General features: G+C 46.5%; 102 protein-coding genes and 6 tRNA genes (2 of these 108 only partly in view). 34 read left to right on the top strand and 74 right to left on the bottom strand.

The genetic code is table 11. The annotated features are described in order from the left end of the window. The 23 genes from KFF03_RS06295 to gyrA all read right to left on the bottom strand — a co-directional run. Positions 1–200, bottom strand: the beginning of a protein-coding gene (locus KFF03_RS06295) for a serine acetyltransferase (protein ID WP_255859829.1). Its footprint begins 298 nt before the window's first position; the window shows 200 of its 498 coding nt (coding positions 1–200); the start codon lies at positions 198–200; its stop codon lies off the left edge, out of view. Between the two features lie 250 nt (positions 201–450). Further along, positions 451–1,722, bottom strand: coding sequence for a hypothetical protein (locus KFF03_RS06290; RefSeq protein ID WP_255859820.1), 1,272 nt, complete (start codon positions 1,720–1,722; stop codon positions 451–453). Position 1,723: 1 nt separating this feature from the next. Next, complete coding sequence (locus tag KFF03_RS06285) at positions 1,724–3,166, bottom strand: hypothetical protein (protein ID WP_255859818.1); 1,443 nt, start codon at positions 3,164–3,166, stop codon at positions 1,724–1,726. Beyond that, complete coding sequence (locus KFF03_RS06280) at positions 3,166–4,893, bottom strand: asparagine synthetase B (protein ID WP_255859816.1); 1,728 nt, start codon at positions 4,891–4,893, stop codon at positions 3,166–3,168. Before KFF03_RS06280 ends, KFF03_RS06285 begins: the two co-directional genes overlap by 1 nt. Continuing rightward, a complete protein-coding gene (locus KFF03_RS06275) occupies positions 4,893–6,098 on the bottom strand; it encodes a hypothetical protein (protein WP_255859806.1) in 1,206 nt (401 codons plus the stop codon). Before KFF03_RS06275 ends, KFF03_RS06280 begins: the two co-directional genes overlap by 1 nt. Then, entirely contained in the window at positions 6,095–6,859 is a 765-nt protein-coding gene (locus KFF03_RS06270) for a glycosyltransferase family 2 protein (RefSeq protein ID WP_255859804.1), read from the bottom strand. The genes KFF03_RS06275 and KFF03_RS06270 overlap by 4 nt, the downstream gene beginning before the upstream one ends. Next, positions 6,852–8,066, bottom strand: a complete 1,215-nt coding sequence (locus KFF03_RS06265) for a hypothetical protein (protein ID WP_255859802.1) — start codon at positions 8,064–8,066, stop codon at positions 6,852–6,854. The genes KFF03_RS06270 and KFF03_RS06265 overlap by 8 nt, the downstream gene beginning before the upstream one ends. Further along, on the bottom strand, positions 8,053–9,219 hold the full coding sequence (locus KFF03_RS06260) for a hypothetical protein (protein ID WP_255859800.1): 1,167 nt from the start codon (positions 9,217–9,219) through the stop codon (positions 8,053–8,055). The genes KFF03_RS06265 and KFF03_RS06260 overlap by 14 nt, the downstream gene beginning before the upstream one ends. Then, complete coding sequence (locus KFF03_RS06255; RefSeq protein WP_255859791.1) at positions 9,203–9,859, bottom strand: hypothetical protein; 657 nt, start codon at positions 9,857–9,859, stop codon at positions 9,203–9,205. The genes KFF03_RS06260 and KFF03_RS06255 overlap by 17 nt, the downstream gene beginning before the upstream one ends. 433 nt (positions 9,860–10,292) lie before the next feature. Beyond that, on the bottom strand, positions 10,293–10,460 hold the full coding sequence (locus KFF03_RS17720) for a hypothetical protein (protein ID WP_370647458.1): 168 nt from the start codon (positions 10,458–10,460) through the stop codon (positions 10,293–10,295). 115 nt (positions 10,461–10,575) lie between these two features. After that, the gene (locus KFF03_RS06245; protein ID WP_255859789.1) at positions 10,576–11,076 is read right to left on the bottom strand and encodes a transcription termination/antitermination NusG family protein; all 501 of its coding nucleotides are present in this window, start codon (positions 11,074–11,076) and stop codon (positions 10,576–10,578) included. Between the two features lie 2 nt (positions 11,077–11,078). Beyond that, entirely contained in the window at positions 11,079–11,780 is a 702-nt protein-coding gene (gene pyrF, locus KFF03_RS06240; protein ID WP_255859787.1) for an orotidine-5'-phosphate decarboxylase, read from the bottom strand. Beyond that, positions 11,777–12,952, bottom strand: coding sequence for a tetratricopeptide repeat protein (locus KFF03_RS06235; protein WP_255859785.1), 1,176 nt, complete (start codon positions 12,950–12,952; stop codon positions 11,777–11,779). The genes pyrF and KFF03_RS06235 overlap by 4 nt, the downstream gene beginning before the upstream one ends. 6 nt (positions 12,953–12,958) lie before the next feature. Beyond that, on the bottom strand, positions 12,959–13,240 hold the full coding sequence (locus KFF03_RS06230; RefSeq protein WP_255859783.1) for a lipopolysaccharide assembly protein LapA domain-containing protein: 282 nt from the start codon (positions 13,238–13,240) through the stop codon (positions 12,959–12,961). A gap of 26 nt (positions 13,241–13,266) precedes the next feature. Then, positions 13,267–13,560: an integration host factor subunit beta gene (gene ihfB, locus KFF03_RS06225; protein WP_255860850.1), complete on the bottom strand. Its 294-nt coding sequence runs from the start codon at positions 13,558–13,560 to the stop codon at positions 13,267–13,269. Positions 13,561–13,735: 175 nt separating this feature from the next. After that, positions 13,736–15,412 (bottom strand): 30S ribosomal protein S1, encoded by a 1,677-nt coding sequence (gene rpsA / locus KFF03_RS06220; RefSeq protein WP_255860848.1) that lies wholly within the window; start codon positions 15,410–15,412, stop codon positions 13,736–13,738. Between the two features lie 234 nt (positions 15,413–15,646). Then, positions 15,647–16,336, bottom strand: coding sequence for a (d)CMP kinase (gene cmk, locus KFF03_RS06215; protein ID WP_255859781.1), 690 nt, complete (start codon positions 16,334–16,336; stop codon positions 15,647–15,649). A gap of 2 nt (positions 16,337–16,338) precedes the next feature. Then, the gene (locus KFF03_RS06210; protein WP_255859779.1) at positions 16,339–18,615 is read right to left on the bottom strand and encodes a bifunctional prephenate dehydrogenase/3-phosphoshikimate 1-carboxyvinyltransferase; all 2,277 of its coding nucleotides are present in this window, start codon (positions 18,613–18,615) and stop codon (positions 16,339–16,341) included. Continuing rightward, positions 18,616–19,749, bottom strand: a complete 1,134-nt coding sequence (gene hisC, locus KFF03_RS06205; protein WP_255859777.1) for a histidinol-phosphate transaminase — start codon at positions 19,747–19,749, stop codon at positions 18,616–18,618. A 21-nt stretch (positions 19,750–19,770) separates the two neighbouring features. Further along, the gene (gene pheA / locus KFF03_RS06200; protein ID WP_255859767.1) at positions 19,771–20,883 is read right to left on the bottom strand and encodes a prephenate dehydratase; all 1,113 of its coding nucleotides are present in this window, start codon (positions 20,881–20,883) and stop codon (positions 19,771–19,773) included. A gap of 278 nt (positions 20,884–21,161) precedes the next feature. Next, positions 21,162–22,244, bottom strand: coding sequence for a 3-phosphoserine/phosphohydroxythreonine transaminase (gene serC / locus KFF03_RS06195; RefSeq protein WP_255859765.1), 1,083 nt, complete (start codon positions 22,242–22,244; stop codon positions 21,162–21,164). A gap of 14 nt (positions 22,245–22,258) precedes the next feature. After that, a complete protein-coding gene (locus tag KFF03_RS06190) occupies positions 22,259–23,377 on the bottom strand; it encodes a Wzz/FepE/Etk N-terminal domain-containing protein (protein ID WP_255859751.1) in 1,119 nt (372 codons plus the stop codon). A gap of 5 nt (positions 23,378–23,382) precedes the next feature. Next, the gene (gene gyrA / locus KFF03_RS06185; RefSeq protein WP_255859749.1) at positions 23,383–25,959 is read right to left on the bottom strand and encodes a DNA gyrase subunit A; all 2,577 of its coding nucleotides are present in this window, start codon (positions 25,957–25,959) and stop codon (positions 23,383–23,385) included. A gap of 291 nt (positions 25,960–26,250) precedes the next feature. On the opposite strand from gyrA, the gene KFF03_RS06180 reads away from it, so the two are divergent. The 5 genes from KFF03_RS06180 (at position 26,251) to KFF03_RS06160 (ending at position 31,356) form a co-directional block, all read left to right on the top strand. Beyond that, on the top strand, positions 26,251–27,573 hold the full coding sequence (locus tag KFF03_RS06180) for a TRZ/ATZ family hydrolase (RefSeq protein ID WP_255859747.1): 1,323 nt from the start codon (positions 26,251–26,253) through the stop codon (positions 27,571–27,573). A gap of 154 nt (positions 27,574–27,727) precedes the next feature. Beyond that, positions 27,728–28,444 (top strand): bifunctional 2-polyprenyl-6-hydroxyphenol methylase/3-demethylubiquinol 3-O-methyltransferase UbiG, encoded by a 717-nt coding sequence (ubiG, locus tag KFF03_RS06175; protein WP_255859738.1) that lies wholly within the window; start codon positions 27,728–27,730, stop codon positions 28,442–28,444. Beyond that, positions 28,441–29,136, top strand: coding sequence for an HAD family hydrolase (locus tag KFF03_RS06170; RefSeq protein ID WP_255859732.1), 696 nt, complete (start codon positions 28,441–28,443; stop codon positions 29,134–29,136). The genes ubiG and KFF03_RS06170 overlap by 4 nt, the downstream gene beginning before the upstream one ends. Positions 29,137–29,292: 156 nt before the next feature. Then, entirely contained in the window at positions 29,293–30,069 is a 777-nt protein-coding gene (locus KFF03_RS06165; RefSeq protein WP_255859730.1) for a YciK family oxidoreductase, read from the top strand. Between the two features lie 144 nt (positions 30,070–30,213). Beyond that, the gene (locus KFF03_RS06160; RefSeq protein ID WP_255859728.1) at positions 30,214–31,356 is read left to right on the top strand and encodes an aminotransferase class V-fold PLP-dependent enzyme; all 1,143 of its coding nucleotides are present in this window, start codon (positions 30,214–30,216) and stop codon (positions 31,354–31,356) included. 85 nt (positions 31,357–31,441) lie between these two features. Here the strand turns inward: KFF03_RS06160 and KFF03_RS06155 are convergent, their stop codons facing one another. After that, entirely contained in the window at positions 31,442–31,831 is a 390-nt protein-coding gene (locus KFF03_RS06155; protein ID WP_255859727.1) for a DUF3127 domain-containing protein, read from the bottom strand. Positions 31,832–31,951: 120 nt separating this feature from the next. Between KFF03_RS06155 and KFF03_RS06150 the strand changes: the two genes are divergently transcribed. Next, positions 31,952–32,659 carry an endonuclease gene (locus tag KFF03_RS06150; RefSeq protein ID WP_255859726.1) on the top strand — a complete coding sequence of 236 codons (708 nt, stop codon included), beginning with the start codon at positions 31,952–31,954 and terminating at the stop codon, positions 32,657–32,659. Here KFF03_RS06150 and KFF03_RS06145 read toward each other — a convergent pair. Both KFF03_RS06145 and rlmKL read right to left on the bottom strand, forming a co-directional pair. Then, entirely contained in the window at positions 32,643–33,017 is a 375-nt protein-coding gene (locus tag KFF03_RS06145) for a DOPA 4,5-dioxygenase family protein (protein WP_255859725.1), read from the bottom strand. The two genes, KFF03_RS06150 and KFF03_RS06145, sit on opposite strands and share 17 nt — an antisense overlap. Before the next feature lie 28 nt (positions 33,018–33,045). Beyond that, positions 33,046–35,265, bottom strand: a complete 2,220-nt coding sequence (gene rlmKL / locus KFF03_RS06140) for a bifunctional 23S rRNA (guanine(2069)-N(7))-methyltransferase RlmK/23S rRNA (guanine(2445)-N(2))-methyltransferase RlmL (RefSeq protein WP_255859717.1) — start codon at positions 35,263–35,265, stop codon at positions 33,046–33,048. Positions 35,266–35,433: 168 nt separating this feature from the next. Between rlmKL and rmf the strand changes: the two genes are divergently transcribed. Then, positions 35,434–35,628, top strand: coding sequence for a ribosome modulation factor (rmf, locus tag KFF03_RS06135; RefSeq protein WP_255859716.1), 195 nt, complete (start codon positions 35,434–35,436; stop codon positions 35,626–35,628). A 92-nt stretch (positions 35,629–35,720) separates the two neighbouring features. On the opposite strand, the gene KFF03_RS06130 is transcribed toward rmf, so the two are convergent. The 4 genes from KFF03_RS06130 to KFF03_RS06115 all read right to left on the bottom strand — a co-directional run bounded on the left by KFF03_RS06130 (position 35,721) and on the right by KFF03_RS06115 (position 39,524). Beyond that, positions 35,721–36,749, bottom strand: a complete 1,029-nt coding sequence (locus tag KFF03_RS06130; RefSeq protein WP_255859715.1) for a quinone-dependent dihydroorotate dehydrogenase — start codon at positions 36,747–36,749, stop codon at positions 35,721–35,723. 82 nt (positions 36,750–36,831) lie between these two features. Beyond that, positions 36,832–37,059: a DUF2835 domain-containing protein gene (locus tag KFF03_RS06125; protein WP_255859714.1), complete on the bottom strand. Its 228-nt coding sequence runs from the start codon at positions 37,057–37,059 to the stop codon at positions 36,832–36,834. A gap of 33 nt (positions 37,060–37,092) precedes the next feature. Then, a complete protein-coding gene (locus KFF03_RS06120; protein WP_255859712.1) occupies positions 37,093–37,593 on the bottom strand; it encodes a hypothetical protein in 501 nt (166 codons plus the stop codon). Further along, positions 37,590–39,524, bottom strand: coding sequence for an ATP-binding cassette domain-containing protein (locus KFF03_RS06115; RefSeq protein WP_255859710.1), 1,935 nt, complete (start codon positions 39,522–39,524; stop codon positions 37,590–37,592). Before KFF03_RS06115 ends, KFF03_RS06120 begins: the two co-directional genes overlap by 4 nt. Before the next feature lie 184 nt (positions 39,525–39,708). On the opposite strand from KFF03_RS06115, the gene KFF03_RS06110 reads away from it, so the two are divergent. The 9 genes from KFF03_RS06110 to KFF03_RS06070 all read left to right on the top strand — a co-directional run bounded on the left by KFF03_RS06110 (position 39,709) and on the right by KFF03_RS06070 (position 45,239). Then, a complete protein-coding gene (locus tag KFF03_RS06110) occupies positions 39,709–40,854 on the top strand; it encodes an efflux RND transporter periplasmic adaptor subunit (protein WP_255859709.1) in 1,146 nt (381 codons plus the stop codon). Positions 40,855–40,860: 6 nt separating this feature from the next. Beyond that, on the top strand, positions 40,861–44,004 hold the full coding sequence (locus KFF03_RS06105) for an efflux RND transporter permease subunit (protein WP_255859706.1): 3,144 nt from the start codon (positions 40,861–40,863) through the stop codon (positions 44,002–44,004). 137 nt (positions 44,005–44,141) lie between these two features. Continuing rightward, positions 44,142–44,217, top strand: a tRNA-Val gene (locus KFF03_RS06100). Positions 44,218–44,265: 48 nt separating this feature from the next. Further along, a tRNA-Asp gene (locus KFF03_RS06095) sits at positions 44,266–44,342 on the top strand. 49 nt (positions 44,343–44,391) lie between these two features. Beyond that, positions 44,392–44,467, top strand: a tRNA-Val gene (locus tag KFF03_RS06090). A 34-nt stretch (positions 44,468–44,501) separates the two neighbouring features. Beyond that, positions 44,502–44,578 (top strand) — tRNA-Asp (locus tag KFF03_RS06085). Positions 44,579–44,601: 23 nt separating this feature from the next. Continuing rightward, a tRNA-Val gene (locus tag KFF03_RS06080) sits at positions 44,602–44,677 on the top strand. Between the two features lie 49 nt (positions 44,678–44,726). Then, a tRNA-Asp gene (locus KFF03_RS06075) sits at positions 44,727–44,803 on the top strand. Positions 44,804–45,041: 238 nt separating this feature from the next. Continuing rightward, a complete protein-coding gene (locus tag KFF03_RS06070) occupies positions 45,042–45,239 on the top strand; it encodes a hypothetical protein (RefSeq protein WP_255859701.1) in 198 nt (65 codons plus the stop codon). A gap of 23 nt (positions 45,240–45,262) precedes the next feature. Here KFF03_RS06070 and KFF03_RS06065 read toward each other — a convergent pair whose 3' ends face one another. The 13 genes from KFF03_RS06065 to KFF03_RS06005 all read right to left on the bottom strand — a co-directional run bounded on the left by KFF03_RS06065 (position 45,263) and on the right by KFF03_RS06005 (position 62,963). After that, complete coding sequence (locus KFF03_RS06065) at positions 45,263–46,288, bottom strand: AraC family transcriptional regulator (protein WP_255859700.1); 1,026 nt, start codon at positions 46,286–46,288, stop codon at positions 45,263–45,265. A 110-nt stretch (positions 46,289–46,398) separates the two neighbouring features. Further along, the gene (locus tag KFF03_RS06060) at positions 46,399–48,882 is read right to left on the bottom strand and encodes an RND family transporter (protein WP_255859698.1); all 2,484 of its coding nucleotides are present in this window, start codon (positions 48,880–48,882) and stop codon (positions 46,399–46,401) included. A 2-nt stretch (positions 48,883–48,884) separates the two neighbouring features. Beyond that, positions 48,885–50,042 (bottom strand): YCF48-related protein, encoded by a 1,158-nt coding sequence (locus KFF03_RS06055; RefSeq protein WP_255859696.1) that lies wholly within the window; start codon positions 50,040–50,042, stop codon positions 48,885–48,887. A gap of 238 nt (positions 50,043–50,280) precedes the next feature. Further along, a complete protein-coding gene (locus KFF03_RS06050) occupies positions 50,281–51,651 on the bottom strand; it encodes a DUF1329 domain-containing protein (protein ID WP_255859695.1) in 1,371 nt (456 codons plus the stop codon). Positions 51,652–51,720: 69 nt separating this feature from the next. Further along, positions 51,721–54,348: an aminopeptidase N gene (pepN, locus tag KFF03_RS06045; protein ID WP_255859693.1), complete on the bottom strand. Its 2,628-nt coding sequence runs from the start codon at positions 54,346–54,348 to the stop codon at positions 51,721–51,723. A 71-nt stretch (positions 54,349–54,419) separates the two neighbouring features. Next, complete coding sequence (locus tag KFF03_RS06040) at positions 54,420–55,367, bottom strand: helix-turn-helix domain-containing protein (protein ID WP_255859683.1); 948 nt, start codon at positions 55,365–55,367, stop codon at positions 54,420–54,422. Positions 55,368–55,661: 294 nt separating this feature from the next. Beyond that, on the bottom strand, positions 55,662–57,425 hold the full coding sequence (locus KFF03_RS06035; RefSeq protein WP_255859681.1) for an arylsulfatase: 1,764 nt from the start codon (positions 57,423–57,425) through the stop codon (positions 55,662–55,664). 155 nt (positions 57,426–57,580) lie between these two features. Next, positions 57,581–58,987, bottom strand: a complete 1,407-nt coding sequence (locus KFF03_RS06030) for an alginate export family protein (RefSeq protein ID WP_255859680.1) — start codon at positions 58,985–58,987, stop codon at positions 57,581–57,583. Between the two features lie 50 nt (positions 58,988–59,037). Continuing rightward, positions 59,038–59,907 carry a DUF2797 domain-containing protein gene (locus KFF03_RS06025; protein WP_255859673.1) on the bottom strand — a complete coding sequence of 290 codons (870 nt, stop codon included), beginning with the start codon at positions 59,905–59,907 and terminating at the stop codon, positions 59,038–59,040. Positions 59,908–59,928: 21 nt separating this feature from the next. Continuing rightward, entirely contained in the window at positions 59,929–60,177 is a 249-nt protein-coding gene (locus tag KFF03_RS06020; protein ID WP_255859671.1) for a YeaC family protein, read from the bottom strand. 58 nt (positions 60,178–60,235) lie between these two features. Beyond that, a complete protein-coding gene (locus tag KFF03_RS06015; protein WP_255859670.1) occupies positions 60,236–61,099 on the bottom strand; it encodes a rhomboid family intramembrane serine protease in 864 nt (287 codons plus the stop codon). 18 nt (positions 61,100–61,117) lie between these two features. Then, positions 61,118–62,074, bottom strand: coding sequence for a metallophosphoesterase (locus tag KFF03_RS06010; protein ID WP_255859664.1), 957 nt, complete (start codon positions 62,072–62,074; stop codon positions 61,118–61,120). A gap of 4 nt (positions 62,075–62,078) precedes the next feature. Next, positions 62,079–62,963 carry an NAD(+) kinase gene (locus KFF03_RS06005; protein WP_255859662.1) on the bottom strand — a complete coding sequence of 295 codons (885 nt, stop codon included), beginning with the start codon at positions 62,961–62,963 and terminating at the stop codon, positions 62,079–62,081. Between the two features lie 86 nt (positions 62,964–63,049). Here KFF03_RS06005 and KFF03_RS06000 point away from each other — a divergent pair, with 86 nt between their 5' ends. Then, positions 63,050–63,919 (top strand): DUF1853 family protein, encoded by an 870-nt coding sequence (locus KFF03_RS06000; protein WP_255859660.1) that lies wholly within the window; start codon positions 63,050–63,052, stop codon positions 63,917–63,919. A gap of 159 nt (positions 63,920–64,078) precedes the next feature. Here KFF03_RS06000 and KFF03_RS05995 read toward each other — a convergent pair whose 3' ends face one another. Further along, positions 64,079–64,963, bottom strand: coding sequence for a 1-aminocyclopropane-1-carboxylate deaminase/D-cysteine desulfhydrase (locus KFF03_RS05995; protein ID WP_255859649.1), 885 nt, complete (start codon positions 64,961–64,963; stop codon positions 64,079–64,081). Positions 64,964–65,020: 57 nt separating this feature from the next. Next, complete coding sequence (locus KFF03_RS05990) at positions 65,021–65,797, bottom strand: hypothetical protein (protein WP_255859648.1); 777 nt, start codon at positions 65,795–65,797, stop codon at positions 65,021–65,023. A gap of 273 nt (positions 65,798–66,070) precedes the next feature. Between KFF03_RS05990 and topA the strand changes: the two genes are divergently transcribed. Beyond that, positions 66,071–68,758, top strand: a complete 2,688-nt coding sequence (gene topA, locus KFF03_RS05985; protein ID WP_255859647.1) for a type I DNA topoisomerase — start codon at positions 66,071–66,073, stop codon at positions 68,756–68,758. A gap of 190 nt (positions 68,759–68,948) precedes the next feature. Then, positions 68,949–69,236, top strand: a complete 288-nt coding sequence (locus KFF03_RS05980) for a ComEA family DNA-binding protein (RefSeq protein WP_370647457.1) — start codon at positions 68,949–68,951, stop codon at positions 69,234–69,236. 64 nt (positions 69,237–69,300) lie between these two features. Here the strand turns inward: KFF03_RS05980 and KFF03_RS05975 are convergent, their stop codons facing one another. The 5 genes from KFF03_RS05975 to KFF03_RS05955 all read right to left on the bottom strand — a co-directional run bounded on the left by KFF03_RS05975 (position 69,301) and on the right by KFF03_RS05955 (position 72,958). Continuing rightward, entirely contained in the window at positions 69,301–70,008 is a 708-nt protein-coding gene (locus KFF03_RS05975; protein ID WP_255859645.1) for a hypothetical protein, read from the bottom strand. Positions 70,009–70,022: 14 nt separating this feature from the next. Beyond that, positions 70,023–70,268: a glutaredoxin family protein gene (locus KFF03_RS05970; RefSeq protein ID WP_255859644.1), complete on the bottom strand. Its 246-nt coding sequence runs from the start codon at positions 70,266–70,268 to the stop codon at positions 70,023–70,025. A 77-nt stretch (positions 70,269–70,345) separates the two neighbouring features. Then, positions 70,346–71,425, bottom strand: coding sequence for a DUF5610 domain-containing protein (locus KFF03_RS05965; RefSeq protein ID WP_255859643.1), 1,080 nt, complete (start codon positions 71,423–71,425; stop codon positions 70,346–70,348). 107 nt (positions 71,426–71,532) lie between these two features. After that, positions 71,533–71,817, bottom strand: coding sequence for a hypothetical protein (locus tag KFF03_RS05960; RefSeq protein WP_255859642.1), 285 nt, complete (start codon positions 71,815–71,817; stop codon positions 71,533–71,535). Between the two features lie 115 nt (positions 71,818–71,932). Beyond that, positions 71,933–72,958, bottom strand: coding sequence for an AraC family transcriptional regulator (locus tag KFF03_RS05955; protein WP_255859640.1), 1,026 nt, complete (start codon positions 72,956–72,958; stop codon positions 71,933–71,935). Between the two features lie 171 nt (positions 72,959–73,129). On the opposite strand from KFF03_RS05955, the gene KFF03_RS05950 reads away from it, so the two are divergent. The 3 genes from KFF03_RS05950 (at position 73,130) to KFF03_RS05940 (ending at position 76,233) form a co-directional block, all read left to right on the top strand. Next, positions 73,130–73,996, top strand: coding sequence for a MaoC family dehydratase (locus KFF03_RS05950; protein WP_255859639.1), 867 nt, complete (start codon positions 73,130–73,132; stop codon positions 73,994–73,996). Between the two features lie 50 nt (positions 73,997–74,046). After that, entirely contained in the window at positions 74,047–74,808 is a 762-nt protein-coding gene (locus KFF03_RS05945; RefSeq protein ID WP_255859638.1) for an outer membrane beta-barrel protein, read from the top strand. A gap of 381 nt (positions 74,809–75,189) precedes the next feature. After that, positions 75,190–76,233, top strand: a complete 1,044-nt coding sequence (locus KFF03_RS05940) for an AraC family transcriptional regulator (RefSeq protein ID WP_255859637.1) — start codon at positions 75,190–75,192, stop codon at positions 76,231–76,233. Here the strand turns inward: KFF03_RS05940 and KFF03_RS05935 are convergent. The 7 genes from KFF03_RS05935 to lepB form a co-directional block, all read right to left on the bottom strand. Beyond that, positions 76,230–76,775: an NUDIX hydrolase gene (locus tag KFF03_RS05935; protein WP_255859636.1), complete on the bottom strand. Its 546-nt coding sequence runs from the start codon at positions 76,773–76,775 to the stop codon at positions 76,230–76,232. The two genes, KFF03_RS05940 and KFF03_RS05935, sit on opposite strands and share 4 nt — an antisense overlap. Continuing rightward, the gene (gene rrtA, locus KFF03_RS05930) at positions 76,762–77,364 is read right to left on the bottom strand and encodes a rhombosortase (protein ID WP_255859634.1); all 603 of its coding nucleotides are present in this window, start codon (positions 77,362–77,364) and stop codon (positions 76,762–76,764) included. The genes KFF03_RS05935 and rrtA overlap by 14 nt, the downstream gene beginning before the upstream one ends. A gap of 33 nt (positions 77,365–77,397) precedes the next feature. Continuing rightward, positions 77,398–79,548 (bottom strand): M6 family metalloprotease domain-containing protein, encoded by a 2,151-nt coding sequence (locus KFF03_RS05925; protein ID WP_255859632.1) that lies wholly within the window; start codon positions 79,546–79,548, stop codon positions 77,398–77,400. A gap of 204 nt (positions 79,549–79,752) precedes the next feature. Continuing rightward, positions 79,753–80,724 carry a YheT family hydrolase gene (locus tag KFF03_RS05920; RefSeq protein WP_255859631.1) on the bottom strand — a complete coding sequence of 324 codons (972 nt, stop codon included), beginning with the start codon at positions 80,722–80,724 and terminating at the stop codon, positions 79,753–79,755. Positions 80,725–80,850: 126 nt separating this feature from the next. Then, positions 80,851–81,207 (bottom strand): glutaredoxin domain-containing protein, encoded by a 357-nt coding sequence (locus tag KFF03_RS05915; protein ID WP_255859630.1) that lies wholly within the window; start codon positions 81,205–81,207, stop codon positions 80,851–80,853. A 114-nt stretch (positions 81,208–81,321) separates the two neighbouring features. Beyond that, the gene (locus KFF03_RS05910) at positions 81,322–81,483 is read right to left on the bottom strand and encodes a hypothetical protein (RefSeq protein ID WP_255859629.1); all 162 of its coding nucleotides are present in this window, start codon (positions 81,481–81,483) and stop codon (positions 81,322–81,324) included. Positions 81,484–81,514: 31 nt separating this feature from the next. Beyond that, positions 81,515–82,345, bottom strand: coding sequence for a signal peptidase I (gene lepB, locus KFF03_RS05905; RefSeq protein WP_255859627.1), 831 nt, complete (start codon positions 82,343–82,345; stop codon positions 81,515–81,517). A 119-nt stretch (positions 82,346–82,464) separates the two neighbouring features. Here lepB and KFF03_RS05900 point away from each other — a divergent pair, with 119 nt between their 5' ends. The 3 genes from KFF03_RS05900 to KFF03_RS05890 all read left to right on the top strand — a co-directional run bounded on the left by KFF03_RS05900 (position 82,465) and on the right by KFF03_RS05890 (position 87,192). Then, positions 82,465–83,433: an alpha/beta fold hydrolase gene (locus KFF03_RS05900; protein WP_255859625.1), complete on the top strand. Its 969-nt coding sequence runs from the start codon at positions 82,465–82,467 to the stop codon at positions 83,431–83,433. A 94-nt stretch (positions 83,434–83,527) separates the two neighbouring features. Further along, positions 83,528–85,090, top strand: a complete 1,563-nt coding sequence (locus tag KFF03_RS05895; protein WP_255859624.1) for an ABC transporter substrate-binding protein — start codon at positions 83,528–83,530, stop codon at positions 85,088–85,090. Positions 85,091–85,125: 35 nt separating this feature from the next. Beyond that, a complete protein-coding gene (locus tag KFF03_RS05890; RefSeq protein WP_255859623.1) occupies positions 85,126–87,192 on the top strand; it encodes a methyl-accepting chemotaxis protein in 2,067 nt (688 codons plus the stop codon). 25 nt (positions 87,193–87,217) lie between these two features. Here the strand turns inward: KFF03_RS05890 and KFF03_RS05885 are convergent, their stop codons facing one another. The 5 genes from KFF03_RS05885 to KFF03_RS05865 form a co-directional block, all read right to left on the bottom strand. After that, complete coding sequence (locus KFF03_RS05885) at positions 87,218–88,561, bottom strand: deoxyguanosinetriphosphate triphosphohydrolase (RefSeq protein ID WP_255859621.1); 1,344 nt, start codon at positions 88,559–88,561, stop codon at positions 87,218–87,220. Positions 88,562–88,640: 79 nt separating this feature from the next. After that, positions 88,641–89,678, bottom strand: a complete 1,038-nt coding sequence (locus KFF03_RS05880) for an aldo/keto reductase (RefSeq protein ID WP_255859620.1) — start codon at positions 89,676–89,678, stop codon at positions 88,641–88,643. A 48-nt stretch (positions 89,679–89,726) separates the two neighbouring features. Further along, positions 89,727–90,386 carry a DsbA family protein gene (locus KFF03_RS05875; protein WP_255859619.1) on the bottom strand — a complete coding sequence of 220 codons (660 nt, stop codon included), beginning with the start codon at positions 90,384–90,386 and terminating at the stop codon, positions 89,727–89,729. A gap of 49 nt (positions 90,387–90,435) precedes the next feature. Continuing rightward, entirely contained in the window at positions 90,436–90,891 is a 456-nt protein-coding gene (locus tag KFF03_RS05870) for a PaaI family thioesterase (RefSeq protein WP_255859617.1), read from the bottom strand. Then, positions 90,888–91,397 (bottom strand): PaaI family thioesterase, encoded by a 510-nt coding sequence (locus tag KFF03_RS05865; RefSeq protein WP_255859615.1) that lies wholly within the window; start codon positions 91,395–91,397, stop codon positions 90,888–90,890. Before KFF03_RS05865 ends, KFF03_RS05870 begins: the two co-directional genes overlap by 4 nt. Before the next feature lie 205 nt (positions 91,398–91,602). Between KFF03_RS05865 and KFF03_RS05860 the strand changes: the two genes are divergently transcribed. Further along, positions 91,603–92,445 (top strand): acyl-CoA thioesterase II, encoded by an 843-nt coding sequence (locus tag KFF03_RS05860; protein WP_255859614.1) that lies wholly within the window; start codon positions 91,603–91,605, stop codon positions 92,443–92,445. A 33-nt stretch (positions 92,446–92,478) separates the two neighbouring features. Here KFF03_RS05860 and KFF03_RS05855 read toward each other — a convergent pair whose 3' ends face one another. After that, positions 92,479–92,853, bottom strand: coding sequence for a hypothetical protein (locus tag KFF03_RS05855; RefSeq protein ID WP_255859613.1), 375 nt, complete (start codon positions 92,851–92,853; stop codon positions 92,479–92,481). Between the two features lie 165 nt (positions 92,854–93,018). On the opposite strand from KFF03_RS05855, the gene KFF03_RS05850 reads away from it, so the two are divergent. The 4 genes from KFF03_RS05850 to KFF03_RS05835 all read left to right on the top strand — a co-directional run bounded on the left by KFF03_RS05850 (position 93,019) and on the right by KFF03_RS05835 (position 96,119). Continuing rightward, on the top strand, positions 93,019–93,342 hold the full coding sequence (locus tag KFF03_RS05850) for a response regulator (RefSeq protein ID WP_255859612.1): 324 nt from the start codon (positions 93,019–93,021) through the stop codon (positions 93,340–93,342). 1 nt (position 93,343) lies between these two features. Next, a complete protein-coding gene (locus tag KFF03_RS05845; protein ID WP_255859611.1) occupies positions 93,344–93,967 on the top strand; it encodes a histidine kinase in 624 nt (207 codons plus the stop codon). A gap of 3 nt (positions 93,968–93,970) precedes the next feature. Beyond that, positions 93,971–94,945: a diguanylate cyclase gene (locus KFF03_RS05840; protein ID WP_255859610.1), complete on the top strand. Its 975-nt coding sequence runs from the start codon at positions 93,971–93,973 to the stop codon at positions 94,943–94,945. A 103-nt stretch (positions 94,946–95,048) separates the two neighbouring features. Beyond that, a complete protein-coding gene (locus KFF03_RS05835) occupies positions 95,049–96,119 on the top strand; it encodes an AraC family transcriptional regulator (RefSeq protein WP_255859609.1) in 1,071 nt (356 codons plus the stop codon). Here the strand turns inward: KFF03_RS05835 and sbcB are convergent. Next, a complete protein-coding gene (gene sbcB / locus KFF03_RS05830) occupies positions 96,116–97,558 on the bottom strand; it encodes an exodeoxyribonuclease I (protein WP_255859608.1) in 1,443 nt (480 codons plus the stop codon). The two genes, KFF03_RS05835 and sbcB, sit on opposite strands and share 4 nt — an antisense overlap. 55 nt (positions 97,559–97,613) lie before the next feature. Next, positions 97,614–98,564 carry an alpha/beta fold hydrolase gene (locus KFF03_RS05825; protein WP_255859607.1) on the bottom strand — a complete coding sequence of 317 codons (951 nt, stop codon included), beginning with the start codon at positions 98,562–98,564 and terminating at the stop codon, positions 97,614–97,616. 186 nt (positions 98,565–98,750) lie between these two features. On the opposite strand from KFF03_RS05825, the gene KFF03_RS05820 reads away from it, so the two are divergent. Beyond that, positions 98,751–101,555: a DUF349 domain-containing protein gene (locus tag KFF03_RS05820; protein ID WP_255859606.1), complete on the top strand. Its 2,805-nt coding sequence runs from the start codon at positions 98,751–98,753 to the stop codon at positions 101,553–101,555. 67 nt (positions 101,556–101,622) lie between these two features. Here the strand turns inward: KFF03_RS05820 and KFF03_RS05815 are convergent, their stop codons facing one another. The 8 genes from KFF03_RS05815 to KFF03_RS05780 all read right to left on the bottom strand — a co-directional run bounded on the left by KFF03_RS05815 (position 101,623) and on the right by KFF03_RS05780 (position 110,418). Continuing rightward, positions 101,623–101,901 carry a hypothetical protein gene (locus KFF03_RS05815; protein WP_255859605.1) on the bottom strand — a complete coding sequence of 93 codons (279 nt, stop codon included), beginning with the start codon at positions 101,899–101,901 and terminating at the stop codon, positions 101,623–101,625. A 133-nt stretch (positions 101,902–102,034) separates the two neighbouring features. Next, entirely contained in the window at positions 102,035–102,610 is a 576-nt protein-coding gene (locus KFF03_RS05810) for a nucleotidyltransferase domain-containing protein (RefSeq protein WP_255859604.1), read from the bottom strand. A 146-nt stretch (positions 102,611–102,756) separates the two neighbouring features. Beyond that, entirely contained in the window at positions 102,757–105,066 is a 2,310-nt protein-coding gene (locus tag KFF03_RS05805; protein ID WP_255859603.1) for a type I restriction endonuclease subunit R, read from the bottom strand. Next, positions 105,050–105,940 carry a type I restriction endonuclease gene (locus KFF03_RS05800; protein ID WP_255859602.1) on the bottom strand — a complete coding sequence of 297 codons (891 nt, stop codon included), beginning with the start codon at positions 105,938–105,940 and terminating at the stop codon, positions 105,050–105,052. Before KFF03_RS05800 ends, KFF03_RS05805 begins: the two co-directional genes overlap by 17 nt. Then, on the bottom strand, positions 105,937–106,851 hold the full coding sequence (locus KFF03_RS05795; RefSeq protein WP_255859601.1) for a hypothetical protein: 915 nt from the start codon (positions 106,849–106,851) through the stop codon (positions 105,937–105,939). The genes KFF03_RS05800 and KFF03_RS05795 overlap by 4 nt, the downstream gene beginning before the upstream one ends. A 55-nt stretch (positions 106,852–106,906) precedes the next feature. Next, entirely contained in the window at positions 106,907–107,401 is a 495-nt protein-coding gene (locus KFF03_RS05790) for a hypothetical protein (protein WP_255859600.1), read from the bottom strand. Beyond that, positions 107,391–108,695 (bottom strand): restriction endonuclease subunit S, encoded by a 1,305-nt coding sequence (locus tag KFF03_RS05785; protein WP_255859598.1) that lies wholly within the window; start codon positions 108,693–108,695, stop codon positions 107,391–107,393. Before KFF03_RS05785 ends, KFF03_RS05790 begins: the two co-directional genes overlap by 11 nt. Further along, positions 108,688–110,418 (bottom strand): class I SAM-dependent DNA methyltransferase, encoded by a 1,731-nt coding sequence (locus tag KFF03_RS05780; protein WP_255859596.1) that lies wholly within the window; start codon positions 110,416–110,418, stop codon positions 108,688–108,690. Before KFF03_RS05780 ends, KFF03_RS05785 begins: the two co-directional genes overlap by 8 nt. 324 nt (positions 110,419–110,742) lie before the next feature. On the opposite strand from KFF03_RS05780, the gene KFF03_RS05775 reads away from it, so the two are divergent. Together KFF03_RS05775 and KFF03_RS05770 are read left to right on the top strand one after the other, a co-directional pair. Then, positions 110,743–111,333, top strand: coding sequence for a TetR/AcrR family transcriptional regulator (locus tag KFF03_RS05775; RefSeq protein ID WP_255859595.1), 591 nt, complete (start codon positions 110,743–110,745; stop codon positions 111,331–111,333). Between the two features lie 87 nt (positions 111,334–111,420). Then, entirely contained in the window at positions 111,421–112,614 is a 1,194-nt protein-coding gene (locus KFF03_RS05770) for an MBL fold metallo-hydrolase (protein WP_255859594.1), read from the top strand. Between the two features lie 45 nt (positions 112,615–112,659). On the opposite strand, the gene KFF03_RS05765 is transcribed toward KFF03_RS05770, so the two are convergent. Continuing rightward, the gene (locus KFF03_RS05765) at positions 112,660–114,996 is read right to left on the bottom strand and encodes a hypothetical protein (protein ID WP_255859593.1); all 2,337 of its coding nucleotides are present in this window, start codon (positions 114,994–114,996) and stop codon (positions 112,660–112,662) included. A 206-nt stretch (positions 114,997–115,202) separates the two neighbouring features. Between KFF03_RS05765 and KFF03_RS05760 the strand changes: the two genes are divergently transcribed. Further along, positions 115,203–115,343 carry the start of an LEA type 2 family protein gene (locus KFF03_RS05760; RefSeq protein ID WP_255859592.1) on the top strand. The gene runs 726 nt beyond the window's last position, so only the first 141 of its 867 coding nucleotides appear in the window; the start codon lies at positions 115,203–115,205; its stop codon lies beyond the right edge, outside the window.

The raw sequence follows: 115,343 nt of genomic DNA, 5'->3' as shown, positions 1-115,343 counted from the left end.
GCACCTGCAACTTCTATATTAAATAACATAGACAGCAATACCTTGGATAAGAATTTCACGGGTATAAATAAAGGGTTACTTATAGATTGCAATCTAATTAAAACAATAACATAGAAATATCGTAAAAATAGCAATCTAATCAAGCCAAAGCCATTTAATCCAAAGTAATGACAATAAGCTTTTATATCTTTCAACAACATGTTATTTCCACTGTAATCGAACAATTAAGCAATAGCATAGTTATTTCAAACCTTTTACTACTTTCAACTTAGCTACCAGAAAATTTGAAGTAACCTTAGTAAAATTCCATTTATCTAAAAAACAGAAGATTTTAATCAGAACTTCCAGAAGTCATCCTCACTGTATTCTTCAATTTTTTAAAACTCCAATGTATCTTATCAGAGTAATAAGCATGTATGTTATTTACCACTACATTCACCTCTCTGTCTATCAAGCAGCTCTCTTCTTTATCGATAAAAGAAGATCAAAAAGACAACCTATTATAAACGCTAAAAAGAGAAACTTTAGTAGTACAGGTAGTGTATAAGCATACCACCTGGGAAACATTGCTAGTACAAGTACTTTACACAAATTTAGAGATATAAGACTCGACTTGTTCCATATCAAAAATCGTCCACCTAATGCTATTAAAATCACTAGACTCCACCCACCCCATAAGAAAGCATATACAAAAGGAAAGCCTCCCGATCCTGGAATTGTCGCAAAATCATTGACATATTTATGAACGAAAACTTCAGGAAATGGATGGACACTATAAGGTAAAAAAGCTACTAAGGCCCCAGTGGCCATTTTTAATCGAACCCCCCAGTCCCAAATCCCTTCTTCTACCAGACCAATATATGTAACTGAACTTACAATGACTCCCCCCTGATGATTAGACATTGATCCATTGTTAGCACTTCCCATTACGAGGGCCTCAATGCTAAATGGTGTATCTGCTCGATCTAACGCATACAGCCTCATAATAACCATCACTCCCAAAACAAAGATTATTTTCATAGTTTTCGCTTCGAAGTTAAACGAGACTACAAGCAAGGCCAACCAAAAATACATCATTGCGGGGCCTCGTCTCCCGAATAGGAGAGGAACAATTATGCAAACAGCTATCGCTGAGAAAAATAAAAAAGAATGGATTCTATCTTTTTTATTAAATGCTGGTCTCTTTAAAACCACGCCCAATGCCAAAAATATCAGAGCATATTCAAATAACTGCGAACTTCTCGACTCTACGCCATAACCAGTTGTCACAGGCGGCCATACAGAAGCCAATCCAACGAGCATTATTAAAACAGCAAGAATAATAAAAAAAGTTGAGATTAATTTAAGCTCATATTCTGGAAGATAAAAACTAACATTCTTCTTAACAGAAAAGAAAAATATGAAAATAAAAACTAGCATCGACGTAAAAAGGATATACTCATATCCATTTTCTTGATACTGATGAAGGTAATGATATGGAACACCTAAATATTGTGAAACAATATATATAAAAGGATAAGCAATAACAAAAACCAAAGTTATTGATAAATATAGATTCTTTCTATATTTAACCAAATAAAAGCTTGCAAGCATAAGCGCCATGAAAGATACAAAAAAAGAATCTCTAACGTCAAATAACGCAAATACGCATACCAATGAAAAAATTAAAACCCCTACTATAACATCTACATATTTTACACTAGCACCGAACAAATTAAACATATTATAAAACCTGTATCGATGATATATCCGAGTCAGCCATAACTGTATACTTATGCGACTTAACTTTATTACATATACCATCCCACCGATCACTATCCTCTACCGAAATAATAGAAAATCCTGAAAAAATCAAATGATCTTTAATACAAGACTTATCATAATCGGAATAGAAAACGATTGGTAAAGATTTTATATTCTCAAAAAAAATCTTATCATCAATAATTTTCACTCCATATCCTTCAACAACTTTCATGTGAGCGATATTATTATTTAGCGATAACGAATACTTATTATTATCGATAGAAAAATTTCTAAAAGACCCCATAAAAAGCTTATAGTCTATCTTCTTAGATATAATTTCAGGCCTAAAATAAGACGTTCTTGATCTAATATCATTCCGATAGTGATCTGAAGCATAACTTTTAGTGCCTAACCCGCCTATAAGCTGGCTGCCATCCGAACATTGAACAAACATTGCAGCACAACAGTCATGAGAATGTGCTTGATAACCCCTCTTAGCGAACCCATTGCCTATCAATGTAATTGATTTTTTCTGGCCTTCTAGCACTTTATGTAGGTAATAGTCCGCACTCACTCTACTATTTTTAGGATATACATCATACCAATTCCTTAACTCTAAGTAGCTATCATTCAAGTGCACTGGGGGATTGTTCAACAAGAGATTTTTTAAACGTACCAGAATATCTTCAGTTTCTTTTCGGGTATTATTTATTGCTAATATTATTTCTAATCTCGAATACAAAAGCGCGCAGTAGCATGGTGTTTTTTCAGGAAAATATTCCTTCTCCACCAAAAAATACTTATCAATATCTTCCACAACTTTCTTAAGCAAACCTCCATTATTGGTCAAAAGAGCATAGGCAGTAATTGCTAACAAGTTATCTAAGAAGTGATTGCCATCAAGATTTATCTCAATATTAGATACAATGTATTCTACATGAAGATCTATCTGAACTTTCAACTCAGGACAGTTATTTTTCAGATATAAGTAGAACAACACAAAAAATCGCTGAGTTGCTGGAGAGGGGTGCCAATAGAATGTAGCGCTTTGATATAATTCAATATGCCTTAATACCGCAGAAACTGGATCCTTTTCACTTAAAACCCATTCACAGTGATGAAAATGAACTCTTGGCGTATAATCCCATTTATCTATCGAGCCATAGAGAAACTCGTCTGTTACATCAAAGCTGGCATTGTTAAATTTCCAAACTGCCCCATCAAACGAATTTCCTCGAAAGATATATTTATAATCTATGAAGTCTTCTTTAATTTCGCAATCGATACTACCATCGTTTTCCGAAATGAGTGCAAGCAATTTATTTGAATACCTTTTCTGCATGAAAGGAAATAAGTTATATATTAATTGATGAAGACTTACCCCAGAAAGTAAAAAAATCATTGCTGTAAGTATATTTTTCATTACATTCTTTCCAACCAAAGTCCAAAACATAAAAGGTTAAAGCGCCTTCTATCACTCAAAGTGTGACCCCTAAAGTCAAATCCAAACTCTTTCGCTTTAGAAATAGCATTATCAATATAATTCTGACTTTCTGTAGATTGAAGAATTCTCTTAACAGATGTATTAAACCCCATCTTCTTCCCGTCAAAATTTACACCAGTATATTTACTATTTCTCAGGCGCTTGAGGATACTTTTATTCCAAGTAGACTTTTCTTTAAAGCTTGTTTTGTCAGATGCATTAGCAACTCTAAGGTCAAGAAGCGGGGCGCGAGCTTCTATATTATAAAGTAGAGACAAGCGATCTACTCTATATAGATTATTACCGGGTAAATAGAGCTTTCTATCTATAAAATTAATTGGATATCCTTCAAAATCAGAATCATTCTCTAAATATTTATATTTATTAAAATCATCAATTGCCAATGAGGACAGAATAAACATTCTTTTGTCATCTAAATTACTTAAGATATTATTGAGAATAACTAACTTTTGACTGCTTAATTTTCCAATCTTCGCCGCTACTTTGACCAGGGGTAATATGAGTGAAGATATAAGAGTAGATGCTACAAACCCGTCTTTAGGGAAACGAGACAAAAGATTCCATATTTTATGGCGATTATAACCTTGAAATAATTCATCACCTCCATCACCTAAAAATATTACCTTAGAATTTCTGGATGCCAAACGAAAGATACTACTACTGGATAAAATTGCAGTGTCTGAATTCGGTTCATCCAAACACAAAATCAATTCCTTTAATAACTCTATACTATCGACATTGAAATTATCAAGAAGCTCAGTTTTGCCTCCATAATAGTCCACTGCCAACAAAGCATTTTGTGATTCTTCGACATCATCGCTTTTAACGGTAAATGCATTAATTTTTTCACGGGTTTCATTATCCAATACTCCGTAAAGCAATGTCGAATCAACCCCCCCAGACAATGCTAAAGCAATTGGGAAATCAGAATAAGAATGATCTCTCATCACATCCTGCAAAACCAAATTAATATCATAATTATTTGACGAATCTAGATAAAAATTATTATTTTGATAACTTTCTGTAATCGAAAGTCTCTTATCAACAAGATCGTAAACAACTAACGAACCAGGTCGTGCACGATTCACATCGGAATATATTGAATTCTCGGGCAATACAAAGCCGAAAGTTATATAATCTTGAACCCCATCTTTATCAAGGGCTTTACCTTCAGATAATAGCTCGCCTGTTGATCCAAAAATTACTCCCTGACCTTCAACTACTTTATAATATAAAGGCTTCTGACCAAAGTAGTCATTAGCCATAATTATTTTATTCTCTTTTAGGTCATGAATAACTATGGAAAACATCCCATTTAATCTTAAAAAACAGTCTTCAACACCATATTTCTCTATAGCTTTTAGCAAAGCAAGGGTATCACCATACTCCCGCAAATATTCACTATCCTCACCGTAAATAGAATATATCTCTCCATTAAAAACCAAATGATATCTATCGCAACTGCTTTTTATTGGCTGAGAAGAATTATGCTTGGTCCCAGTGATTGACAAGCGACTGTGCATTAAAAAAACATCGTCTTCTATACTGACATTAAGCTCATCATTCCCTCTATAATTAAGCAAATGTGAAAGCTTTTTTGTTTCATCACGTTTTAGGTTAAAAGTTTCACCATAGAAACCACACATTATTTAGTTCCTTCTATTCGATAGGCCACATTACTTAACAATTCTTTTGTAGCAGACCGATAGTGGCCGGGCAAAAATGTATTTTTAAGATATCTTTCTATCTCATCACTGTCGGGGACACTTTTATCTTTTTTATATGTAGATAACAGGAATTCTTTTAAATCATTGTGAAATTCACAATTACTCGCTAAACCTCCGTAGCACGCTCTTCCCAGTAACGCAACCGGAACCCCATGGTCTATTGCTTCAAAAGTCATTAAAGAATTAACTGTTATCATTGAAAAATAGTCCCCCCATCTCACTGGAACTCCAGCCTCAGCACTATCCAATAACAACCTATCACCATTAGAAATATACTCATATAAACTTTTATCATATGAGCCTCGATACATAGGGTGCTCTCTGAAGACAATCTCGACTTCTTTTGGAACAGTTTTATCAAGATATATAACGAGTTGATTAATTGAGAAAAACTTACCATGAAATATAGAATTAATATCTTTAGGAACCTGAAGAACAACCAACAACCTAGATTTTATATTCTTTGCTGGCGTAAGTTTCATAGGTTTTTTATTATTTTTCTTGCGCAACATCATTGCTAAGTCAAAACGACTTTCTAAATCCGAAGAAAACATCTGTAGCACATCTAAATATCGCTGCCATCGATTTGGGTTATAAGTTACCAGATCTGGAGTGACAGAAGGCATGCTGTATTCATTATCAATAGAATAAGCTATGTGATTTGCGGTCACACCATAAGGAGATATCAAAGTAGTACCTTTCGGTCCCTGTTCAAAATACAGCATTCTGATATTTCTTTGATCTGCCCAAAACCTCACTACTCTTGAATTTGGTCTAGAGTCACCAGATATTACCACAACATCCGGTACAAATTTGCAAAAAACATCACCTATTTCATCTAGTTTCTTCTGTGCAATAGTGTCATTGGCATCTTTTCCCTCTAGTATACTTAGAGCATTAATATCAGCTAGTATCGATCTTTCGTAAGATGATTTTTTATTCTTTATAAATTTAAACTTACTTCCAATTAAATATTTATTACTGTCATCCCATGTTAGATAACCACTAATATTAGGCGTAATAAAAAAATATTCTGCTTCTTTATTTATAGCCTTGTGGAAGTTACGAACGTTCAAGAAGAAATTAGCAAAATCATCATAATAACCATAAACAAGAACCCTCATAGCAACCTCTCTCTTACCGTGTTAATAACATAACACATAAAAAACCTAACCCTATTAACCCCAGTCACTGGTAACTTCTTCAAATATCCCCAATAGGCAAAAGCGGCTTTTACTTTTGAATCAGTCAAAGATTCAGAGTGAATTCGATGCATGGCTAAAGACTCTTTAAAGCCTCCCCACTTAAGTGAATTTTCACCTGCATACTTAAGTAGATGAAACCACATCATGTAATCATTCCGCCTCTTCAGGTAGTTTTTCTCAACGGAACTTACTTTCCATTTATCAACCAAAACAGTTAAACAACCAATAGTAAAACTTTTGCTCAAGAACCTGTCTAAATCATATGGTCCTTCAGGTACAATAGTATTAACTATATTTCTTTCGCCACCATCATCCACAAAATTATCATACCCTCCAAATGAAAAGGCTAATTCGTTTTTCAGCATAAAATCCCTATGCTTCTTAACTTTATCCTCTTTCCATAAGTCATCTGGGTCTAGAAATGCTACAAACCGGCTAGAAGCCTCCTGAAAACCATAATAACGGCATATCCCTGCACCATTGTAAGGTTCGGGATTAGCTATTTTTTTTATCTGGAACGAATACTTACGATTAAACCGGGGAACCTCACTATTATTATCAATAACGAACACCACCTCATCGACGAGTGAACTCTGCGTTTCTATGCTATCTAATGTTTCATCCAAATAGCAATTACCATTATAAAATGGAATAACAACAGTTACTGAAGTATTACTCATAAAAATACCCAATAAGAAACAATAAAGACATAAAAAAAACTGTCCTAAGTAAGCGTAAAATTGAAAAGTTTAACGACAAATTCCTCCAGTTAAAGATACAAAAAAATATAAAACTAAAAGCCACACCGAAGGTATAAAGTAACAATTTCTTTTCAAAAGTTTTGAAATAACCCTCAAATAAAACAACAGATGCAAGCACCAATACTACGACTCCCGCCCCCCAGTAGTTTTGATTTACAGTTAGCACCTGAACAGGATTAGGAAAAGTACTCATAAGAACAGTAATTGCCAACACTCCACAAAGAACTTTCGTATCAATCTTATTTCCAATGAAATAATCACTGAGAACAACTCCAGCACCAATAACCCCGATAAAAACAAAAAATTCTAACATAATAACTTTATACTGTACTCTCGAAGGGCTATCAGTTAAATACATGGCCTTATTATTACCACCTCCAACTTCATGATATTTGACAATCGTCTGAATTGGTACAAATAGAAAGGCAGACATCAACAAGGAAAAATCAATTTCCCTTAATACAAGAAGAGGCAGGTCATCACCTATCAAGTAAATTCCTCTTGACATAAAAACCATATATGCACCTGCAAACAAGAAGCCGACATTCAGCTTTCCGTACAATCCGCGACAATATAAAGCCGCCCCCTGAAAAATCGAAGATAAATCAAAGTCAGATGAGAATAAATAAAATATTAAGTAACAGCATACAAAAAAAGAAAGAACATTTTCTTCAAAAAAATAAACTCCGACTATTACAAGAAAGAGTCGCAACAACTTGTCATAAACATTGATTCCTAAAATGTACTCTTCAAACCTGCCAACAGACCGAACGTAGTTAAATCTAATTAGCACAGACATAAAGCTGAAAGAAATAATTGCGATCAAGAGATAATCACCTCCTACAAAATACCAGCAAAATAAAGCAAGCAAACATAGCGTAGGAATACCAGTTGATGAAAACTGAAATAGCTTATACGCATCTGACCTAGCAGCCCTCACAATAGCCGAATCCCAACCTAAGCACGCCAACACGCTTAGTGAAACGGCCCAGTTGTATACATAGCGCACATGTGACGATTCATCGACACTCAACGAATTATTTATAATAAAAAGTATAAAAAAGGAACATAGTGCAGCTATTGCTGTACTAACTAGCCCATATTGAGATATTTTAAGAAGATTCATCTTTAATTAATTTCTTATATGCTATCACTAATTGAGAAAAGGAATGGTGATAACCTCCTATATTCTGAGTTGAGCTCGCATCAACGATAGAAATATTATCCCAGATATTAGAATTTACTCTGTTATAGCTTAAATTGAATAGATGATTACCAAAATACGTACTTTGTTCAGAATAGCCATCGGTTATTGAAAAGCCAATTTTCTCTGAGGAGCATTTCACCCGCTCTAATACAGAATAATTTTCCTGTGATATTTTCCAAGCATTCGAATCTTTTATATGAACTTTTTCAGATTGAGCTTGAAAATGAACTGATACATATTTAGGCCTAAACCATATTCCCGTTTTAAGGCTCACAGCTTCCATAAGCCTACCTAGCTTAAAGGAGCGAACAACTTCAAAGATCGCTTTTAACTTCCCACCTTTTCCATATACAGGCCCCCCTCTCAATTGTGCTTCTTTGTTCAGCATTTCAAAGTGTGCCGGCCTGAAGGTATATAGGATACCAGCTGATTCATCAAGAATAGACTCAATTTCATATCCTTCTCGATTGATTGAAGTAGATATTTTTTTTCGACAGATACGCTCGACGTCTTTCAATGACATCAATCCAACGTAACCACAAACATGATCATCAATCGAAATCCCTTGCTCCTGAATCAGAGAAGACGAAAGAAGTAAATCTCCTGTTGCTCTAACTCCGCAAGCAATAACAACCTTTCTGGCAAACAATTCCTGGTCGGAACTTAATAATATTTTAACTTGACCATCCTGCTCGGATATACTGCAGACATCTTCTACAATAACTCTATCTGAACAAAAATACTCTTTCGATCTAATAGGTCTTCTCGGTATAAAAATTTTATTTTCAATACAACCAGATAATTCAACATCATAAAACCGTTCAAATAGTGATCGTGACAAATCGCTTTTCAACTGCCTTAGAGGTATAACGCCGTGCCAATAGTTAGAAGCCCCGCCAAAAAGACTGGAAGTAATCAATTGTTGATTTGGATAAACATCTACAGAATTAAAATCTCGACCTACAATACAATAGTTAACTCCCTTTTCCTCCAAAGCCATTGCTGCCCCTAATGCAGCTAGCCCTGAACCTACTATTACGTATTCATAAGATCTATCATTTGAATTTTTCACTATAACCATACCATCCGACAGACACTACTTTTAACCCCACATCTAGCATTCTAGTAATAACGAAGGACAGGAAGCTGGGGCGCTGAATAAATTTATAAACTGCATGAAAAAGTGACTCAAACCTTGAGGAAAATGGATAACTTACCTCTATAACCAAATCATTCCCAGAACATCTTTTCCCGAGACATATTGAATCTAATCTTTCAGAAATGGATAGCAAGGATGTCTGATAATAACATCCTGAGAGCTTAAGATTTTCGTAACTTTCTTTAACTAGACCAATTCTTAATATTTCGTATGATTCAAAATTTTTCTTTTCTTTGATATATCTTTCACAAAACAACTTAACCTTAGGGTAATTGTACCTATACCCTTTCTCCGCATACTCACATGACATGCTGCTAATATATACAATTTTTCTAACGTAAACAGATAGGGCGGAGAGAAGTTCAGCGTTCTGCTGCTTACTATCAGAATAAGAAAAAACTATTGCTATATCATATACTTTATCTAAATTGAATGATTTGACATCTGCATGAGACACCTCATTAAAAATAAAGGAAACTTTATCTCTAATAAGATTCCAAACAGAAGAATTCTTTCCAACTACCAGCACACTCTTAACTGCTTTATCAACCACGGTGTCACTCACTCCCAAACAAATCTATGGTATATACAGAACCTGCTACACCCAACAATTCGTCAACCAATCGATTCGTTGCAATCACATCAGATATATTTTTAAACTCAGATAGTTCATTGACAACTTTCGAATTAAATAAGCTCTCACCTTCAAATGTAGATTCGTATATCACAACTTCGATACCTTTTCCGTAATATTTTTCATAAGCTCCAGAATAGAAGATGCATGAAATTTGTCAGAATCTGCTTTCATCACCAAACGGTAAACTCCGACCATCTTCGGACTCTTCTTTTGGATGGAATCTGCTATGAAGTCTTTTCGAGTAGTGTAATTTGTTTCTACGTCGTAATCAGAGAGAGTAGTAGCCACTACATAATCAGCACTTTCACAAGCTTGTTGCTTATCCAAAGCAGCAACGAAATTTAGTTCTTTATTTTCTAAGAGATTGCTGTTTTTTATCAACTATGAGCAATTGCTTATTATTCAGCAACTCAACCTTTTCTTCAAGCAAGTCGAGCGCTACAACGTCATCATGCTGTGCAAGCAACATTGCATTAGATGGGCCAACATAACCAGTAACAGCATTAGCTATTTTCATTCTTAAATTTCATTAAAAGTCAAAGGTAACCATCAATTCAACAAGCACGCTACCGCCCTAAGGTTCGTCGCGCTCTATCCCTGTTGTCGCATCACAATTCAGATTATCAGAAACTCTATGCCGAGAGCTGTGTCAGCTCTACTACGAGCTCCCGCTGCTGATCTAATAAATTCAGCAATACGATCGCTCGTTTTTCACCATCGTATTCTTTGAATAACGCTAAATAGTCTTTAAAAGGGCCTGTGTTAATACGCACCTGCTGATCAACGTCAAAAACTTCTTCTGACAGCCCTTTGAAACAATGACTTCTCAAGCTATCAATTAGCGCCTGATATACAACCACCGGATTCACACCAAAGCGTAATAGCATACGTGCACCTGGTGTAGAGCGTACTTTATTCAGTAAAGGAGAGTCGCTTCTAGACTTTAAAAACAGGTAGCCAGGAAACATAACTTCCTGTTCTTCACTCAAAACGCCAGAACGGATTTTTTGGACTTGCAGATAAGGAAGGAACACTTCCCCTCCCTGCTCATGCAGGTGGTGAAGCGCCCTCTTTTCCTGACGTGGTTTTGTTAGCACCACATACCAACTCTCCGTCACAGCAACACCAGACACAATCAATTTCCAGCTAAGCTCTCCAGGATATTTCTACAAGCAACACCAGGATTTCCAGCCTGAGTAATCGGCCTGCCTATCACCATATAATCTACCCCAGCTTTAACTGCTTGCTCAGGCGTTAATACACGACGTTGGTCACCCTGATCAGAACCAGCCGGGCGAATTCCAGGAGTGACTGTTAAGAAACCCGGCGAACAATTATTGCGAATTAATTCAACTTCCTGTGCAGAACAAACGACCCCATCAAGGCCGGAACTTTCTGTTAGAAGAGCAAGGCGGCGCACCTGCTCCTGTGGATCTAAATTCAGACCAATTTCAACCAAATCATTTTGCTCCATTGACGTCAGAACAGTAACGCCAATTAATAACGGCTGATGTGCCTTCTTATCGATTTCGTTGCGAGCCGCCTCCATCATACGGCGACCACCAGATGCATGCACATTGACCATCCACACACCTAAGTCAGCGGCAACACCAACTGCTTTAGCGCACGTATTTGGAATATCATGGAACTTAAGATCGAGAAAGACATCAAAGCCTAGAGCATGCAATTCTTCGACAACAGCAGGCCCGGAGGCAGTGAATAATTCTTTACCGACTTTCACTCGGCATAGAGCAGGGTCGAGCTGTTGAGCCATAGCAACAGCTTGCTCTTTGGTAGGGAAGTCCAGTGCAACCACCACCGGGGATTTTGTACTCATATATCCATCTTCGTATTAGCTGGCAGCGAATGAAATGAACCAATGGTTGCCCAATCCTTACAGCTGGGGCAGCGCCAATGCGATTCTTCCGCCTTAAAGCCACAGTTTTTACAAATAAACTTAGGCTCATTATCTACAATTCGGCGGAGAATATCATAGAGGGTAAATAACTGCGACTTATCGAGCTGTTGTTTGTGCTGCACTACCATTTCAATCAGTGCAAAAAATCCCGAGTTAGAAGGTTGGTTTTTAAGCTCCGCCAGTAATGCGGAAATGCCTGCACCACCACCATCGCGCTCAGCCATGCATTGCACTTTAGCAACCAGCGCGGGGACGTAATGACTCTCATGCCAATGCTTCCCTAAGTGATTTAACAGACCCTCAGGATCATCCAGCTCCTTAAAAGCTCTGATCATTTTGTCCAACAAACTGATCAATGCTTGCGGATCAATTTCAACCGCTTTCAGGTAACAACGAATCGCCTCATGATACTCTTGATGGCCATACGCCATATTACCCGAGACAACAAATGAACGAGCACAACCGGGATCAATTTTTAGCGCCTGACGGCAGAGTTTCTGCGCCTGGAGGTAATCTGATGAACTAACAGCCTCCTCTGCCAACTCACATACCGCATGAGAAACTCGCTTACTCAAATGAAATGTTAGGTGCAGTTTTTTCTCGACATGAAGATTGTAAATTTCTTGCCACTCACCTTCATCCTCATAGAGCTCAACCAGATGACGTGAAGCATGCTCTTTAACCCTGCCTTTCGCGTCTAATAATTCAAGATACAAACGCTCTGCACGATCCAACAAGCCAGCATGTGAGAAGTCAATCGCCAGCTCTAATTCAAGGGTTTGCAAGATATGTTTTGATAGATCCGTTCGGGCAAACAGTGATTGATGCAAATGAATTGCACGATCCACCTCGCCTTTATCACGAAGGGTTTTACCCAGCTTAAGAAACAGGTCGACAGAATCGTCATCCAGCTGAGATAAATTTAATAAACGCTCAAGAGAAACATCGCCTGCTTGAGCCAGCAATGCCTCAACACTAGGCAGCCAATTATCAGGCGTTTGTTTTTTTCCCTGTTTTGCAAAGCGATAACCTAGCGTCCAACCAATAGCTACGCCTAACAACAACAGCACATAGATCAGTGCAGAGTCCATAATAAATCAGCTAACTCTTTCAAGGCGCCGCTTCACCTCTTCAAGCTCCTTCTGCAATTTGCGCATCTTGAGTCTTTGAGCTGCATTCGAGAAGCTCCCTAACAGCCAAACAAATAGCACCCCAACAGAAAAAACAAGCCCACTCCAAAGAGCAATTGAAATCGTTACCTGAGCCCCCACCAGAAAATTAATTGTAACCTGCTGATTATTGTAGGCAGCAAAAGCAATGGCATACCCCAATAGCATCAAACAAATCAAAATAATGAACATTAATTTCAGCTGTTTCATTAAAAGCATCTACCATTCAATGGGAATCAGTCATCATCAAGGCTGTCATTCACCTGATCACGCAATTCCTTACCAGGCTTGAAGTGCGGCACAAACTTGCCTTTGAGATCGACGGTCTCACCTGTTTTTGGATTTCGGCCCACTCGTGGCGCACGATAGTGCAATGAGAAACTACCAAAACCACGAATCTCAATACGCTCGCCAGAAGACAACGTCTGGGACATATGATCAAGCAGGGTCTTAACCGCAAGCTCAACGTCTTTCGACGATAACTGAGGCTGTCGCGATACAATTTTTTCAATTAATTCAGATTTTGTCACAGTCATTCCCTCCTTGAGAACGTGCTTGTAGCGTTATCATGACAATAAACCTAGCTAAATCATGCAGTTAGGTGATTTCTTTTGCAACCCTATATGTTCAATTAATAATCAGTTTATTCATTCAGCCATAAAAAAACCCGCCAAAAGGCGGGTTTTTCTTAAGGAAGATGAACAATTACTTGTTCAGCTGTTCCTTGATCAGGTCACCGATAGTGGTAGGACCAGATACTTCAGCATCAGCCTTCGCACGCTGCTCTTTCAGAGCCGCTTTGTCAGCTGCATCGTCTTTCGCTTTAACAGACAGTGCCAAAGTACGGTTTTTACGATCAACAACAGAGATGACAGCTTCAATGCTGTCACCTTCATTCAGAACGTTACGCGCGTCTTCAACACGGTCACGACTGATGTCAGATGCTTTCAGTACGGCCTCAACACCTTCAGCCAGCTCAACGGTAGCGGCTTTAGCATCTACAGCAATAACTTTACCAGTTACCAGAGCACCCTTGTCGTTCTCAGCAACGAACTCGGAGAACGGATCGCTTTCCAGTTGCTTAACGCCCAGGGAGATACGCTCGCGCTCAGGATCGATAGACAGGATAACAGTTTCCAGCTCATCGCCTTTCTTGTAGTTACGAACGGCGTCTTCGCCGCTGTCGTTCCAAGAGATGTCAGACAGGTGAACCAGACCGTCGATACCACCATCCAGACCAATGAAGATACCGAAGTCAGTGATTGACTTGATCTTACCGCTGATCTTGTCGCCTTTGTTGAACTTAGTACCGAACTCTTCCCATGGGTTCATGGTGCACTGCTTGATACCCAGAGAAATACGACGACGCTCTTCGTCGATATCCAGAACCATCACTTCTACTTCGTCGCCCAGTTGAACAACTTTGCTTGGGTGAATGTTCTTGTTAGTCCAATCCATTTCAGAAACGTGAACCAGACCTTCAACACCTTCTTCCAGCTCTGCGAAACAGCCGTAGTCAGTCAGGTTAGTAACGCGCGCTTTCACACGTGCGTTTTCTGGGTAACGCTCATTGATGTTAACCCATGGATCATCACCCAGTTGCTTCAGACCCAGAGATACACGGTTACGCTCACGGTCGAACTTCAGAACTTTAACGTCGATTTCGTCACCAACAGCAACAATTTCGCTTGGGTGCTTGATACGTTTCCACGCCATGTCAGTGATGTGCAGCAGGCCGTCAACACCACCCAGATCTACGAATGCACCGTAGTCGGTCAGATTCTTAACGATACCCTTAACAGACTGACCTTCTTGCAGGTTAGCCAGCAGCTCTTCACGCTCTTGAGAGTTCGCAGCTTCCAGAACAGCACGACGAGAAACAACAACGTTGTTACGCTTAGCGTCCAGCTTGATTACTTTGAATTCCAGCTCTTTGCCTTCCAGGTGCAGAGTGTCACGTACCGGACGTACGTCAACCAAAGAACCTGGCAGGAATGCACGGATGTTTTTCAGGTCAACAGTGAAACCACCTTTAACCTTACCGTTGATAATACCGGTAATAACTTCATCCGCTTCGAATACTTTTTCCAGCTCTTTCCAGCTTTCAGCACGCTTAGCTTTTTCACGAGACAGTTTGGTCTCACCGAAGCCATCTTCAACCGCTTCCAGAGAAACCTGAGTTTCGTCGCCGATAGCAACTTCTAACTCGCCTTTTTCGTTCAGGAACTGGCTGCGTGGGATAACCGCTTCAGACTTCAGGCCAGAGTTTACTGTTACCCAGTCGCTGTCGATATCAACAACAGTACCAGTAACAATAGAACCAGGCTGCATATCCAGTTCTTTTAAGGATTCTTCAAATAGTTCAGCAAAGCTTTCGCTCATGGTCATGATATATACCTATCTCGTTACGCGTGCTTCGAACTTGACCTTTGTTGATTAACGGTCAGGAAGCCGAAGTTAACGCTTGCCGGATAGCCAGTTATCCGGGGTTAGTTTATTTTCAAAACAAAACACTGTTGAGCCAGTCTTCAGCGATGTTTCTGCTTGTGACTGCATGGCCCACTGGCCAGTGTTCTATTTCAATCTCAGAGTACGCTGCTCTGAATACACACTTACTCAGGTCAATCCGGCTTTATTCACCAGATCCAGTACCTGATTGCAGACTTCTTCAATGCTCATAGAAGTACTGTCAATAACAGTGGCATCGTCGGCAGGCTTCAGGGGAGCCACAGCACGGTTGCTGTCTCGCTCATCCCGGGCACGTATGTCTTCGATAAGGGCGGGCAAACTAGCATCAAAGCCCTTCTCAGTCAACTGTTTATAACGGCGCTGGCCACGCTCTTCAGCACTGGCGGTCAGAAAGACTTTTACCTGCGCCTGAGGAAATACCACGGTGCCCATATCACGACCATCAGCAATCACACCCGGCAAAGCCTGAAAGTCACGCTGGCGCTGTAATAATGCCGCACGAACCTCAGACAAGGCCGCCACCTGAGACGCCAGACTACCCACCTCTTCGGTGCGGATCTGGTCAGTCACATCATCACCTTCCAGAATCACCTTGACACCTATTGGAGTGGGCTCAAAACGCACATCCAGATTAGCCGCGACGCCTGCAACAGCTGACTCATCATCAAGCGCAAGGCCTTTGCGGTCAGACGCCAGACCCGTAATTCGATACAAAGCGCCACTATCTAACAGCTGCCAATTCAGTTCCTGAGCTAAACGAGCACAAACAGTACCTTTACCGGCACCCGACGGACCATCAACGGTAATTACGGGTGCATCTGGATTTACAACAGCCACAATTACACCTCTTCCACAGTCAGATTCATACCTGCGCCATTAGCCAGCTCAACAAAATTCGGGAAGGACGTTGCCACATTGGCACAATCCAGAATATTGATTGGCGCTTCGCTACCACGCAGAGAAGCAACTGCAAAGCTCATGGCAATACGGTGATCGTGGTGAGTCACGATCTCTCCGCCGCCAAAGATGGCTTCAGAGCAAAAACCCTGACCACCTTTTCCAACAATCACGGCACCATCTTCAGTGCCTTTTGCATCAATGCCCAACGTGACCAGGCCATCGACCATGGCCTGAATACGATCACTTTCTTTAACGCGTAATTCTTCTGCCCCGGTCAGAACGGTTTCACCTTCGGCACAGGCAGCAGCAATAAACAACGCCGGGAATTCATCAATCGCCAGCGGCACCTGATCTTCCGGAATATGGATACCTTTCAGCTGAGCACTCTGAATACGGATATCCGCCACCGGCTCACCGCCCACTTCGCGCTCATTCAATACTTCCAAGTTGCCACCCATGGCTTTCAGAATATTGATCACACCAATACGGGTTGGGTTAATGCCCACGTGCTCCAACGTAATGTCTGAGCCCTGCATAATGCTGGCAGCCACCATAAAGAAAGCCGCAGAAGAGATATCAGACGGCACATCGATATTAGTCGCGGTTAGTTCACCACCGGCCTTTAAAGAAACCGTAGAGCCTTTCACCTGAACATCGTAACCAAAGCCTTTTAACATACGCTCTGTGTGATCACGAGTTGGCGCCGGTTCAGTCACAGAGGTTTCGCCTTCGGCATACAAACCTGCCAGCAGCACGCAGCTTTTGACCTGAGCACTGGCCATGGGCAGATCGTAATGAATGCCTTTCAGAGACGAACCATTTTCGCTCAGCTCACTGCCTCTAATAATAAGAGGCGGTCGACCATTTTCAGCGGTTTCGACAATGGCACCCATTGCTTTTAATGGATTCGCAACACGACCCATCGGACGCTTGGACAGTGACTCATCACCACTCATTTCAACATCAAACTTCTGACCTGCCATCAGGCCGGACAACAAACGAATGGTGGTACCCGAGTTGCCAACATATAGCGCATTGGGTGGTGCCTGCAGACCATGCAAACCAACACCATGAATAGTCACGCGACCACGATGTGGCCCCTCAATAACCACACCCATATCACGGAATGCCTGCAACGTTGCCAGAGCATCTTCCCCTTCGAGAAAGCCGGTCACTTCGGTTGTGCCGTTCGCCAGCGAGCCCAGCATAATTGAGCGGTGAGAAATGGATTTATCCCCGGGCACTCGGAAGCTGCCGGATAACGCCTTACCCGGAAGGGCACGGTAAATAATAGATGTCGCTTTCATAGGTTCCACATAGGCCCTGCGGGCGAGTATTTTTGAGAAGTGGTCACGCGCTACTTTGGCCCGGGTCAGAACCCCCATTACCTGAGTGGTATCATCTTCCTCGATAGCCTGGCGCAAAAATTTGAGATCGTGCTGAAATAAATCCAGCGTTTTTAAAATCTGGCCTTTATTGGCAGAAAAAATATCCCGCCACATTACCGGGCTGCTGGCTGCAATGCGGGTAAAGTCGCGAAAGCCGCCAGCCGCGTAATTAAAGATTTCTTTATTTTCATGACTGTTCGCCAGTGTATCAACCAGCGAATAAGCCAATAAATGAGGCAAGTGACTGGTCGCAGCCAGCACCTCATCATGGTGTTCCACCGCCATATATTCCACATCGGCACCCACCGCACACCAGGCATTACGCACTAACGCCAACGCCTGATGAGACGTATGGTTTTCCGGGGTAATAATGACCTTATGGTTGAGATACAGATATTCATCCGCAGCGGTAACACCACTGCGTTCGGAGCCTGCAATCGGATGACCAAGGACAAAACGATTAAAGTCAGCACCAAAGATTTTCGCGGCAGAAGCAGCCACCGAACCTTTAACCGAACCTACGTCGGTTAACACGGTATTTTCTCCAATAACCGGAGCAATGGCTGCCAGCACCGAATCAACTGCCAGAATAGGTACAGAGACAATCACCAGATCAGCACCACGCACAACCTGTTGAATATCCTCATCGTACGAATCAATAATGCCGTGCTGTTGCGCCAGCTGCATGGAATCCAGATTACGATCATAACCAGACACTTGTTGAACACAGCCACGTAATCGCAAGCCTTTAACCCAGGAGCAACCAATCAGGCCCAGGCCAATAACTGCAATTTTGTTAATATGAAAGTCTGTAGCGGCTTTATTCAATTAATCACCTGATTCGCCTAATTGAGCCAACACTTTTTCTAAAGCAGCAATAAAGGCCTGATTTTCTTTTTCAATACCGATCGAAACGCGTAGATATTCCGGCATTTCATAGTTAGCTACCGGGCGAACAATCACCCCCTCTTGCAGAAGGCCGCTATTCACCGCCATGGCATTAATACCTGCAGGCATTTTCACACTGATAAAGTTACCCACTGACGGAATAAAATCGAGACCGAGCCGGTTAAATTCATTCTCAAGGTAAGCCATACCGCTATTATTCACGGCGATGCTTTTGGCAACGTACTCTTCATCCAACATGGCAGCTTTTGCAGCAGCCAGTGCAAAGGAATTCACGTTAAACGGTGGACGCACGCGATTCAGTAAGTCAGCAATTTCCGGGCTGGATACACCATAACCCACACGCATTGACGCTAAGCCATACGCTTTAGAGAAAGTACGGGTCACCACCAGATTTGGATACTGATTTAACAGTGCCAATCCATTCGGATAGTCATTCTCATCAACATACTCAAAGTACGCTTCGTCGAGCAATACCAGAACACGCTCAGGTACTTTATCCAGAAACGTAATCAGCTCGTCTTTTTTAATCCAGGTGCCGGTAGGATTATTGGGATTAGTGACAAACACGATACGGGTTTTATCGTTAATAGCTGCCAGCATAGCGTCCAGGTCGTGGGCAAAATTCTTTGCCGGAGCAGCAACGGTTTCTGCACCTACCATTTTGGCGACCAAACCATAGATGGCAAACGCATGCTGCGAAACAACCACATTATCGCCATCATTCACAAACACACGAGTGATGAAATCCAAAATATCGGACGAACCATTACCCAGTGTGATTTGCTCTGGCTGGATATTCAGCTTTTCACATAAAACTTTTTTTAGCTCAAAACCAGCGCCATCTGGGTAACGAGTTAATTCTTCCAGCTCACCCTGAATTGCCGCCAGCGCCTTAGGACTAGGACCGACCGGATTTTCGTTACTGGCTAATTTAACGATGTCTTTTTCGTTTAAACCTAATTCACGCGCCAGTTCATCAATTGGCTTACCCGGCTGATATGGGCGCAAACCCTGAACACCTTCAACCGCCAGGCTTTTGTAATCTGTAGTCATAATTTAAAGCACCGCTTCTATTTAGAGTACCGCTTTTGGGTAAGAGCCCAGACATTTAAAATCGACAGAGATATTGCGCAGGTTTTCCAACACTGGCGCAATATGAGCGTCGTCTGCATGGCCCTCAAAATCAATAAAGAACACGTAATTCCAGGTACCGGATTCAGAAGGTCGACTTTCAATACGCGTCATGCTGATGCCGGCCTGATGGAATGGCTCAAGCACCTGATACAGAGCCCCGGGCTGGTTGCGACTAGATACCAGAATCGAGGTTTTGTCTTCACCGGAAGCCATGGTTTTTTGCGGACCAATAATCAGGAAACGCGTGGTGTTATCCGGGCGATCTTCGATCTTGGCATTTTTCATCACCAGATCGTACAGCTCAGCCGCAGCCTCTGAAGCAATTGCCGCCGCACCTTCTTCCTGCGCAGCGCGCCTTGCCGCTTCGGCGTTGGAGCTCACCGGAATGCGCTCTACGTTTGGATAATTCTGATCCAACCATAAACGGCATTGACCAAGTGACTGGGCATGGGAATAAATCCGTTGAATATTCTGTTCTACTTCGCTCTCTTTGACCAAGAGGTGATGATGTATACGCAAAGCGACTTCACCACAAATATTCAGGTTCGAGTGAACAAAGGTGTCTAAGGTGTGTGTAACAACACCTTCAGTAGAATTTTCTACCGGCACCACACCGTAATTGGCATTACCGCTTTCAACTTCACGAAACACATCAGCAATAGAAACCTGCCCTGCAGTTTGCACCGCGTGGCCAAAGTGCTTTACCGCCGCTTGCTGAGTAAAGGTGCCTTCAGGGCCAAGGTAAGCAACATTTAATGGTTCTTCTAACGCTAAGCACTGAGACATGATCTCACGGAACAAACGCGCCATGGATTCATCGGCCAATGGGCCTTCGTTGCGATCCATCACCTTGCGTAACACCTGAGCTTCGCGTTCAGGACGGTAAAACACCACATGCTCACCAGGAGCTGCGTATTTTTGCTTCACCTCAGCGACTTCCTGAGCGCAGCGAGCGCGCTCATTAATCAGCTTATGGATTTCTTTATCCAGGCTATCGATTTTATTACGTAAAACCTCAAGTTCCTGCGCTTCACCTATGGCCGTTTCGCTCATGCGGTTACAAACCCCCATTGAAGCGAAAAGTGAGCTATTTTTCAGAACAGCAACAGGGATGTTGCGTGCTCATCGCAGGATGCAGGAACGCTCCTTGCGATGTGTGTGCCGAAAGATAGCCGACTTTCCGCCGGTAATTATCAGATAAACAATCGAGAGCAAGATACTTTTTCAGCCGCCGCATAGATAGGCCATCCCTAGCCTTCTACGCTACCGCGACATCCTGTCGCTGCTTTTGAAAAAGTATCTAACTCTCGATTTTAATTATTACTAAAAAACTACGAGTTCTTCTCAGCAAATTCAGCCATAAATTCAATTAACGCATCCACGCCCGCTTCCGGTACTGCGTTATAAATACTGGCGCGCATACCGCCCACACTGCGATGCCCCGCCAGGTTTAATAAACCTGCCGCTTCACTTTCTGCCAGGAAGGTTTTATCCAGCGCATCATCTTTCAGCGTGAAAGGTACATTCATGATAGAGCGATTGTTTTTAGCAACCGGGTTAGCATAAAAGCCACTGCCATCAATGTAGTCGTACAGTTTCTGAGCTTTATGCTGGTTAACTTCAGCCATAGCAGCAACGCCACCCTGCTCTTTTAACCATTCAAACACCAGACCCGCCAGATACCAGCTGTAGCTTGGTGGCGTGTTGTACATAGAGCCATTATCCGCAGCAACCGTGTAATTAAACATGGTTGGCGTGCCATCAATTGTTTCACCTAATAAATCTTCGCGAATAATGACTACACACAGACCAGCAGGGCCGATATTTTTCTGAGCACCGGCGTAAATCATGCCGAATTTAGAAACATCCACTTCCTCCGACAGAATCGCTGAAGAGAAATCTGCCACCAGCGGTACATCACCCGTTTCAGGAATGTAATCGAACTTCACGCCACCAATGGTTTCATTCGGACAGTAATGAACGTAAGCCGCATCAGCGGATAAATTTAGCTCACCCTGTTCTGGTGCAGAAGTAAATTTATTGCCTTCAGTCGTCGCTGCAATATTGACGTCGCAATAACGTTTGGCTTCAGCAATCGCTTTTTTAGACCATTGACCGGTATTGATGTAGTCAGCTTTCGACTTGCCGCGTAGCAGGTTCATCGGAATCATCGCGAACTGACTGCTGGCACCGCCCTGCATAAACAGAACTTTGTAGTTATCTGGAATCTGCATTAAGTCGCGCAGATCCTGCTCGGCTTTTTCAGCAACAGAAACAAACTCTTTGCTACGGTGGCTCATTTCCATAATGGACAAGCCCTTGCCATGCCAATCAGCCATTTCCTGCTGAGCGCGCTCTAAAACGGCCGTTGGCAAAGCCGCCGGGCCTGCACAAAAATTAAATGCTCGGGTCATGTTATAATCCAGGCTTAAGATAATTTACGTTCTTCAATCAGTTTTTTGCGCTCACGACGGCGGACATTCGCTGCTGCAATCAAAGCAAACACAGAACCAGCTATCAGGCCAACCACCGCACCTAGTACAACAATTAACTTTTTACGGGGTTTAATCGGCGACAAAGGCACGACTGCACTCTGGTCTATTTCCACAAAGCTCACTTTTTGCCAATCAATTTGAGTTTCATTAACAACATCAATCTTCTGCAGCAATTCAGGCAAGCCTTTGATATAGGCATCCTCACTTCCTGATTCACGCTGCTTAAGCAATGACAACTCAGAACGCAAGGTCTTTTCACCCATCATAAATAGTGGTGGCTGACTACCCACAGAAACACGATCACCATTATAAAGTGGCTTCTGCTGGTTAATCGAAGCTGCAATATCTGCAGCTTCCGCCAGAGTTAACATTCGCCGTGTTTTATCAGCCTGATAAGCGAATCTCATTTGATCAGCATCAACTTGCCATTGTGCTAACTGAGTATTAACTCGCATTTCAACATCATTTTGAGCTTGTTGTTTGTAACGTTGCAAGACATATTCAGCAAACTGATTTAAAACTCTGGCAGATAGCTCTGCATCCGATAGCTCAAACGTTACTTCAAGTGATATATCTTGATCACCTTTTCCTGGATCCCTATATTCCAAAAGTTCAATAAACTTTTTTAAATTTTGAGATTTAGAAAAGCGCTCAGAATAAATCAGGCGCATTAGATCTGGGTTATTCTGATCCAGTAAAAATGAATAAAAGTCACTTAAAATCGCTGCAGACATAAAAGTGTTACGAACATTTTTAAAAGCTTGGCCTGGTGACATAAAAGCGTTCAAAGTTGTTCCATTACCAGAGAGCTCCACACCAAGAACCTCTTCAAGAACTGGTTTATTAAGCTCAAGCAAAGCAGCTTCATTGACTTCCTTAATAACCAGCTCAGTCTTATAAATAGGTGTTACAAGCAATGCATAAGCTATCGCTACAGCAGAGAAGAGCGTTGCGGTACCCACAACCCAAAACCATTTTTCCTTCAGGTCATCAAAAAGGTCAAAAAAATCGATTTCATCATCGCGTTCAAAGTTATTATTTACAGACTCCATTCGCTTTATTCCTCACCAATATTTTCAACATCAAGTGTTTCTTCATCTTCGTCGGCATCACAAATACGTTCAACACCCACCAGCTTCTCTTTTTCAGACACTTTAATCAGAGTCACACCCTGAGTATTACGACCCAATTGAGAAACTTCGTTAACGCGTGTACGAACCAATGTGCCCTGGTCAGAAACCAGCATCACTTCGTCGTTTTCGAATACCTGAACAGCACCCACCAGAGAACCGTTACGTTCACTGGTTACCATAGCGATAACACCCTGTGTTCCGCGACCTTTGGTTGGGAATTCAGTTACTGCAGTACGCTTACCGAAACCACGTTCAGAAGCCGTCAGGATGGTGCCGCCTTCTTCCGGAATGATCAGAGAGATCACATTCTGGTCATCGGCCAGTTTAATACCACGCACACCACGAGCGGTACGACCCATTGGACGAACCGCTTCTTCGTTGAAACGTACTGCCTTACCAGCATCTGACATCATCAGAATATCTTTAGAGCCATCAGTAATGGCAACGCCAACCAGGTGATCACCATCATCCAGCTCACAAGCAATCAGGCCAGTGGAACGTGGACGCGAGAATTGATCCAGAGAGGTTTTCTTAACCGTGCCTTTAGAAGTTGCCATAAATACATAACGATCAGCGCTGTATTCATCCACTGGCAGAATTGCGGTAATACGCTCGCCTTCTTCAGATAAATTCAGCACGTTAACAATCGGGCGACCTTTGGCGTTACGGCCCGCTTGCGGAATATCGTAAACGGTTAACCAATAAACTTTACCGGCATCGGTGAAACACAGCACGGTATCGTGACTGTTCACCACCAATAAATGCTCAACAAAATCTTCGTCTTTCACCGAGGTCGCCGACTTACCTTTACCACCACGACGCTGCGCCTGGTAAGTATCCATCGGTTGAGTTTTGGCGTAGCCACCGTGAGACAGAGTCAGAACCAGATCTTCTTCCGGAATCAGATCCGCCATGGTCAGATCACGCTTTTGCGCGATAATTTCGGTACGACGGTCATCTCCGTATTCTTCACGAATTGCTTCTAATTCTTCACGAATCAGCTGCATCAGACGCTCAGCGCTGCCCAGGATTTCCAGGTACTCAGCAATTTCCGCCAATTTAACCTGATATTCCTCGATCAGTTTTTCGTGCTCAAGGCCAGTCAGTTTTTGCAGACGCAAATCCAGAATCGCCTGGGCCTGAACCGGAGATAAGTAGTAACGACCATCACGGAAACCATACTGCTCTGGCAGGTCATCCGGACGACACGCATCCTCACCTGCTCGTTCCAGCATGTCAGACACATCACCTGGCTCCCAGGCGGTGTTTATTAATGCTTCTTTTGCTTCAGCAGCCGTTGGAGAGCGCTTAATCAGCTCGATTACCGGATCGATATTCGCCAGCGCTAACGCCAGACCTTCGAGAATATGACCACGTTCGCGAGCTTTACGCAGTTCGAAAATGGTACGACGAGTCACCACTTCACGACGGTGTTTAACAAAGGCATCCAGCAGTTGTTTCAGATTCAGCGTACGTGGCTGACCATCCACCAATGCTACGGTGTTAATACCAAATACCGTTTGCAGTTGAGTTTGTGCAAACAGGTTGTTCAGAACCACTTCCGGCATTTCGCCACGACGTAATTCCACAACGATACGCATACCGTCTTTATCGGATTCATCACGCAGCTCGGTGATGCCTTCGATTTTTTTGTCTTTTACCAGCTCGGCGATTTTTTCAATCAGACGCGCTTTGTTCACCTGGTAAGGAATTTCGGTGAAGATAATCGAAACTTTGTCGTTTCTCTCATTTTCTTCGAAATGGTGCTTAGCACGCATATAAATACGGCCACGACCGGTACGGTACGCTTCAACAATACCGTCACGACCATTAATGAAAGCACCGGTCGGGAAATCCGGGCCCGGGATATATTCCATCAGGCCGTCAACATCCAGATCCGGATTGTCGATCAGCGCCAGAGTACCGTTCAGTACTTCAGTGATGTTATGAGGAGGAATATTGGTCGCCATACCCACGGCAATACCAGAAGAACCGTTTACCAGCAGGTTCGGAATACGGGTCGGCAGCACTTCCGGAATCTGCTCAGTACCATCGTAGTTTGGCACCCAATCAACGGTTTCTTTTTCGATATCACCCAGCATGCTATGGCTGATTTTCGCCATACGTACTTCGGTATAACGCATCGCCGCCGCAGAGTCGCCGTCGATCGAACCAAAGTTACCCTGACCATCCACCATCATATAACGCATGGAGAAGTCCTGAGCCATACGCACGATGGTGTCGTATACCGCAGAGTCACCGTGAGGGTGGTATTTACCGATTACGTCACCCACCACGCGGGCGGATTTTTTGTACGGCTTATTCCAGTCATTGCCCAGTACGTTCATGGCATGTAACACACGACGGTGTACCGGTTTTAAACCGTCACGCACGTCTGGTAATGCACGGCCAACAATTACGCTCATGGCATAATCAAGGTACGACTGCTGCAGTTCGTCCTCGATGTTAATTGGCAGTACTTCTTTGGCTAACTCACCCATAGATATCCGACCTGTTCCTTTTTAAAGGGTTAACATTCTGCTTGAACGTTAAATACAAAGCATCGGAGCATATCACAGTTGCCAGCCAAAAACCGAAGAAAAACAATGAAATACCCGCTGAGAGCTCCTGTATCGCGCTCTCAGCGATTTTTGCTTTCAGACACCTGCCTAAATCGCTCAAAAAACAGACAAAAAATTCCTTTGCTCAGAGCCACAACAAGCTCTGAGAGATTGGTAAAAATCGGATATACTCTGCCATCACTTTGATTAGCAGATCCGGAACCCTGATACATGCAGGCCGATATTCAGATTAACGCACACTGGGTCGCACCATTAAGCGCCTCCCACAGCCGCACCATACTGCACAATCAAGCGGTATTTGTGAAAGACGGCAAGATCCTGGCCATTCAGAATCAACAAGCCACCAGCCATGAGGCCGATCAGGTTGTTGAGTTAAATGACCATATTTTACTGCCAGGTTATGTGAACGCCCACGGCCATGCAGCAATGTCATTATTCCGCGGTCTGGCCGACGACCTACCGTTAATGACCTGGTTGAACGACCATATCTGGCCTGCCGAAGGAAAATGGGTCAATGATGAATTCGTATTCGATGGTACACGACTGGCCATCGCAGAAATGCTGAAGTGTGGCACCACCACCTATTCCGATATGTATTTTTATCCGCAGGAAGGCGCTCAAGCGGCGATTGAATCCGGCATCCGTAATGTCAGCTTTACGCCGATTCTGGATTTCCCGACGAACTTTGCCCAGAGCGCCGACGACTACATTGAAAAAGCCGTCGCTGCACACAAGCACTATCACAACCAACCGCGTATTACGCTGGGCCTGGGGCCACACGCCCCGTATACGGTTTCCGATACGCCATTAAAAGAAGTCACCACATTGGCGGATCAGCTGGATATTCCGGTCCAGATTCATTTGCACGAAACCGCTTTTGAAGTCGCCCAAAGCCTGGAAGAAAAAGGCAAACGTCCCACTCAGCGTTTAGCCGACTTAGGTTTTTTAACCGAGCGTGTCAGCTGTGTGCATATGACACAGATCTCTGACGACGATATTCAGATTTTGAAACAAACCGGCGCTTCGGTTGTGCATTGCCCGGAATCCAACTTAAAACTGGCCAGTGGTTTTTGCCCAACCGCCAAACTGCTGAGCAACGGCATTAATTTAGGTTTGGGCACCGATGGTGCCGCCAGTAACAATGATTTAAATATTCAGGGCGAAATGAAAACCGCCGCAATGTTAGCCAAAGCTGTCGCCGAAGATGCCGCAGCCCTGCCCGCCTGGCAGGCTTTGGAAATGGCCACCATTGGCAGCGCTAAATCTCTGGGCATTGATGATCAAGTTGGCTCGCTGGATGTTGGTAAGTGGGCTGATATGCAGGCGGTGAATTTATCTCAGTTGGGCCAGAACCCGTTGTACGATCCAATTTCGCAGCTGGTTTATACCGATTCGAGTCGTGCTACCGAGTACGTTTGGGTTGAAGGTAAAGCCTTGTTAGAAAAAGGCCAGTTAAGTGAAGCCAGCGGCCTGGATGAAGAACAGTTAATTGCCAATGCAGTGCAGTGGCAGAAGAAAATTTCGCAAAATTAATTTTTAGGAGCCGCAAGCAGAATCAGCACACATTATTTTCAGCCGCCGGATCGAACAGCACATCCCTGTGCTGGCGATCCTAGCGCCACATCCTGTGGCTGCTTTGAAAAACAATCTGTACTAATACTGCTTCCTGGTCAGATGAAGTGACAAAATGACTACTGAGAATAAACAAAACGTCGACAGCGCAGAAATCGCTAAATTTGAAGCTCTGGCTACTCGTTGGTGGGATCTGGAAAGCGAATTTAAACCGCTTCACGAAATTAACCCTCTGCGAACTAATTACGTCGATCGCATCGCTCACCTGGCCGGCAAAAAGGTGCTGGATGTCGGCTGCGGTGGTGGAATTCTGTCAGAAGCTATGGCTCAACGTGGTGCTGACGTTACCGGTATCGACATGGGTCAGGCCAACCTGAACACCGCGAAACTGCACGCTTTGGAAAGCGGTGTAAAAGTCGACTACCAATGCATCCCGGTAGAAGAACTGGCAGAACAACAGCCTGAATCTTTCGACGTGGTGACCTGCCTGGAAATGCTGGAACACGTTCCCGATCCACTCTCCATTATTAAAGCGTGCCATAAGCTCGTTAAGCCTGGCGGTAAGGTGATTTTCTCTACCATTAACCGCAATCCAAAATCTTATGCCTTCGCGATTATTGGTGCGGAATATTTACTGCGCTTGGTTCCAACAGGTACCCACGATTATCACAAGTTTATTAAACCGAGCGAAATGACCCGCTGGTGTCGTGAAGCAGGCTTAGCCGTTACCGATATGACGGGCATGGTTTATAACCCAATCACTAAGATCTACAGTCTGAAAGATAACGACGTCGATGTTAACTATCTGATGGCCACGGAAAAAGCGGAATGATGGCTTCACGCATAAAACCTGAAGCGATTTTATTCGATTTAGACGGCACCTTAGTGGATACCGCCCCCGATTTTTTTGCTGTAGTAAATGGCTTGCGCAAAGATCAGGGCAAACCAGAACTGGTGGATGAAAAGATCCGCGAGCAGGTTTCTAACGGTGGCTCTGCACTAACACGTATCGCCTTTGATTATCCCGACCAGGCTGGCCGTGATTTAGCTACAGCTTCCAGTGTTTTTCTGGAACATCGTCAGCAGTTACTGGATCGCTACTTCGATAATATCGGCACGTTAAGTGGTTATTTCCCAGGATTTGAGACAGTCATTGCTGAACTAGAGAAACAGGAAATTCGCTGGGGCATTGTAACCAATAAGCCCCGCCTGTACACCGATGAGCTGTTAAAGAAACTGAATATTCAGTGTGATGTGGTGATCTGCCCGGATGACGTTTCCAAAGCGAAGCCTGATCCAGAACCATTATTAAAAGCCACTGAGATATTAGAGCTTAAAGCCGAGCAGTGCTGGTACGTTGGCGATCATATCCGTGACATACAAGCTGGCAAAGCCGCTGAAATGTTCACCCTGGCAGCCAGCTTTGGTTATATCGAAGCGGATGATAGTGCTGAGAACTGGCAGGCGGATGCCATTATCGATTCGCCTGAAGCGCTATTGGAACAACTGACAATAAAAAAATAAAAGCGGAAGCATTTGATTATTTTTCAGCCGCCACATCTGTGGGCCATCCATGGCCCTAGATGCTACCGAGACATCCTGTCTCTGCTTTGAAAAACAATCAAACACTTCAACTTACGAAAAACCGAATTCAGATTAAAAAATTACGAAGCAAACACGATGATCGATATTAGCCAATTAAAGCCTGTTGCACAGGCACAACAAGAACAGGTTTTAAAAGGCCGCGTCATTCTGGTAACGGGGGCGGGTTACGGCATTGGCCGTACTGCTGCGTTAACTTACGCTCGTGCCGGTGCAACCGTTTTGCTGCTCGGTCGTACTCAGGAAGCGTTAAACGACACCTACGATTTAATTGAAGCAGAAAACCTGCCTCAGCCTGCAGTACTGCCGTTCGACATGGAAGAAAGTGACGAAGAGAAATTCCGACAATTAGCTACGTTAATTGAAGAGAACTTTGGTCACCTGGATGGTGTGTTATTAAACGCTGGTGTTTTAGGCCAGCGCACCGGTCTGGACAGCTATGACTGGAATACTTTTCAGAAGGTCATGCAAATTAACGTTAACGGCCAGTTCATCTTAATGAAGCACTTAACGCCACTGCTGCGTAATGCACCCAAAGATGCCTCTGTTATTTTCACCACATCCAGCGTAGGCCGTAAAGGTCGTGCTTATTGGGGGGCTTATTCGGTATCAAAATTTGCAACCGAAGGCCTGATGCAGGTACTCGCTGAAGAGCTGGAAAATACCTCCGATATTCGGGTTAACTGCATCAACCCGGGTGGAACCCGTACTCAAATGCGCGCTGCAGCCTATCCAACAGAGCACCCTCTGCAAGTACCTGAAGCCGATGAAATTATGCCTCTGTATATGTACCTGATGTCTCCGGCTTCCATTGGCACCCATGGCCAGAGTATTGATGCGCAACCCAAGCACTAACAACACAATAACCGCTACAATAAAACCATGTGATTAGAACAGTGCTTCCCGCCCATGCTCTTTACTGGCGTGGGCTTTTGCTATCTAATCAGCCAACTTTATCGACATACTGAACAAACACGCGCAACTGCGCAGGAGACTGTAATGGCCGGCTTACTTCCCGACCTCGACCCGAATGGTTTATTAGAATATTCCGTGGTATTTACTGACCGCTCACTGAACCATATGTCACAACAGTTTCAGGGCGTGATGAATGATATCTCAGCTACCCTGAAATCGGTTTATAACGCTGACGCTGTTGTTGTGGTACCGGGTGGCGGCACCTACGGTATGGAAGCGGTTGCACGCCAGTTCGCTCAGGATAAAAAGACCCTGGTGATTCGTAACGGCTGGTTCAGCTACCGCTGGACTCAGATTTTCGAAATGGCCAACATCCCAGCTTCCAGCACCGTATTAAAAGCCAAGCGCCTCCCTGTCTCAAACCCAGAGGAAGCCCCGCAAGCACCTTTCGCCCCGGCTCCAATCGATGAAGTGGTTGCTACCATCAAAGCAGAAAAGCCGGAAATGGTATTCGCGCCACACGTAGAAACCGCATCCGGCATGATTCTGCCAGACGACTACCTGAAGGCTGTTGCTGACGCAGTACACTCAGTTGGCGGTTTATTCGTTCTGGACTGCGTAGCATCTGGTACGCTGTGGGTTGATATGAAAGCCATCGGCGTTGACGTATTGATCAGTGCGCCGCAAAAAGGCTGGAGTTCTTCTCCATGTGCCGCTCTGGTGATGATGAACCAAGCGGCTCTGGACGTGATGGAAAACACCACCAGCACCAGCTTCGCCGCTAACCTGAAGCAATGGCATATGATCATGCAGGCCTACGAAAACGGCGGCCATGCTTACCATGCCACCATGCCAACCGATGCTTTAACCAAGTTCCGCGATACCATGATGGAAACCAAAGAATACGGTTTCGACAAAGTGCGCGACGAGCAGTTGGAACTGGGCAAACGAGTACGTGAAATGCTGGAAAGCAAAGGCATTAAGAGTGTTGCTGCCGAAGGCTTTAAAGCACCCGGCGTTGTGGTTAACTACACCACGGATGCAGAAATGCAGAGTGGTAAAAAGTTCGCCGCACAAGGTATGCAGGCAGCGGCTGGTGTGCCACTGATGTGTGACGAAGGTGATGACTACCAATCGTTCCGTATCGGTTTATTCGGCCTGGATAAGTTGCATGATGTTGAAGGTGCGGTGAGTCGCTTAGAGAAGGTGATTGATCAGATTCTGTAACATCTGATTTATTCGCTTAATACTAAAAACCGAAAGTAAGTGGAAGCTTACCTTCGGTTTTTTATTGCCTCATAGACAAAGAAAATCAGAACGGTACATCGTCATCAAACGCAGGACCAGAAGAAGCCGGTGCAAAACCACCCATATCAAAGTTCTGAGCTGCTGGCTGACCACCCGCACGATCCACTTTCCACGCCTGTAAGCTGGTGAAACATTTTTCAGGCTTGCCCGGTGCATTCCATAAACGGCCGGAAAGGTTAAAAGTCACCACGACTTCTTCACCTACCTGATAACCATCCATCAGTGCACACTTGTCTTTGATCAGCTCCAGCGCAACATAATTCGGGTAATCCGGGTTTTCACCATCACCGCTTAGTTTGATTACAAATTCACGCTTAGTGAATCCATTCTGGCCATATTCACGGGTCTGGTCGATGGAGTGAATGATTCCCTGAGCTTCAAAGCTTTTAGACATAACGTTACCTGATGGTCGAATAATAAAACGGGGCCATCATAACACCCTCATTAGTCGTGCTAAACCGTGAGAATCACATTAAAATGGCGGTTTGTATTAATCAGAATTGAGTAGTATCTGATGCGTTTACGCTCTGCCCCGTCTCTTGCACAATGCCTGCTGCTGGCTGTTTCTCTGTTGTTCGTGAATAGCACTCTTGCCGAACCACTGAACTTTCGCCAAGCCAAAAAACAGCTCAAAGCGTTATATAAAGGTGAGCATCAAACCAGTTTTTATTGTGGCTGTGACTTTAGCTATCAGGGGAAAAAATTAACCCCTGAGCTCAGTAGCTGCGGTTATCAGGTGCGAAAACAACAAAAGCGCGCCAGCCGAATTGAATGGGAACATATTGTACCGGCCTGGGCGTTTGGCCATCAGCGTCAGTGCTGGCAAAACGGTGGTCGCAAAGCCTGTAAAAAAGACAACGAATTCCGTCTGATGGAAGGCGACATGCACAACCTGGTGCCTGCCATTGGTGAAGTGAATGGCGACCGTTCTAACTACCGCTTCAGTGACTGGCAAGGATTCCCGAAACAATATGGCCAGTGTGATATGGTCGTCGACTTTAAAAGGAAAAAAGTCCAGCCCCCGGAAATCAGTCGCGGCGCTATTGCCCGGGCGTATTTGTACATGAGCCAGCAGTATTCTCTGAAATTATCGAAACAAGAACGCCGGCTGTATCAGGCCTGGAACAAACAGCACCCACCAAGCCGTTGGGAGTGCCGCCGTAATCAGCTGATTAAAGAAGTTCAGGGTAATCGCAACCCGTTTATTAAGCGCTGTAATTAAACATACTTAAATCCAACGGCACCGGATCACCCAGCCAATAGGCGTATTCGGTGTGATCAGCCAGATCATTCCCCGTCAAAGCGTGCACCAGCACGCTGAGTTCAGCGCGTTGTTGATCTAACCAGGGAATAAACGCATCAAACGACTTTTCACCAAAAGTAATCTGGCAGCTCCATCGAGTATGAGGCCCAATAGGCCTCTGATGAACACGGCCAACCTTTAAACCAAATTGCTCTCCGGCTTGTTGACAAAGTTGCGTAGCAAACTCAAGGCTACTTTGATCAAAGTACACATGGGCATGATAGGCTTTGTGTTGATTAACCGGCCTTTTTACGTCAGATATCGGTTTGTTCGCCATCGCCTATCCTCTTGTCTTTTATTACCTTTTATTTCGCCTGAATATGAAAACACATATGAATGTTTTTACGACGAGCAAAATCCTGCGGTACCGATTTATGGCTGACATTCTGAATAGTAAAGTCAGACAAGGCTTCACTATCCATCTCAAACTTGCGGTAGTTATTTGAGAAAATCAGCAAACCGCCCGGTTTCAGTAACGCCATCGCATCCTGAATCAACTGCACATGGTCACGCTGTACATCCAATACCCCTTCCATCCGCTTCGAGTTAGAAAAGGTTGGTGGGTCCATAAAAATCAGATCGTATTGCGCCGCTGAATGCTCCGCAGCTTCTTTCAGCCACTGCATACAATCAGCCTGCACAAATTCATGCTCACTGATTTTTAAATTATTGGCGGTAAAATTATCTTTACCCCAGTTTAAGTACGTCCGGGACATATCAACACTGGTGGTTTTTGCGCCCGCCAGTGCCGCATGCAAGGAACCCACCGCGGTATAACAGAATAAATTCAGCATCCGCGCACCTTTAGGTAAGGCAGCGCAGCGCTTGGCAATATCCAATCGGGTTGGACGATGATCAAGGAATAAACCAGTATCGAGGTAATCTTTCAGATTCACCAGAACCTTGGCTTGCCCCTCAATCACCTCAAAGCGGCGTGATTCTTGTAAAGACCGTACATCCTGCTGCTTCTCATATTGCTTCTTGCCCGACTGACGTTCACGGCGTTTTAAAATAATCCGCTCGGCCGGGATGTCGGTTACTTCTGGCAAAGCCGCTAATACATCCAATAAGCGACGCTCAGATTTTTCTTCATCAATGGATTTAGGCGGTACATATTCCTGCACATGCAGCCATTCGGTATCGCTATTGGCATCCTGATAACAATCCACCGCTACGGCGTATTCCGGAATATCCGCATCGTAAATCCGGTAGGCGTGAATGTTTTCGCGCTTAGCCCACTTCCTAAGAGGTTTTAAATTCTTTTTAAGGCGATTGGCAAAGGCTTCTACCGGGCCACGAATTCGGCTGGGAGCTGGTGCCGAGGATTTTTCATCTGCTGGCCCCAATACCAATAAGCGCGTCTGAATTTTACCGTTCATAAAGCGGTATTGTTTTTCCAGCGGGCGACGAATACTTTTTGATAAATCGGTATTACCGGTAAATACCGCTAATTTCCAGTGAGGCAATAAACGCAGCGTGGCGTCGTTAAAATCCTGATACAGAGGTGCCAGTTGTGGCAGTTCACTCAGACGCTCGCCATAAGGCGGGTTACACACCACCAAACCACCTTGTTCTGCAGTTTCTTTCTGAATACGCAGGTTTTCGATGGAGCGGCGCTCTAAATGGATTTTGTCTTTTAATCCGGAACGTTCCAGGTTTTTATTCGCAGCATTTAACTGCTCCGAATCAATATCAAAACCGTACAAACGATTTTTCATATTCGCTAAACCGTCAGTACGACGCCGACGAGCCGCTTCAACTTCTTCCAGCCATAGTTTGCGGTTATGACGCTGCCAGCGATCAAAACCCCATTGCTGGCGATTTAACCCCGGTGCAATATCGGCGGCCATCATGCCCGCTTCAATTAATAAGGTGCCGGAACCACACATAGGATCAACCAGATGGCTACCCTGCTTTAAGGCTTCCTGCCAACCGGAACGAATCAGAATCGCCGCCGCCAGGTTTTCTTTTAATGGTGCCTTCCCCGGTTGTAAGCGATAGCCACGACGATGCAGGCTGTCGCCGCTGACGTTCAGATACAGCGCCAGCTTGCCTTTACGCAGCTGTGCTTCAATACGAACATCACCATCTTTAGCAACTGACGGACGAGCTCCCAGCTCTTCGCGGAAGTTATCAACAATGCCATCTTTCACCTTTTGCGCACCAAACTGGGTATTACGCACAAAGTCCGTTTTACCGTGGAAATCGATTCGGAACGAAGCGCCCACCGGGAACACCGTTTGCCAGTCTACGTCGCGCGCCACCTGATAAAGTTGGTCAACATTGTCTACCTGACTTTCCTGCAAAGGAAACAGCAAACGGCTGGCCAAGCGGGTCCACAAACAGAAGCGATAAGCCGTGCGCATATCCCCCTGCCATAAAACACCAAGGTGGGTTTCTCGTTCAACTTCCCCACCTAAGTCTCTGATTTCAGCTGCCAGCAGTGGCTCAATGCCTTTTGGGCAAGCCGCTAACCAGCGTAATTGGGAGGGGGAAGATTCATTTTGCATGGTGATAACAGCCACTTCGTCAAATAGTTTCTGGCAGCAAAAACGCTACCGCTTATAAAAAATTGTTAATTAACATCCCAGTTCCAACAGAGTAGAACTGTCATGGTTACGTCATAAACGTTTGGCATCAACTACTGAACGCTTATTGACTGATGTTTCCAAAATAATGCGAGGACGCAACGTATGAAGAAACAGAAACGCGATATGCAGGAAAGAGCTTTTGCACGAGGTTACCGCGCAGGTGTTGAGCGCCGTTCAAAAGATCTTGCCCCCATGGGGGGTCAACGCGATGCCTGGCTGGCCGGATGGCGTTCTGGCCGTGCCGATCACTGGGATGGTTACACCGGCGTTTCTGGAGTTCATAAGATCGCAGTATAGCGGCTCACGGTTCTACCGTTAAAACCCATACCTCCTCTCCCGGGAGGTAAGCCCGGCCTTTGAGCCGGGCTTTTTATATCTATCTATATCCGTTATTTCATGGCCGCGATGGCGTCAACACACTCACCAATCAGCTCCGGGCCACGGTAAATAAAGCCGGAGTACACCTGAACCAGTTGCGAGCCCGCGGCCATTTTCTCAACCGCTCCTTTGCCATCAAGAATACCTCCCACACCAATCACCGGCAGTTTGCCATCCAGCGCTTTCACTAAACGTTCAACAGTTTCAGTCGCCAGATCTTCTACCGGAGCACCACTCAAACCACCCGCTTCATTACCGTGTTTCATCCCCTGAACGCCGTCACGCGACAGTGTGGTATTGGTGGCAATCACACCGTCGATATCGGTTTCGATCAGAGTTTGCGCCACCATATCAACTTCGTTGTCTTCCATATCCGGCGCAATTTTCACAAAGATCGGCTTATAACCAAATTCTTCAGCCAGCTCTTTCTGGCGCTGCTTTAACGGCTCCAGCAGTTCTTTTAACGCGTCACCGTATTGCAGAGTGCGTAACCCAGGCGTATTAGGAGAAGAAATATTCACCGTGATGTAGGTGGCGTATTGATACACCTTCTCCAGGCAGATCAGGTAATCGGAGGTAGCATTCTCAACTGGGGTATCAAAGTTTTTGCCGATATTAATGCCCAGCACACCTTTGTATTTGGCTTTTTTAACCTGCTCAACCAGATGATCCACACCTTTGTTGTTAAAGCCCATGCGATTGATAATGGCGCGGCGCTCTGGAATACGGAACAAACGGGGCTTCGGATTACCCGGTTGCGGGCGTGGTGTAATGGTACCAATTTCAATAAAACCGAAACCTAAACGGGCAAAGGCATCGATATAATCGCCGTTTTTATCAAGACCCGCAGCCAGACCAACCGGATTAGGAAACTCAATGCCCGCAACGGTTGTGGGTGCAGAAGCAACCTGAGGTGCCAGATACTGTAACAGGCCCAGACGCTCACCAGCACCCAGCATATCCAGGCCCAGTTCATGGGATGTTTCGCCACTTAAGCGGAAAAACAGTTGTCGGGTCAGTCCATACCAATCAGCCATCATCTACCTCACATCAGCCACAACGAATAAATTGCGCGGCATTATACGCAAGCTGGCGACGGATGTAGATGATCTTATGCAAGCATCAACCGATTCTCTGAATCTTCTGAAACTTCCCTTCGCGATTAAATTCAATCAGAAAGCGGCCATAAATACCGTCTCGGGTGATCATTTTATGCAGGATATTGGCCGGAAACTGTACCCGGCGGCCATCACTGGCGATGGCACTCACCAGCTTGGCGGAGCCCTGATAGACCCGTAGGTATTCATCGGCAGGAATGGCTAAATCAACAATGATACTGGGATTGCTCATAGGGTTTACACGCTTTGATCCAACGTTTCCCGATTACTTCAACAGGGCTTCAAGAAATGCCAGATAGTGCTGGGCATTTGAGCCTTGTTTTTCGGCTGTCATCATACATACCCGGCGCTCATACACTTCCAGCATCAACAGCTCATCGGATAATTCGGGCAATAACGCTGCCAGCTTTTCGGCATCGCCTTGTGTGCCCTTATTGTGCCAGCTCAGGCCTTCTGGCAGCCATTCATCATCCCAGGCTGGTTGGCGAACAACACAATACTGTAATTCACCGCCAGAAGCGTCTTCATGACCACCGCCATTTTCGTAGGAGGCTTTTTTCATCAGGGTATAACTGGTGGCGGTAATATCGTCACGCACCCCGGTTTTGGCAGCATCGGCTTTAAAGGTGAACTGTCGCACCTGCAAACCGGCGCGAATGGCGTTAAACCGTAAATCAGCCAGGCGAGCGTCCCGGGCGCTGGGTTTTAACCAGAACACCGAGCCCATAATCGCCATCACAACGGCGGCAATAATTACCCAGGTCATTCCGTCATCTCCTCAAGCTCCAGCCAACGTTCTTCCAGCTGCTCCAGTTTCTCTTCCATTTCGGCTAACTGGGCCAGCACTTTCTGGACGTTATCGGCATCTCCGGAATAAAAATCAGCCGCATTGCTTTGCTCTAATAAAGCATCCCGTGCGGCTTCCGTTTCAGCAATCTGATCCGGCAGGCTATCCAGCTCACGCTGCAGCTTGTAGCTGAGTTTTTTCTTTTGGGGTGCTGGTGCAGTGGTAGCTGCTGGGGTTGATACGGCTTCATTTTTCGCAGGCTCTGTTTTTTTCACCGCTGTTTTCTGGGCAGCAGGTTTCTGCTTTTCCAGTGCCACTTTGCGTTCCTGCCAATCGCTGTAGCCACCCACCTGCTCATCAATATGGCCGTTTTCACCAAACACCCAAAGCTGGGTCACCACATTGTCGATAAAGGCCCGGTCGTGACTCACCAGTAACAAGGTGGCGTTGTATTCCAACAAGCGCTCTTCCAGCAGCTCCAGAGTTTCCACATCCAGGTCGTTGGTAGGCTCATCCATCACCAACAAGTTACAAGGCTTGAGGAACAGCTTGGCCAGCAGCACCCGGTTTCGCTCACCACCCGATAGGGCTTTAACCGGCGTTCGGGCTCGCTCTCCCGAAAACATAAAGTCGCCGAGATAACCAATAATATGGCGTGAATTACCATTCACGATGACGTGATCTTTTCCGTCAGCGACGTTATCCGCGATGGATTTTTCTTCATCCAACTGATGACGTGCCTGATCGAAGTAGGCCACCTCCAGCTTGGTTCCCACCTTGATTTTACCTTGCTGCGGTTCAAGTTTGCCTAACAGCAACTTTAATAAGGTACTTTTGCCGACCCCATTGGGGCCTACCAAACCAATACGGTCGCCACGCAAGACATTAGCGGTGAAATCGTCCACCTGTGGGATAGCCTTACCATCCTCTTTCTGCCAGGTATAAGACAGATTCTGAATTTCGAACACCATTTTGCCGGAGTTTTCAGCCTGACCCAGATTCAGGTTGGCGGTGCCGGCCACCTCACGGCGCGCTTTACGTTCTTTCCGCATTTCTTTTAAGCGCTCAACCCGACCCTCATTACGGGTACGGCGAGCTTTGATGCCCTGACGAATCCACTTTTCTTCTTCCGCCAGGCGTTTATCAAACAAAGCGTTTTGTGCCGCTTCGTCTTCCAGTCGTTTTTCCCGGTGGCTGATAAAACTTAAATAATCACCGCGCCACTCATGCACATGACCACGATCCAGATCGATAATACGGGTTGATAAATTCTGCACAAACGCCCGGTCGTGACTAATAAACACCAGCGAGCCATTAAACTGCTTAAGTTGCTCTTCCAGCCATTCAATCGTGGGCACATCCATATGGTTGGTAGGTTCGTCAAGAATCAGTAATTCCGGCTCAACCACTAACGCACGTGCCAGCATCACCCGACGCTGCCAGCCACCGGAGAGCGAGGAAAAACTCGCTTCACCCGGTAAGTTTAATTTCTGGATAATGGCGTCCACTTTTTGCTGCCAGCTCCAGCCATCAGCGGCTTCAATTTTGCTCTGCAACTGCTCCAGTAATTTTAAATTCGCTGCGGCACCTTTGGCGGTTTCATCATGGTATTGCGCAATCACATGGCCAAGATCCCCCAATCCTTCCGCCACCACATCGTAAACCGGCATATCCGTCGTTTGTGGCAATTCCTGTTGCAGCGTTGCGACCCGCAGCATATCGCGCTTCACCACACTGCCATCATCCGGGATAACAGAGCTGTTGAGCACTTTCAGCAAGGTGGATTTACCAGCGCCATTGCGACCAACGATACATACTCGTTCGCCGGAGTGAATCTCCAGATCAATTTTGTCGAACAGCACATGATCACCAAACGCCAGCTCAACCTGCTTTAACTGCACCAACATCATTACCGAATATCACCTTAAGTTCAGGGCAAAACGCGCAGTATACTGCAATACGGCAAACGATGGGCTGGCACGTTTGCAGCAGAACTGGCAAAAAACACACGCCTATCGGACTGAGCAATATGTTATAAAGAAAAGTAATAATAATCAGCGTAATCACGTTCGTAGCAGCGACGGAAACACAAGCATGACACTACATTTAAATCAGGGGCATATCGCAGCCATTGTGCTGTTTTTATTAATGATTATCTGGGTCGCCAGTGGCAGCCTCGGCCCGGAACAGGAATTTTCTAATCCCAGGCCGCTGGTAATGGAATCCGGCCTGAAGCGAGTTCAGGTAGAAAGGATGCAAGGCGAGGCGACACAGCGTGAAGTCCTGATTTCTGCCAGAACCGCAGCCAACCGCCGGGTGGAATTACGTTCTGAAATCCGTGCCAAAGTGGTGGCTATTCATAAAAACAAAGGTGAGCGGGTTCAAAAAGGCGATGTATTAATCGAACTGGATGCACGAGACTGGCCTGCCCGCCTGAAACAAGCCAAAGCAAATTTAAAACAACGTCAGCTGGAGGAGCAAAGCGCCCAAAAGTTGTTTGCAAAAGGCCTGGCCAACGAATCTCAGCTGGCCAAAGTACAAACGGATCTAGCGAATGCGGAAGCCGAAATGATTCAGTACACCTTGCAAGTGAATGCGACTCAGATTAAAGCCCCCTTCGATGGCATTGTTGACCAGCGTAATGTAGAAATTGGTGATTTTGTTAAAGACGGCCAGGAAATCGCAACCGTACTCGACTTTTCGCCTTATCTGGTGACTGGCAATTTAGCCGAACAGGAAGCGGCTAACGTTCATATTGGTGATCAGGCTTATGCCATTTTGGTCAATGGCCAGCGTGTGAATGGCCACATCCGTTTTGTCGCTTCAGAAGCAGATGCACAAACCCGTACGTTTCCGGTTGAACTGGAAGTTAAAAACCCAAGTGGCGTTATGACTAGCGGCTTAACGGCCAAAATTCACGTACCTCAGCCAGAAACTCATGCTTATCATGTGTCTCCAGCATTATTAATTCTCAACGATGAAGGCAAACTAGGCCTGAAAGGCATTGATGAAGAACACCGAGTCACCTTCCTGCCAATCAGTTTATTAAAAGCCGACAAAGCCGGCATCTGGGTTTATGGCCTGGGAGAAAAGGCCGACATCATTACGATAGGCCAGGGGTTTGTCGAATATGGAGAACTGGTCGAACCCGTATTTGTGACCGAACAACACCAGGAGACGGCGGAACCCGCTGCCTCCGATGCCAACCTGGATACACAAGCCGCATTAAGTGCAGGGTAAAGACACATGAATAGCCTTATTGATGCGTCGTTACAGCGCACTCGTACTGTTTTGATGTTGTTTTGCCTGATCACCCTGGTCGGCATCACCACCCTGATCACCATTCCCAAAGAAAGTAACCCGGATATCACCGTGCCGTTGGTGTATGTCTCTGTGAATCACGACGGCATTGCCCCCGCCGATGCCGACACCCTGATTTATAAACCGTTGGAAAAAGAGCTGCGCTCACTGGACGGCTTAAAGGAAATGATATCAACCGCCACCTCAGGGCATTTATCCATCCAGCTTGAGTTTTATACCGATACGGATATCGACCAGGCATTATTAGACGTTCGCCAAAAAGTAGACGACGCCAAAGGGGAATTACCGGCCGACTCTAAAGAGCCCAAAGTTAAAGAAATTAACGTAGCGTTGTTCCCGGTGATGGTGGTTACCCTGTCGGGCGAAGTGAACGAATCCGTGTTATACGCGGTGGCCAATGATTTACAGGATCGTATCGAAGCCTTACCCGGCGTATTAGAAGCCGAAGTGCGCGGCAAACGCGAAGAGATTGCCGAAATTATTGTCGACCCCGCACGCATGGATAACTACGGCCTGACGCTGAATGAATTGGGTTTACTCGTCAGCAACAACGCTCAGCTCGTCGCCAGTGAAGACCTCGACTCTGGCGTCGGTCGTTTTGGCGTAAAAGTACCCGGTCTGATTGAAAGCATTCCCGATATTTTGAATCTGCCGGTGAAAGCAGACGGCGATAATGTGGTGCTGTTTAAAGATATCGCTGTCGGTCGTTTAGCCTATAAAGATCGCAAAAACAGCGCTCGGGTTAATGGCAAGCAAGCGGTCACGCTGGAGATCAAAAAACGTATTGGCTCCAACATTATTCATACATTAGATGATGTTAAAGGCATTATTGAACAGGTTCAGCCCTACTGGCCGAGTGGCATCGAAGTGGGATTATCTCAGGATGAATCCAAACAAATCGAAGAGATGCTCAACGATTTGTTTAACAACGTACTGGTGGCCACCCTGCTGGTGATGATCCTGATTTTAGCCAGCCTTGGCCTGCGCAGCTCATTTATGGTGGGCATTGCCATTCCCGGCGCTTTCCTGATGGCGCTGATTGTACTCAGCGTGCTCGGCTACACCCTGAATATGGTGGTTTTATTCTCTCTGATTTTATCGGTGGGTTTATTAGTGGATGGTGCCATTGTGGTCACCGAGTTCGCTGACCGCCGCTTAGCCGAAGGCGCCGCCCCACGTCATGCTTACGGTGAAGCGGCAAAACGTATGGCCTGGCCAATCATCGCCTCAACCGCCACCACGCTGGCTGTGTTCTTGCCATTATTGTTTTGGCCTGGAGTCACGGGCGAGTTTATGAGCTATCTACCGCTGACATTGCTGTTTACTCTGAGTGCGTCATTGATTATGGCATTAATTGTGGTGCCGACCATCGGTTCTCTGGTTGGCAAACAATCCGCTCAGAACCTGAAAACACTAGATATGGTTGAAGCCGCCGAACAAGGCCGGTTTGATGAGTTAAAAGGCTTCACGGGTAGTTATATCCGGATACTCAACAGTGCCCTGCATCATCCGGTAAAAATTTTATCCGCTTCCGTGATTGCCCTGATCTTATCGTTTGCGGCCTATTCCATGTTTGGTAAAGGGGTCGAATTTTTCCCGGACGTAGACGTTGACATTGGCCTGGTGGATATTCGGGCGCGTGGTAATTTGTCCATCAGTGAAAGTGAGGCGCTGGTACAACAGGTTGAACGCCGTATCTTTGATATGGCCGAGATTGAATCCATTTATACGGCTACCTTTGTGCGAGCACCGAACGGTGCAGCAGCAGATGTCGTCGGCCGGATTCAGATTGAGCTGGTGAACTGGAAACATCGTCGCAGCGCTAACGATATCCTCAAAGATATTGAAGCCCGCACCGCCGATATCGCCGGCATCATTGTTGAAACACAGAAAAAAGCGAATGGTCCATCCGAAGGCGCTGATATTCAGCTACAGCTCACGTCTGCCGATGCCGAATCGATTGGCCCCATGCTGGATCAGGTGAAAGCCATTTTTGCAGCCGATCCGGATTTGAAGGATGTGCGCGATGATCGCCCTCTGGAAGGCATTGAGTGGCAACTGGACATCGACCGTGAAGCGGCAACCCGTTTTGGCACCAACATTGTCAGTACCGGCTCGATGATTCGTATGATTACCGGTGGCCAAAAAGTCGGAGAATTTCAACCGGACTACAGCGATGAAGAGGTCGAGATTTTATTACGATACCCAACTCAGGCTCGCAACATCGACCAATTTGCGCAATTCAATGTTCAAACCGCTGATGGCCTGGTCCCGGTGTCGAACTTCATGCAACGTATCGCTGTTCCTAAGTCAGGTGATGTCGTGCGCATTGATGGTAAGCGTCGTTATCGCCTAACGGCTAATGTTCACGATAACGTTAACCCCACCGACAAAATTTTTGAACTAACCGAAAAGATTAAATCGTTGCCGTGGCGCGAGTCGGGTGTTGAACCCCGTTTTCGCGGAGACTTTGAAAAAATGGCAGAAACCGGAGCCTTTCTGGGGAAAGCCTTTGGTATCGCCATTTTCCTGATGGCCACCATTCTGGTGACACAGTTTAATAGTTTCTACAACGCCGCACTGATTATGAGTGCCATCGTGCTATCTATTGTGGGTGTGCTGTTCGGTTTAATGATTCGTGGAGAGCCATTTGGCATCGTGATGAGCGGCCTTGGTGTGATTGCTCTGGCCGGTATCGTGGTGAACAACAATATTGTTCTGATCGATACCTACAACCGCTTGGTCCGTGAAAGCCTGGATCCAATTGATGCAGCATTAAGAACCGGAGCACAACGATTGCGCCCGGTGATGCTGACAGCAGTAACAACCGTGCTGGGTCTGATGCCCATGATGCTGCAGTGGAATATTGACCTGCTGAATCGCGATTTCTCCATTGGTGCCCCCTCGTCACAATGGTGGACTCAACTATCAACAGCTATTGCCGGTGGCTTAACGTTTGCAACGATCCTGACCCTGATCCTGACGCCTTGTTTATTAGTGCTGGGCGAAAAGCTCAAACAAAAGCATAAGAACAAGCACCTGTCAGCATCAATGACATCCCAGACCTGATGATTGATCAGAAAATATTCAAAAATGGATTTCAGCTGCAAGTTACTGAAAAAATTAAAAAAAATGGATAAAAATCAAAATAAAGGTTTGACACTCAAACGTATATGAGTAGAATGCCCACTCGCTTTTACGGGCAAGGGTGATTAGCTCAGCTGGGAGAGCATCTGCCTTACAAGCAGAGGGTCGGCGGTTCGATCCCGTCATCACCCACCAATTACTTTAAGTAATTGCTTTGCCGTAAAAACGAGCGATTTAGGAAATGGACTGGTAGTTCAGTTGGTTAGAATACCGGCCTGTCACGCCGGGGGTCGCGGGTTCGAGTCCCGTCCAGTCCGCCATTTTACTTAAATCGATTTTTTGATTTAGCATTTTTTGCTAAAACAAAATGGGTGATTAGCTCAGCTGGGAGAGCATCTGCCTTACAAGCAGAGGGTCGGCGGTTCGATCCCGTCATCACCCACCACTACCTCAAAGTGGTTAAATAATGTGACTTATGTGGACTGGTAGTTCAGTTGGTTAGAATACCGGCCTGTCACGCCGGGGGTCGCGGGTTCGAGTCCCGTCCAGTCCGCCATCTTCTCAGAGATGTAAAAACTTGGGTGATTAGCTCAGCTGGGAGAGCATCTGCCTTACAAGCAGAGGGTCGGCGGTTCGATCCCGTCATCACCCACCACTACCTCAAAGTGGTTAAACAGTGACTGTTACTTGCAAAAGTACGATGCGGACTGGTAGTTCAGTTGGTTAGAATACCGGCCTGTCACGCCGGGGGTCGCGGGTTCGAGTCCCGTCCAGTCCGCCATTTCTAAAATACCCCCTTTTAAAACTTTATTCGTATTGGCTCACATCGAGTCCTCGGATGCCGCCCAGTCCAGTCCGCCATTTCTTATTTATATCCCATTATCATTTCTTGCGTTTGAATCAAAATTTTTCTACCGATTCGGTATTTGTCATCTGCCGTTCATCTAGCGACTGTATTGTTTTTTGCCATCAAATGATTCTGAAAGCTTTATTTTCTTGACCAAAAAGTCAGATTCATTATGATCACCAACTCTGGCACGTTAGATGCTAAATCCATATTTCATCATCACGAAATAGCCAGAAGCTCAGATAGGAAGCTGAGTAGTAAGAAACCAGGAAAACAAAGGAGGACAATTATGTCTGATTATATCGAAGATCTGCTGGATATCGACTACGACGATTACGAAGACGATATCGACGACGCAGTTGAGCTGTAACCCAGCCGAACCGGAGCCGATTGTTACTGACTACGGTTCCGGGAAATATCTCTGAAACGACCGGGCGCCTGCCCGGTCCATCGTTTAAAAGCCCGCTGAAATGCTGCCGTAGAGCCGAATCCCAGCAAATAAGCAATCTCACCCAACGTCAGTGATGTATCGCGCACATAACTGACCGCAAGATCCCGACGGGTATCATTCATTACCTGCTGAAAGCTGATTTTTTCCGCATTGAGTCGACGACGTATCGTCCATGGGGCCATATTCAAACGATGACTTACATCCTCAAGCGTTGGCGTTTTACCTTTTAATAATGGGCCGATCGCACGCTCAATCACTTCCCGGAAACTCAACCCTAAACGGACTCTCTCCAGCTCACGCTCTGCAAGCTGCTTAAGACCATGATGAGTCGATGCACAACGATGAACCGATGGTAAGCCCAACGCCCAATCATGGATCACAACCGCATTTCGCTCCGCGCCAAACTCAATATCACAGTTGAAATATTGTGCGTAATAATCAAGATAGTCCGGCGCCTTAAATTCAAATTGCAAACGCTTGATCACGTCCGTGCGGCCACTGATCCATTGCAACATCTTCACCCAACCGCCCAAAACCGAATCCACCACAAATAGGTTAAAGGCGTTATAAGGGCTGATTGAATAAAAGTGAGCAATCCCCTCACCTTGCTCGATCAGAAACTGGGTACGCCCCCTGGCATTAAAACTCGACAACAATTCAAATTCTGCAATGGAACGACAAGCTGTTTTAATATCCGGTGCAGTCTGAGCGACCAAACCAGCAAGGCCTTGATGACCCGGGGTAGTTAATCGCCCCATCTCAAGGCCTAACCAGGGGATATCATATGCCTCGATACACGCATGACCCAATCGCATAAAACGCGGAATACTGATGCGCGCATCCGGTGAATTGAGTTTGGTAGCGTCAAGCTGATACTGCTCAAACTCAAATGCCGGATTCCCCCCCAGAGACTCGACTGCTTGCCCCATAAGCTCAACTACGCAGACTGAAATATCACCCAGTTTCATAAACTGTCTCTACTGTAAACGAACCATAAAAAAAGCGATGTTTTCAAAGGCCAAAGCCCAGGAAAACATCGCTTCTCAGATACTACTACTTAATAACCAGCAGGATTCTTTCAACCCGCAGGGGGCACTTCCCCATGTTTTGCCGCATGGCGCTTACGAATACGCTCAGGGCTCAGCAGGAAGTGCGCCAGTGCTGGCAACAGAATCAGCGCACCCAGCATATTCCACAGGAACATAAAGGTCAGCAGAATACCCATGTCGGCCTGGAATTTAATTGGTGAGAAAATCCAGGTAGCAACACCAATTGCCAACGTAATACCCGTAAAGCTTACTGCCTTACCCGTTGACTTAAGCGTTTCCAGGAAAGACTCCTGCAGCGATTTACCCGCAATAATCATCACTTCCAAACGGCTGTAGATGTAAATACCGTAGTCCACACCAATACCCACGCCCAGTGCAATAACTGGCAGTGTAGCCACCTTGACACCAATACCTAACCAGGTCATAAGCGCCTGACTAAGAATCGAAGTCAGTGCCAGTGGGATGATAATACACGCAACTGCAGTCAGTGAGCGGAAAGTAGCAAAACACAATACAAAAACGACCACATAAACAAAGATCAGCATGGTGTTCTGAGCTTCAGCAATTACCTGATTCGTTGCCGCTTCAATACCAGCATTACCTGACGCTAACTGGAAACGAACCGGAACAGAATCAATTTCACCGTCTGCGATCGCCTGATCAATTTGCTCAATAGTATAAGAGAAGTACTTCTCATCTACGCTATCGTCGTAATTCGCTTTAAAATCCTCAACGGCCTGAACTGCAGTTTCCAATGTTTCTGCTTTATGATCATTCAGATACACAATCACCGGTGCCATCGAGCAATCCGCATTCAGCAAAGAGCTTGGAGCACGCTGGATAGAGGTGTTCAGAATGGTTTGGTTACGAGACAGAGAAGACCAATTCAGGTTACCTTCATTCATCGCCTTGGTGACCAACTTAGAAACGGTAACCAGAGATGTTGTCGACTGAACACCTGGCACGTTTTCCATATACCACATAAAGCGATCAACAGCGTCCATCACTTTGTAGGCATTACATTGCTCTTTAGCTGTTTCAACCATCACCACCAATAAATCAGAGCTGGTAGAGTAGTTACTCACCATGAAGTCATTATCGAGGTTATAACGAGAGTCAGCACGCAGCTCTGGAGCACCTTTATCCAGGTCACCGATTTTCAGATCCTGACTAACAAAATAACCACCAATAGCCATAGCAATTGCAATCACAATCGGGAACGGTGCTACCTTACCTGTTGCAGAGTGTGACAGAACCTTCCATAACTTAGGCTCAGATTTTTCGGTCTTCTCAGCATGACGAACACCACTCTGACTAATACCGATATAAGACATAACAATCGGCAGCAAAATCAGGTTGGTGACAATGATCATCGCCACACCAACCGATGCAGCAATCGCCAGCTCCTGAATCACACCAATATCAATGAACAGCAAGGTCAGGAAGCCCATACCGTCACTTAATAAGGCCAGCATGCCAGGTACGTACAAGCCACGGAAGGCTTTACGTGCGGCCATCAGCTTGTTTTCGCCCTTGCCTGCTTCAATCGCAATACCAGAAATAATCTGAACAGCGTGACTAATACCAATCGCAAACACCAGGAATGGTACTAATACCGAATACAGGTCAATGGTGTACCCCATCAGGGCCAGGGCACCCAATTGCCAGATAACCGCAATCAGAGAAGCCAAAATCGGGACTATAGTTCCGCGAATACAACGAGAATACAGGTATAACAAAATGGCAGTAGCAGCCATTGCCAACATAAAGAAAATGGCAATTTTACTGGCGCCATCCAGCAGGTCACCCAGCTTTTTAGGAGTACCCGTAATGTAGATACGATACTTATCACTACCGTATTTAGTGCGGATTTTTTCTTCCAAATCGTGGGAGAACTGTTGGTAACTCAGCTTCTCACCCGTTTCAGGATCTTTTTCAACCAAAGGAACATCAATGATGGAAGAGCGGAAGTCGTTCGCAACAAGGCGTCCAACCTGACCAGATTTGAGGACATTCTGACGGACTTTCTCAAGGCTATCAGCGTCGCCACTGTAGGTACTCGGAATCACCGGGCCACCCTGGAAGCCTTCTTCTGTAACCTCAGTCCAGCGAACATTCGGCGTCCAGAGGGACTGCATTCCGGAACGATCAACACCCTTAATAAAGAACACATCGTCGTTGATTTTGCTCAGCGTCTCCATGTATTCCTGAGTAAAAATTTCACCTTCCGTGACCTCCACTGAAATTTTCACATTGGCAACGCCACTCTTCATCGAGTCTTTGTGAACCAGGAAATTCTGAATATATTCATGATTCAGTGGGATGTATTTTTCAATACTCGAATCCAAACGAACTTTGGTTAAGCCGTAAGCAAACACGGCTGTCAGTACCGCCAAGATAAGCAACACTAGAAAACGATTGTTAAAGAACAAGCGCTCCAGCATTGGTTCGGTTTCTGGAGACAGGATAAAATGCTCTGGCTCCGAAGAAAAATGATGCTTTTGTTCAGCCATGATCAGAAATCTCCCGCAGCCATACTAATACTTTGATCCATTAATTCACCGCCAGCATTCAATCGCTGAACACCGGCCTCACCCACAATCACAAAACTGCCATCACTGGCTTCAACTGCAGCAGCAGCGGCTTTGCGACCGGTAAGAATCAAGGTACGACTGTTTTTTAATGACCGATCGAACAAAATCACAGAACCGGCGTTACCGACTAACAAGGTACTTTTACGACCAACATAGCCCGACAAAAGTGTTTGCTCACTGCCGGTTTTCAATTCAATCCAGCTGATACCACCATCCGCTGAACTGAATACATGCCCGCGCAAGCCAAACAACAATTGCTGTTCTCCGGCATTTACTAAGCCAAATAGAGAACCTTCATATGGTGATGGCGTACGGCGCCATGTCTGCCCCAGGTCGTCAGAACGCATTACCAGGCCCATTTCACCCACAACAACCAGAGAGCGATTACCAACCAGAGAAATACCGTTCAAATGCAAACGTTCTGAATTCGGCATGCGCGCAGAAACATCGATCCAGCTTTTGCCGCCATTATCGGTGTAAAAGAACATACCGTAAGCACCTATCGCATAACCACGCTTAGTGTCGTAGAACCATATATCCAGGAATGGTTTAGTAGAGCCGGTTTCTTCATCGTACTCAGCGTCTTCACGCGAGTAGGTTGCATTTTCCAGAGCCATTTCTGCTTCTTCAACCGCAACATCGTTGCCAGATGCTTCTGCCTGAGCTAACACATCAGCCAACTGATTTTCTTTTACTTTTGCCGCAGCAACGATCGCTTTATTTGCACTGTAGCCATCAAATACACGGCTCCAGTTTTTACCGCCATCCTGGGTAGACAGAATTACACCGTCATGACCAGCAGCCCATCCGGCCTCAGAGGAGGCAAAGTAGACCGACGTTAACGTCACACTGACCGGGACCTTGCCCTGATTCCAGCTTGCACCGTTGTCATCAGAATAAATCACATGGCCGTGACTACCTACGGCAACAAGTCGCTCACCCGCACGAGTGACATCTAACAACAGCGTCTTATGTGCTTTGGATGTAGAGGCAGATGGAGTTTCCAGAGGGTCTTGCCAACCGGCATTACTGAGCTGCGGGAACAATACCATCAGAACCAGGAATATATGGCGAAGCACAGCCACACCATTTACTGTTGAGGCGGAGGAGTACCGTCCCAAGTTGAATAACATAAATAGCTCCGTTTTTTATACTAATGTCGGAAGGCGGCTAGTCTAGCCGACACTTTTGTTATTGACTAACTTCCGCTTGTTACAAAATGTTAAACCAAATCAGGCTTTTTTGACATTTTTCTATCAAAACAGGTCAGAAACAAAAACGGATGGCTATAAGACCATCCGCTTTCATACTTTAGAATTAACGACGCCCGCGTCGGCGTAATTCTGATGGTGTGAAATAGCGCTCACCAGGCGGCTTCTGACTGAAGTCGATAGTCGCCTTCTCTTCACTATCCAGTCCCTGAACATGATAACGCTTAGCTTTTAAATCATGGAACACATCCAACGTGGTCCAGGTGACCGGCAGCTCATAATAGGTTTTCAGGTAAGCCAGGCTCACACGCCATAGATCACCGGCGGAGTCATATTGATCAACCGCAGCAGCTCCCCAGGTATCTTCATCCAGATAGAAGCGACGCTTGTGATAAACATGACGCACGCCGTCTTTTAACGTTGCCTCTACAACCCAAACCCGGTGCTTCTCGTAACGCGTATAATCCGGATTAATGTGTCCAGGTTGAATTACGTCTTTATAGCTGGACTGGTTCGAGCTCAGCTTGAAGTTGTTGTATGGAATATAGATCTCTTTTTTGCCCACCAGCTTCCAGTTATAACGATCCGGAGCACCGTTATACATATCCGTATCGTCGGCATAACGCAGACCATCCGCGGCAGCAATCGGGGTATCGTAAGCCAGGTTAGGCGCCCGACGAACACGGCGCTGACCAGCGTTGTAGCCCCATGACTGACGAGCTTCATCAACCTGGTTCAGGGTTTCATGTACCAATACCGCACCACCCGCCAAACGCGCCGGAGCTTTGGTTAATGATAAGTAATAAAAGAGAATGTTATCCAGATCATCGACCGTGCGATCTGGGCGATAGTAGTTAAATTCAACTTCTTGCTGCACCGTCACCAGAGAAAAGTCACCATCAACCTGCACCGCGACTTCGGATGCACGTCGAGATAAATAAACACCACGCCAGCGGGTCACATGATTCCAGATCGCTTCCAGACCATTTTTAGCTATCGGGAATGGAATACCGCCATATGCATATAATAAACCGTTACCGTTCTCAGCCAGTTCAGCTCGAAGCGCATTTTTGTAGGTGTTGTCATAAACCCACTCCGGCGCTGCTGCAGTTCGACGCGTCTGATAAATCGGCATCCGGAACGTATCCGGATAAGTTTTAAACAGTGCTTTCTGACCTTCGGTCAAAAACTGTTCATATTGCGCCATATTGGCAGCCGTGATCGTGAATAAAAGCTTGTCATTAGCGTAAGGGTCTGGGTGGTGCTGCCCTGCTTCAGAATACGAAACCGGTGGCAGGCTGAGTCCACCACGCCAAGCTGGGATATCTCCAGCTTTGTTACCAGCCCGCTCAGCACCTATCGGTGTTAATTCCCCTTTCAGGCGCTCAGCTTCTTTCACTGACACGGCAGCCATCGCAGATGATGTTGCCAGAGACAGTGCCAAAGCACCTGTCGCGATCCAATTATTTTTCTTCATTTTGCGACCTCAACGACACCGCTTATGCGGTTTATTTTCGTCCAAGCATAAAGAATTATGTCTTTATGCTCAAACCAAACTCTTACTGACAACTTCGTAGACATCTTTAGACAGATCAGATTCTGCCATAATACGTTCTAATTCTGCTTTCATTTGTGCTCCTTGCTGTGGAATAACACGCTTCCACTTAGTTAATGGAGCCAACAGACGCGCTGCAATCTGTGGGTTTGATCCATTTAAACGAATCACCGCATCGGCCAGCAAACGGTAACCCGAGCCATCCTCCGCATGAAAGTGACACAACGCCTGATTGGCAAACGCGCCAATCACCGAACGCACTTTGTTCGGATTGCGCCAATCGAAAGCATCATGCTGTAGTAGTGTCGATATGAACTTAGCACTGGCCAACTGGGATGACCCCGCCTGTGCGGCCAACCACTGGTTCACCACCAGCACATCACCCTGCCATTGTTGATAGAAACGCTGCAGGTACTCTTCGGATAGGTCCGCGTCGCTGCTATTGATCAGTGTTACAAACGCTGCCATCTGATCCGTCATATTATCGGCTTGCTGATATTGTTGCTGAGCTTGCTGCAGACCTTCGTTATCTGTCAGCACCCAATAACTCAGCGCCAGATTCTTCAGCGCCCGGGCTGACATCTGTCGCGGTTCTGGTGCATATGTGGCGCTGTTTGATAAACGTTGATAAACAGCTTTAAAGTCCGCAGACAAGGCTTGGGCCAGTGTCTGCCGGACCTGTTTACGCGCATGATAAATCGCTTGTGGATCAATCACCGCTGAGAATTCGGCAATATAAGACTCCGATGGTAACGTCAGCAGATAAGCTACCATAGCAGGGTCTAGTTCCTCATCTCGCAACAACGAGCGCAATACTTGCTCGGCCGCAGAATCCAGTACAAAGTTGCCCGACATAGCATCATTAATCCATTGCAGCATCAGCCGTTGACCGGCATCCCAACGATTAAAGCCATCGCTATCGTGCTGTAACAAGAACAGCAACTCATCGCGGCTTTGATCAAATTCCACTTTGACGGGCGCAGAAAAATCACGGAACAGTGATACCACCGGCTGCTCAGCAACATTGGAGAACACAAAAGTTTGCTCAGCTTCGGTCAGATGCAAGACCTGACTGGCTTGGGTCCAGGCGGATGCCGGTTCAACGGCAACAGGTAAGTCCTGGCCACGGCTATTCAGCAAGCCAAACTGAACCGGAATCCACATCGGTTGTTTATCCGTTTGCCCCGGGGTATCCGGACAACGTTGTTTGAGTGTTAAAGACAACTGCTGCTTATCGGCATCGTATTCGCTTGAAACTGATACCACCGGCGTACCCGCTTGTTTGTACCAGCGTTTAAATAAGGTGAGATCAACGCCGTTGGCATCTTCCATCGCCTGAGTAAAATCATAAATGGTCACCGCCTGACCATCATGACGATCAAAATACAGATCCGAACCTTTACGGAAGCCGTCATCGCCAAGAATTTTGCGCTGCATCCCCACTACTTCGGCACCTTTTTCATAAATCGTAACGGTGTAGAAGTTGGAGATTTCGATAAAGGAATCCGGTTGTACCGGGTGCGCCATAGGGCCGGCATCTTCTGCAAACTGCACCGTACGCATAATGCGGGCGTCTTCGATACGCTTCACCGTAGCCGAATTCATATCGGCGGAGAAACAGGCATCACGGAAAACGGTAAAACCTTCTTTTAAACTCAGCTGGAACCAGTCACGGCAGGTCACCCGGTTGCCCGACCAGTTGTGGAAATATTCATGCGCGACAATGGCTTCAATACGCTGATAAGCGGCATCGGTCGCCGTCGCGGGATTGGCCAGCACACAAGAAGAGTTAAAGATATTGAGGCCTTTGTTTTCCATTGCGCCCATGTTGAAATCATCAACGGCGACAATCATAAAGATATCCAGGTCATATTCCCGACCATAGCTCTCTTCATCCCACTTCATGGAACGTTTTAGCGCATCAAGTGCATAATCTGTTTTGTCGATATTTTGTGGTTCAACAAAAATTTTCAGCGCCACTTCACGACCCGACATCGTGGTAAAAGTATCTTCTTTAACCTGCAAGTCACCAGCAACCAAAGCAAACAAATACGCCGGTTTTTTATGTGGGTCATTCCAGCTGACCTGCTTCGTGCCATTAGCCAGCGTTTGCTCTGCAATCAGATTGCCGTTCGATAACAACACCGGATATTGACCAGCATCGGCAATAATATGCGTGGTAAACACCGACATCACATCTGGGCGATCCAGATAATAGGTGATACGGCGGAAGCCTTCGGCCTCGCACTGGGTACAATACATAGAGCCCGACTGATACAGGCCTTCCAGTGCGGTGTTTTTATGCGGGTAAATGCGGGTTTTAATGGTAACGACAGGATTTTCAGCCAGCCCTTGCAGCGTCAGCGACTCATCATCCAGCTGATATTGATCGCCACTTTGCTCCACTCCATCAATCACAACCGATAATAATTCCAGTTCCTGACCATGCAGTGTCAGACTGCCATCCTGAGCAACGTCATCATTACGAGTCAGCTGCAATTGTGACGTCACAAGCGTAAATTCCGCCTGCAACTCAAACGTCAGTTCAGTACGTTCAATCCAGTAAGCAGGCTGCTGGTAATCTTTCAGGAAAATCGCTTGTGGTTGTGCATCACGCATGATGGCCTCGGAATATCTTGTTGCAATAATGCGTTGATATTACCTGTTCGACATCTGACTGGCACTTATTTTTATTGATACCGCAGCAGGGTCTCGGAAGGCGACTCTTCAAATAGTTGTTTGTAGTTGCCAGCGAAGCGTCCAAGTTCAAAAAAGCCCCAGCGTATAGCAACATCAGAAACCGTTGTAGTGTGTTTATCAGAAACCAGCAGCTCTTTACGCACCGAATTCAGACGTATAATGCGTAAATATTGAACCGGAGTCAGGTTCAGGCATGAGCGAAAGCCATACTGCAAACTTCTTTCGCTTAGTTGTGATATTTCACATAATTTTTGCATAGTCGGCAGTTCGTGTGAGTGACTGTTTAAATAATCAATGACCCGCCGCACCCCTGCTTGTAACTTATCGCCTGTTGTCATGCGAACAGGCACCTTACTGCTATCAGACAACGACTGAGCTAAGTGTTGCAAAACATACTCGGTCAGATAATTTTGTAGGTATACCGAATTTCTGACTTGAGGATATTTAGCACAAAGCATCATTACCCGCTGCAGCGCCACCCGATACTGACTTAACATCTTTGGGTTAATAGTAGCTGCTCGGCTCAATAACCACTGATTTGGAATGTCGTACCCTGAAAGCTGATAAAAGCCATTCGCTAACACGTCTTTATCAAATACGGCACATACATAATCCATTTCATTAAATGCAATAAAGTCCCACTCTCCCCCGCATGCCTGAATCAATGTATTTCCGGCATCGACATCGCCGAAATACGACCCTTCTGTATTCATGGTCGAAATTGCTGCAAACGGCGCATAGCTGGCTGGCGGCGACGCTTCGATACGAACGCCGACATTAAAAGACTCCCGAATTAACTGAACACCACCCAGGTGTACCTCTCGGTAACTTGCTTTAAACTCCCCCGGAGTCAATTGGGTGTAACAACGATTACGTGTTGAAACAAAGTTCGTCAATTCGACAATATCATTAGTAACCAGTGAACCTTCTGCCTTCAAAGAATCGGCACGACGGTGTGTAACTTCCATTTTTCAACTCAAAATTAACAAAGTTTCGATATTACTCCGAGCTACAGAACTGTATAACCAGCAATTCAAATTATCCACATTGCATAGTTGACCTTTTACATTAATTGAAAACCCTGTAGCTCAGGAAAACTTTACCAGAACAGCATAAAATTAAAAAAAGAGAGGCAATGGCGACTGAAACGAAAGTTTTTCCAGTATGGACAATAAAAAATGTGCCCACGAGGGCACATTTTTAAAGGTGATGACAATACAAAGTATTCTGCATCAATGTTCAAGCTTACTGTTTTTAATAACCTGTTCCAGTGGGTTATAACCTTCAGGCACAGGAACCAACGAGTTCTCCTCAGAATATTGCTGATAATCTTTAATCATCTCCGCAACCAGCTTTGGCTTTTCAGCAGCCAGGTCGTTTAACTCAGAAGGATCAACGGTTGTGTCATACAACTCCCATTCACCCGTTCCTTTTGGCGGAGGGTTATTCGACAGTTTATAGCGACCTTTAAAGACGGCTGAACTGCCTGCAAGCTCATAACCAATGGCTTTATCATCGGCATGAACTGCCTCTTTTTTACCCGTTAATACCGGCCAGATACTGCTGCCATCAGGTTTATGATATTCCTTACCGTTATAAGTTCCGGTATGCGGTTTCAGTCCTGCTACCTCAAGTACAGTCGGGTAGACATCTTTCACAAAAGCAAAGGTATTTACTTTTTTCCCCGCTGCAATATGGTTCGGGTATCGAACTAAGAAAGGCACCCGTAAACCACCCTCAGTCGAGAAGGTTTTATAATAGCTGTTTGGTGTGTTAGCTGCTGCTGCCCAGCCGGGGCCATAATCGGTATAAGATCCTTTTTGCCCCATATCAGAGTAATCCCCCTGATAATCTTCAATATAGGTTTTCTGATAATTTTTCTCGTACCACGGGCGGTAGGCTTCATTTTTAGCAAGCAGATTAGGATCAGTGCCGTTATCGGCCATGAAGATAATCAGAGTATTATCCAACTCACCAATCTTCTCAAGGTAAGCAAACAAGCGACCGATGTTATAATCCATATTGTCCATCATGCCAGCATACGTTTGCATACGGCGCGCGTTGAATTTTTTCTCTTCGTCCGTCAGTTTATCCCATTCCGGTAACTGCCAATCCTCAAAGGTGGTTTTCTCAAAAGACTCATCCAGACTGATTGCATTCGGGAAAAGCGCTATCTCTTTTTGTTTTTCCAAACGTTTTTTTCTTAATGTTTCCCAGCCCTGGTCATAAACACCATTGTATTTATCAATAAACTTCTTCGGTGCCTGGTGTGGGTAATGCACCGCCTGATAACCTAACCAGGCCATAAAGGGCTTACCGTCTTTTCGATTACTTTCGATATTTTCGATAATACGATCGGTGTAATAATCGCTTGAAAAGTAATTTTCGGTTGGCAGATTCACCTCTTTATCGTCTTCAAAATAGTGCACTCGTTCATACATTGGGGCATATGGCATTTCTACCCAGTTGTCTGCACCACTTTCAGCCAGAGCAAAAGACTTTTCAAATCCACGAGCAAATGGAATAGAGTCTTTTGTACTCCCCAAATGCCACTTACCTGCCATGTAGGTGTGATAACCAGAGTCGCGCAAAACGGTTGCCACGCTCACAACACTGTTGTTGAGGTAACCTTCATAGCCTGGCTTGCCAAATTGATTATCGGCCATGATTTCATGCATATTACCCAAACCGGCGAGGTGATTATCAACACCGCTGATTAACATGGTACGGGTTGGAGAACAGGTTGCCCCCACATGGAAGTTGGTAAAACTCACCCCTTCATCGGCCAACCTGTCGATATTTGGAGTCTCAATTTCACTGCCAAATGCACCGATATCACTAAACCCCATGTCATCGGCAATCAGTATCAATACATTTGGCCGATCATTCGGGTCACCGACATGGTCACCAGTCATATCGGTTGTTTCTTTTTTCTGGCAACCAACAGCAGCAACCAACACGGCTGTTGTCATCAACAATCGAGCTACTCTGTTCATATTCTTCTCCTGAGAATAAAGTTTGGTGCGCATGTTAATAACTATGCCAACTTTGACGCTATGCCGATTCCGCAACAATAGAAGAACGATCGATCAGTATTTGAAATCAAAAAAAGCGACTCGAAAGTCGCTTTTTCAATTAAATATACCCAGATTCAGAACTGAACACCGACCCATAACCAGAACTTGTTCGTATCACGACTGGCATCTTCAAAATTGAGGTCTTCAACATCGGGGTCGCCCTCAATCTTATAAGCTTCAGCTGTAGAGAAACCGGCGTACTTCAGGCCGGCAGTAACATTGTCGTTTACCTGAGCTTCCGCCATCAAATTCAGTTCTCGGCCAAGGCTAGTATTATCATCGGCATAGTCGTAATCATGATAAACAGCGATCAGCTTAACCGGGCCAGCATAACCACTCACGGAGATATAAACATCTTCCAGCCCATCATTACCGACATAGTTTAATTTATCAGACCAACCATTAAATTCATGATTGGAGCCATATGGGGTAGCAAATGCCACTGAGTTATTTTGATCAAAACCATCTGGGCCATAAGTGCCTTCAAAGCCAACTTTTGTTGTTACACCCGAGAATAACAACCCAGCTTCGGCTAACACATAGTCAGTATCAACATCTCCTCTATCATTATATTCAAATGTTTGAACAGCGTATTCGAAGCGATAAGTAAAAGACATAGAGTCAGAGTCGTTCTTACCGTCCAAATAGGCTCCGTATGTATCAGAGCTATACACTGAATTACTGTTATCGATTTCCTCTTCACCATTTAGACTATACGCATAAGCGGCAACTTTACCCAACGCTAATCCCGAATATGAGATGTTGAATAAGTGATCATCAGCATCTAATTCGCTGGAAAGCTGTGTATTGACCTGATCGATATAGATATATTGCAGATTCCAACCATCAATTTCGTAACCTACACGAGCAGCATCGAAAGTGCGTTCATTCTGACGCCAGTCGTTATTACCAATAAAACGCTCATTATCCAATTCGATACGCTGGCGACCCAATACAGCCGAGAATCCTTGATTCTCATAACTGAGTTGTACTCGGTTCCATTCCGTTGCTTCTGGGTCCAACACCGGGTCAAAATCATTATTTTCAGGGCTGTAGTCATCCACAACCGCTGTAATATCTTCACCTTCTAACAATAGTTTAAAGCCTGCCAATGAAGCCGTTTCATAACCAATTCGAGAGCGTAGCGTCAGAGCTGTGGCATTTTTACGCTGACTGATAAACTCATCCGAATTTTCTTCATACCGTAAACGAAAATCAGCCAATACTTCTCCGGCTGTTAAGAAATCTTTGACATTACCAGCCTGATCAGCGACATCCCCAGCATTGGCGGCATACACATTGTTGCTACTCAAAAAAGCAGCCGACACCGCAACCGAAAGTAACGATGCCTTATAGGTTTTCAACAAGCTTCTCTTCATAACATTCATCCACGCATTCCTTATAGAGATAATTTTTATGAATGATGCCGCATACTGTGTTTTTTTATATGCAATTCCCGCAAAAGTGTTCAGCAACCACAAAAAAGGCCGCGATTCAGCGGCCTTTTTACAACATTTAATAGTCCGTTAATTCAAAAGAAACTGACAGACACAGAGTACGACGTGAATTTACGGATATTAATCACCCCGGTATCCAGTAGTAAATACTGGCCTTTAATACCTTTTAAGCACCCTTCCACCAGCGGGTTTTTATCCAGATTAAAGCTGGTAATTTTGGTTGGGAATTGTTCGACTGGGAAATTAAAGGCATAAGCATCAGACTCATACAACAACTCAATATCACCTGGGTTTTCATTGGCAATAATCGAGTTCAATTGTGGGCTGAATAAATCGAACAACCGATCTCGCTCGGCTTCTAAGTCCACCGCTTCAGCATTGCCTTTTAACATGGCGCGCCAGTTGGTTTTATCGGCAATATCCTGACGTAAACAGTCTTCAATCAATCCTGACTGTTTACGGGTTGCCACCCGGGCAATTGGCAATGCCTGAGTAGCACCTTGATCCAGCCAACGCGTTGGTACCTGAGTTGCACGGGTTATGCCCACTTTAATGCCGGATGAATTTGCCAGATAAACAATGTGTTCGTTAAAACATACCTGTTTCGCCCACTCCGGTTCACGACAGGTACCCAAGTGAAAATGGCATTTTTCCGGGCTCATCATGCAGGAATCACACTGTGCCAGCTTGCTGAAACAGGGGTAACAATACCCTTGCCCAAAGCTTTTTTTGCTTTTACGACCACAGTGGCAGCAATGAATATCACCCACGTATTCCAGCCGGATGGTTTTGCCAATCAAGGGAGTTAACGGAATGGCCTGCTGATCGAGAATCAGATCGTATTGCACGGTATCGGCACCACTATTGGCACAACGATCTGCACCAGCTTCAGACGGCACTGCACGGGCTGCCATCTTTTGCAGATGGCCGCTGAATTCACTCATATTGGTAGTCCTCTGACTCAGTTACTGAAGCGTCAGAGTTTGGGTATCGTCATCACCTTTCGATGATTTACAGCCACCGTCAATGTAACCCACTCGCTGATCTGCAGGTACATCGTGTGTGTTTTCATAATGCAGAATGGCTTCCATGCACAGTTCTCGTTGCCCGTCTTTCAATTGAATACCATTAGGCCAGCGGCCAGTCGCTACGGCATTTTTCAGATTTTCATAGACTTCGGGCGTTAAGGATTGGATCAGTTGATCTAATGTCATGGAGTCTCTCGTCTCATCAATTGTCTGCATCTATGTCTTGTGCAGAGTCATCGTTCTTTTAAGTATTCGATTGTAAGGCACTGTTTGCAGGCCAGATAAAGGCACATAATAACCCAGCCAGCAGTCCACCAAAATGGGCGCCATGGGCAGTGCCACTTAACCCGGGAACCAGAGTATCCCCCATTAAGGTCAGTAACAGCCAACCCACCATGACTGGCAACAAAGCAGACGGTAATTGATAGGGCAGCCGTAATCGGCGCTGGCGGCTGGCAACCCACGCCAACATGCCCAAGGTCACACCAGAAGCGCCACCAAACCCCGGCCCGGCGTACCACCATTGGGCGGCATTGCCCAGCACACCACAGATCAGAATAACGCTGATTAAAGCGAGTTTTCCATCAATGCGTTCGATTCGGCGTGCCAGTAACCACCACCAGAACATATTCATCAGGATATGCAGTACGGAAAAATGCAGCAGCGTTGGCCGCCATAGCTCCCAGAATCCCATATCCGTATACGCGCTGAGCGCAAACCGCTGTTGTGGCCATAATGACTCCCCCAACAGCAGCCATTGATTCCAATCTGTACTGATGTGCATCCAGGCGAACATCATGACAAATAATGGTATGCACAAGGTTGCCAATGGGGCTTCTGCAATATTCAAAAGGCCTTTCATCATGGCAGAGCCATCAGCAGAATCAGGAATCAGATCAGCCTGATCCAGCTGGTTGTTTTGCCATTCTTCCAGCCAGATTTTCACCTGCGGTAAATCACCTTCCCGGGCCAACAGCAAACATTGTTTACCGTCTTGTACCACCACTCGATGCGGGATTTTATTGGCCCACAAACGTTCAGTCAGCGGTGATAAGTTCACGCCTGGGTCAGCCACCAAAGCCAATAACGGATCATGTGAAGAAGTCACTGGGTTCACCTCAACACGCTAACGTTCACTTTTTTCAACCCGCATCCAGGTAAACTTACCCGGTTGCAAGTGATGTTCGGTGTCCATGCGGTAGGCCACTAAACGGCCATATTTCACCGCACTGTAATCAAGGCAGGCGATATTGGGCACAATTGGGGCTGGTATACCCCACATCCAATAATGACCAATAAACAGCGGTTTTTCATCCGGGCCATAAAACAACAGCTGTTGTTTTTCTTCTTCCGATAACAGCGCGTGCTGAATATCTTCCGGCAACGGGTCCGGTTGGAACACCACGTCACTGTAACGTTTTGGTGTGTCGGCCCAGAACTTGGTGCGGAAGAACTGTCGTTTCATACCATCTTTGGCGGTCATCGAACGGCCGTCCGGCAATTTTAATGATGTACCACGCAAGGTGCGATCCAGGAATTTATAAATAAACGAGCTGGTATCCACGGACTCTGCCAGCATGCCTTTGTGCATCTGATTGCCACCGTAACGAGCAATAAACTCATCAATCATCGCCTGATCCCAGCAGGCATGCACTACACGAAAGTGATCAAACTCCTGGAACAATGGCAGTTCAACAAACCAATCCAGAAAATCATTAAAGTCGTGCGGATGATTGGCAAACTGGTCGACGGTTTGTTCCACAATAAAAGTATTGCGCTTGGTATGTGGCCGTAAAAATGGCTGACGCATTCCAGCTGGCGCTTCCGTGCAATAGGTCACCACATTGTATTCATGGTTGCCCATCACAATTTCAGCGTGTCCATTCTCGACCATGTCACGCACAATGTGGCAGGCCATACGAATATTTGGTCCGCGATCAACAATGTCGCCCAAAAACACGACTTTGCGTTTCGGGTGCTGATAAACACCGTTCTTCTTGCTGTAACCCATTTGTTCCAGCAGTTTAACCAGCGTATTACCACAGCCGTGAATATCACCAATTAAGTCGTAACCCTGGTGCATAAAGTCAGTCCCCCAGGTCGCTGGCCCAGCCCAGTTTTGTGCGGCAAATTTCGTAAAAATTATGGCCTTTAGGGTGAATCAGTTTCAGCTTGTGGGCTTTTTTGCGGATGGTAATGGCATCACCCGGTGCACAAGAGACATGATTCTGACCGTCACAACTGATGGTGGGGTAGATATCCTGTTCGGCACTGACCACAATTTTAATTTCACTTTTGCCATCCACCACAATCGGGCGGCTCGACAAGGTGTGTGGGAACATCGGCACCAGCACCAGCGCATCCAGCCTTGGATGCATGATTGGCCCACCGCCCGAGAGTGAATAAGCCGTTGAGCCGGTAGGTGTTGAAACAATCAGGCCATCGGAGCGCAGGCTATAAACAAACTGGCCTTCGATATACAAATCGAAGGCAATCATACGGGCCGATTTACCCGGGTGCAGTACCACATCGTTTAACGCGGATGCTGAACCAATCGGGTTGCCATCACGTTTTACTTCCGCGTCCAACAAAAAGCGTCGCTCTTCAATGTATTCGCCATCCAGTACGTCCTGAACCGCATCCAGCATGGTGTCATCCGGGCTGATATCGGTCAGAAAACCTAAACGGCCGCGGTTAATCCCCAACACTGGCGTATTAAATTTTGCCAGCGCACGGGCGGCACCCAGCAGGCTACCGTCACCACCCACCACAATCACCAGATCACAGATTTCTCCCAGTATGCTGACCTTGGAGGTTTGCATACCATGACCCGGCATCACTTCAGCAATGCGATCTTCGAGAATCACGTGGTAACCCTCTTCCATCAGATAAGCTTTCAGGCGCTTGATGGTTTCAATCACTTTTTTGCTGTTCAGTCGGCCGATGATGCCAATATTGCGGAACTCTTCCATCTGCTTTTAACTCGTCGAAATCAGGTCGGTAAGGTATAACTGCGGGTTATACCATAGCTGACGCCAAAACGCTTCGGAGTCCTTTTTTGTTTTCACGCTTGCCTGATCCGGATCACCCTTATTTTTCATTGCCTTACCAGCACCAGAGAGATCTGGTTTGGAGTGTATGTGGCCCGGCCTTATTGGATTGTGAGTGGTCACCCACCCAATTACCTGATGGTTTAAGGCCGGAGGTTCAAATCCCAACCTGGATTCACTCGCAGGTAGAACCTGAGTTTCGCAGCACCCGATTAGGACTGATGTTTGAAGAAATCTGGCATCAGTATTTACACCAAACCGGCTGTTCATTTACCGCTAACCTTCAGGTTCAGAAAGGTAAACAAACCTTAGGGGAATTGGACTTACTGGTAGAAACACCCTCTCAGCACTGGCATTTGGAATTGGCGTTAAAGTTTTATTTGGGGTTTGGTGAAGACTGGATTGGCCCGAACCGGCGCGATTATCTGGCCGATAAAATCCATCACACCGTCACCCGACAACTGCCACTAGCGCACTCTGAAGAAGCCAAGCAACAACTTCCTGAAAACCTGAGCAAGTTGAAGTCGATGGCGTTAGTACGTGGCTGTTTATTTCATCCGGCAGAATCCGGCATTGCAGCAAAACTTCCGTCTGAAGTGAATACTAACCACTGGCGCGGACATTGGATTCATCAGTCTCAGGCACAACAAACTCTGCCGGAGTCACGCTGGTATTTGTTATCCAAACCACAGTGGATCAGCCCCGCCAGTGTTGACTTCAGCGTTGATAAACACACATTGCTGGAACATGCAGAGATTCACTTTAGGCATCTGGATACCGCATTGTGTGCTGTCGAAGTCGTTGAGAACCAACAGGGAAAATGGTGTGAGCAGCAACGTTGGTTGCTGATGCCAGATCATTGGCCGAATCAACCATAACTCTGTACTTTGTCATCGCTGAATTCAGTATTGATTAGGTTTCAAAAGCAGCAACAGGATGTTGCGGTAGCTTAGCAGGCACAGGGATGTGCCTTCTAAGCGGCGGCTGAAACGTAATTAATGCTGAAGTTTTAGGCTAAAAGGCTATCCATTCTGAAGTTATAAGCTAAAACCACGCCGCCCCTGTAAGCCACCCGAATGAACCAGCAATACCCGTTTTTCCGCAAGTTCTGGGTCAAGCAACAACTGCTGTTCATAAGCCCAGAACAACTTCGCGGTATACACTGGGTCAAGCGGCAAATCCTGTTGGTCGTAGCGCTGAATCAAGGCTCGTAACACCTCAGGACATTTGCCAAACCCGCCATGATGATATTGATCGAAGAGTTGCCAGTTTGCCGAGGGCATATTCTGTTGCCAGCGCTGTAAACACTCTCCCTGATCTGCCACCGCATTAACCCCTACCACACGGCATTGAGATCCTTGCCGGTGCAAGGCTTTAGCCAAACCCAATGCAGTCGTTCCAGTACCCACTGCGAGCCAGACTTCGTCATAGGGTAAACTATCTGAACGTTGGCAATAGCGAGCTAATAACTCACAACCCTCTTCACCAGAGGCTCCCTGCCCGCCCTCACCAATGACATAAGCTTTGTACTCAGTCGCCAGCTGTTGTTGATAATCGGCCAGATAGCGCTGGACATACGTTTTTTTATCGGCAAATACCAACGCCATACCCATCGCTTGGCAGTCTTCCAAGGTCGGCGTCAATGGCACATGCGAGTATCCCCGTACCACTCCAACCGTCGGAATATCCAGACGTTCTCCCACCGCCGCCAACGCATGTAAATGATTGGAGTAAGGGCCACCAAAGCTCAGCAACTTAGTAAAGCCCTGCTCCTCCGCACGCTGCAAATGACCTAAGAGCTTGAAAACTTTATTACCGGAAATCTGCGCATCAATTTGATCCAGCCGCAACACATCACAAGCCGACAGATTCACAACTGGCTCGATCAGAGAAGGCTTAAAGGACAGCAGTTTGGTTAACAAATAAGGAGGTTTTACTGGCAAGATGATTCACAAAGCAGAACGGGGCTGATCAACATATCAGAATTTCTTTTTATCACCAGCGTTGGGGTCTGACGGGATACCAAATTGGTTGGATTCGTCTTTTGCAGATTCTTTCGATAGCTCCTGGCTTAACGTATCCCCCACCTTGGTTTCACCGTTGTACAGTGCCGCCGCTCTCTGGGTCAAATCACGAATACGATCATTCTTTTCCGGATACTGCAGATCAAATTCAATCAACAGCTTTTTCGCCGCTTTATAATAGTTGGTCGCCGTCACCACATCGCTGCGCTTGGCGGCAACATCTCCCTGGGCAGTGTAAGTATCCACTTCTCGTTCAAGCAAAGTCATGCGCAGGTAACGGCGATACTCCATCATCGCGGTTTCAGAGATCTGCTTTTGTTTAACCATTGGCCCCAACGCTTTTAACACCCGGGAAAACTGCTGTTTGGCATAGCGAATTTCACGGTCACTTTTCAGCACCTTGCGCACCGAATTGCCCGCTTCAATTTTTTGCTGATATTGCTCTGAGTGAAATTCATCCGCCGCTGCAGCATCTTTTTTCGGCAACGACTCACGATAACGCTGATAAAAGTAAGCAACCCGCTCCAGTACCACCAGCTGAACTTCTTTGAAGTTATCCACCATGATCAGGAACTCAAGCGCCTCTAGCAGATCTTCTGCCGCCGTTTTAATGGCCCTCGCCTGCGCTCGTTTCTGGTATTCCGCCTGCTGCCTTCTGCCTGCGATGACAAGGCCAAATAACACCAACATTATCGGCAGAGCAATCGCTACAACTAAACCAATCGCCGACATAAACTATTAACAACCCTCAATTTTGTGCTATTCCTGAAAAAGCCAACGCTGCAATCAGTTTAGCAACGAATCAACAATTCGCAGCATCAAACTCAATCTGAGCCCGTTCTGAGCATGTGTTAAACACCCTGAAGGCTGCAGATATTGAGTGATTGGCCGCTAATGTGAAACACAAAGCTTGACCACCCCCCGGGGTTTACGATTAAAGTGTCGCGTCTTAGTGTCTGACAATGTCAACTGAAAATGACAACTACTGAGGGTAAAACAAAGGACATGGGTAAATCGCTGGTTATCGTGGAATCGCCTGCCAAGGCTAAAACCATCAACAAATATCTGGGCAAGGACTATGTTGTTAAGTCCAGTGTTGGTCATGTGCGCGATCTCCCTACATCCGGTTCAGGGAAAACCACCGACCCGAAAGAGCGCGCCAAACAAGCCGCACTGACCCGCAAGATGTCACCGGAAGAAAAAGCCGCCCACAAAAAACGTAAGGCCAAAGAACAATTGATTGGTCGTATGGGCGTTAACCCGGAAGACAACTGGAAAGCCAACTATCAGGTGCTGCCCGGTAAAGAAAAGGTCGTTGATGAATTAAAACGGCTGGCCAAAGACGCTGACCATATCTATCTCGCAACCGATTTGGACCGCGAGGGAGAAGCCATCGCCTGGCACCTTCGTGAGATTATCGGCGAAAAAGACAAAAATTACCGTCGCGTGGTGTTTAACGAGATCACCAAAAAAGCCATTCAGGCGGCGTTTGAACAGCCATCAGAGCTGAACATGAACCGCGTAAACGCCCAGCAAGCACGTCGTTTCCTCGATCGTGTTGTTGGTTTTATGGTGTCGCCATTATTGTGGGCAAAAGTCGCTCGTGGTTTATCCGCCGGACGAGTTCAATCCGTTGCGGTACGCCTGATTGTTGAGCGCGAGCGTGAAATTCGTGCCTTTATTCCAGAAGAATACTGGGAAGCCTTTGCTGAGCTGAACACCTCCGATGGCACCGAATTAAAAACCCAGGTGCTGAAGTTTAAAGGTGAGGAATTCCGCCCTACCAACGAAGCTGACACCATGGCCGCGCTGGATACCCTGCGTGCCAGTGACTTTATTGTTAAAAGCCGTGAAGACAAACCGACCAGCTCCAAACCTGCTGCCCCCTTTATTACCTCAACACTGCAACAAGCGGCCAGTACCCGTTTAGGCTTCAGTGTTAAGAAAACCATGACGCTGGCGCAACGTTTGTACGAAGCTGGTTACATCACTTACATGCGTACCGACTCCACCAATCTGAGTCAGGATGCCATCGATAGCGTGCGTGGTTATATCACCGATAAACTGGGTGAAGCGTATTTACCGGAACAACCACGCCTGTACAGCAGCAAAGAAGGCGCTCAGGAGGCGCACGAAGCGATTCGTCCTTCCGATGTAAAACTGCGCTCTGGTGATTTAAAAAGCATGGAGCCGGACGCTGAACGCTTATACGACTTAATCTGGCGTCGTTTTGTCGCCTGCCAGACAAACGATGCCAAGTTCACCAGCACCACCATTACGGTTTCTGCGGCTGACTACGATTTAAAAACCCGTGGCCGTGTGATTCGCTTTGATGGCCACTTAAAGGTCTTACCGCCAGTCAGCAAAAACGATGACGACAAGGTGCTGCCGGATGTGCAGCAGGGTGAGAAGTTGAACCTGCAAGAGTTGCTGCCCAAACAACACTTTACTAAGCCTTCTCCGCGCTTCTCTGAAGCGGCATTGGTAAAAGAGTTGGAAAAACGTGGCATTGGCCGTCCTTCAACCTACGCCTCCATTATTTCCACCATTCAGGATCGTGGTTACGTCAGCCTGCAAGGCCGTCGCTTCTACGCCGAGAAAATGGGCGATATTGTTACCAGTCGCCTGACGGAAAGCTTTGATGAGCTGATGGATTACAGCTTCACCGCCAATATGGAAGAAAAGCTGGATGATATTGCCGATGGCGAAATCAACTGGACCCAAGTGCTGGATAACTTCTACAACGACTTCCAAAACCAGCTGGATGTGGCAGGTAGCGATGAAGGCATGCGCCCGAATGCGCCGGTGGATACCGACATCGAATGCCCTAAATGTTCTCGCAACATGCAGATCCGAACCGGTTCAACCGGGGTATTTTTAGGCTGCTCCGGCTACAGTCTGCCACCGAAAGAACGCTGTACTCAGACTCTAAATCTGATTCCAGGTGATGAAGCCATCACCGCCGATGAAGATGAAGAAGCGGAAAGCCGCCGCCTGATGGACAAACGCCGCTGCAAAATTTGTGATGCAGCGATGGACAGCTATTTATTAGACGAAACCCGCAAAGTGCATATTTGTGGTAATAACCCAGACTGTTCAGGCTTCGAAGTAGAACAAGGTCAGTTCAAGATCAAAGGTTACGACGGCCCAACACTGGAATGTGATCGCTGCGGCAGTGAAATGCAGTTGAAATCCGGCCGCTTTGGTAAATATTTTGGCTGCACCAACGAAGAGTGCAAAAACACCCGTAAGCTACTGAAAAGTGGTGAAGCTGCGCCACCAAAAATGGATCCGATTCCGATGCCGGAGTTGGCTTGCCAGAAAGTGGAAGATACCTACGTGTTACGTGATGGTGCTGCGGGCTTATTCTTAGCCGCCAGCCAATTCCCGAAAAACCGCGAAACCCGTGCCCCACAAGTGGCAGAGTTGTTATCACATCAGGCCGAGCTACCGCAGAAGTATCATTACCTTCTGGATGCTCCCCGCGCTGATGGCGACGGTAACCCGAGTGTGATTCGTTACAGTCGCAAGACCAAAGAACAGTACGTCATGACGGAAAATGCCGAAGGTAAAGCCACTGGCTGGACTGCGCATTTTGTCGATAGCGCCTGGGTTATCACCGAGAAGAAAAAAGCCGCTCCAAAAAAGAAAACGGCAGCGAAAAAGCCAGCCGCTAAAAAGGCAAAAAGCTGATTTTTTCGTAGCTAAAGTCCGTTTTATTCATACTGCAATCCGAGAAAAGCGCTGATTAAATTAGTGCTTTTCCCGGATTTTTTCTTTTTCAAAGCCTTGTTAGCGTCAAGTCATGCTCTGATCCGTCAGGCATTTTCTTAATACGACGACCTTAATAACGTTAGACGTTAACAACGACAGGGAAAAGATTATGAAATGGATAAAAACACTCGCCTTTACAACCGCATTGGCTTTAGCACCTCTCTCGCACAGCGACGATGCCACACAACCCGAACAGGCCTCAATTAATATCAATACTGCCAGCGCTGAAGAATTAGCTGAGCTGGACGGTATTGGCAAATCCAAAGCAGAAGCTATTGTCTCCTACCGCGAAAATATGGGGAATTTCACGTCGGTTGAAGAGCTGGTACTGGTTAAGGGTATTGGTGAAGGCATACTGGAAAAGAATCGGGCGTTGTTAGCCACCAGTACTGACTAAGCCCACACATAAAAAAACAGCCTCAATTGAGGCTGTTTTTTTATTAACTGAGAAGATCACAATATTAATCAGCGATTAAGCAATTGCCCCATTCACAACGCGCCAGCAGATAACTGCCATCCGGGCAACGAGCATCATACACTTCATGCGGCCAGTCATTTTTCAGTAATTGTACTTTAGCCCCCGGGCAACCTTCGCGCTTGGTCATTTTTTCGACCACATAAAATGAACGACCATACACCTTGCCGGTGCGAGCCTGTACCGAAGCCTGTTTCATTTTCAGGTCTTCACCACCCGACTGAGCACGTCGCTGCAAACCAACCAGACTGTTGTACAAGGACTCATTGCCGCGTAAATCGCGCTCACCATCGTTGTATTGAGAGAGAATACGATCACACAGACTTTCTTTGTTACTGGTGCTTTGCATTAACTCATCAACTTCCTGCTCAGCTGTTTCAACCACCTGCCAGGTAATCGCCATCGCCATACGGGCGCCGGTTTCAGCACGATCATCGGTCACCGTGATAATGTCATGAGTCAAACCGTAATCGGCACTTTCAACAAAGGCTCCATTTCGCTTCCACCAGTTTTTCTGGGTCATTAACGCTTGCTGCTTGGATGTCGTGCTCACCGTTTTGCATGCATCAACCCAGCTACGCAGACTGGTGTCTGTTTGTAATGCGTAATACACCGCTTCACCCGTTTGTGATAACTGGTTAGAAGCGCAACCAACCAGGCTTGATAAAGCCAGGGCAGCCAACATTAAACGCATAGAATTCTCCTTTTTCAGGTTTGCTGGCCCGAGAGCCATTTCAATAATTCGGAGTGGGTAAATGGCCAGTCCAGTTCCCGCCCATTGGTTTCGTTTTTCAGTACAGGAATGCGGGTACCATATTGCTGTACCAGAGATTCAGATTCACTGATGTCTTCAATATAAATTTCAACCGGCATTGAAGCCGCAACGTCAACGATGACTTGCTGCGCTAATTCACACAAGTGACACGCTTCCGTGCTGAACAATACATACGACATACATTTCTCCGCAAAACGTTCACATTATAGCGAGAATTTTTCGGGAGAAGTCGTTATTTAGCCGCCCGGATATCAAATCAGTTTTGCTGAAATAATCCAGCCAGGTTGGTCGCCGCTTGTAACCCCTGATGGAATTCATTCCAAATGGGCAAGCGATCTTCTTCAGGCAGCAGCTGATTCACCAGTTGCTGTAAGGTGTCCTCAGGCTTTTCAAGTGCTGAGGCTTTATCAATGGCCGCGACATAAGCATCTACATAAGAAGCCAGAGGGGATTTCAGGCTTTCCAGCTGCTCAGTAGGCAGTTGTGGCTGAATATCGGAATAAGCACGTGTTGAGGACGCAAATGTTTGCTGAGTCAGATTCAGACTGAGTGAAGCCAACTCATTACCATCAAACCCCAGCTCCATCGCCTGCTCAAGCGCACCGCCCAAATCACCGGAAAAGAAGCGTTCACTCAGATCCTGTACTGAATCAAATAAGCTGGTTAAAGCCGCTTTTTCATCTTCATCCAGGTTACCCTCAACGGATAACTCATAACCTGATTGACTGCTGCTACTGACGCTGATCTGGCCTGACGCAAATGACGATGAACGGGATTCAGACTGAGCAAAAGATACGGTGACACGATCCCCATCTCGGGTGAAAACCTCCAGAGACAGGCTGTTAGCGACGTTTAATTGCGACTGACCCGCAATCGCGGGAGGTAACCCAGACTGATCTGCCGGCGCGTTGATCTCTGCTAATGACTCACCCGCTGCCAATCGATCCAACCCATCTTCAATCAGGCTACGCCCGGCATCCAACTCTTGTTGCAGCTCCTCATTTAATAACCCACGCCCCTGTAAAATAGACTCACCTTCGGCATAGCCTTTGGCAACCCCTTCACGGGCGGCCGCAACGCGTTCAGCAATTCGTTCCTCGGAAGCTCCAGCTGCGCGCAAGCGCTCAATATCACGACCAATAAAGCCCAACATATTATCGGCTGTTTGTTGTGCTGACTGACGGTCAGCACGGCTGACTTCACGGGCCTCTGCAGATGTTGGCTGTGATACGGTGTTTGTAGCATTTGGGTTGGCCGAAGAGGAATCACGATTAGCAAATGACGGCTTTTCAGAGCTGAGAAAACCAAATTGGCTGGGATTGAGTGAAATGGCCATAACGTAACGTCCGAATACAGTGCTATTACCCTGTTATCGGCTATGCATAGTCATTCTTTAACGAAAAAAGCCGCATCACTGCGGCTTGGTACAACAACATAGACGCTTCAGTAACAAATCGCGCCTTGCTGAAAATCATCGGCAAAATCAACCGACCAACTCACCTGATGATTTTCAAGCTCGTCGAGAACTTCCCGGGTTGTTGAGTATAACAACTGGGTCATTTTCATCGCTTTAAAAGCGGCGCGGCAAGCATGTTCATCCAGTGCCATGGTTTCTTCCAGTGTCATCACACCCGCATCAGCTAACTCATTACGCCAGATATTGGTGTTCCCCACCTGCGCCAGATGATCGACCAGTGGTTTGATCAAGGATAATTTTTCACCAGACATAAAGAACCTCAGATTCATCATTCAGTTTTAAACACCTTACTAAGATGGACTGGGCTCAGACGAAGATAAAGTTCAAAAAATAAACAGTTTAGTGAATTTTTATCACCAATCTGAACTACTGGCTGCTTTTACGCTGGTTGCGGTATTCAACAGGGGTTTGTTCCGTCCAGCGTTTAAAAGCCCGATAAAAGGTACTGGGTTCAGAAAAACCCGTCAGATAGACAATTTCATCAATGCTTTCATCCGTTCCGGCCAGCAAACGTTTAGCCAGGTTGCAGCGGTAATTGGCTAATAGCTGATTAAAGTTGGTACCTGCTTCTGTCAGACGTGTCCGCAACGTTCGCGGTTTGATTTCCAACCGGGCAGCCACATCATCAAGACTGACCTGACCCGTCTCGAGCATTTCACCAAACACTTTATACACTTTGGAAACAATATCCTGGCGTTCCAGTTTAGCCACATGCTCACTGGCCAGTTTTTCATGTAATTGCAACAGCTCAGGTTCTGCATGCGAAGAAGGCTGTGCCATTAATGATTGATCAAAATAGATGCGGACTTCTGCCGCTTCAAAAATCACCGGACATTGAAAAATTCGCTGGTGCTCAGCGTCAGAGCTGGGTTTCTGATGCGAGAAATGAATACGGGAAGGCCGGAAAGCATTATCTGTGACATGCTGAAAAAATTGAATCAATCCCAACACCATACATTCTGACAAGTGCCGCAGAGAAGACGTCAGATCCGTTGCCGTGCCAACACGGATATAAATTTCATCACCCTCGTGCCCAAGACTGGACTGCGATGCATCACTTAAAAGACGCTGGTAATTAAGAGAACGATTTAAACCATCACCAAAGGTAGGGCTGGATAAAAACAGGTACTGCAGCACCTGTCCCTGGTAAGCCGGTAAATGCTCCCCCAGATGCAAACCAATATCCGCGTCACCACTTTCATCTTCCAGCACTTGCCAGAAAACAGGCTGCGCGGCATGCGGAGTCCGGGCGTTCCGGTCAGAAATTAATTCCGGCGTGATCCCCAACCGCTTTACGATGGCCGCCACATCAAGGTCCATCTTCAACATAGCCTGATAAGCCAGCTGAATCATAATGCCTGAGTCACGTAATTCCGCTATTCCACTGGACATAAGTGATTGAATTTCCTCATGAGTATGGCCGGATTTTGCCAGATCAAACCATGTCTGCAAGTGTTATTGACCAATATGACGCACGTGACAAAAGACGTTGCCAATGGGCTTTAGCCAAAGCGCTTTACACTCAATAGCTATTGCTAAGCAGCTAACTCTGGAGTAGCCACTGTGAATCAGGCCAAAACACTTCTTTTTCGGGATGTCCCCGGCATTATCGGTCAGTATGCACGTGCTGTGATGCCCAAGCGCTCAACAACTGACGACCTGAGCTTCCCCTCTCACGAAGCACTGCTGACGCATGTAAAGGTCGACCACAAAAAAGTGGCTGAATACGCCAGGCTCTGTGGCTTTCACGCACCATCTACCGTGTTACCGATTACGTATCTCCATATCCTGGCGTTTCCACTGCATATGGAGCTGATGCTGCACAAAGATTTCCCATTGGCACTGATGGGGCTGGTGCACATACGCAACCATATCACCCAATACCGAGGCATATATGCATCGGAAGAGTTGGCAATTCGTTGTTACTGCTCAGCACACAGACAAACGGACAAAGGGCTGGAATTCGATATTACCAGTGAAGTAACCTCAGGCGGCGAATTAATCTGGAAATCAATCAGTACCAACCTGTCCAAGCAAGGCTCAGGTAAAAATACTTCTCGTCACCAGCCATCAGAGCAACAAGATTATCCGGTACACTCCAGCTGGAGGATGAAAGAGAATCTTGGCCGTCAATACGCACGTATTTCAGGAGACTCCAACCCCATTCACTTATACGCCCCCACCGCTAAATTATTTGGATTTAAGCGTCACATTGCTCATGGCATGTGGACAAAAGCGAGAGCTGCGGCGGCGCTGAACCCTCAGTTAATTGCGGGTCCCTGCTCTCTGGAAGTTGAATTTAAACAACCCATATTCTTACCTGGCAATGTCTCTTTGCACACAGAGACACCGTATGGAGGAGCCTTTTATATTGCCGACTCACAAGGCCAGAAACGCCATTTAAAAGGTTATATCCAGCCACTGGAATGACTGAGACCTGTTAACAAGCTCTGGCCTTTCTCATCGGCAGAGGCATTGGTATGATGGCGAGCCATAAAATAATCAAAACAACAATAATGGACTCGCCAGTTATGATCGCTTCGCCTAAAACAACCATGGCCAGACTTAACCAATCATTCATAACGTGCCTTGTTTGCTTGGGGCTCAGCAGTTTCGCACAAGCCGAAGGGGGCTTTGTCAGCCTGCAAGGGGGCATTACCGATTCTCAGGATATGGATTCTTTTGGTAACGCATTTAAACTTCATTTTGGCCCGAATATTCTCGATCAATTTGCCCTTGAGTTTGGTTTATTAGACATGGGCGAGGCCTCTTATGATGATCCAACGGCCACGTTTGAAGACGTGAGCAGTGACACCCCACCAAGCTTCGACAACGCCTCCCATGGCGAAATTTCACGTCTTCCAGGCAGTGCTGACAGTCCATCAACAGCAACCTTTACAGGCAACTCAACGGTCCACCCGCAAGGCATACTTATTACTTTTCGTTATCGCTTTGACCTGACAAATGATCTCGGCTTTTTTGTCAAAACCGGAGCGAACATCTGGGAGGCGGAGTACACCGACGTTGAAATCACGGCCAATCAGGATCAGACCGTTACCCGACGCGAACTGAGAAAAAGAAAAACGTCGGCGGTTGATCAAATCACCGGGGCAGGTTTTTTATGGCAACCGATATCTGATTTTGCGCTCAGGGCCGAACTTGAGACAACCGCACTGGACAGCCAGGATTTCGAGCGTGTTCGCTTCCAACTCCTGACGATTGGCGCTCAGTACGAATTCTGATCCACAAATTGACTGATGCTTTTTGTGATCACCCTCACATTCAAAGAAAGATCACATAAGTCATCATTTAACTTTGATTAACAAATGTTTATTCTGAAATTGTCAGAATTTTGATAGCAAAATGGTGTAAAGAATAATCGATGCTTTTATCGTAATCCCTCAACCATGGGATTCGTGTAAAAGGGTGTCACCAAAATGCTACCAAAAGTAACAAGAGACAATTTTTGTCACTCATCAAGACGAAAGAATCAGACAGTAATGGCATCTGCTGCATGGCATGGCCATTGCTTTTCATAGCAGGATGACAATTCCGAAGTCTCTGAGTAACGATGAAAACTGTTAAGTGGTTCATCGGCTAAAAATAAAAATCAGGCGTTTAAAATGGAACAAGGTTACTTATCAACTGCGTTAATAAGGCCATTGCTGGAAGCAACCGGATCGGCTTTTTTTAATGAGATGGACGAACACAGCGATGTTGTACAGAGAGTACTGAAACAGCTTCGTGACCCCGACACCCTGATCAATAAATCCGATGCCGACTCACTGATTACTCAGTTGATTCAAACCACCGGTGACGAAGCTTTGTGTGTTCAGCCAACACACCGTTTCAGCACCCATAGCAGCTGCCAGTTACAGCACCTGTTTTTGTGCTGCAATACATTACGAGAAGCCTTGTATTATCTTGAAAAGTTTTCACCTCTGTTGAGTGATCAGCTGGAAGTCCAGGTCACACGCACACGTGACAACACCATCAAAGTTAAGCTGCCGGTCTCAGACGACTACATCCTCACCAGCGAGCGTCATCGCACGGAAATCATCATCAGTACCTTACTGAACTGGCTCCGACAGCTGTGTGGTACCGAGCTGCAAATCAGTGCCATCACACTGCCTTTTCCGGAAACCCAATACCGTTCGCAATATGAAAAATCCTGGCGAACACAGGTAGGATTTAATGATCCTGAATGCTCAATTCAGTTTCATAGCCAGTGGCTGGATGAAGGGTTGCACAATACCAACCCTCATATCCTGAAAATGATGAAGCGCGAAGTTGAAGAACGCTATCGTAAACTGGCTCGCTCAGGCTCATTAGCAGAGCGTATCCGCAAAGCACTGAGCCAAAACAAAATCCGTTTAAACGCTAATCAACAGGAAGTGGCTGATTACTTCCATATCAGTGCACGCACGCTCAATCGTCACTTACACAAAGAAGAAACATCACTGAAGCAGATTATTACCGATGTCCGAGTCGACACCGCTAAGCGTCTGTTGGTCAGCTCAAGCGACAGCATTGAGCAAATTGCACTGCACATTGGTTTATCCGGACGACGTACCCTTGATCGTATTTTTATTAAAGAAATCAACCAAAGTCCGGCCCAATATCGACAGTCGCATAAATCCGGGCCACTGATGGTCGTTAATGGCTAAGCCAGGCCAAGCAGCCTGACACGTTGTATTGCGGCAACACTAACGGCATCGGTGATTGCCCCGGATAACGTCATTTCGAGCACTTCTGAAAATGGCAATCGGCGTATCGTCAGTACTTCAGTTTCTTCAAACTCAGTATCCCCTTGCTGCAAGCCGGTTGCTACAAAAGCGAACGCTTCTTCATTGGTAATAGAATTACTCAAATGCAGATGACAGAGGGGTTTTAAATTTTTCGCGATCAACCCCGTCTCTTCCTTTAATTCCCGCAAAGCACACTGCTCAACCTCCTCTTCGTAAGGAGCACCTCCCATAGGAATTTCCCAGTGATATTGATCCAGAGGATAACGAAACTGCCCTACCAACCAGGTGTCACCATTATCAGCCAGCGGTACGATACCTACCGCACGGTTTTTAAATGATACCGTGCCATAAATCCCAGGATTCCCTGCTGGATTAATGACCTGATGTTCTTCGACATGGATCCAGGGGTTGTCATAAACAACGCGTTTTTGCTGTACCTGCCATGGATTATTCTGACTCATTAAAAGCCTCCGGCCGTTTCCATTTAATAAAGGCGAGAAACACAATACCGGAGATAGCCCCAAACAAATGCGAATTGGTTTCCACCCGCCCTCCGATGTAATCCAACATCGCCATATCATCATAAAAAGGCGATTGCTCCCAAAGGCATTTCCCAACAATGGCAATCAAAAACAGCCAGGCCATACGACGGCCATAAAAAGGAGAAACAAAAGGCGCAACGAGTAATAAGCCATGCAATGCTCCGGATAAACCAACGTAGCGCTGCAGGTAATCCGCGTAGACATATAAGCCAACGCCAACAAACGATACCGACCAGACTAATAACGCAAAACCCAGGCGATTATTTAATGAGGGGCCGGCAACATAAGCAAACAGTGCAACACCGGCCATGTTTCCTAATAGATGATTGGTGGAAAGATGCACCCAGCTTGCGGTAAATAGTCGCCACCACTGGCCCGCATCAATCAAAGAGCGATCAAACTCTAGCCAGCGTGATGACCAAGGCTCAGCAACTGCCAACAGAAGCAACAAAGACAGAACAGCAATATAAAGAGAATAATGCCGAATAAAATCCCGAGTAGCGCTCACTAACGGATCCCGATAAGAAACATCAGTGTCCGATTATAACGAACGCACCCGTGGAACCAAGACGAATAACAGCAGCCATACAAACATCGCACCACCGCCAGAAGACGAAGAACCTGAACTGGCATCCGCTGCGTTCTCAGCATCATTTGAACCAGAATCTGCCGGCTCCGAAGCCGGTGCTGGCGGCGTGTTATTCATCATCACCAACAACCGTGCCGGGATATCAAAGTTTGCGGCGTTATAACCCGAAGCTGAAGACTGAATATAAGTATCGCCACTGGCATTCCCCTGAGCATCAATTGCCAAAGATAAATCTCCCTCTGCCACTCTCAACGATAACTGCAAAAAAACCTCAGAAGCCCCATTGTTCGATAATCGTTGAGCAAACATCAGGCGGTTCCAGCCTTCACTCACAGCGTATGAAGATTGCGAAAAGAGAGGCTCTTCTCCTAACAAAGGGTTTTCAGCATAAACCGCAATATCAACGGTGCCATCACCCAGCGCAAACCAATCGATGCCATCCAGCCAAACAACATCCTCTGATACAGGTAAACGAACAATCACCTTCCCTTCCTGATCACTGAAACGGTAGGATGAGTTTGGCCCAACTTCATCCAGCCCAATGTTGTCACCATAAATACCTTTGCTGACGCGTAAATCAATATCAGCCACCAAGCCGGTTTCCATACGCAACAGCTCGATAGCATTTTCTTCTGCAGTAGGGCCAGGGCTTACCGCGGAAAAGACAAGAGTGTTATCCGATGAGCTGAACACATCATTGGCATCACCACGGTTACGGTTGTTATCCAGATCCTGGCCGCCATCCGCCTCTTCAACATCAACCAGCTGGTGATCAACATTATCGTTTTGACCACCCAATGGGCCATAACCAACGCGATCATCAATGCGAGTCATCAGGATACCCTCACCAGGCAGACCTGAGTCAAAGTCATTCAGGCGACGATGCTCCAACAACAAGCGCTGACCATGGCGATAAGCATCCAATGGAATCTCCAACACATCAGCCGCTTCCGATAACGCCCGCAAACGCACCGTTGAACGACCTTCCTGAGCATGGCCGGGCTGCACAAACCCCAACTGCTCTTTACTCCAGCCCAGCATATGAGCCGGTTTATTACCCGCATGACCGGCAGACGAATTCCAGCCGCCAAGCCCCATCAGACCCCAGCGCCCAATACCCATGCTCTGGCCACGGCGATCATATAAGTCCGGCAGATCAAACAGCAAATGGCCTAACTCATGGCAAATAATACCGATGGTTGCCTGGTGGTCTTCATGTCGCTCACCAAACATGGCGTATTCGCCAATCTGCATCGCGCCATAGCTGCCCTGATACAAGCTGCTTTTATGAGCCCAAACCCGTGGTCGGCTGGTACCGGCACCGGCAAAGGCCTGCTCATAACCCGCTACCATAAACACAATCGCTAACTCGTTCGGATCAAGCCAGCTATCACCGTTACGATCGTAAGCAGCAAGGTTGAGATCCTGTGGTAAAGCGGCCAGTGCATCACGCGCCAGATCCTGGCTTTGTACGCCAAAGCCGTTACCAAAATCCGGATGGTTACGATTTAAACGAACCGACACAATACCGTCATTCACGGTGCCATGATTTTCATTAATCGCTTCAACTTCAAAGTTATTGTAAGAATTTTCCAGGAAATAACCGGTAACACTGTCCTCACCCGCAAATAGTCGCTGGGCAATTTCAGCATCGGTATAACGAAACCCTTGATTGGAGAATGACACCCGAACCACCAGCAGAGGCTGCCTGTGATATGCACCGGATGTAAAACGATACGGTGTGCGCTCGGGCTGAGAAGCAGACTGAATACTGAGCTGCTGAGATTGGCTGCTGATTAATGACTGCGAAGAGATATGCTTACTGGCAATACCTTTAACTGCCAGCCCTTCAACAACAGAGCGCCCTGTGGATACAACGTGCCCATGCGAGTCATATTCGGCGTAAAACCAGTAGCCCTGCTCTTCAACCAGCAGCTGCCCATCATCGGTTGTTACCCAAAGGTTATCCATAGTGCCCTGACTGGTGACCCATAACAGCTGGCCATCCGCTAATGTGATCTGCACTCGCTGTGACAGCGGCTGCAATGAGGCATCAGCGGCAACAGGAAACAATAAAACCAGGACAAAAAGTAAAACAAACATGACAACACTTCCGATATCTTACTATCTGAAGCGTAGCCAACCATCGTTCACTGAAAGGTCGTTTTAACAAAGACCTACAACATAGCAAAAAAGTGACTTTTCACTCTCAACAAGGCGTCAAAATAATGAATGTTTAGATTTTGACGCACCATTATCAACGGCTTAAAACACCAGAATTAACCATTTAATTACAAAGCGGTTACGTTACTCATTTTGCTGCTTGATAAAGGCCAGTGCTCTTTTTTCCATCCAATACGTGTGGTCCGGATTTCTTTCGATAAAGCCCACGTGCCCGCCACTGAGCGGCACTTCCAAGTGGAGATACGGGTGTTTCTCGGCCATCGTGTGAGGATAACAGTCAGCGGATAAAAAAGGGTCGTTACGGGCATTCACTAACAGAGCCGGAATCCGGATTTTATCCAGATACTGCAGGCAACTGGACTGTTGCCAGTAATCCAGGGCATCGTTAAAACCATGCAATGGGGCCGTGTAGCGATCATCAAACTGACGGAAATTACGAATCTGTGAATAGCCGTCAGCGGACACCAGTTCAGGAAAGCGTTTTGCTTTCTGCTCAACCTTGACTCTGAGGTCCCTTAAAAAGCGCCACATAAAAATTCGATTACGTCGATACGCCAGCTGATCGGCACTGCCTCTTAAATCACAGGGCACAGAGAAGCCACAAACCGATCGCACCTGAGACGGAAGTCGTGAATCTCGACCGGCATAGAGCAAACTCAGATTACCGCCCATCGAAAATCCCACTAAATGAACACGTTGGTACCCTGAGTTGAGTGCATGATTCACCACCTGGTGTAAATCATCGGTTGCGCCACTGTGGTACATCCGTGGCAAACGATTTGGTTCGCCGCTGCAACTGCGAAAATTCCAGGAAAGTGCATCCATCCCTTCTTTATTCGCCTGTCGTAACACTCCCAATACATAAGGGCGACGGGAATGTCCCTCCAGCCCATGAGACACGATAACCAGCGACTTTGCGGGTGTGTCTTTACATCGAGACCAGTCAAGATCCAGAAAGTCACCGTCAGCCAATTCAATACGCTCACGAACCAGATTGGGCAAGGCTATTTTACGGAACAAGGTTGGATAAATGCTTTGCACATAGCCGTTGGCATAGCCACGGGGCGCTTGATACGTTGAAGCAATCAGGGGCATAACTCAGGGCACCGGAATAACAGATGGCCTATTGTAGGCCCGTTATACGATGATGCCAGAGTCAGGAGTGTCAGGGCAGAAGGCGGCTATACCAAAGTAAAAAACAAAAAGAGAAGAAAGTGAGTATCAGAAACGCTGATCCAGATACTCGAGAATGGCTTTGCGGCTGTATAACCAGCGTTCCTGCTGATTGTCATCAATACGCAGACAAGGTACACGGGGAGCACCACCACCGTGAACCAGTTCATTACGGTAGGCATTCACACGAATGACGTCTTTCTCAACGACCCTCAGCCCCAGCTTTTCACAATGGCGCTTCACTTCAATAGATGATGGGCAGGTGCGGCAAAAATAAAGATGCATTTTGCGAGAGGCACGATCCAGACGATGTTGTTCATCCTGGGAACGCTGGACTGGCTTAACCGGCATAACACGGTCGAGAAAGTCGGCGGCAAAGCCTTTCATTTGCTGGGTAAGAGTCATGCAATCACGCTCAAGAAGGAACGAGCGGCATTCTAAGGAGTTGGCGTCAAATATCCAGTAGCAATTGGTCAAAAAGTCGAGATATTTTCGGTTTAGCAAGATGTTGAAAAATGCTTAAGCTGTATTCAGGACTGATACCGAAGCCAACACAATCAGAATGGTGATAACCATTAACCAGCGGCTGCGCTGACAGAACTTACAGGGCTTCTTGCCAATGGGTTGCGAACGCTTAGCGAGCCGCGCCTGCTGAGCGGCTCTCGAATGAGAGGTAAACATACAGTGCTCCGTGTTTACCTTTTAGTATAGTTCAATCAATCCACTTGTTACGGCTAAACGAAGGAATATCGGTCCAGTTTTCCCAGTGCATCCATACAGCCACCGCTTTACCGACAATATTCTCTTCCGGAACAAAACCCCAGCCGCGGCTATCATGGCTGTTACCGCGGTTATCCCCCATCATAAAATAATGGCCTTGCGGTACTTTCCATTCCCCTTCAGGGCCAGCCCAAATTACTTTCTGGCTGGAGCGACGATCAACACCCACTACCCACTGAATCGCAGCATCTGCAGAATCTAACGACTCTTGAGCCAGATACTTACGCGGGTTATAAGGTGGTTCACCGCCCAGCTCCTGAGTCTCAACACGTTGACCATTAATGGTCAGCTGCTTGTTACGGTATTCGATAGTATCGCCGGGCAGACCAATCACCCGCTTAATAAAATAACGCGGATCATTGGGCGGGAAGAACACCATCACATCGCCTCGCTCCGGCATATCGATAGGCACCAGAGTGTTGCCAAATACGGGCATACGCAAACCATAATGAAATTTGCTTACAAGAATAAAGTCGCCCTTGATCAGGCCTGGCTCCATTGACCCGGATGGAATCTGAAACGGCTCAGCGATAAAAGATCGCAACACAAACACAATGGCCAGCACCGGGAAAAACGACTTCCCTTGTTCAATGATAAAAGGCTCTTTCTCAGCGGCGGCAATATCATCAACATGCGCCATGCGCTCTTCAAGTTCCGCAACCTTAGCCTTACGTTGCTTCTCAAACCAAAGCTTATCAGCCAGTGCAATTAAGCCCGTTACCGCGGTGGCAATCATCAGAATCAGGGGAAAATCGATATCCATGGAGTTTTCTTACAACAAGTCACAATAAAGTCCGGCATTCTACCCCCCTGTTCATATTTACGCGAGCAGCTAGACTCTTTCTTACTGAGATTCTGATAACCGTTAACCCATCAAAGACCATGACTCAATTTCAGACCGCTGACGGCATCCAACTTGTCTACGAAACCTTTGGCCTGGCACAACATCCGGCTGTTATTTTGATTATGGGGTTAGGAGCTCAGATGCGGGTTTGGCCCGACGAACTATGCCAACGCGTTGCGGATGCTGGCTACTATGTTGTCCGCTTTGATAACCGCGATGTCGGTGACTCATCACACATGAAAGACCAAGGCTCGCCCAGCCTGCTGAAAACCTGGTTACAACAGAAGATGCAACGCCCGGCTGACGTGCCCTACACGCTAAAAGATATGAGCCGTGACGTGTTATCTCTGATGGACGAACTGCAGCTGCACAGCGCTCATCTGGTTGGTGCTTCCATGGGTGGCATGATTGCTCAGATCCTGGCTGCAACCAAACGCAAGCGGGTACGCAGCCTGACATCCATCATGTCGGCAGGCCGGGCACCAGGCTTACCCGACCCGAATCTGAAAGTGTTACTCCAGCTGGCCAAACGGCCAACACCAGTAAACCGCGAAGCTTCTATCCGTTACACCATGCGCATGAATCGTTTAATTGGTTCGCCGGCCTACCCCATGAATGACATCGAATTGCGGCAACTGGCCGAAACTAGTTATGAGCGGGCAGGCTCGCCTTGTGGCTTTAAACGTCAGCTGGCTGCCATTACAGCTGCCGGTGATCGTCATCACTTGCTACAAAAAATCAAAGTACCGGCATTAATCATTCATGGATCTGATGACCCGATCATCCCTGCCCGCATGGGCGCAGATACCGCTGCAGCCATCCGTAAATCAAAACTGAAAGTCATTCAGGGGATGGGGCACGACTTGCCCCCGGCACTGATGCCTAAACTCAGTAAATTGCTGATTAAACATTTGCAGAAATCGGAGAATAAATGGCAGAAGCGCTTAGCAAAAAAGTTGACGGAACACCAACCAGAGCTCCCCTTCCAACAACTCAACACACGATGATTAATGATACATATCATTATTTATAGCGATAAGAAGATATTCCAAATTGCTCTGCTAAAGTTAATGGGATTATTCACTGTTAATGAGATGTTTCATGGCGAATTCATTACGCTTATTAATGCAGAGCTGCTTGATAACCCTGTTGATTATCAACTCCGCCAAAGCTGCCCCAACGCCGGGGTCACACGTCAAAGTCTACGTACCCAGCTTGCCTTATCTATATGTATCCCATGCGATTAATGGCGCGCTTTTAAAACCGGCCAATAACAGCAGAAGTTGGGATTATGACCTGGCAACATCATACCGTCAGCTCAGCGATACTGAATATGAATTCTCTCTGAGGCAGGGTGTGGTTTTTCAGGATGGTAGCCGTTTTGATGCAGATGCCGTGCTTGAAAATATGCGTTACTTTAAAAAAGCACCTTTTCTGTTCAGTAAGTTTCACGAATATTATGATCGCACAGAAAAAGTAGATGACTACACGGTTCGCTTTCACCTGAAAGCTAAGTACGGATCTTTTATCAATGACGTCATCTGGTTGCATTTTTATACCACCGATTACCTGAAAAAATTTGGTTGGAATGGTAAAGCAACCTGCCCCAATCTGGCGGAGCCAGGCCCCTATGCCACCGGCCCGTATATTCTGAAAGAAGGCTACATTGAAGGTGACCGCAATACCCCTAAAGCCGTTTTGGTCGCTAACCCGAATTATTACGACAAAGACCTGGTAAAAGTCGAAACCATTACCGTCTATACCCAACTGGACTCCGATATTGCTTTGGAAGAAGTGACCGACAGCGAAGGTCAGCTGGATATCATGCCAATCCCGGTTACAGAGGTTGCATCGGTCATGACCTCAGCGTACTCCAAGCTGATCAGCGGCCCATCCAATGACAATATTGCCATTCACATCAATATGATTACTGGCAACCCAAAACTAAAAGACAAAAAGATACGCAAAGCGCTGAATCAAGCACTGAATCAGCAGGCTATTATCAAAAATTCCTTTTTTGGCTTTGCTGAAAGTAAGCCGACACTGGCTTCCCCTAACTTTCCCGGTGTCAACCAGGTCGCCAAATCATTAAAAGCATATTCAGATGTACAAAGCCCGAAATCCATACGCCAGGAATTAACCAACACACTCAATGGCCTGAAACTGAAAGTTCTTACGCAAGAACGGTTTATGTTTTTGTGGAAATCTATCGATCGTGACCTTCGCAAAGTCGGGGTAGAACTGGAGTTTAAAATCACCCAGAACGAAACGGTTATTTTTGAACAATTATTATCAACCAATGCCGGAAAGAACACCATGGAGTGGGATTTACTGGTCTGGGGGGATGATGATTGGTACTTCAACCATCCATGGTCTGCGTTTTTTGTTTACAAAACAGACAGTGTCTGGAGCACTATCAGTCCTGATCCAACGATGAATGCTTATATCGATACCATGCTGACAGAAACACTGAACACGGATGCCTCAACACAAATCATCCGCAAAATCATGAAACGTGCTTATGACAATGCTTACATGTTATTTGTACCTGCGCCCAAAAAAGTCATGGCAGTTAATCAGGAAGTGAATTTTACGCCATATAAGATGGCAACCATTCCGTTATGGGAAGTAGAAGTGACAGACCAACACTGGTCAGTGAAGTAGTTTTTAAGACAGATTCATACGGACAAGGTTAAATTATGTTTTCTTCATTAAAATATCGTTTGATGGGCATTCTGATTGCCATTGGCATTATCCCGGCGATCATTATTGGTATTATTTCGTTTTATATTTCAAGCGACTCCCTGAAAGAGTATGTCTTTTCTCAACTGACAGGCACACGTGATGTGATGCATAACCAGATCGAGAGTTATTTCCGAAATGCCGACCAGGATGTCGAGTTATTGGCCAATAGTCATGAAGTAAAATCACTTTACCGCGCCGCTAAAGTTTATAAAAAGCGTGAAGAAATCAGTGCTCAGCAACGCATTAATACATCGACCTTTGAGTATCAAGAGTTATGGTCTGAAATGGGGGAAACTATCAAAAGTTTCGCGGAAGCTAAAGGTTATAGTGATGCCATGGTGATCACTGCTGATACTGGTCATGTTATTTACACAACACTTAAAAATGAAGATTTTGGTTTGAGCTTGCAACAAGCTTCCGATAACCCGCTATACGCTATTTGGAACCGGGTCGTACAAACAAAACAAAAACAATACCAGGACTATAAGCGTTACGTTTATCAGAATAATGAGCCGGTGGCATTCATTGCAGCGCCCGTTTTGAATCTGAAACAGGACGTGATTGCAGTAATTGTGCTGCAGCTTTCCAGAGATATCCTCAACAGTATTATGGCGCAGCGCTCCGGCATGGGAGAAACCGGAGAAAACTACTTGGTTGGGCCAGATCATCAGATGCGTTCTGATTCCTATCTGAATCCGGGAAAGTTTTCTGTTATTAATGCATTTTCGCAATCCAATAAAGCAGAAAGTGATGCGATCAATAATGCGCTACAAAATAATAAAGGAACGGTCGTTTCTGAGAGTTACCTGAACTCAGAAGTGCTGACGGCTTATACTCCGATCCAATTTGGTCAGCATACCTGGGCACTGATTTCAGAAATCAGCCAAAAAGAAGCATTTTCAGCCATCAATAACATCACAACAATTATTATTGGTATTACCCTCGTATCCGCTGTGATTGTTGTTTTAATTGCCATATATATCAGTACCTCGATCACCTCACCCGTAAATAAGATGACGGAGTTCCTGAATGAGTTAGCGCTAGGCCATACGGCGCAACGACCTAAGCTGAATCGTAGTGATGAAATTGGTCAAATGGCAAAGTCCCTCGACAAACTGGCCAGCTACCTGGATGAAGTATTAGTACGCGGTTTAAAAAATATTGCTGAGGGCGATTTAACACAAAATATTACGCCACAGGATAGTGGCGATGTGATCAGTCATGCTCTGATAAAAACCAATGAAGGTTTGACCGGAATCATTAATGATATCTGTGGTTATACCAACCACCTGGTAGATCAGAGTAATAAAATTCTCACTTCCAGTGATCATATGTCAGCCAACTCTGACGAATCACAACAAGCACTGGAGTCAATTTCTGTTTCTTTATTAGAGGTCGGTAAAGTCACCGACAATACCGCAGAGCGAACCACTGAAGCTGATAACCTTGGGGTAGCGGCCGCTAAATCGGCTATTGAAGGGAAACAACAAGTTGGCAAAGCGGTCACCGCGATGGAAGACATCAAAACGGCCACCGATAATATTTCATCCATTCTGGTCGCCATTGAAGGTATCGCTGAGCAAACCAACTTATTGGCCTTAAATGCCGCGATTGAGGCAGCCCGAGCCGGTGAAGCCGGTCGTGGTTTTGCCGTGGTAGCCGATGAGGTACGTACACTGGCGTCACAAAGTACCAAGGCAGCAAATGAGACCGCTGAACTTGTGAAGATTGTTGTAGAAAAAACACAAATCGGATCAGAAATTACTCAAACTTCCGCAGAAAGTTTGTCCGAGATTGTTGAAGCCGTTGAACAGGTTTCAGTCATTATGGGGGATATCTCTCGAGCATCGATTGAACAATCTGGTGCAGTCAGTGAAGTGAACGAAAATCTGATTAAAATTGCTGATATGAACAAGCTGACGTCCGATAATGCCAGCCAGGGCCAGGAAGTTGCTCAAGCATTGGCATCTTTCTCCAGCGGCTTGCAGGAAATTGTGGCTAAGTTTACTTTAAGAAAATAATTCGTATCAGAAGACCGCCAGGTTATCAGCCTCTTTGTGGCGGCTGATAACCTGAAAACTGGCGCGCTAACTCGGCAGCATAGTTATCCGTCATGCCAGAAATGTAATCAATCGCACGCATATAAGATTCGTACAAACTCCAGTCTGGCTTGGGTGCCGATTTTCCCATTAATTCCAGAATACGCTGATTACGGAACGTAGCCTGGCCGTGTTCTTTGTGCTCACGAACCGCCGTTAAAAAGGCCTCCAACAAAATACCCAGCGTCGAATATGAACCAATTTCAACCGATAACTTACGGCTGTCTTTAAATATTCGCTGGCGTGCCAAGTCTTTTGCAGCACGAACGACATCGGCAACCGGCCCGGTACAATACTCAACTAAGTCACCACTCAGTGTCCCGGCTAACAACGCTTCCTGCTGTTTCACAAAGGCCTGGCTCACCGCATTGACCATGGCTTCCATCACCTGTCCACGTAACATCTGTAAACGACGACGATCATTATCAGCCAGATCCAAATCGATACTCGAAGTAGCCCAGTCTTCTGCCAATAAAGGCTGTAATAAATCTTCCACTTCCTGGTAACGTAACAACCCCATTTCGATGCCGTCTTCCAGGTCGATCAGGCCATAACAAATGTCGTCTGCCGCTTCTAATAAATACACCAACGGATGACGGCACCAGGCATTATTTCCGGTTTTAATGAGCCCCAGTGTTGTCGCCACTTCCTGTAAGATGGGTAATTCAGTTTGATAACAACCAAATTTTTTGCGCTCCCCACGAGCCACGTAGTCAGAGGTCCACGGGTATTTCAGGAAGGCGCCCAAGGTTCCATAAGTCAGACGCATGCCGCCCTGAAAGCGGTGATATTCTACTTGAGTGACAATTCTCAAGCCCTGGGCATTACCTTCAAAAGTTTTTAAATCCTGTTGTTCGGCTTCACTTAAGCCTTCCAGAAAATGCGCATTCTGTGGCTCCTGAAACCAGTGGCGAATCGCGTCTTCGCCGGTATGACCATAAGGTGGATTACCAATGTCATGGGCCAAACAGGCAGCCTGTACCATGGCACCGATGTCGGCCGGGGTGATGTGTTCTGGTAGTTGGTTTAACAGTGCCTCTCCCACCCGCGTACCTAACGAGCGTCCCACACATCCGACTTCCAGGCTGTGGGTTAAACGGCTGTGAACGTGATCATTTTCAGACAGAGGATGAACCTGGGTCTTGCGATCCAGGCGGCGGAACGCCGAGGAAAAAATAATGCGGTCATAATCCTTATGAAAAGGCGAACGCCCCAAATCAACCGCCAGTGTGCCCTGAGGTTCACCAAAACGGATTGGTGATAACAATTGCCGCCAGTTCATTGTGCTCATAATGATTCCTTTTGTTCACTGTGAACATAACACACTGGCGTAACAAATAAATTAAAACGCCTTTGAATGATTCGGTGTATCAAAACACCGCTGGGTATTCACGACGAATCGCTTCAATACCGGCTAAGACTTCATCAGATAAACTGACATCAATGGAATCAATATTGGTTTTTAATTGCTCCATAGACGTTGCGCCAATCAGGTTGGACGAGACAAACGGTTGCTGATTCACAAATGCCAGCGCCATTTGGCAAACATCAAGATCATGTTCATTCGCCAGGGCAATATAGCGCTCAACAGCCGCATCCAGTAAAGGGCCGTTACGATGTTCCGCCCGGGTTTCAATGGTTAAACGAGCGCCAGCTGGCTTAGCGCCATTAAGGTATTTACCACTGATGATACCGCGTGTGAGTGGCGACCAGGCCAATAAACCACAATCTTCGGCCAGAGCAATTTCACTTAAATCCGGCTCAAAATAACGGCATAACAAGGAATATTCGTTTTGAATGCTGGCCATTCGTGGCAGATCATATTGTTCCGCCAGCTGCAGCCACTTTTGTGTTCCCCAAGCGGTTTCGTTGGACAATCCGACATGACGAATTTTGCCTTGCTGAATTAATTCCTGATAGGTTTTCAACACTTCGAGAAAATTATCCTGCTCTTGCTGCGCATCAAACTTCGGAGCAAATCCCCAGGTTTTACCAAAGTGATAGGAACCGCGATTTGGCCAATGCATCTGATACAAATCGATATAATCGGTTTTTAATCGTGTCAGGCTGTCTTCCACCGCACGAATGACATTATCACGATTAATAATGTCGCCATCCCGAATCCAGGCTAATCCCGGGCCTGTGATTTTTGTCGCCAGAATCACTTTATCGCGGTTGCCGCGCTCCTGAAACCAGTTACCAATAATGGTTTCGGTTGTACCGTAGGTTTCGGGAGATGGCGGAATGGCGTACATTTCGGCGGTATCAAAAAAGTTAATACCACGCTCCAGAGCGTAATCCATCTGCTCAAAACCGTCAGCCTGGGTATTTTGTTTGCCCCAGGTCATGGTGCCCAGACCAATCAGGCTGACATCAAGGTTGGTACGTCCTAACTTACGGTATTGCACAGACAAATCTCCGCCGAATAAAACGTCGATTTTAAACAGCGTTAGGCGTTAACACCAGCTCGCTTCATCCTGTGGATTTTTTAATAATTCTTCAACATTGGCAGACAACACCCGGTAGCCAACATTGCCGTATAACACCTGGCGCCCGCCATCCATCACATACGATGGGCTGCCTTTTATGCCCTGCTGGCGCGCCTTTTGGTAATCACTCATCAAAGCAGCCATCGCAGTGCCATTCACTACTGACTGTTGAATCGCATCAACATCCAGCTGGTGTTCTGCGGCCAATACATACAAAGTTTCCAACTGGCCAATATCACGATTTTCGATAAAGAAAGCTTTGCGTACACACAACGCCATTTCTGCTGCAATATGACAGCCACACTGTAATTCAACCGCTTTCAGAAACAGATGTGCATTCGCTGACGTTGCCGGCCGCACCTGTTGCCACAGTTCACTGTGTACCGGCGCATTTTCATAATCCGCAGCAGAGTGCTGAACATGCTGAGCAAAGCCGTCGTAGCCACCCCGAGCCTGCCATTGATTGGCCATTTTTTCCGGCACGTTACCGAAAATATCAACGTAGTGATATTTCAGCTCGATTTCTCCGGGCCATTGTTTTTCCAGCTCTTCAATACGACGCTGGGCAATCCAGGCCCAGATACATAAGACATCAGTGTAATAATCAATGACCAACGGGGTTGCCATAAACTCTCCTGCGATAAACGCTAGCGAAAAATAATCGCAGTCTGAGGAATTAAGACCGCGACAATAAAAAGTGTGCCCGAGCCGTTGCGATAGGGTTCTCACGCGTTGTTTGCCAGGCATTAATAGCGACGTTGGCGACGCGATTACCCTGACGCCACACCTGACATTCCGCAAAGGTGTCCTGATGGCGCCCGGCGCGTAAATAGTCGAGCGAAAAATCAATCATTTTTGGCGTCGTTGCACAATCCATATTCATCATCAGGTGCAGCGAAGCAGACAACTCCATAAAACCACCAATCACACCACCATGGATGGCCGGTAAAATCGGATTACCAATGTTGTTATCGTTTTTGGGCAGGTGAAATAACACATCATTCCCCAACCGCTGAAACTGCAAACCAATTAACCCCGCATAAGGGATTTTATCCACCACGGGCTGAAACTCGCCGGTTTGCTGCGCCAGCAGTAAGGTTTCAGAGAAAGTTTTATCATTGGATGCATTCATGCGTTATCTCCGGATTCAATACGAGCGCGAAAATCAGCCGGAGTCATATCAGCCCCGATCCGCATAAATGTGGCAGAACATTTAGCAATCAAATTGCCATCAGGCTCACTGCTGGATGAATACTCCGCCGCGTGTTCACACTCGTATACCCGACATTCGGTAAACACGACCTGGCTGGCAATACGGATCACCCGAGCGACGGCCAATAAATCGTAGCCCGAGCGAGCGCCCTGCATATAATCGAGCCGCAAATCCAGCGTCGGGCAGAGTTCAAAACCCGGTAAAATGGCAAACACGGCGGTACCGCTGGCGGTGTCTACCAACGTTGTCAGGCTGCCACCATGCAGTGTTCCACTATCCGGATCGCCAATCACCTGTGGCTGATAAGGCAAGCGCATGGTCACACTATCATCCGTTGCGGACACCACAGACAAATCGAGTACCTGGCCATGCTGCAAGGTGGCCAGAAAACGTTCCGCCCGGGTTTTAATGGAAAGCTCAGTCATATCTCGCTTCTTTGTTTTCAATCAGTTATCACTGAGTTATACCCGAATAGCGGCGTTAGACAATGATCAAACTGTCTGACCAGAGTAGCATTTCTGCCAGCACTATATTCCAAAAAAGGAATATTAAGCCAAATCGTTGCTGTTGTTCAAATCAAACACGTACACTGCGTTCTTTTTTATGCAAGATACTGAAGCGGCACATCACATGAACAACCTTGATCACTATCTGGCCAGCGCCACAAGCGCAGAAAGCATTACTATTGACTCCAGCTGGGGACAGGGGCGCACCATTTTTGGTGGCATGTCGGCAGCATTGTTGCTCAAAAAACTGAACCAGCAGAATCCGGACTCAGGATTATTACGTTCATTGAACATCGCGTTTTGTGGACCACTCTTCAGTGATCAGCCTTGTTCAATCAACACCCGGGAGATTCGCGCCGGTAAGTCCATTGCTCATTGGCAGGCAGAGCTGATTCAGGACGATAAAGTCGCGACCATGGTCACGGCCTGCTACGGTCGCCAACGCGACAGTGACATTCACGTTGCTCATGAAAATGTCGATTGCCAGCCTCCGGAGAGCGGCCAGAAGCTGCCCTACATTAAGGGGATGACGCCGGAATTCACTCAGCACATCGACTTTATTTACCATGGCGGACAACTCCCGTTCACCAACAGCAAACTGAATCACCTGAAGGGGTTAATGCGTTTTTCAGGGGTATCGGGAAAAGAGCTACCGGAAAAAGAGCTATCAGGAAAAGAAGAACTGACGGAAGAACACCTGGTGGCATTGATTGATGCCTGGCCGCCGACGGTACTACAGAAGATGAAGTCCATGGCACCTTGTGCCACGGTGACCTGGCAACTGGAACTGGTGACGCCCATCAGCCAGTTAACACGTCCGATAATGACTGACGAGTATTTAACCTATGAAGCGGAAATCCGCCAGGCTCACGACGGTTATGCTCATACCGAAGCACGCATTGCCACTCAGGATGGGGTGTTATTGGCCCTAAGCCGTCAGCTGATCGCAATTTACGACAAACGCTGAGCGTCCTCTCAGCTATTTATCAGACCAAGCCATTTATTCGACCGGGCGCAGTTTCAGCACCACATAGCTGGTGTGTTGCGGCCGGGTAAAGGTACCACTCACCTGCCGTTGAACACCTGCCAGCATATACTCGGTTTGCCCGGCAACTTCCTGGGTGTTTTTTTCAATAAAACTAAAAATTTCTCCCTGATCCTGGGTGACCTTATGCGCCACCCAAATCAGCTGCACCCCTTGAGTTTCACCGGGATTAAACAACCGCATCTGATAATCACAGCTGGAACCATGGCAAAACACCTGCAGATCCTCGTAATAAATACTCTGGCTGCGCTGCCAGCCATATACAGCCAATACCGCCAGCAATATCAGCGCAATGACGGTTAATACCTTCTGTCTGATCGTACTTTTCATAATTCCGCCCGGCTGCCGCACTGATAACAACCAAAAGTAACACATCAGAATTTGATGATTCACCTTTGGACAACTATTACTTATAGAGACTTATTCATTGGTTCTGCAGATATTATGGCGATTAAGGTATTGATTTGCGACGACTCCAGTTTCGCGCGCAAACAAATGAAACGGGCTCTCCCCCCGGAATGGGATATTGAAGTGAGTTTTGCCGGGGATGGCGTGGAAGGTCTGGAGCAAATTCGCCAGGGCAATGGTGAAGTGGTGTTTCTTGACCTGACCATGCCTAACCTCGATGGCTATGGCGTGTTAGAAGTCATTCGCAAAGAAGATTTACCCGCCATGGTGCTCGTTGTCTCAGGCGATATTCAACCCGACGCTCAGGAACGTGTCCGTAAGCTCGGAGCGATGGCCTTTATTAAAAAACCCATCGACGCTGACAAAGCACGCACCGTACTGGCCGAATACGGCATTCTGACGGGGGCCTGATATGAGTTCTGTTTCGTTAAACGAAGACCAGCGCGATTGTTACCAGGAGCTGACTAATGTTGCTATGGGCCAGGCGGCAGATCGCCTTGCGCGGCTCCTTGATGCCTACGTCGTGCTACCAGTTCCAAAGGTGAACCTGATCGAAAACAGTGAGCTGCACATGGCCATTCAAGATGCCGAAGCAGATGCTGCGGTATCGGCTGTTTGCCAGGGCTTTATTGGGGCCGGTATTGCTGGCGAAGCCATGTTGCTATTCAACGATACCAGCTTCGCTGACTTAGCCACCTTGATGAATTATCCGGGCATGAACAATCCAGAAGCTCTTGATCGTGAGGCTGAACTGGAGCTGTTAATGGATGTGAGTTCTTTACTGATTGGCGCCTGCATACAGGGTATTGGCGAACAACTTGAGATTCACTTTAACCAGGGTCATCCGGTGGTATTAGGGCAACATTGCCTGGCCAGCGACATCCTCAAAAGTGGCAATCATCAATGGACCAAAACCCTCGCCATCGAGATCCATTACACCCTTGAGCACGTCAATATCGACTGCGATTTATTATTGTTATTCACCGAAGATTCCGTTGAGAAACTCAACAACGTGATCGACTTTTTGCTGGATTAATTTATGAGCGACGCCAATATCGGAATAGGTGACATTCACTGGTTAATGGATATTCTGCAGAATATCGACGTCGGCCTGGTGGTGCTCGACCGTAACTACAATATTCAACTCTGGAATGGCTTTATGGAAAGCCACAGCGGGGTCAGCCCACAAAACGCCAAAGACCAGAACTTGTTTACGCTATGCCCGGAAATCCCTGAAGACTGGTTTAAACAAAAATCCGAAGCGGTATTTCAGTTAAAAACCCGCACCTTCACCATCTGGGAACAGCGCCCGTATTTATTTAAATTCAAAAATTATCGGCCGATCACAGGTCGTACGGCGACCATGTACCAGAACACCAGTATCATCCCGCTGGAGTCGGTCGATAAAACCGTTGATCACATCTGCATCATTGTTTACGACGTCACCGATGTTGCCGTGAATCACGAAGATGCCCGCTCAGCCAATCAGTCGTTATTGGAGCTGAACAGTGTTGATCAGCTCACCGAGCTGCCCAACCGGGTGATCTGGGAGCAGGATATTCGCCGCGAACATGCACGCTGCAAACGCTCGGGTAACCCATCCAGCATCGCCATTTTCGATATTGATAACCTTGAAGCCATCAATGGTAAACACGGCCACCGGGTTGGCGATCTGGTGTTAAAAACCGTGTCAGATTCATTACGTCAAACCATGCGCCAGACCGATCTGCCCTGCCGCTTCGGGGGTGATTTGTTTTCTGTGTTATTGGTTGATACCGATGAACAAAGTGCGGTTGAATTTGCCGAACGCATCCGCACGATTATCCATGGCCTGATTGTGCGCCAGGGAGATCAGGCGATTCAGATTACCACCAGTATTGGTCTGGCTGCTTTTAATGACCAGTTCGAGCAGGAAACAGACTGGTTACTGGCAGCCAATAAAGCTCTGCTTCATGCCAAGCAACAGGGTGGCAACCAAACCACGCTGTATCACCCGGCCATGCGCAAGTCCTGAGGCCGTTTCAGGTGCTTCTGCGGAAGCGCCTGACTTTCTTTTCATTGATTTGATTGACCTTTTCGCTGACAATTCGCGTCCAGAAATTAGCAAACCGGTCAATATGTCTGCATCTGCAATGACAACTTCAGCCACGGTATCCCCGGTACTCACAGGCAATCGCCCAAATATTCCCGTTGCGTTTATTGAAGCCCCCCTGCGAGGAGTCGAATCACTTGGATTCAGTCGCCGTGATATCTGGATCAGTGCCGGTCTTGACCCAGAGATACTCAACACCCGCCAATATGCCATCACAAGCGATGATTACGCCCGGCTGATGGCATGTTTGTGGCGTCGTTGTGACGATGAATTTATGGGGTTGGCGCCGGTACGTTCACATTTCGGTACATTCAGCATGATGTGCAAAGCCATCATCAATTGCTCATCACTGGAACATGCGTTACACCGTGCACAAGCGTTTTATGCGTTGTTTGATGGCGCTCCGAATATTCGTCTGGAAAAAGGCAAACGCCTCAGTAAGATTTTTATTGAACATCGCGCCGAGTATGACCCCGATCATTTTTTGTGTGAGTCGTTATTGGCCATCTGGCACCGCTTATCCAGCTGGCTGGTTGGCCAGGGAATTCCCTTGTTATCGGTGAGTTGCAGTTACCCGCCACCCGATCATGCCAGTTTGTATCAGGTGTTATTTGCCACCCCCATCAAGTTCTCACAAAGCGAAACCTACCTGCAGATTCCGACCCGGGTACTGGCATTACCCATCAGCCAAACGCCGGCATCACTGTATGCTTTTTTACATACCTCTCCGGCAGATTTTCTGGCCCGGCCCAATCCGCATGAAAGCATGACCGGACGGTTACGTCAGTTGTTTCGTCAATACACCATGGAAGAACTGCCGTCACTCAATGATGCTGCCGATCATCTCAATGTCTCCGGTGCAACACTGCGCCGTCGTCTGAGTGATGAACAAACGTCTTATCAAAAATTAAAAGATGAATGTCGTATGGAAGAAGCCAGCCTGATGCTGGCGCAACCCGACGCCAGCATTCGCGATATTGCCGAACGTTTAGGTTTTACCGAGGCCAGCACCTTTCACCGGGCATTCCGTAAGTGGCATGGCATGACACCCGGCGATTACCGGGCGAATAAACTGGCTGAGAAACATTCAGCTTAATAATCGGTATACGGATAAATCGATTCCGCATACAACTGCAAATCCTGAATCCATTGCAGTTTTACCGGATCATCCATCACTTGCTGCGCCGCCAGTTGTAATTCACGGGCGAACTGCTCGTAATTTAATAATGGCGAATCCGGAATTCCCTGTAATAAACGCGCCTGGCGGTGTTGCTCCCAACGCTCACGTTCGTCTTCATTCAATGTGTCGGGATAATTACGTGCGCGGTAACGGAACAACATTTCTTCACCGCGAGCGTCGGCAAATGGTGCAGGCCAATCGGCCAGATCCCAATCGGATAAACGATGCAGATCGTTCATCGCGCTTTTATCCTGAGCCGAGAAAAAGCCATCGTACAAACGCGCATCCACATCCTTGGCCGCGGCAAATTCTTTACCGGAAAAGACCTGATGCAATTTAGCGGTTAAATCCACGCCATTTTTAATTAACGCCAAATGCTGGCGTAATGTCTCACCGGATAAATTCCAACGCTCGGCTTGATCCGGCGTTAAGGTCTTAGCCGGGGCCAACACCGGGGATTTATTAATATGGATTTCTTTCAGTGGTAACCGGGTAACACCTTCAGGAAGTTCGTCATTTTTCACAAACACCCGTTGCTGAATCTGCTCTGGTGTTAATTCAAACAGCGGTGTTGGGTCCTGATGAAGGTCATACACAATCACACTGTTTTTATTGGTGGGATGCCAACACAAAGGCACCACAACCGCCATGCAACCCTGCTCCACCGGAAACATGCCCGAGACATGCATCAGCGGTTTATGGTTTTGTACATCAATGAGTTCAGCAATGCGTTGTTTCGTGCGCTGATGAAATAAATAATCAAATAATTTCGGTTGTTTTTCTTTGACCAGTTTCGCCAGAGCAATGGTGGCGCGAACATCCGATACCGCATCGTGAGCACTGCCATGATCGAGGCCATTGGCGGCGGTTAAATGTTCCAGTTTAAAACTGGTGCGGCCGTCTTCGTGTTTTGGCCATTCAATGCCATCCGGACGCAAGGCATAAGCGCAGCGCACCACATCGAGTAAATCCCAACGGCTGTTGCCGCCCTGCCATTCGCGCGAATAAGGGTCGTAAAAATTACGATACAAGCCATAACGGGTGACCTCATCGTCAAAACGAATACTGTTATAACCGGCACTGCAGGTGCCCGGCACACTAAACACTTCGTTGATCTGACGAATAAAGTCGGTTTCAGGAATGCCTTTTTGCTGGCAATCCTGAGGAGTGATACCGGTAATTAATACCGCTTGTGGATGGGGCAGATAATCGTCTGTTGGTTTACAGAACAGCTCGATCGGTGCTTCGATCTCGTTCAGGTTTTCATCCGTACGGATGGCGGCAAACTGTGCCGGACGATCCCAGGCCGGGCTGGCACCAAAAGTTTCATAGTCGTACCAGACGATACTGCTCACTAATATTGTCCTCTGGCACACCCGAGGGCCAGGTGTGCGCTATTCATTCGATCGTTTATTGCTGCAGGAAATCAGCCGCATCACGGGCACTTTGTACCGGTAACTCTTCCATCGGCATATGACCTACCCCTTCATAGGTAATGACATGCGCCGTTGGCAGATCGTTGCGGAATTGCTCCATCACTTCAAGTGGAACCCACTCATCTTCTTCGCCCCACATTAACATGGTTGGCGCCTGAATATCTTTTACCCGATCCGCCAGGTGTGGATTCTGGCTTTGTTCTTTCATGGTGCGGAACACATTCACCAGACCTTTGCGGTTACCCGGACGTAAGGTTAAATCGTGATAACGCTTCACCAGTTCATCGGTCACTTTAGAGTCATCACCATAAGCCGCATCAACATTCAAACCGACCATAAAGCGCGGCAGCATCAGAGTACTCATTTCACCAATCACCGGCAGCGCAGTAAAGTTCATGATGAATGGCATCTCTTGTGGGTAACCCGCCGAGTCTATCAGCACTAATTTCTGCACCCGATCCGGACGATGCAGGGCATAGTTCCACGAGATATAACCGCCCAGTGAATTACCCGCCAGATAGATCTGGTTAATGTTTAACTTGGTCAGAAACTTATCCAGCTTATCGACCATGTAATTGATTTCATAACGTTCAAGCTTAGGATCTGGGCCGGTTAAGCCGTGTGCTGGCAGGTCAATTCGGATAATACGATAACGATCACTCAACTGCTCAACCCAGCCATCCCAAGTATGCAGTGAAGAGGCAACACCGTGCAGCAAGACCAGCACAGGGCCATTTTTTAAGCCCTCATCACGGTAGTGAATCACCAGATCATCCACCGCTAAAAACTGCGATTCCTGATTGGCATAATTCTGTGTCAATTCGGACAGTGGACGGGAACCCATCCCCATAGAAGCGCAACCGGTTAACTGCGCCATACTCAGTACCATCGTACCCAGTACCATCAAAAGCCTGGTGATTTTCATACAACCCTCAATCTTATTATTTTTTATCCGTGAGCAGATGGGGGCGACTCTACCATATTTGTTCACATTTGTGTGCCTGAGCGCGACTGGCTGGCAAGGCCACATGTTGATTTGCCCCCTTTCCCTTTCGTCACGCCTCTGTAAAATGTGGCGCATTTTTCTGACATCTGTAACGGAACCTGTTTGATGGCTTTACTGAGCAAGTTTTTTAAGCCCAAGTGGCAACACGCTAATCCAGACGTTCGCCGTCAGGCCATCGTCGAACTGAAAAACGACGAGCAACGTATCACCTTTATTAATGCTGAGTCGGTTGCGGAGCTGCGTGAACTGGCTGTTGCTCAGGTTCAATCCGAACAGGAACTGGAAAAGCTGCTGTCTCACAATCAGGACAATGTTCGTGAAACTGCCCGCAAAACCTGGCTGGCTCGTTTGTTAAGCAGCCAACAGGCATTATCCGACATCCAGGACAACCAGACTCTGATTCGTATTGCGTCATTAACCGATGACCAACAACAACGTCTGGATGCCGTGTCGCGCATTACCGATCAAAACGAACGCTTACAACTGGCCATGAGCAACCCGGTTGCCAAAGTGCGTCTGGCCGCTGCTGAAGGCATCGACGATGCCGACAAACTGCAACAGCTGATGACACACGCCCAGGGCAAAGACAAAGCGGTTTACCGCCTCTGCAAAGACCGCCTCAACGCGGGCAAAGCCGAGCGTGAAGCTCAACAAGCGCTACAGGCTCGTATCGCGACCCTGCTGGCCAATGCCGAACAACTGAACCGCCTTGGCTACAACCCGGAATTTAATGGTCGCTATCAGGTGATCAGCAAAGAATGGCAAACGTTGAGTGAGCAGGCATCGCCAGAACAGCAAAGTGCCCTGCAACAACAACTGCAACAGGCTCAAGCCACGCTAACCCAACACGCCGAAGAAGAAGCACGCCAGGCCGAGCAAAAACAAGCGGCGGCACAGGCACAATCGCAACAATCTGAACTACTGAATACGTTGGCAACGCTGCTACACGACACCGCACAAAACGGCGCTGGCGACACCTCTGATTCAAACCACGCCTCAGACTCAGAAGCATTGCACCAACAAATCGTAACGCTGGAGGCCAACTGGCGTGATGCTAATCAGGCGCACAAAGCCAGCGCTGCAGAAAATCGTCAGTTTGAAAACCAACTGCAACAGCTGTTCGCTATGCAAACCGCGCTGAGCCACTTTGCAGAAAAACAAAATGAACTGAACGAATGGCTGGCGAAGCCACTGGCAACCGATTTGCGTGGCCTCACCAACACCCGTAAACAAGCGCAACAATGGCAAAAGCAGCTGCACTGGCCACAGGCTCCAAACACCTCCCAAGAGCAAAATAGCGAACAGCCAGGCTGGGTTAAACAAATCCAGAACAAGCTGGATCAGGCCAATGCCGCGTTAGATGATATGGCGAAACAGCAGAAAAGCCGCCTGCAAACCATTGATGAGCAATTATCTAAGCTGGAACAAGCACTGGTCGAAGGTCACGCCAAAGAAGCCAGCAAACTGAATCATCAGGTGCAACAAAATCTGCGGCAGGTTGATAACAAAGTCAGCCAGGAACAACAACGCAAAGCCAAAAGCCTGAACGCTCAGCTCAACGAAATGCGCGACTGGCAGGGCTATGCCATCACCCCGAAAAAAGAAGCCTTATGTGATGCCATGGAAGCATTAATTGATGCCGACATCAGCGCAGACGTATTGGCCGATAAAATTCATGAACTGCAGGAAGAGTGGAAAGCGTTGGGCAGTGCTCAGCCAGACCGTGAACTGTGGCAGCGCTTCCAGGCTGCCGGTGATAAAGCCTTTGAACCTTGCCGCGAATATTTCGCCCAACTGGCGGAAAAACGTCAACAGTTTGTGGCAGCCCGCCAGGCATTAACCGCCGAATTAATCAGCTACGAACAACAACTGGATTGGCAAGGCGCCGATTGGAAAGTGGTGCAAAAAACTCTGGATGCCGCGCGCGAAGCTTTCCGCAGCTATTCACCAGTTGACCGTGCTGCACACAAAGACACCCAAAAAGCCTTCCAGGATGCCTGCGACGCAATTTACGCTCACCTGAAAGAAGAATACGACCGCAACCTGGCGGCCAAAGCTGAGCTGGTGACACAAGCCGAAGCACTGGTTGAACAAGAAGACCTGTCGGCCGCGATTGATCAGGTGAAATCACTGCAACAACAGTGGAAAACCGTTGGCGTTACCCCACGTAATCCGGATCAGAAATTGTGGAAACAATTCCGCAGTGCCTGTGATGCGGTGTTCTCACGTTTGGATAGCGAAAAAGCGCAGCGCAAAGCTCAGATTAACGACGCCGTAACTCAGGCAGAAAGCCTGGTTGCACAGGCGCAAGCCCTTGTCACACAATTTCAGGGGCAGCCTGATAGCGAACATTCGGATGCGGCCGCGATTAACGACGCACAAAATCAACTGTCGGAACTGCGCCAGCAATTCTCTGCCATTGAATTACCGCGCAGCGCTCACCAGCGTTTGGTTAAACAATTACAAGGCATCGACAACGCACTGCAAAACCAACAGCAAACGATGAAACATGCAAAAGAACGTGCGCGTTGGAACGGCTTGATTGATCGTTTACAGGCGATTGCCACAAAGGATAACGACGCCTTTGCCGCAGCAGCCGATTTACCGGCTGGCTACAACGCCGCCTTATTTGAACAGGCCTTGAAAGGTGAGTTAACTCAATCTGAAGCAAACACCGACGCTCAGGCGATTGTGATTTCACTGGAGGTTCTGGCCGATATCGAATCACCAGCAGCCGATAAAGCACGCCGGATGGAATTACAGGTGCAAAAACTGGCTCAGGGTTTAGGCCAGGGGCCGGGCAAAGACGCAGAGCGCCAACAGCTGGTTGAGCAATGGTTAGGTGTGATTAATAACACCAGCGCTGAATTCAATACGCGCTTTATTGAAGCGTTAAAAGCCAGCCTCTGATTCTGAATTCAGACAGCCGTTAAAACGATAAAAATACCGCATCAAGCTTAGCTGATGCGGTATTTTTTTATTCCTTGTTGGCTGATTTATTTCCCCGGATTTTGCGCCACAACCACATCAGCGGATAAGCCATCACCACAAACGGATACATCAGTGGTGGATACACAGAAAACACCACCGCCATTAATGGCAGACAAAACAGCACAATCACATTAAACATGCCCAGCTCATCAAACGCGGCATTAATCCCCCCCGGATATTCATCCAGAAAAAAGGTTAGCTGCATGATGCCGTAGGTGATGGCAACTAAAGCGATAAGGTAAATAAGGGCTTTGGAGGTTTTCATAGGAATGGCGTTCGTGGGTCAGCGAACGGTGATGTTAACACACCCCGGTTACTGCTATTCATAACTCCAATCTGGATTCATCCGGAAATGCCGTAAGGATATATCATTCATATCGCTTCCTGCGTATTCATTATTATTCGTCCAATAATAAATTGATTTGTGGCTGCTGCATTACCTTAGAAAGGAAGTTTTGCCCCTGGCTCAGACGTTCAGAGAACTCTTGTGGCGAATACAGCGTAGGATTAACAGGCCGTTGCAACTGCTCTTCAACCACGTCCAGCAACTCCATTACCTCACTGTAACTCAAATCATTACCGACCAACATCACATCAACATCGCTGGCTGAGTGCTCTTCCCCTTTGGCAACCGAGCCGTAAATAAACGCTTGTTCCAACTGTGGTAGTAATGGGGTGATCGCCGACCTCAACAGCCCAGTAACACCAAAGGTCTTTTTAACGATACTGATCATATCAGCATATACAGGGCAATGAGCATTAGCCTGGTAATGATTTTGATTACCCTGCTTGCTCACCACCAATAACCCAGCATCCGTTAGCTTACCCAGCTCACGGCTAATGGCACCCTTGCCCATAGCGGCCAGACGCACCACTTCATTCAGGTAATAACTCTTGTCTGGATGGCTGAAAAACAGAGTCAGCACTTTCTGCTGTGCCTTAGTAAACAAGGCGTCGCCGATGTTGGTGGTCATATACAGATCAGTCCCACAATGGGTATCAAAGGTCTTATATTGGGTACTATAAGACCCATTGTGGGACTTTTCAATCAATACCACTAACGAAATGCTGTAACTCAGTCATACCGTATAGGTGATTGAGTAACGTGTAGGAAAATCATTTATTGTGACCAGCTCTCACTTAACACTTCCGCCTGCTTCAAACACAGCTCAATCGCCTCATCGGCTTGATCCGGTGGATATTTCCATTTGCGTAGTGCTCTGCGGACCAAATTGCGTAACTTAGCCCGAACACTTTCCCGCTTTTGCCAATCCACGGTGGTCGACTTACGTAATTGCTGCGTTACGTATTTAGCCAGCTCACGTAAGTTGTTATCTCCCAGTTCTCGCACGGCGGATTGGTTTTGAATCAGTGCACGGTAGAACGCAACTTCGTCTGGGTTAAGACCCGATTTGGCCGCCAGCTCTGCATCTTCGGCCATGTCTTTTGCCATCTTAATCATCTCTTCGATGACCTGAGCGGTTTCAATGCCACGATTATGGTAAAGGCGTAAGGTTTCTAAAATACGGTCAGAGTATTTCTTCTCCGAAACTTTATCGGTTTTCATCCGTGCTTTGATTTCGCCTTTGATCAATCGCTCCAGTAGCTCAACCGCCAGATTCTTTTCTTTCATATTGGCGACGTCATCCAGGAACTCAGGCGATAACAAACCCACATTGGGTTTATCCAGACCAACAAGGTCGAAAATATCATCTACGCCTTCAGCAACGATTGCGTTATCGATAATCTGCTTTAGCGCAGAATCCTGCTTTTCTTTATCCAGTTTTTTGCCTGTGCCTTCACTTTTACGCAATGCGGTATGAATGGCGTCGAAGAAAGCGATTTCCTGACTGTAGGCTTTGGCTTCATCCAGAGTTAAACAGAGGTTATAGGCCGCACGAATATTGGCCATGATTTCCATAAAGCGTTTTTTGCCGTCTAACTCACCACTGCCCGGATTTGGTAAGCTCAACAAATGGTTAATGACTCGTGGCATTAATTGCAGCGCTTTTTCTTCAAAGCCGCTGTAATCACAGCCGTGCATCAGTGCATGCAGCTTATCGATATTTTCCAGCAGTATAGCGAAGGCCTCGGCACTGTCGCGGGTTGGCTCCCCCTTACCCTGAGAGTTGGTATAGGTGTTCAGTGCGTTTTTCAATTCATTGGCAATACCAATGTAATCGACCACTAACCCGCCTGGCTTATCTTTAAATACGCGGTTTACCCGAGCAATCGCCTGCATCAGGTTATGGCCTTTCATCGGCTTGTCGATATACATGGTATGGCAATTCGGCGCATCAAAGCCGGTTAACCACATATCTCGCACAATCACCAACTGCAATGGGTCGTTAACGTCTTTAAAGCGCTTCTCAAAGCGTTTTTTGGTGTCTTTATTATGGATATGGGGCTGTAACTTCTTCTTATCCGAAGCAGAACCCGTCATCACAATTTTGATCGCGCCTTTTTCAGGGTCGGCATCTTCACCGATAGGAGCTCCATGCCATTCCGGACGCAAAGCCACGATAGCGTCGTATAAATCGACGCAAATCTCACGGCTCATACACACAATCATGCCTTTACCCGGCAAAGTGCTGGTGCGCTGTTCGAAGTGGTCAATCAGGTCTTTGGCGATTTGTTGGATGCGCGGGCCACTGCCCACAATTTTTGCTAACGCCGACCATTGAGACTTGGTCTTTTCCCGCTCGTTAATATCCTCTTCGTCTTCGATAACCTCATCAACTTCGTCGTTTAAGGCTTCAATTTCTTCTTGTGGAATATCCAGCTTGGCTAAGCGCGACTCATAATAAATCGGAACCGTAGCACCGTCGTCGACGGCATCCTGAATATCATAAATCGAGACATATTCACCAAACACCGCACGGGTATCTTTATCAATACTGTCGATAGGCGTACCGGTAAAACCGATAAAAGAGGCATTGGGCAGTGCATCACGCAGATGCTTGGAATAACCAAAGGTGTACTTACCCGTTTTCTGGTTCAGCTTGGCTTTGTCACCGTATTGGCTACGGTGTGCCTCATCACTGATCACCACAATATTATGACGAGGGTTTAATTCTGGATGCCGCTCTTCGTCTTTCAGCAAAGCGAATTTCTGTACCGTGGTAAAAACAATACCCCCAGCCTGACGGCTATTAAGGATTTCACGCAATTCATCACGATCAGCTGCCTGAACCGGCGTCTGATTCAGCGTATCTGCCGCCATGCTGAAGGTATTAAACAGCTGTCCATCCAGATCATTACGGTCAGTTACGACGACCAAAGTGGGGTTATTCATTTCCGCTTGGGCTAGCAGCTTTCCGGCATAACACACCATCGAGATGGATTTACCCGACCCCTGGGTATGCCATACCACTCCGGCACGGCCAGAACCTGGCTCTACCCGCTTGCCGTAATCAGCACGACTCCGCAACCATGTTTTGTTCGGGTTGCTGTGCTGCAATGACTGTGGCTTTCACCGCTTCCCTCACCGCATGAAACTGATGGTACCCGGCAATCTTTTTAATTAATGAACCATCTGCATCTTCAAATAAGACAAAATGATGAATGTAATCCAGCAGCAATTCCGGCTTAAAGAAACCTTTAACTAAGGTTTCCAGCTGATATTCAAATAGCGGCTTGTCGTTTTCATTATCGACTGTCTTCCACGGTAGAAAACGCTCTTTGTTGGCGGTTAACGAACCAACAGACGCATTAATGCCATCACTGATAACCAGGGCTTCGTTAAAAGTGAACAGATCCGGAATTTCATCTTTGTAGGTTTGCAGCTGGTCGTAGGCCTTAAAAATATCGGCGTTCTGATCTGCTGGGTTTTTAAGTTCCAGCACCGCAATAGGCAAGCCATTAATAAACACCACAATATCCGGGCGGCGGTTACCTTTTGAACCAGTGATGGTGAACTGGTTCACTACCAGAAACTGGTTGTTTTCGAGCTGATCAAAGTCGATTAAACGAACATAGTCGTTAACCTCATCGCCCTGCCCGTTCTTATAGCTAACCTTAACCCCTTCCATCAGCATTTGATGGAAGGCCTTGTTATTTTTGATCAACACCGGAGTTTCTGGTTTGGCGATTTGCTGAATAACTAACTCAAGCATTGCGACTGGAATATGCGGGTTAATTACCTCTAACTGGCTTAACAGCCGGCCGTGCAGTAATACCTGATGGTAATCACTACGTTCTGGTGCCGCTGAATCAGGGGCAATATCGTAGCCGCTGATGTAGTCATAACCATTACCCTGAAACCATTCTAGGCAGAGTTGTTCGAGCTGGTCTTCGGTGATCATTTATCAGCTCCTTCTGTATTCTCTTTATCTTCTTCTGATTTTAAGCGCTCTATTGGTGAGAATAATACGAGATTCCCCTGATAGTCCGTTTGATAAGCACCATCATCTCCGAGGAAAAATATATGTTTTTCATCTGAATATATTCGAATTCCCTGTACCTCTTTACCGTCTATATTCATAAGGGAACAACCTACTCTAAACTTGTCATTGATCTCAGATTCAGACGGTTCCCGCGGCTTACACTCATTATCTACAACGACATCCTTACCCGCACTAACGCCTGACAAGTATCCGGTTAATGATAGAAACCAGAGGAACGAACTCAATATAAACAATGAAATCAGAGCAACAACTTCAAGCATGGCAGTAGAAAATAGCAGCAATATCATTGCAAGCCAAAGCCGCGAGAAACCTTTTAGAGATTCCGTAGACTCGACTAAAATTTTAGACATATAGTAGTAAATATCTCTCTTCTCAGACTGTTCAATTCCAGCTTTATTCCTTTTAGCAAGAGATATAATCCACCAGGAAACTACCGCCAATACAGTTCCTGAAAACAGAGCAAAGACCAGTAGTTTCAAGGAGAGGTCTAGTATTTTTCCAGTCTCTATCAATGGCAGACCGTTGTTGACAACTTCCGACCAGCCCATCAGAAAGTAGTAAACCAGATCATAGGTTTTGGGGTTTATATAAGCACCACGAAAGCCTGCCGTCTCAAGCACCTGCAATAAATGTGTGTAACCGAAGAATGGAACCCAAGCTAGAAAAGATGCAAGTAAGATCCCCCATAGCCATCGCCATCCAGATAAGAAGGGCTTACTTCCATTATTATCTGTAGCATTAAAAGGAGTATCGTTTTTAGACTCCCCCAAATCTTCATGCAGATCTAGTTTCTCATTATCCGTTTTCATATAACCCAACTATTCCATTTCAGCCTATAGAAACCATATTAAAGATTTTCCAAAATCAAATTTCTCTTATCGAATCAATAATATGACGCAACTGAGAAGCACAAGCCGATCGCTCTAGACTGAATGCTCTCTCCAGAAGAAACGCCAGTAAATAAACATCAAATATTAATAAAACATAAAATACGGCAGAAGGTATTTCTTTAACCCCGGGATATGCAAACAAGGTATTAAATGACAGCAAAAGAAATGCACCAAAGGAAATAAGAAAACTGACTCTTGATGCATTCTCATCAATATAGCTTGCTAATGAATGTCGATATACTTCCAGATCTTCTTTGTTGATTTTCTCTTGTTTACAAAAACATTGTAAGCTCCGAGTCTCAACGCCGTGAAATTGAAGCTCTGCAACAACTAACCTTTTAGCTGCCTTATCACTTTTGAAAATTCTGTGAATCCAGGTCTTCGTCCAATGATCGCTATAAAGGTGCCTTCTACGCTTGCAGAAGTCGACAAAATAGTCTGCCAGTAAATATTGCTTTTTAACTTTCATTAATTGGTTCCAAGGCGATTTCACCAGAGAGAAGCTTAGGCAATAAAGAATCTCTAGCTTCTTCCAAAGCCTTGCTTTCAAAAAGATTATTTTTAATGGAATTTAAATTACTCTTAACAACTTCTTCAAATTTCACCAAAACGTCCCCTTTAGCTTGAACAAGGATTACGGTGTCAAATGTTTCCCGAGTAATCGTGTCAAACACAGCGCCATGAGTATTCTGTTTAAGAGTAGAAACAGCTTCCTTTACATTAAAATAGTTCAAATATGGTCCAATTCCGTCAACACCTTGAACACCATAACAAGATTGGTTCATTGCAGTCGGCACACCAACCAAAGCCAAACGACCGACTGTACCGCGAGCTGATATAATCGTTGTTCCTTCGGGAAGAAGCTTTGTAGAACTTTTATTCAATCCCAACTCTGTAATTTTAAGCTCAGTATCAATAACAAACACATCTCCATCATCTGGTGCATCTTTTACTGAAAACCAAGGTATCTCGCCCCCCCAATAGGTAGCTTCTGATTTCTTAGGGGTTCCACCACCGATCAGGTTGACCATCTGAGATAAAGGCTTAGCTTCCCACCCCTCCGGAATTTCACCCAACTCAGAATCCACCAGCGCATCAGGAAACAACGCAGCCGTTGCTTTTAATTGTTCTTGTTGCTCAGCACTAAGCTGATCAAGTTCTTCAATTGGCTTGCCACTGATCGCGGCCATTGCTGCACGCTCGGGATCTTGCCCTGCTTCTTTGGCGGCGATTTTTGCGCGGGTGGGTTCGAAATCGACAAACCAGCTTTTAAAGATGACTTGAGCGATATTTTCTAGGGTTTGGTTAGTTTGGCGGTTGAGTTCGATTTTATCTTCAAGAGCAGCCAAGTTTCGAGCAATCCTAACTTGCTCATCTTTACATTCCGTAGTTTTAACTTCATACGGATAGACAGCGTTTCTATTTAAAGACTTTTGTGCACTGCCTGAATTAAACTGATCAAAATTAATTGTTTGAAGAAGGTAATAGATATAACGCTCATCGTTACCTTTAAAGTCGGTTACGTATAAACAAGTATTCAATGGCCAAAAATCAACAGGAGAAAAGCTAACTTCCCCCATTGAATTACCACTCCGCCCAATAACAACTCCTGGGCCCCTGGTTTTAACTTCATCATGATATCCGGTAATTCCGGATGACCCCATTATTGGAACAGAACCTGCTTTTCTGTCTTGTGAAGGAAGGTCATGCCCCCTTTGAAGTGTTATAAGTTCACCCAGCGGTTTTGTGACCCAATTAGACATCGAAACCCAACCCCACCAAGTTCTTTTTTATCTCCGCCTCTAGTTCATCAGATCTTTCAAACTGTGCTTTTAACTGCCCGCTTAATCGCGCCATTTTTTCCGCAAATGGTTCTCCATCATCCTCTTCTGCAGCAGCACCAACGTAACGCCCCGGCGTTAACACATAATCGTGTTTTTTGAGTTCTTCCAATTTGGCCGATTTAACAAAACCAGCAACGTCTTCGTAGGCTGAACCGGTCTGCCAGTTATGGAACGTCTCGGTGACCTGATTTAAATCGTCCTGAGTAAAATCCCGTAATACACGGTCTTTCATAAACCCAAGGTTACGCGCATCAATAAATAACACTTCACCTTTACGATCACGCAGTTTACGCCCCGCCGCAGACGTACGAGCACCTTTGTTTTTGGTTAAAAACCAAATACAGGCCGGAATCTGGGTATTGGTAAATAATTGCCCCGGCAAGGCCACCATACACTCCACCAGATCTTCATCGATCAGACGCTGGCGAATTGCGCCTTCGTTATTGGTATTAGAACTCATCGAGCCATTGGCCAATAACAAACCCAACGAACCATTGGGCGCGGTGTGATACAACATATGCTGTAACCAGGCAAAGTTGGCATTGCCCGATGGCGGTGTGCCGTAAGCCCAGCGCGGGTCATCGGCGGCTACGCCAGCATCCCACTCTTTCATATTGAATGGCGGATTCGCCATAACAAAGTCGGCACGCAAATCCGGGTGCTGGTTATGGGTGTAGGTACTGGCGGGCTCTTTACCGAAGTTAAAATCGATACCACGAATCGCCATATTCATCGCCGCGAGCTGCCAGGTGGTGTGGTTATACTCCTGACCGTAAATCGAGATATTTTTTCTCTGCTCTTCTTTATTGAAGTGCTTCATATCGGCGACTTGTTCAATAAAGGCTTCTGTCTGCACAAAGAAACCACCGGAGCCCATCGCCGGGTCGTATACCCGGCCTTTAAATGGCTCCAGCATTTGCACAATCAAACTCACAATGGATTTAGGCGTGTAGAACTGGCCGCCCTTTTTACCTTCCGCAAGGGCAAACTGACCGAGCATGTATTCGTACACATGACCGAGAATATCTTTGCTGTTTAGGGTGGCGTGGTTGAACGGGATGGTAGCAATTAAGTCGATTAATTCCGCCAGCTTGGCCTGATCAATCTGCAATTGGGTGTAGCGTTTATTTAATACACCTTTGAGTTTGCTGTTATCCGCTTCAATCGCTTCCAGCGCATGATCAATTAAGTGACCAACCGAACTGATTTTCAGTTGTTGCTCATTGCCGTCTTTATCACTAACCGCAATGGTGGCACCACCAATCACGGTTTTATTATTGTCTTGCAGAAATTGCCAACGGGCCTGGGCGGGCACCCAGAAGGTATTGGTTTCTAAATAATAATCACGTTGTTCCAGCTCGTAGTTAATATCCAGCTGGTAAGCTTCAGATTCAGCGCCACCCTCTTCACCCGGTAAAACGTCCTCTGGATCCATAAAATATTCATGATCCGGATTACGAAACTGGGTTTCCAGCTCCTGACGACGAATATCGAACGCATCCGATACGTATTTCAGGAAGATAATGCCCAATACGGCGTGTTTGTATTGTGCTGCATCCAGCGTGGAGCGCAGCTTATCGGCGGCGGTCCACAGCTTCTTCTCAAGGTCATTGAGGAATTGTTGTTCTTCAGAGCTGGTCATTGATTAACTTCTGTACAGAAAGGAGTGACAAATGCCGCAGATTTTACGCCATCTAAGACAAATTTACCGGGTTTCGGTTGTGGTAGTGGTCTCTGAACCAGAACTGGCTGAGCAGGCATCACGCTTCCTTACGAGTTTGAGGAAGTTGATTATACGAATTAGTGATTATTTTGATAGTTATTTCCCTGATGGATTCACGGGGTCAGCCCCGCCCCCCAGCAACGATATCCAACCGAACTTTACAATCATCCTATTGCAACCCAACTCCACTAGCACTTAAATAGACTGATCAGTCGGTTTAGAGCAATTTTACAAGTAGAACCCATGAGCAAAACCAGTAAGCGCGATCAGATTTTAACCAGTGCCTTGGCACTGTTTAACGATCAGGGGTTTGATAAAACCCCGACCTCTGCGATTTCAAAACACGCGGGAGTGGCAACGGGTACCTTGTTTCATCACTTTAAAACCAAAGAAGATCTGATTAATGCCCTGTATCTTGAGATCAAACTGGAGATTCGTGACGCGACCCAGCCAGACTCGATGAATCTGGCTAAGGCAGGCGTCAGCCACGCCAGCGTCCGGGCAGCGTTACATCAAACCTGGCTCAGCCTGATGAACTGGATGCTGCAGCACCCGGAGAAGTTTCGGTTTATGGCGCAGTTTGGTGAGTCGGCTTACATCAGCAGCAGTACCCGGGAAACGGTCAGCCAGTTGTTTCAGGCGGCCGACAGTTTATTTAATGCGGCTATTCAAGCAGGTGTGTTTCGAGCGCTACCCAGCGCGATGCTCACCAGCCTGATGGGGTCACATCTGATGTCCAGCGTTAATCTGCTGCTGCAACAACCTGAACTCTGGCAACAGGCTGGCACACAGGATGAACTCTTTAATTCATGCTGGGGGCTGCTAGCACTTTAACGACACTAGCCTGCTTTACTACAGGCTTTTTAATTCAACCCAAACTGACTGAGTAGTCGGTTTAATAAATAAAGTGAAAGGTGAAGTATGACGCTCAAAAACACCATTCTGATCGCAACAGGCGGAATCATCATGTTAGGTGCTCTTTTCGCTGGCTGTGCCAGCTACCCACATTCATCGGAGCAAGCGGTGGATCGTATTCAGCAATCGGCTCAGTTTCGTGATGGCCAGTTTCATAACGAAAAAGAAGTGAACGTGATGAAGCTGAGCAACATCTGGGGCGCGTTAAAAGAAGCGATGTTTAATAAGCATCCTCTGGCCGTCCCTGAACAAGAGATCCCTCTGGAACCATTACAAGCTGAGGATTTAGCGCATCAGGCTGATGACACGTTTCGCTTTGCTAAGCTGGGTCATTCATCGCTGCTGATTGAAATCAGCGGTCAATTGGTTTTAACCGACCCGGTATTTTCTAAGCGCGCCTCGCCGGTGCAGTGGGCAGGCCCTGAGCGTTTTCATCCACTGCCATTTAATATGGACGATTTACCCCATATTGATGCCGTGATTATTTCGCACAATCATTACGATCATCTGGATTATCACAGCATTCAGCAATTAAAAGATAAAACTCGACATTTTGTCGTGCCACTCGGTATTGGCGATACCTTACGCGGTTGGGGCGTTGCGGAAGAAAATATTACCGAACTGGATTGGTGGGAAAGTAAAACCATTGGTTCATTGGAATTAGTGTCTACCCCGGCCCAACATTTTTCTGGCCGTGGCATTAGCGATTCAGCCAAAACGCTGTGGAGTTCTTGGGTGATTCGTAATGAACACAACTCGGTCTTTTTCAGTGGCGACACGGGTTATTTTGATGGTTTTAAAGCCATTGGTGAAAAATACGGGCCGTTCGATTATGCCTTTATGGAATGTGGTGCGTACAACGAAAAATGGGCCGATATTCACATGCCACCTGCCGATACGTTACAAGCGTTTTTGGATGTAAAAGGGAACACGTTAATTCCGGTTCATAACGGTACTTTTGATCTGGCAACACACGCCTGGTATGACCCGTTAAAAGAAATCAGTTTGTTAGCTGAAAAACATAACGTGAATATTCTGACTCCGAAATTTGGCCAGGTGGTACGGCATGATAACGAAACCGGTGAATCGGTTTCGAGTCAGGAACTCAGCCAGCAATGGTGGCAATCGATGATTGAAACCGCTTGGAAAGATCCGGAAATTAAAGCCCGGGATGAAGCGTATTACCGCAAGTATTTGTGATCATAAATGCCGGCCAATATTGTTATTAACCGGCATTTTTTAATACTACTCCGCAATCATCACCCATTCTTTGGTTAACTCATCAATCATCAACACCACATCTGCATTATCGCAGCTGGTATAAATCAGCTGCTTTTGGGTATCAACAGCGATGCCCTGAATGCGTTCGGCCCAGGAGTTGGTCGAGGTAATTTCATCCTGAATTAATGCTTCACGAGCACCCGTTGCCAGATTCACTTTGACCAAAGCCGATATCGAGTTATCACCAACGTAGGCGTATTTGCCATCAGAAGAAAGAGCAATCGATTCCGGGTCGCTGAAGCGTAGAGCATTGCCATCGCCCGGGGTTGTAGCATCGGTAATAACCGTTATTTTATTGGTTGTTAAATCCAGCTGATAGACACCGGCATTACCACTGTCATCGGTGATATAAATCGTCTTTTTATCTGCTGAAATCGCTACATTTTCCGCTTCAAAACTGCTGCCGAGATTCACCAGTTCAGTCAGGTCGACATAGATCAAAGTACGCATACCAGTGGTGATATCAGTGCGATAAAACTGTGACGGAGAGCTGGTATCGTCGACCACGATACTGCTGTTGTTATCCAGTCTTAGCCAACCCCAGGGGCGGTCTAATTCACTACCGGTATCTAATGTACTGTCGGTGATAACGGTTGGGTTGCCATCAGTAACCGAAAATGCCGTTGCATAACCAATACGATCACTGTTACTTGGGGTGCGGTAGCCCGTGACAACGACAGCCGACAATGCCGAATCGAATGCCATGGATTCGATATAATTACCGCCCGCTCCGGCACCAATATCTTTGGCTAACGAGGTTCTTTCTCCAGTTGCCAGATTCAGGCGCAGAATATTTTCATCATCGTCTTCCAGATACAAATGCTGATTAACCGGATCCAGCGCATTACGGCTTAAATCGTCAAAGGTGCTGGTCAGGCCTGTAACGCTGGTCGCCAGGTTTTCCGCCAGTTCTGAGTAACGTTTTTCGGCGACATTAATCGCAAACACCGATCGCTGCTGCTCTGCCACAGTGAACAAGGTATCGCTAGTGGCTGAATACGCTAAATAACCAAAATTGCTGCGTAGTTGAGTAATACCCGTTTGAGTGCCGTTTTCGATCAATACCGTGGCATCACCGCTATTAAGATCAACACTGTAAATTGCGTCGCCATCATCAAACGCTAATTCGTACAGATAAGCGGTATCGCTGTCTTTCAAAACAATATGGCCCAGTTGATTCCATTCATCTTTTGCCGCTGAAATAACCGTACGTGCACCCACTGTGCCATTGATATCCAGATTCACTGCCAGGATTTGTTCGTCATTATCCATTCCACTACCTTTATCACTGACGATCAGACGTTGATTATCACTGTCCAATGCCAGCGCCAGGCCATGCTCAATAGTGAAGGAGTTATTGCCCGGTAATGAAATGACTGTTACAGAAAACGGGTTATCGGCATTAGGCACAGTATTCGAGGAGATCAGAGTTTGCGCACCCAGGTTATTACTGCTCAGGTCGACGGTATAAATATTCGTACCACTCGACAGAATCAAACGCTGGTTCGCAACATCGTGCACCATGCTTTCGGCATTACGGAAATTATCCTGCCCTGCAACATCCGGGTTGGAGATCACCGTACGCATGCCAGTTGTCAGATTAACGGCCAATACTGCGCCAAAACTGCCGTTACTGATGCCATTCACGTTTCTGGATACCAGATAGATCTGGCTTTCATCCTGACTCAGGGTAATGGCACTGACATTGCCAAAATAAAAATCCTGATTCGGAAATTCCGTACTGGATACAACTGAACGCGCGCCGCTGGCCGTATCAATCTTTAACAGCTGACGACGATCCGAATCAAAAACATATAAGGTTCTGCCATCACGACTTACTGCAACCTGCTGTGGGTCATACAATAGTTCGTTGGACTCAATTTGCCCCAACGTCAGTTGCTGTGTTTGCTCGCCTTCGGCGACCGTTGCCTGCAAAGTATTTAAACCCGGAGTCAGTGGTACTTTTACCTGCCAATTTGCAAAATCATCGCTGCTGGTTGCGGCAATACCGTTAACCGTTAAAGCGGTAACCTGATCACAGTTACTCTGCCCACGCAGGGTAATCTCATCCGATAAGGTAGCGCTGTAAGCGGCGGGGAAAATTAACTGCGATTGTTGTCCACACAATACAACCGAGTCTGGAGTCGTTGTATCGGGAGTCGTTGTATCGGGAGTCGTTGTATCGGGAGTCGTTGTATCCGGTGTCGTCGTATCAGAATCTGACGAGCCACCGCCTCCGCCGCCTCCACAGCCCGTTAAAGCGATACTAACGGCTATGGCCATCACATACATACGATTCATGCGATTTTCCTCTTAGAACTGGTCGCGTTTTATTCTTATTTCATCATTAAAACAGTTTCGCCAAATGACACAAGTAATTCCCGATGGATTGTAAAACCTGGTATGAACTAGGGCCTGTTAACAGGCCCTAAGACCCTACTCAGAAAGAAAACGACAAGCGCAAACTCAATTGCGATACACTCAGGCCATCACTGAAGGAGCTCCCTATGAAATGTTTATCACCGCTAGCCACAGCCCTGCGCTTGCTGGCTGCACTTTCGCTGCTGATTTTGTCTGGCTGTGCCAGCTTGCAACAACTGTCGGAAGCACAACGGCCAAATGCCAGTGTGGTTAAGGTATCAGTGGCG

The sequence above is a fragment of the Bacterioplanoides sp. SCSIO 12839 genome (genome assembly GCF_024397975.1).
GTDB lineage: Bacteria > Pseudomonadota > Gammaproteobacteria > Pseudomonadales > Oceanobacteraceae > Bacterioplanoides.
The sequence above is the reverse complement of the archived record's forward strand: the minus strand, read 5'-3'. Positions and strand labels throughout refer to the sequence as shown.

Bases quoted from the DNA above. Each gene is read 5' to 3' on its own strand.
- KFF03_RS06155 (WP_255859727.1), bottom strand. From the start codon at position 31,831: ATGTCTAAAAGCTTTGAAGCTCAGGGAATCATTCACTCCATCGACCAG.
- KFF03_RS06010 (WP_255859664.1), bottom strand. From the start codon at position 62,074: ATGCACCAGGGTTACGACTTAATTGGTGATATTCACGGCTGTGGTAAT.
- KFF03_RS06110 (WP_255859709.1), top strand. From the start codon at position 39,709: ATGACACTACATTTAAATCAGGGGCATATCGCAGCCATTGTGCTGTTT.
- KFF03_RS06115 (WP_255859710.1), bottom strand. From the start codon at position 39,524: ATGATGTTGGTGCAGTTAAAGCAGGTTGAGCTGGCGTTTGGTGATCAT.
- KFF03_RS05915 (WP_255859630.1), bottom strand. From the start codon at position 81,207: ATGACTCTTACCCAGCAAATGAAAGGCTTTGCCGCCGACTTTCTCGAC.
- KFF03_RS05980 (WP_370647457.1), top strand. From the start codon at position 68,949: ATGAAATGGATAAAAACACTCGCCTTTACAACCGCATTGGCTTTAGCA.
- KFF03_RS05855 (WP_255859613.1), bottom strand. From the start codon at position 92,853: ATGAAAAGTACGATCAGACAGAAGGTATTAACCGTCATTGCGCTGATA.
- KFF03_RS05900 (WP_255859625.1), top strand. From the start codon at position 82,465: ATGACTCAATTTCAGACCGCTGACGGCATCCAACTTGTCTACGAAACC.
- KFF03_RS05840 (WP_255859610.1), top strand. From the start codon at position 93,971: ATGAGCGACGCCAATATCGGAATAGGTGACATTCACTGGTTAATGGAT.
- KFF03_RS05895 (WP_255859624.1), top strand. From the start codon at position 83,528: ATGGCGAATTCATTACGCTTATTAATGCAGAGCTGCTTGATAACCCTG.
- KFF03_RS05865 (WP_255859615.1), bottom strand. From the start codon at position 91,397: ATGACTGAGCTTTCCATTAAAACCCGGGCGGAACGTTTTCTGGCCACC.
- pepN (WP_255859693.1), bottom strand. From the start codon at position 54,348: ATGCGTGATGCACAACCACAAGCGATTTTCCTGAAAGATTACCAGCAG.
- KFF03_RS06280 (WP_255859816.1), bottom strand. From the start codon at position 4,893: ATGTGTGGTTTCTATGGTGAAACTTTTAACCTAAAACGTGATGAAACA.
- KFF03_RS06190 (WP_255859751.1), bottom strand. From the start codon at position 23,377: ATGGAGTCTGTAAATAATAACTTTGAACGCGATGATGAAATCGATTTT.
- gyrA (WP_255859749.1), bottom strand. From the start codon at position 25,959: ATGGGTGAGTTAGCCAAAGAAGTACTGCCAATTAACATCGAGGACGAA.
- KFF03_RS05875 (WP_255859619.1), bottom strand. From the start codon at position 90,386: ATGGCAACCCCGTTGGTCATTGATTATTACACTGATGTCTTATGTATC.
- KFF03_RS05970 (WP_255859644.1), bottom strand. From the start codon at position 70,268: ATGTCGTATGTATTGTTCAGCACGGAAGCGTGTCACTTGTGTGAATTA.
- KFF03_RS06285 (WP_255859818.1), bottom strand. From the start codon at position 3,166: ATGAAAAATATACTTACAGCAATGATTTTTTTACTTTCTGGGGTAAGT.
- KFF03_RS05990 (WP_255859648.1), bottom strand. From the start codon at position 65,797: ATGTCGGCGATTGGTTTAGTTGTAGCGATTGCTCTGCCGATAATGTTG.
- KFF03_RS05890 (WP_255859623.1), top strand. From the start codon at position 85,126: ATGTTTTCTTCATTAAAATATCGTTTGATGGGCATTCTGATTGCCATT.
- KFF03_RS05785 (WP_255859598.1), bottom strand. From the start codon at position 108,695: ATGTCTAATTGGGTCACAAAACCGCTGGGTGAACTTATAACACTTCAA.
- KFF03_RS05870 (WP_255859617.1), bottom strand. From the start codon at position 90,891: ATGAATGCATCCAATGATAAAACTTTCTCTGAAACCTTACTGCTGGCG.
- KFF03_RS05820 (WP_255859606.1), top strand. From the start codon at position 98,751: ATGGCTTTACTGAGCAAGTTTTTTAAGCCCAAGTGGCAACACGCTAAT.
- rpsA (WP_255860848.1), bottom strand. From the start codon at position 15,412: ATGAGCGAAAGCTTTGCTGAACTATTTGAAGAATCCTTAAAAGAACTG.
- KFF03_RS05910 (WP_255859629.1), bottom strand. From the start codon at position 81,483: ATGTTTACCTCTCATTCGAGAGCCGCTCAGCAGGCGCGGCTCGCTAAG.
- topA (WP_255859647.1), top strand. From the start codon at position 66,071: ATGGGTAAATCGCTGGTTATCGTGGAATCGCCTGCCAAGGCTAAAACC.
- KFF03_RS06165 (WP_255859730.1), top strand. From the start codon at position 29,293: ATGATCGATATTAGCCAATTAAAGCCTGTTGCACAGGCACAACAAGAA.
- KFF03_RS05825 (WP_255859607.1), bottom strand. From the start codon at position 98,564: ATGAAAATCACCAGGCTTTTGATGGTACTGGGTACGATGGTACTGAGT.
- KFF03_RS05815 (WP_255859605.1), bottom strand. From the start codon at position 101,901: ATGAAAACCTCCAAAGCCCTTATTTACCTTATCGCTTTAGTTGCCATC.
- KFF03_RS06150 (WP_255859726.1), top strand. From the start codon at position 31,952: ATGCGTTTACGCTCTGCCCCGTCTCTTGCACAATGCCTGCTGCTGGCT.
- KFF03_RS06120 (WP_255859712.1), bottom strand. From the start codon at position 37,593: ATGACCTGGGTAATTATTGCCGCCGTTGTGATGGCGATTATGGGCTCG.
- KFF03_RS05765 (WP_255859593.1), bottom strand. From the start codon at position 114,996: ATGAATCGTATGTATGTGATGGCCATAGCCGTTAGTATCGCTTTAACG.
- hisC (WP_255859777.1), bottom strand. From the start codon at position 19,749: ATGACTACAGATTACAAAAGCCTGGCGGTTGAAGGTGTTCAGGGTTTG.
- KFF03_RS05800 (WP_255859602.1), bottom strand. From the start codon at position 105,940: ATGATCACCGAAGACCAGCTCGAACAACTCTGCCTAGAATGGTTTCAG.
- KFF03_RS05780 (WP_255859596.1), bottom strand. From the start codon at position 110,418: ATGACCAGCTCTGAAGAACAACAATTCCTCAATGACCTTGAGAAGAAG.
- KFF03_RS05810 (WP_255859604.1), bottom strand. From the start codon at position 102,610: ATGACCACCAACATCGGCGACGCCTTGTTTACTAAGGCACAGCAGAAA.
- KFF03_RS06160 (WP_255859728.1), top strand. From the start codon at position 30,214: ATGGCCGGCTTACTTCCCGACCTCGACCCGAATGGTTTATTAGAATAT.
- KFF03_RS06235 (WP_255859785.1), bottom strand. From the start codon at position 12,952: ATGGACTCTGCACTGATCTATGTGCTGTTGTTGTTAGGCGTAGCTATT.
- KFF03_RS06230 (WP_255859783.1), bottom strand. From the start codon at position 13,240: ATGAAACAGCTGAAATTAATGTTCATTATTTTGATTTGTTTGATGCTA.
- KFF03_RS05940 (WP_255859637.1), top strand. From the start codon at position 75,190: ATGGAACAAGGTTACTTATCAACTGCGTTAATAAGGCCATTGCTGGAA.
- KFF03_RS05935 (WP_255859636.1), bottom strand. From the start codon at position 76,775: ATGAGTCAGAATAATCCATGGCAGGTACAGCAAAAACGCGTTGTTTAT.
- KFF03_RS05925 (WP_255859632.1), bottom strand. From the start codon at position 79,548: ATGTTTGTTTTACTTTTTGTCCTGGTTTTATTGTTTCCTGTTGCCGCT.
- KFF03_RS05845 (WP_255859611.1), top strand. From the start codon at position 93,344: ATGAGTTCTGTTTCGTTAAACGAAGACCAGCGCGATTGTTACCAGGAG.
- rmf (WP_255859716.1), top strand. From the start codon at position 35,434: ATGAAGAAACAGAAACGCGATATGCAGGAAAGAGCTTTTGCACGAGGT.
- KFF03_RS06290 (WP_255859820.1), bottom strand. From the start codon at position 1,722: ATGTTTAATTTGTTCGGTGCTAGTGTAAAATATGTAGATGTTATAGTA.
- KFF03_RS05770 (WP_255859594.1), top strand. From the start codon at position 111,421: ATGACGCTCAAAAACACCATTCTGATCGCAACAGGCGGAATCATCATG.
- KFF03_RS06125 (WP_255859714.1), bottom strand. From the start codon at position 37,059: ATGAGCAATCCCAGTATCATTGTTGATTTAGCCATTCCTGCCGATGAA.
- KFF03_RS05775 (WP_255859595.1), top strand. From the start codon at position 110,743: ATGAGCAAAACCAGTAAGCGCGATCAGATTTTAACCAGTGCCTTGGCA.
- KFF03_RS06265 (WP_255859802.1), bottom strand. From the start codon at position 8,066: ATGAATCTTCTTAAAATATCTCAATATGGGCTAGTTAGTACAGCAATA.
- KFF03_RS06050 (WP_255859695.1), bottom strand. From the start codon at position 51,651: ATGAAGAAAAATAATTGGATCGCGACAGGTGCTTTGGCACTGTCTCTG.
- ubiG (WP_255859738.1), top strand. From the start codon at position 27,728: ATGACTACTGAGAATAAACAAAACGTCGACAGCGCAGAAATCGCTAAA.
- pheA (WP_255859767.1), bottom strand. From the start codon at position 20,883: ATGAGCGAAACGGCCATAGGTGAAGCGCAGGAACTTGAGGTTTTACGT.
- KFF03_RS06180 (WP_255859747.1), top strand. From the start codon at position 26,251: ATGCAGGCCGATATTCAGATTAACGCACACTGGGTCGCACCATTAAGC.
- KFF03_RS06270 (WP_255859804.1), bottom strand. From the start codon at position 6,859: ATGAGTAATACTTCAGTAACTGTTGTTATTCCATTTTATAATGGTAAT.
- KFF03_RS05945 (WP_255859638.1), top strand. From the start codon at position 74,047: ATGATGGCGAGCCATAAAATAATCAAAACAACAATAATGGACTCGCCA.
- KFF03_RS06170 (WP_255859732.1), top strand. From the start codon at position 28,441: ATGATGGCTTCACGCATAAAACCTGAAGCGATTTTATTCGATTTAGAC.
- KFF03_RS05955 (WP_255859640.1), bottom strand. From the start codon at position 72,958: ATGTCCAGTGGAATAGCGGAATTACGTGACTCAGGCATTATGATTCAG.
- KFF03_RS06275 (WP_255859806.1), bottom strand. From the start codon at position 6,098: ATGAGGGTTCTTGTTTATGGTTATTATGATGATTTTGCTAATTTCTTC.
- KFF03_RS06065 (WP_255859700.1), bottom strand. From the start codon at position 46,288: ATGAAACTGGGTGATATTTCAGTCTGCGTAGTTGAGCTTATGGGGCAA.
- KFF03_RS06130 (WP_255859715.1), bottom strand. From the start codon at position 36,749: ATGATGGCTGATTGGTATGGACTGACCCGACAACTGTTTTTCCGCTTA.
- pyrF (WP_255859787.1), bottom strand. From the start codon at position 11,780: ATGAGTACAAAATCCCCGGTGGTGGTTGCACTGGACTTCCCTACCAAA.
- KFF03_RS06060 (WP_255859698.1), bottom strand. From the start codon at position 48,882: ATGGCTGAACAAAAGCATCATTTTTCTTCGGAGCCAGAGCATTTTATC.
- KFF03_RS05965 (WP_255859643.1), bottom strand. From the start codon at position 71,425: ATGGCCATTTCACTCAATCCCAGCCAATTTGGTTTTCTCAGCTCTGAA.
- KFF03_RS06035 (WP_255859681.1), bottom strand. From the start codon at position 57,425: ATGAACAGAGTAGCTCGATTGTTGATGACAACAGCCGTGTTGGTTGCT.
- KFF03_RS05885 (WP_255859621.1), bottom strand. From the start codon at position 88,561: ATGAGCACAATGAACTGGCGGCAATTGTTATCACCAATCCGTTTTGGT.
- KFF03_RS05795 (WP_255859601.1), bottom strand. From the start codon at position 106,851: ATGAAAACGGATAATGAGAAACTAGATCTGCATGAAGATTTGGGGGAG.
- KFF03_RS05835 (WP_255859609.1), top strand. From the start codon at position 95,049: ATGTCTGCATCTGCAATGACAACTTCAGCCACGGTATCCCCGGTACTC.
- KFF03_RS05860 (WP_255859614.1), top strand. From the start codon at position 91,603: ATGAACAACCTTGATCACTATCTGGCCAGCGCCACAAGCGCAGAAAGC.
- KFF03_RS06070 (WP_255859701.1), top strand. From the start codon at position 45,042: ATGATCACCAACTCTGGCACGTTAGATGCTAAATCCATATTTCATCAT.
- KFF03_RS06005 (WP_255859662.1), bottom strand. From the start codon at position 62,963: ATGGAAGAGTTCCGCAATATTGGCATCATCGGCCGACTGAACAGCAAA.
- KFF03_RS05960 (WP_255859642.1), bottom strand. From the start codon at position 71,817: ATGTCTGGTGAAAAATTATCCTTGATCAAACCACTGGTCGATCATCTG.
- KFF03_RS17720 (WP_370647458.1), bottom strand. From the start codon at position 10,460: ATGAAAATAGCTAATGCTGTTACTGGTTATGTTGGCCCATCTAATGCA.
- KFF03_RS06105 (WP_255859706.1), top strand. From the start codon at position 40,861: ATGAATAGCCTTATTGATGCGTCGTTACAGCGCACTCGTACTGTTTTG.
- KFF03_RS06145 (WP_255859725.1), bottom strand. From the start codon at position 33,017: ATGGCGAACAAACCGATATCTGACGTAAAAAGGCCGGTTAATCAACAC.
- serC (WP_255859765.1), bottom strand. From the start codon at position 22,244: ATGACCCGAGCATTTAATTTTTGTGCAGGCCCGGCGGCTTTGCCAACG.
- KFF03_RS06025 (WP_255859673.1), bottom strand. From the start codon at position 59,907: ATGAGTGAATTCAGCGGCCATCTGCAAAAGATGGCAGCCCGTGCAGTG.
- KFF03_RS05975 (WP_255859645.1), bottom strand. From the start codon at position 70,008: ATGCGTTTAATGTTGGCTGCCCTGGCTTTATCAAGCCTGGTTGGTTGC.
- KFF03_RS05850 (WP_255859612.1), top strand. From the start codon at position 93,019: ATGAAACGGGCTCTCCCCCCGGAATGGGATATTGAAGTGAGTTTTGCC.
- KFF03_RS05790 (WP_255859600.1), bottom strand. From the start codon at position 107,401: ATGAAAGTTAAAAAGCAATATTTACTGGCAGACTATTTTGTCGACTTC.
- KFF03_RS05920 (WP_255859631.1), bottom strand. From the start codon at position 80,724: ATGCCCCTGATTGCTTCAACGTATCAAGCGCCCCGTGGCTATGCCAAC.
- lepB (WP_255859627.1), bottom strand. From the start codon at position 82,345: ATGGATATCGATTTTCCCCTGATTCTGATGATTGCCACCGCGGTAACG.
- KFF03_RS06020 (WP_255859671.1), bottom strand. From the start codon at position 60,177: ATGACATTAGATCAACTGATCCAATCCTTAACGCCCGAAGTCTATGAA.